Consider the following 115343-nt stretch of genomic DNA (forward strand, 5'->3'; position numbering starts at 1 on the left):
ACTGTAACTCCTGATACGCCTTCTTCTCCTGGATCTTGAATACCATCTTCATCTTCATCTAAGAAAACGGTATCTCCTAGTGATGCTACAGGTGGATTAAATACCCCACAAGAACCATCTTCCGCAGTTGAAATTCCTTCTATAATAAACATTATATCCGGATCATTAGGATTTGGGTTTGTAACAAATTTATCCTTGGTGCTAATACCCATACCAACTTCAGTTGGTTGAGAACATGACGTATGACTATCAAAAGAAACACCATTTACAGTGAATTTTGAATTGGTTCCAAATCTATCAGCCGCTTGTATAAGAATGTAATCACCAAATGAGTGTGTACCACTATACTTTGTATTACTATACCCATCAGTCTCAAACTTAATATTAGCAGGACTTACAGGACCTACATAACGCAAGTAAAATGCACTAACATGATCGTGATCACCATGTGATTGGCATACATCACAATCCTCAGGAGGTGGAGGTGTCGTAGGATTATAAATACCAGCGTCTACCGTTGAGTTGTATACGTTAGGCGCTAAATCTATACATGCGGTTCTACCATTTGGACCTGCATCTGAATCGTTAGTATCATTACCACCTTGATTAGCGGGTGATACTATAAAATTAGTAGGTGTTATAAACTCTACTATATAATTAATGTTAGGGTCTAAATCGGAAAATAAATAATTTCCGCTAGAATTAGTTGTAGTTGTACCCACCTGAGTACCACCACAGTTTAGTAAGTTAACTATAACGCCTGATACACCATTTTCACCGGCATTTTGAATACCATTTTGGTTTGCATCTAGGAAAACAGTATCACCTAATGATGTTGATGCTGGTGTTGGTGGAGTAAATATCCCACAAGAACCATCCTCAGCTGTTGAAATTCCTTCTATGATAAACATTATATCCTTATCATTAGGATTTGGGTTTGTAACAAATTTATCCTTGGTGCTAATACCCATACCAACTTCAGTTGGTTGAGAACATGACGTATGACTATCAAAGGAAACACCATTTACAGTGAATTTTGAATTGGTTCCAAATCTATCAGCCGCTTGTATAAGAATGTAATCACCAAATGAGTGCGTACCACTATACTTTGTATTACTGTAACCACCAGTCTCAAACTTAATACTAGCAGGACTAGGGCCTACATAACGCAAGTAAAAAGCACTAACATGATCATGGTCACCATGTGATTGACAAACGTCACAATCTTCAGGAGGATTAGGACCCCCACCAGATCCAAAGGTATATTCTGGATTCCCACCAGAACAGTCAATTGTCCATTGTTTAATTTTTGTATCATCATCCGTGTTCCAAATTTCCCACGTTTCGCCATCAGCAACATTTTTAGTTACCGATTTTCCAGAAGCAATAGTTGTTTTATTACCCCACTTATCCTTTCCTAAGTACCTCCATAAAACTCTATTCTTATTGCTTTCATTAACAAATGTTGCAGTACAACCATTAATTGGAGGATTAGAACCTGTGTCACCACACCATCCATCTTCTGCAGTTGCAATGTCTTCAATTATAAACATTATAACCTGGTCATTAGGATTTGGATTTGTAACAAATTTATCGTTGGTGCTAATACCCATGCCAACTTCAGTTGGTTTTGAACACGACGTATGACTATCAAACTTAACACCGTTAACAGTGAATTCTGAATTTGTTCCAAATCTATCCTCTGCCTCTATAAATATGATGTCATTAAATGAGTGCGTACCACTATACGTAGTATTACTGTAACCATCTGTTTTAAACTGAATGCTTGCTGGACTTATAGGACCAACATAACGCAGTTTCCATCCGCTAACATGATCATGTTTACCATGTGATTGACAAACATCACAATTTGGAGGGTTAGAATAATCATCTTTAGCACCTACTTGATTAATTTTTGAAATTTTCTTTGGTGTGGAAGATTTGGAATAATAATCTCCATTTTCAAGTAATGGTCCAATCATTTTATTGGCAGAAACATCAGAAGTCTCTATAAAATTACCAAACAATAAGGATGAGAAACTTGAATGATTCAAGCTTTCAAAAAAGTTTTCTGTGTTTTTAGTCTTCTTATCGTTGCCTAAAACTTGTAATGGAAGAGAAATAAATAACATCAGTACAAAAACTAAAAAACTGTAAAAAATGTAATTTTTTTTCATTTTGAGGTTTATTTTGTTAGTTTTTTAAAGTGTGAAATAAATATATTTGTTAAAATATTCTTAACAAATAGAAAAAAATTCGATAACATGTTAAAAATTATCGGTTAGTAACATACTTAAATTGCAAAATGTAGGAATATACGTAGTAATAAAAAAAATATTAGTTTCGTTGTACTGCACGATTTATCGATTAAGTGTAATTCGATGTTGATAAAAAAATCACCTACTACTTAGAATAAGGAACCCTAAAGTACTTTGCTAATTGTATAATTAATCTTAAACTAATTTACTGTTGTTCATTTATGAGGCAGCTAACGTTTTGGATTGCAGGACTTATTTTTGGATTTAAATGTTCAGGGGAGTATCAATATTTTACACGGACATACGCAATAAAATAAGGCCTAATTTGATTTTTGATAGTATGTTAGCGCTAAATATTTCCGTTTATTCGATAGGTTTTTTTAGCGGTACACGGTATAATACGGTTACTAATATCTATTTTTACAACGTATATAAACCCTGTTTTCGATTGCAATATTTTCCCTTATATATCAAGTGTTGCGTAGAAAAATAATTTTACCTGCCGCATTGGAATTGTATATAGGCTAAATTTTTAATAGATACGTTAAAGTCATCTTCAATCATTCCTCGGATATTCAGTTAAATTGTTGTCTACCTTGATATCATATACAACAGGTTACCACGGGTTAGCCTTTTTGTAGTACTTAGGTTTAGGTTTTTAATGGATTTTCGATTATCTATTCAGGTAGTTTTGAGTTTATAGGTGATTAGGTAAATCTCCATTTCAGAGATGCATCCCCAGAAAATGTTTTGCTAGACCTAAAACAAATAGCAGTTGATTTTCAATTTAGCTTTAGCGTAGGTTTTAATTACACTTTTGGTTTTCCTTTAATAGCACCATTAACCTTCAGATTATAAGAATGCATCTTAAATGAATTAGGTGCTGTAGGATTTGATGTGTCTTGAAAAGAATCTAGGAATGTATAAATAATTTCAGATAATAAGATGTGGGGAATAAAAAGGCATTCACTAAGGTTAATTTAGAATTTATAACCTATTAAAAAGAATCAGTTTTTTAGTTATCGTACAAATGAGGGAAAAAAGCCCTTGAATTATTTTCAAACAATCCCTAAGACCTATCTTTGTAAAAAGACCCATACTCATGGAATTAAAACTTACCAGACCCATTTGTTTTTTTGATTTAGAAACAACCGGTACTAATGTAGCCAAAGATCGTATAGTAGAAATTGCCATACTTAAGGTTTTTCCTAATGGCAATAAGGAAAGCAAAACATGGCTCGTTAATCCTGAAATGATTATACCTGATGAAGTAATAGTAATTCATGGTATTTCCAACGAAAAGGTGGCCAACGAACCCACCTTCAATGACCTTTCAAAGGAAATTTACACAATGATAAAGGATGCCGATTTGGGTGGATTTAATTCTGACCGATTCGATATTCCATTGCTAGCTGAGGAGCTTTTACGTGTTGGAATCGATTTTGACATGAAGCATACCGTCTCTGTAGATGTCCAAACCATTTTTCATAAAATGGAAAAACGTACCCTAGGAGCTGCGTATAAATTTTATTGCGATAAGGATTTGACTGATGCTCATAGTGCAGCTGCGGATACCAATGCTACCTACGAGGTCTTGCTTTCACAGTTGGACAGGTACCCCGAACTGGAAAATAATATTAAGAAATTATCGGAATTTTCAAGAAGGAAGCAATCGGTAGATTTTGCGGGGTTTATAGCCTTGGATGAGCATGGCGATGAAATCTTTTCCTTCGGAAAACACAAAGGAAAGAAAGTACACGATGTTCTGGAAAAAGAACCTGGATATTTTGGGTGGATGCTTAATGCTGATTTCCCCTTGTACACTAAAAAAGTATTGACACAGATTAAACTTAGCAAGCTAAACACTAAACTGAGTTAGATGAGGCTTCTTATGCACAAAGCTTATGCTATTCACGAGTTCTTAATTAAATTATTAAAAGTAAAGTAATACAAGACCTTTTTGCACCCACTTTTGCTGCAGAGTGTCAAAAAAATAAAAATTATAGAACCTTGGTTTTCGGCCTCTGAGAATGGTTGGATTTCGTTATTGTATCCGAGGGAAATTAAAAAGGTTTGATACCCTCAATTAGTATCTAAATATCCAAAAAGTAAAAAAGATAGATGAAAATTATTTGTATAGGTAGAAATTATACCGATCATATTGCAGAACTCAAAAATGAAAAACCTACGGAACCCGTTGTGTTTATAAAACCGGACTCTTCACTACTACCTAAAGAACAGGATTTTTATATTCCGGAGTTTTCTAATGATGTCCATTATGAAGTGGAAGTTTTGTTCAAAATCAAAAAAGTAGGGAAGCATATAAAGGCTTCTTTTGCACATACCTATTATGATGAAATTGGTTTGGGAATTGATTTTACAGCACGGGACTTACAAACTACCTTAAAGGAAAAGGGTTTACCATGGGAAAAGGCCAAGGGTTTTGATGGTGCGGCTGTTATTGGGGAATGGTTGCCTAAAACCAATTTTAAAGACTTGAACGACCTGAGTTTCGATCTAAAAAAGAATAACGAGATTGTGCAATCTGGAAATACAGGTCTTATGCTCTGGAAAGTAGATGAGCTCATTGCTTACGTGTCTACCTTTTTTATGTTGAAGAAAGGAGACGTGCTTTTTACGGGTACGCCTGCAGGTGTTGGGAAAGTAGCGGCAAATGACTATCTTTCGGGTAGTTTGGAAAACAAGGAACTTTTTAACGTAAGAATTAAATAATGATTTATAGTCTTGATAAAATTAATGAGATGGCAGAGGGGGATCAGGATTTCATAAATTCTGTAGTTTCTGTTTTTCTTGAAGAAGTTCCAGAAGATTTGTTGGCTTTGAAAAAGGCCTTAGCGGAGGATGATTATCAACAGGTGTATCAGTTGGCACATAAAATAAAGCCTAATGTAGATTTGTTAGGAATGGAGCAAACCCGTGCTGCTGCTTTGGAGATGGAGACACTTGGTAAAAGCGAATCTAATATGGAAGAAATCAAACGAATCTTCCCATTACTTAGCGCAGATATCCATCAGGTGGTTTCTGAGTTGAAGAATGATTTTGACTGCTAATGCTAGCAGAAATAATTACAATCGGTGATGAGATTCTCATTGGACAGATAGTGGATACAAATTCTGCCTTTATCGCTAAAGAACTCAATAAAATAGGTGTTTCTGTTTATCAGATTACTTCGGTTCAAGACGAAAAAGAGCACATCCTTCATGCTTTAGCTAATGCAAAATCGAAGGTTGATATTGTTATCGTTACCGGGGGCCTAGGGCCTACCAAGGATGATATTACCAAACATACTTTTTGTAGGTTCTTTAATGATGTATTGGTTGAAAATAAAAATGTTCTAGCGCATGTAGAAATGCTTTTTGCTAAGTATATATCAACTCCGATATCTGATTTAAATCGAAAGCAAGCGCTTTTGCCTAGTAAAGCAAAAGTACTACATAATGCACATGGCACTGCTCCTGGAATGTGGATTCATGAGGATGGTACAACTTTTATTTCCTTGCCTGGTGTCCCTTTTGAGATGAAAAACTTGATGAAGGTGGAAGTATTGCCCAAATTGGTGGCGTTTTATGAACGACCCCATATTATTCATAGAACTATTGTTACTTATGGATTAGGAGAAAGTGCCATTGCGCAGAAAATTGAAGCCTGGGAGGATGAATTGCCTCCGTTTGTCAAACTAGCCTATTTGCCCAATTTAGGAAAGGTAAGGTTGCGAATGACTGCAAAGGGAGCTGATTATGACGTTTTAAAGGCGGCCATAGAAGCAGAGCATAAAAAATTACTTCCGCTCCTAGGAGCTATTGTATATGGCACGGAAGATGAAGAAACTATAGAGGAGGTAGTAGCCAAACTACTAAAAGCGAAGGGTCTAACCGTAGCAAGTGCAGAGAGCTTTACAGGAGGTAAGATTGCATCACTGCTCACGGCTATTCCAGGAGCATCTGCCTACTTTAAAGGCAGTGTTATAAGCTACGCGACAGAAACTAAAATAAAGGTGCTAAATGTGCCAGAAAAAATAATAGACCAGTACTCCGTAGTAAGTGAGCAGGTGGCTGTGGCTATGGCTTCTGGAGTACAAGAGCTATTGAAAACCGATTTTGCCATTGCTACAACGGGTAATGCAGGTCCTTCCAAGGGAGACTCAGATGCTGCTGTGGGAGTTGTCTGTATCGCTATAGCTTCGCCAAAAGGTGTATTTGTAGAAAAATTTCAAATGGGTACGCATAGAGAACGTATTGTTCAAAAGTCTGTAAATAAGGCCTTTGAACTGCTTCAAAAAGAAATTTCAAAAATGTGAAGTAGAATGTTGGCTGTAAGATAAAAATGATATAAATTTGCATCCTGTTTAAAAGAAAAATTCGACACAATGTCTAAAGTTTGTGAGATTACCGGAAAGAGAGCAATGTTCGGAAATAACGTTTCCTTCTCAATTAATAAGACCAGAAGAAGATTTGATGTAAATCTTTCTAAAAAGAAATTTTACATTCCTGAAGAGGACCGTTGGGTTACTTTGAAAGTTTCCGCAAGAGCTTTAAAGAGCATCAACAAGAAGGGTATTTCAGCTGTGTTGAAAGAAGCAAAAGCTAAAGGGTTAGTAAAATAATCCCGAAAATTATAGATTACGATGGCAAAAAAAGGCAACAGAATACAAGTTATTTTAGAATGTACCGAGCACAAAGAATCGGGACAAGCTGGGACGTCTAGGTATATTACTACCAAGAATAAGAAGAACACTCCAGAAAGGATGGAAATTAAAAAGTTCAATCCTATCCTAAAAAGGATGACAGTTCATAAAGAAATTAAATAAATTAATTTCCGAGCTTACTGAAACGATTTCAGGATAAGTACGAAATTGACAATAAAAGATAATTAGTCATGGCAAAGAAGACCGTAGCAAGTTTACAGACAAGCTCCAAAAGATTAACAAAAGCGATTAAGATGGTAAAGTCACCAAAAAGTGGTGCTTACGTATTTGTTGAGTCGGTTATGGCTCCAGATATGGTAGATGCTTGGATTGCAAAGAAATAATACATCGGTATTAAAACTTAAAAAGCCTCTTTCTTTCGAAAGGGGCTTTTTAAGTTTTATATTTGATTAATTATTCAATACTAAAATGAGTTTATTTAAAAAGATATTTTCTTCCCAGAAGAAGGAAAGTTTGGATAAAGGACTAGAAAAGACTAAAACAAGCTTCTTTTCTAAACTAGGTAAGGCGGTTGCAGGAAAGTCTAAGGTAGATGACGATGTACTGGATAACCTGGAAGAAGTCCTTGTTTCATCAGATGTTGGCGTGGACACGACCTTGAAAATTATAGCGCGAATTGAAGCTCGAGTTACCAAAGATAAATATATGGGTACGGACGAGCTTAATGAAATCTTACGGGAAGAAATAGCAGGTCTACTATCCGAAACCCATACCGGTGATGCTACGGAGATTCACATTCCAAAGGGTAAAAAGCCTTATGTGATTATGGTAGTAGGGGTTAACGGAGCCGGTAAAACAACGACTATAGGTAAGTTAGCTTTTCAATTAAAAAAGCAGGGCTATAAGGTGGTTTTAGGAGCTGCGGACACCTTTAGGGCAGCGGCTATAGATCAGTTACAAGTTTGGGCAGATCGCGTTGGCGTACCTATTGTTAAACAACAAATGGGCAGTGACCCAGCTTCGGTCGCTTTTGACACCCTTAGTTCAGCCGTAACCCAAGATGCGGATGTGGTTATTATAGATACAGCCGGACGCTTACACAACAAAGTAAACCTCATGAATGAGCTTACGAAAGTAAAGAGGGTAATGCAAAAGGTAGTAGAAGGTACACCACACGAGGTATTATTGGTGTTGGATGGTTCTACGGGGCAAAATGCCTTTGAACAGGCAAAGCAATTTACCAAAGCTACCGAAGTGACAGCTTTAGCGGTTACAAAATTAGACGGGACCGCAAAAGGTGGTGTCGTTATAGGAATCTCCGACCAATTTCAGATTCCTGTTAAATACATCGGAGTAGGGGAAGATTTAGAAGATTTACAAGTATTTAATAAGTATGAATTTGTAGATTCTTTTTTTACAATAAAAGGTTGAAAACGTCACATTTATTTTTAATTTTTTGTGTTTACGCAAGTTCTTGGGGGCAACTGGAGCACCCTAAAGCAAGTCCATTTGCCAGAATAGTACAGCATATTGGTCTATCTTCTATTATTATAGAATATTCTAGACCTGCTGTAAAGGGAAGGGTCATCTTTGGAGAAGGTTCTGCCGGCATACCGGGTTTGGTTCCTTATAACCGTATTTGGCGTGTTGGGGCAAATGAGTCTACCAAAATCACTTTTGATACAGATGTTACGGTTATAGGAAATCCTATTTCAAAAGGGACCTACGCGCTGTACGCTTTTCTATCAAAAGAAGAATGGCAAATTGTTTTTCATAAAAACACGACACATTGGGGAGATGGAAGAACAGCATATGACCCTTCTGAAGATGCATTACGGGTGACTGTTATACCTTCTAAAGTCTTAACTTTTCAAGAGAATTTTATGATCTCCTTTGATGAAATCACTCACGATACCGCTGCTATGAATTGGCAGTGGGCCCATACCAAAATTACGGTCCCCATTGCGGTGGATACAAAAGGTGTTATGGATAAGCAGATTCAGGAAAGGCTGGAGAATGCCCCTACGCCACAGACCTATTATGAAATAGCTCGCTATTATCAGGAACAGGGTATCAAAACTTCCCAAGCCTTAGAATACGTAAATAAAGCCTTGGCTATAGGTGGGGAGACCTATTATTTTTACCGTATAAAATCTTTGTTGCAGGCGGAATTGGAGTTGTATACAGCTGCTGTTTTATCTGCAGCAAAGTCTATGGAAATTGCAAAAACCCTTGGAAAAGACGAGTTTGTACGAATGAATCAGAGAAAGATTAGGGTTTGGGAAAAAATAGAAAAGTCTAAAAGGGAATAGCGATGAGAAAGGTGTTGGCAGTGCTGTTTTGTGTTTCAATGGCTTGTTGTAACCAAGGCTCAAAGGAAACGTTTGAGAAGCTTCGTATTTGGGAGCCTTATGATGATGCAGCAGACGTAGCCGCAAATACCAATCATGAAATCAAACGCATGCGGTATCGTTTAATACAATCTAAGGTGTTGGATAAAAATGATGTATTTCTTCCATTGTATGATGAAGTTTCTGTAATGACCGAGGAGACCTATAAAGCCTTAAAACCATTGATTTTAGAGCAAAATATTTTTTCTCTTCAAAAAGGTATAAAGGATGGCTTGTTGACCTATGAGCATTTGGTGCTGTTTTATTTGTATCGCATCTATGAATATGAACTGGATAACAAAAAAACCCTAAACACAATACTAGCGCTAAACCAAAATGTCCTTGATGAAGCGAGAGCTTTGGACGTACTGATTAAAAATGGAGCCACACCCGAGTCTACACACCCTATTTACGGAATGCCTATTTTATTAAAAGATAATATAAACACTATAGGAATGAATACCACTGCAGGTGCCATAGCCCTTATGGACAATGTGGTGGATGACGCTTTTATCGTTGCCCAATTAAAGCAAAAAGGTGCTTTGATACTTGGTAAGGTCAACTTGAGTGAATGGGCCTATTTTTTATGCTCTGGATGTCCGGTAGGTTATAGTGCCGTTGGTGGCCAGACCATGAATCCATATGGAAGAGGTGTGTTTGAAACGGGCGGCTCCAGTTCTGGAAGTGGTACCTCGGTAGCGGCTAATTATGCAGTTGCAGCTGTAGGAACAGAAACTTCAGGTTCTATCTTATCGCCAAGTAGCCAAAATTCAGTGGTGGGCCTAAAACCTACTATTGGTTTGTTGAGTCGCTCTGGAATTGTTCCAATTTCTAGCACTTTGGATACACCCGGACCTATGACCAAAAATATAATAGACAATGCTATTTTGTTGTCTGCAATGATGGGTTATGATATGGAAGATGTTAGGTCAGTCAATGACCAATTCCCTGGCATATTGTCCGCTGGTCTTCATCCTATAGACTTCAAGGAAATACGCCTTGGTGCTTTTTCCACATTAATGGAAAGCGATTCCGTCTATAAGGCTACTGTAGAAAGTATGCGCTCCTTGGGGGCCGAAATCATCGAATTTATACCTCCAGAAGTTACCATGGACGGATTTTCGAGCATTCTGAATATAGACATGCGGAATGATTTGCCTAATTATCTTGAAAAAAACACCGATTCAGGAGAGGTTAAGATTAGGGGTATTGCCGATGCCGTCACTTTTAATTCTACTGACTCGCTACTTCACATTCCATACGGACAAGCTTTGTTCCACGGTATTCTGGTAGATAGCACAAGTGTAAAAGATTTGGAGGAGATAAAGCAGCGGTTGGAAAATAGCGGACGGACGTTCTTTGATACTGTAATGGACACGAAGGATTTGGATGCTGTGCTATCCATTAATAACTACCATGCTGGTTATGCTGCTGTCGCCAAATATCCAGCGTTGACGGTGCCAATGGGATATAAAAATTCTGGAGAACCTATAAGCCTTACCTTTATCGCTAAACAATTTAAAGAAGTCGAATTATTAAGGTTGGGAGCGGCTTATGAAAAGACCTTTAGGAAGAGGGAAATGCCCATGGGGTATCGATAGAATATGAATCTACCCTTAGCAATCTCAATTTGTGGTTTGGTAAGTACATTAGTGTAATTTTAGTATTACCTAATCAATTACTGAATTTATCAATTCCCACAACTCATTATCAAAACTTGAAGGTCCAAGGGTGGCTACTCCAGTAGCTTCTCCCATTCTCACTATGACTAAGTTTTGACTAGGAACGATATATAGTTTCTGGTCGTTTTTTCCTAGTCCCGCATATAAGTCTTCAGGAGCATTGGGCATAAGTGTCGTCTCAAAAATAACCTGGGATTGCGGTATCATAGCACTTTCTTTACCGTTTAACCACCATAGATAACCATAGGATTTATTTAAGGGTTGAGAAGTATTTTTCATACCTTCTAGAAAACGGGTATCTCCAAGTATCGCTGTTTTATCCCAGACCCCATCGTTCAGGTTTAAGAGTCCAAACCGCGCCATACTGCGTGCAGTACTCCAATACACATTATTGGATTCATTGGTTGAGAGCCACTGGCCGGTCATTCCAATCCGGTCCCTTAATTTAGAATTAAAATAGATCGGGAAATCGGTATTGGAAGCATTGGTAATCACATCTTGCAATAAGGTATAGGGCGCGTTATGGTAAGACCAGCGTGTTCCTGCATCTGCTATATAGGTAAGGCAATCAGGTGTTTTGCAATCTCCTTGGGTATCATCCATTCCAGTAGTCATGCTCAATTGGTTCCAAACGGTAATCAAACCCTCTTTTTCTGTGGTGAGTGATGTCCAACCTTCACCCAGGTAATCGGAACTTTTATCCGTCAATGCTAAAAAGCCTTCCTCTTGAGCGATTCCTGTGGTAAATGAGGTCAATGTTTTTCCTGCCGATGCCCAATACCATGGGGAGTCCTGGGTAAAATCCGTTCCATACCATTCTACGACTATTCTCCCGTTTTTTAGCACTATAAAAGCTTTCGTGTTTTTTTCTTCTAAGAACGTATATAATGCTTGCGAAGTAACCTCGTTCCATTTTAGTTCTGTCATGGGTATAGTTTCCCATTTGGCGGAATTTAAGGGTGGAAAATACAGGTTTTCGGCTATTTCTTCCGTAATTATATCATCTTGGATTGTAGGATCAGCATCTGTAGAACAGGCTATAGATAACAGCCCTATAATCAAAAAAAACACACGTGTTTTATTTTTCATAACTATGGTTTTAGTGTTGGACACCGACTTGCCTGAATGGTTTAACGTATATATCAAAGAAATCGTGTGAAAGAGGACTTGTTCGGTAGTCATATTGTATTTTTGCACCTCCTTAAACGGTAATCCGTTCCCATAAAAAAAGCTATGCGTACAAAATCACTTAAGAAGAACAAAATCAACGTAGTAACGCTAGGGTGTAGCAAAAATGTCTACGATTCTGAAGTACTGATGGGCCAGTTGAAAGCCAACAATAAAGATGTGGTGCATGAGGAGAAAGGCAATGTGGTTGTAATCAATACCTGTGGGTTTATTGCTAATGCAAAGGAAGAGAGCATAAATACGATTTTGGAATATGTACAGAAGAAGGAAGCTGGCACTGTAGATAAGGTTTTTGTTACCGGTTGTCTGAGTGAGCGATATAAGCCAGATTTACAGAAGGAGATTCCAAATGTAGATGAATACTTTGGTACCAGTGAACTACCTAGCCTTTTAAAAGCATTAGGAGCAGATTATAAGCATGAGCTTATTGGGGAGCGTTTGACTACAACGCCTAAGAATTATGCTTATCTGAAAATTGCGGAGGGCTGTGATCGGCCATGTTCTTTTTGTGCTATCCCCTTAATGCGGGGTAAACATAAGAGCAAGCCAATAGAAAATTTGGTTACAGAAGCTGAAAAGTTAGCAGCAAAGGGAGTTAAAGAATTGGTTTTAATCGCACAAGACCTTACCTATTACGGATTAGATCTTTACAAAAAACGGAATCTTGCCGAACTGCTTAATGAATTGGTTAAGGTAGATGGTATAGAATGGATACGTTTGCACTACGCCTTCCCTACAGGATTTCCGATGGATGTACTAGATGTGATGAACCGTGAGCCCAAGGTCTGTAATTATCTAGACATTCCTTTACAGCATATAGCGGATAGTATTCTTAAAAGTATGCGACGTGGAACAACACAAGCAAAGACTACAAAGCTGTTGCAAGACTTTAGGGCGGCCGTTCCTAACATGACAATTCGTACCACCTTAATTGTTGGATACCCTGGAGAGACAGAGGAAGATTTCCAGACCTTGAAACAGTGGGTAGAGGAAATGCGGTTTGAGCGTTTGGGCTGTTTTACCTATAGTCATGAGGAAAATACCCATGCTTATAATTTGGAGGACAATGTTCCTGAGGATGTAAAACAGGATCGCGCCAATGAGATTATGGAGATACAATCCCAAATTTCATGGGAGCTAAACCAACAGAAAATAGGACAGACCTTCCGTTGTATTATAGATCGTAAAGAGGGTAACTATTTTGTAGGTAGGACAGAATTTGATTCTCCTGATGTAGACAATGAGGTTTTAATCGATGCCGCAAAGCATTACGTAAAACAAGGTGAGTTCGTGGATATTAAAATCACGGAAGCAGCAGATTTTGATTTGTACGGTGAACCTGTTTAACATTTATCAACCTATTGCCAAGAATAAAATATCTTAAGAATACAACTTAGATAAGACAATTCAGAGCTCCTTTTCTACATGAAACTTTAGTATTACATGTTTGAGTATGTTTTTTTTAGAAGTAAGTATCGATTTATATTTCAAGTTAATTTTTCGTTTAATTTCATACTTTTTTCCTGTAAAAACCAGCTGTTTTAGGATAGTTGTCTAAACCATTTGCTATGATATGCATTAAACTCATGGGATAATTTTAAAAGCTCAAGTCAGTAAATTTTAACCGTTTTGAATTCACTTCTGTCTTCTAAGAATTATCGTTTCCGTAATTAAAATTTAAAGTAATTTAGATTTTTGCTTTTTGAAAACTATTGATTTCTTCTAACGTCTAATTGATTATCCCTTCTCTTTCATCATTTTTAAGGTAGCGCCACCTAATACCAAAATTATAAGTCCCATAATACTCCATAACCACCACTTGTTTTCAAAAAGAGGAGCTTGTATGACAGTAGTAGGCTTGTCAATATTTTCTGCTTTTCCAAGTGTAAGGGAAGTACTATTTTCAGGCAGCTCAAAACCAGTTTGTTGCAAATCATACTTAGGAGCATAAGCCCTAGGATTACCATAGGCCAAATAGTACTTGGCCGGTTCGGCAAAACGTCCTATCAATTCATAGGAATATCCTTTTAGATATACGGATTCAATTTTTAAGGAAGGATTGTCATAATGCTGTATGCTGATGCGAACCTTGCCTAGCATAGTGTTTTTAAATGAAAAACCTTTTTTTTCTAATGAAGTTAAGGTGCCTGTAAATAAATTCTGGTAACTGTATTTCCATCCCTTCTCGGTTTTTGCGCTATCAATTACATAAGAAACAGAAATGGGCCTATAAAAGTCATAATCGTCTTTTATATTCACTTTCAAATAGGTGGTAGGGAAACGGCCTTTTAGGTCTATATCAATTTGGGTGGTTTTTCCTTTTTGGGTTATGTTGCTGTCCTCCGTATTATAATCGACATATGTTGCAGGAACGTTCTTGTTCAAGCGTATACTTGAGGATTTTAGTTGGGGAATATCGTCAGTTTTTATATGGATTCTGTAATAGGTGTAATCAGCATCTGAAAAAGTAAGGTCTGTAAACGTATAGTTAGTCTGCCCGTTTTGGATAGACAGTATCCTGTAGTCTTCCAAAATAGTAAACCATTGTTTTTGATTATGACTTCCTTCTAGCGTAACATTCCAATCAAAATTTTCATTTTCAAAAGAAAGCTTCATCTTATTAATAGGTTTATTAACTGGAACCGCATAGGTGTAAAAATAACCGCTACCATTTGAAGTACTGTTGATTAGCTCAAATTCTAGTACTGACTCGATACCCGTTGGACCAGAGGAACGCAATACATAAGGTACCTCTATCGTATCCTTTTCCGTAGTCCCGTAAATACGGATATCAGAGAAATCGTCCTTTATGTCATCAAAGACCGATGTTGGAAGTTTTACCGTATGCCAAGTATCACTTATCGCACTGAGTGGCATTTGCACCTTGTATTCTGTCAGTTGGGCTAAAAGGGCCAAAGGGCAAAGTAGTAAGAATAGATATATAGATTTACGCTTCATTTTCGTCTGTAATTTTATATTTGTATTTGTTGTATAAGAAAGAGATAATCAAAAGTAATAGCCCTAAGGATACAAATACAATAGTTTTTGAAATCCCATTAAGCGATGCAATATCGTAAAAGAACAGTTTTACCAAGGTAAGACCAAAAAGCATAATCGCGGAAATACGCAGATACTTCTTGTTCTTCCAAATACCAAGTATAATTAAGAGTAAGGCATATACGCCCCAAAGGATACTCATCCCTAGTTTATAAGATTGGTCAGATTCCGCAATAGCCATCCAATTGATAAGTTCACTACTTACTATCCATAAAATACTGGTGTGTATTAGTAGCTCAAATGGTATTTTGAAATTGATGTGCAGAAAATCTTGCTGTATCAATTTATAAATGGAGACAACCAACAAACCAAAAAAGGTAAATGGCACATAGCGTATCCATATATTGTAATTAGTGATATTATAATACGCGTTCAAAGTACCGCTGAGGTAACTGTCCCTAAGCTCACTAAGGGTGTAAAGTCCGCCGGTTAGAAATACCAATCCAACCATAATGGCTAATACCAAAGTGATAATCCCTAGCGCTCTATTTTTTAGTTTCACATTATTTACAAGGCTCAAAAGGCTCATAAAAAATAAACTATAGTTAATAAGCCAAATACTTTGGAAATCCTTTAAATCATAGTTATGGTTAGTTATATCGTAGCCATCCGCATCCTGAATCGCTATTTCCGATGCCCAGAACAACTTATAAAAGTAATATTCCAGTTCCAAATAGAACACACTGTACAGTACAAATAGTAGGATGCTTGGTATAACAAATACCATGATCTTGGAGATAAAATTTTTCTTGCTATTGGCCGGAACTAAAGCATACTTATTTTGAATCCAATTAATGAAGCTAAAAGCAATCAGAAACAGTAGACCTGTTAAAAAGGTACTATTCAAAATAGGTGTCATAGAGGTGTAATCATCATGATAATACCCTGAATTGTAGCTGTTACCCCAGTCTTGGGTTAAGCTTAAGAAAGCCAAAACCAGTAACGGGTAGGACATATATTCGTATGCCTTTACCTGTTTAGACCTGCCAATCCAGAACAATAAAGTAGCCTCTGCCGTCCATAATAGCGTAACCCAATTCCCATCTAATTGCACAGGTATGGCAATAGTGATAAAGGTAAGCACCAAACTAGCAGCCAAATAAAATATGTTTTTGTCTGCAAGTTTATTTTTGTAGATGAATGCAGTTACCCCGAAATGTACAATGGCATTGGCTAGTGTAAATAGCCCTAAGAGGTGTTGTCCTGTTTCATGTTCTTCGAGTAAACTAAATCCTAAAGCATAAAAAATAAAAGAATTTAGTAAGAGCATAAATACATCCGACACCTTTAATTTTTCTGATTTAATTAATTTATAACCTAAGAACGTCGCATAAAATATGATGAAAAATAATACCAGGAAGAGCAGCGCCAGTTGATAATGTTCTTCTGAACGATAGGAGAATACCCGCCAGACTAGATAGCTTAACCATGTAAAAGCGAACGATACATAATACAGTGCCTTCCAATACTTTTTAAGCGAAATGAAAAGAATACCAAGGTTAATGATAGCGATATAACTAAATAGAATTGTTACGTTTCCTGAATCGTTGCTCAATAAAAAGGGTACGGCATAGGCACTCACCAGTCCTATATGGGCAATTATTTGCTTGTTGTAGTTTAGGGATGCAACGACTCCAAAAACGGTAATCAATAACATGAGTCCAAATGCGAAAATTTGAGGAAAGAGCTCGTAAAAACTATAACCCGCAAAGGTTATAAAGTACATGATGGCTAAAGCTCCACTAACCAAGACAGCACTATAACTGGTGTATTTAACTTTTAGCTTTATACCGAAACCTATAAGTCCTAATCCAAGGGCATAACCTAGAATAATTCGGGTCAGCGGACTGATAAGATTGTTTTCTATGGAATATTTAGCACCGATGACCACACCAATAATGGTAATAAGAATACCAATTTTATTAATAAGGTTTTCACCAATAAATTTCTCAATGTCTGATTTTCCTTTTTTAGGGATAGCAGCCTGTTTTTGAGCTGGAATAGGTTCTTCTTTTTCAATTGGACTAGCAGTAAAATCAACTGGCTTTTCTATTTCTACTGTAATCTCTTTTGGTTGATTCTCTTGGCTTATGGCTTCAATGGGTGTATCTACTTCTTCTAACGGGCTATTTCGTAATTTTAAAACATCCTTCTTTAGTTCATTAACTTCTGCATTAAAGCCCTCTAGTCTTTTTAATAATAGCTCTATTTTTTCTAAAAGCTTACCTAAATGTTCTTGATTGTTCGCCATACCAGTCTGGTTTTACATCGTTCATCCATGCGGTTCCCAATGGATACTAAAACGACACAACCTCAAATTTGTTGGCAAGATAAGCGGGTTTTTGATAGGGATAACTCACTGAACCCCTTGTAATAGACAATTAGTAATTACATATGTACTAAAACCCTACCGTTCAAAATACAAGTAGATATATACGGCAGCACCAAAATTGGTAGCATCCGTAGAAGCCAAACGCCATCCATCCTTTGCATATTCATCCAGTGTTTTTTGTATTTCCGCTTTTGATGAATTAGCAATATGCTTTGTGTCTAGCGTAATTTTACTGTAATAAATAAGGGTTTCAACTTTGTATTCTTTCATTTAGATTGCATTTTAATTCACCATGAATAATGCATTGGCAAAAAATAGTTTTCCATTCTCCCAAAAGCCCCTAAATAGTGGGTTGTCTACCATGTAAATAATTTTTCCACGGCCCATATTTTGTGTACCAAATACTAAACTATTATTGATTTGTTTTATGGCTTCGCTACCAGCAAACCCAGATATGGGTGTGTTTTGACCTTCGGTAAAATATACAGCAGAGCCACCATCCAAATAGTCATAGCTTCGGTTTCCGAGTTTTAGGGTAAAATAGCTATTCTCATATCCATAGGCCAAAGGGTTGGTAGGGTCAACAGTAGTCTTAAAAATAGCACCTGTAATGGAAAATTTTATACGTTCTCGTTCGGAAACATCAAAAGATTGCAGATTTATAGTGGTATCTTTTTCTATTTCTTTTTTCTTTATTTTAAAGCTTTTGTCGGTTGCCAGCGCATCAATCGCACCGCCCATGGCAATGAGTTTACCGCCTGCACTTACCCAATCGGTTATTTTTTTGGTCATATCCTCTTTGAGGAAACCGCCGTATCCACGTCCGTCCGGTAGGATAAGCACGTCGTATTTTGAAAGCTCAATGCGGTTAAAGTAGCTTTCGTCCAAAACAGCAATAGGATATTCTAATTGTTGCTCAAAAAAGTGCCATATTTCACCAAAACGTAGTGTAGAAGTTGGGTCTCCGGCCAATACAGCGATTTTAGTATCGGGAATCATATCTACATACCTAGATCCAAAATCCTTTCCACTATCAACAAATCCAGTGGTGGCGATACCTAAATCGATTTCTGGATGATTGTTTAACACTGATTTAAGTGTCCCCACGAAGTCTTTATGATTTTTATTATCAGCCAGGGTAATAATCAAACTTCCTCTTTTGTAAGAAGCGCCATCAACCGAAAAAGGCTTGTGTGCTGTACGTACTCTAATCTCATTATTTAGTAGTGCCGCTAAGAATTTAGCATCGGTAAGGCTGTTCCAATCGCTAACATAAGCATAGTTGGTTGCGTTTATTTTATCTGCAGAAGTTAAGCTTGCGACCATCTTCTTGTTCTGACTCACGTTATTTTCTGATGCAATGGCATCAAGACCATAAGCATAGGGCAAAGACCAAGCCGTAATATCGTAAGTAACGGAATCGCTAAGCTTTGCTTTTGGCTCAAAAAGCACTTTTACTAACGTGCCTTTGGATTGGTTGGTAGAAACTACCATACTGTTTTCTGATACCTTTATGCTGCCTGTTTTACCAGTAGCGTAATCGAAACCCTTAGCGGAGCTACTGGTGCCAAATCCATATTCAATCTCGTGCTGTTCAAGTAATCTGCGCAAGGTGTTTAACTTGTCACTATTGCCATTTAGGACATAGCTTTTGTACTTAAAGTTTTTGTTTTGATAGAACTTCTTGAATTCGTCATTTAATTTCTGTGCATTTTTACTAGCTACTTCTACAGTAGAAAGTCCAGTAGTATAGTGGTGGGCTATACGGTCTTTTAGGGTAAGGGTGTCGCCAATACTAGTTATGATTCCGAGTCCGGCACGGCCGCTACCACCCTGCTCATAAGTCATACCTATACTGCCATTATAGGTAGGGTAGGTGTCCCCATAACTGGGGTATAGTAAATCGAATACTTCCTTAGTAAAATAGAACCATCCGTTTTTATCAAAATATTTGGCGTGGTTCTTTCCGATGGTCTTTTGGAAGTCGCGCTGAAAATCGGTAATCACTTCGTGATAAGGCTCTGCTGCGGGTGCAAAATAATACGGATTATCCACACCTTGTTCATGAAAATCTACATGTACATGAGGCAGCCATTTATTGAATTCTTTTAAGCGTTGCTGACTTTCTACTTGCGTCAACCATGCCCAATCGCGATTTAAATCGAACATGTAATGATTACTTCTTCCGCTCCACCAGCCCTCATGATGTTCCTTAGAATTTGAATCTACATTGTTTGGTGTATTTTTATACTGGTTGTACCAATTTACATAACGATCACGACCATCAGGATTAATACATGGGTCAATTATAACCACAGTATTCTCTAAATAATCACTTTTTTTGGTTAATAGATCGTAAATCGTCTGCATGGAAGCTTCCGTACTCACGCTCTCGTTTCCGTGAACATTATAACTCAACCAAACAATAGCTTTATCCGGTTCTCCAGCCCCTTTAGTGTTTTTTAAATGTTCCTTTCTGATATTTTCTAGCTGCCCCATATTGGAGGTTGATGAAACATAGGCTAATACCAAGCGTCTGCGTTCATTTGTCATTCCATAATCCTTCAAAACCATTCGATTTGGTTCCTGTGCTGCTAAATATTCATAATAATCTAATACTTGATGGTGTCGCGTAAACTGACTACCTAATTCATAACCCAAAAAATCCGAAGGGGATTTTAATTGTGAAATAGCTAGTAATGGTAAGAGGAAAAGCAGTGTGGGTAGAAATTTCTTCATATAATCCTTTTTATATAAGGTAGCTTCAAATCTAATAAATTATTGTTGAATTATAGTTGTGGAGTTTTCCTTTTTGTTCATAGACCTAAAATCTCAATTTTCATCTAATTAACGTACTTTTATGAACTCAAATAACACAGCATTTTATATTTATTTTCATTTTTGTGCACATATGGATATCGATTGTTTGCCTTTTAGAAGCATAGGTTATTTTTCAAAGCTCATTTGCGATTATATTTCGCAGGACGGCCAGCTAGCCCCTTTTTATAATCGGTTTCCGAATTTGGAAAATTTTCGAGATCAAATAGTGGAGAAAAAGGCTAGTTTTCCATTGGAGAACAGACAGGTATTGCAGACTGCATTGATGCATCAATATGCAAATTATACGGTCTCTAAAAGTACGCAACAGCACATAGCCGCAGTAACCGACGAAAATACATTTACTGTAGTTACTGGTCATCAACTGAACCTATTCACCGGTCCGCTCTACTTTCTTTATAAAATTATCTCTACCATTAACCTTTGTGAGACGCTCAAAAAAAAATATCCGGAACAGCATTTTGTACCCGTATATTGGATGGCCACAGAAGACCATGACTTTGAGGAAATAAATTACTTTAATTTCAAAGGAAAAAAAATACAATGGAACAAGGATGCCTCCGGCGCTGTAGGGCATTTGACTACGGACGGATTAGAGGAGGTACTCACAACATATGTGAATCTGTTAGGAACTAATATCAACGCCAAAACCTTAAATGAACTTTTTGAGGCAGCCTATTTGAAGCACAAGAATTTAACGGAAGCTACGAGGTATCTGGCCAATGAATTGTTTGGAGCTTATGGTTTAGTTATTGTGGATGGAGACGATGCCAGTCTAAAAAGTTTGCTGATACCCTTCGCCAAAAAAGATATACTGAACCAAACGGCTCATAAAGCGGTCTCCGAAACCATAGTAAAATTGCAGGGGTTGGAAACCGACTATGGCGTGCAGGTGAATCCTAGGGAAATTAATTACTTTTATTTGACTAATGGCTTGCGTGAACGAATTATAGAGCGCGGTGGTATGTATTTTGTGAATGATACCAATATCAAATTTTCTAAAGAAGCATTATTGGAAGAGCTACAAGCGCATCCAGAACGATTTTCACCTAACGTAATCGCTAGGCCTTTATATCAAGAAGTTATATTACCAAACCTTTGTTATATAGGGGGAGGCGGAGAGTTGGCTTATTGGCTGGAATTAAAATCAGCCTTTGAGACCATGAAAGTACCCTTCCCTATGCTATTGCTTAGAAATTCAGCTTTGGTTATCACTCAAAAACAAAAGAAAAAATTACAAAAACTTAACATTTCTTTGGAGGAGGTTTTCTTAAAACAAAATACGCTGATTAACAAAAAAGTACGTCAAATTTCTAATATAGATATTGATTTTACACCCCAGAGAAAACAGTTGGGAGAACAGTTTAAATCGCTGTACGAAGTAGCCGAACAAACAGATAAATCATTTTTAGGAGCAGTAAAGGCTCAAGAAGTGAAGCAGAAAAAAGGACTGGACCATCTGGAAAAGCGCTTATTGAAAGCGCAGAAGCATAAATTGGAAGATCATGTAAGCCGCTTAGCAGAATTGCAGAACGAGCTCTTTCCTGGAAAATCGCTCCAAGAACGTAACCTTAATTTTTCTGAACTGTATTTGGAATATGGGGAGGCGCTAATACCTATGTTGTTCAAAGCTTTGAATCCGTTAAAGCAAGAATTCGTAGTCCTCACCGCGGAATAGGGATTTCTTATTTTTTTTATTAACCATAATAAAATGCTATTCCCCTCTTGGTAAGTGCTAGGGGTGAGTAGCCTAGTGAGTTTGTTATTTAAATTTTGCTTTCTATTCCTGGTTGTTTTATCATGATAGCCTGATGCGCAATAACATATCTTGTCGAAGTTTCTTGTTAGGCAATCGGTGTATCAAATACTGGGTAGATAAATGAATCTCTATCTGTTTTCTTATGATGAATTTGCTCATCTATTTGTATACAAGCTGTAAAGAAGTGTATTTTTGGACTGAGCCCACTAACAACAAAACAAAATGCACGACATAGATATAGAGATGGTTGAAATGACTTTAGATGTGGTCAAATATGCCATTAATCGAATCACCAAAACTAACCCTGAACTAGGCAAACCGAAAACGGAGGCAGAACTCCGTGCTTTGGTGGGCGAAACCGTCACGAATAGTGGAATAGGAGGGGAGAAGGCCTTTGAGTTGTTTCGTGATGTTTTGGTCAAGGCCACGGTGCCCATAGACCATCCTAGGCATCTGGCCTTTGTCCCTGCCGCCCCCACTAGAGCTGCAATTTTATTCGATTTGGTAACTTCTGCATCCAGTATTCATGGCGCTTATTGGATGGAAGGGGCTGGTGGTATTTTTTGCGAGAATGAGGCTATGCAATGGTTAGTATCGCTCACGGGTATGCCAAAGCCTGCTTTTGGAGTGTTTACAAGTGGAGGTACCGCAGCCAATCTTTCTGCTTTGGTGGCTGCTCGTGAGAAATGGAGAAAAGACCCTAAGAATAAAAATATAAAGGGCTTGATGATTACTTCCATTGGTGCTCATTCCTCAATCAAGGCTATGGCAAAGGTTATAGATGTAGATGTTCTTTTGGTGGAAACCGAGGATGCAATGTCCGGTGCTGGATTACAGTCTGTGATTAATGGACTGGATGCTAGTGAAATAGCTAGGGTATTTGTCGTTGTAGCAACAGGAGGAACTACCAACGCAGGAATCATAGATGACTTATCGGGAGTGGCGGAAGTATGTGAACAAGCACGATTGTGGTTTCATGTAGATGCCGCCTATGGTGGTGGTGCTTTGGCGGCGAAATCCGTTCGACATTTGTTCAACGGTATCGAGCGAGCAGACAGTGTCACTATTGACCCCCACAAGTGGTTGTTTTCTCCTTATGATTGTGGCGCAGTACTCTATAAGAATCCTGAGGAGGCAAAAGAAGCACATTCCCAAGAAGGTTCTTATTTGGAAATATTTAAGGATGAAGGAGCACACGGGTTTAACCCCTCTGATTATCAAATACAATTGACACGCCGTTTACGAGGCTTGCCGCTCTGGTATTCTCTGGCTACCCATGGCACTGAAAAATATGCATGGGCGGTGGAAGAAGGAATAAAGTTGGCCAATACTGCCGGTAAATTGATTGCAGCCCACCCTTTGCTAGAATTAGTTCGGGAGCCCAGTTTGTCCTGTGTACTATATCGGCGTAAAGGTTGGGAGCCAGATGACTATCGCAATTGGACCTATAAAAACCACGAAGCTGGTTTCGCTTTGGTAACTCCAACAAAGTGGAAAACTGCAGATGGCTATGAAACTGTAAGCCGTTTCTGTTTTATTAATCCAGATACTACGGAAACCGATATTAGGGATATTTTGAATAGTATGGAATAGAACTGTGCCTTTGTAAGATTAATGTTTAAGGAACTAGAAATTCCCCATCCCACTTATCATCGTCTTTAGAAAAGCGAACCCTAAGATGATTGGGCCGTTTTAGTTTTAGGTATTCTATCTTAAAGGGCTCTATCTCAACTATGCAGAAATGGTTTCCTTCGTTTAGGTATTCGACTGTGTCTGGACTTTTTAAACTGCTTCCAGGTGCTTGTTGGGTAATATAATCCTTTCTGCTATTGGGCTGTATTCCGTTCCAATATGTTTTTAATACATCTTCATCACTCACTATCCTGGCTTTACCTTCAATTTTTAGTTGGAGCATTAGTTTAGGATGATAGAACAACAAACTGACTTTGGAATTCTCGGTAATGTGTATAATTTTTTTGGAGCGCCTGTCCGTATAGAAAATTAACTTTAAATCTTGAGTTATTTTACGTAGTACTACAGTGCGTAGTCTTGCCATCTTATCTAAGCCTACCGTAGCTAGGGTGAAATAACGGAAAGGATGCCCTTTTTTTACGAGAGATTTTTGCAGTTCGTCCTTGGCTTCGTCCAAAAATTGTTGTGTCATTTGAAAAGTATTTAAATAAAAATATTATTAAAGGTAGGGTAAATTTAGACTTGGTTGTTATATACTAAATACTGTGAAAAAGAATTTTGAATTATTCATGTGATAATTCGTTTTTGGTTGGTTTTTGATTTTGAAGAAAAAGCTTGGGGTGGTTCCCAAGCTTTTTGCTTTAATGATACCTTTTAAATTCTTTATTTAAGAGTACTATACCTACTCCTTCTGATTTACTTCATCTACATAGGATTACCATTGAACATCAGAAATGGTTTATCTACCATATTTAGAAGTGACATTTTAGAGGTGTATTTACTTTTGGAAAGTATTTCACTATCAGCACTATTTTTACCAATAAAATAACTCATATCAGAAAAAAAATTCAAAGGAATGTCAAAAAAACTTACTTTAATATTCATCTTATTAACCAGTTGATGTATAACAGATAACTTAGATAGAATTTTAGAAGATATCCAATCCGTTGACGCTTCAGAGGCGAAAGGTGAGGACAACATGCCATTAGATTTTATAAGTTTAACAATTCCTAAGAATTTTGATTTTTCTACACAACAGTATATAACCGTAGTGATAAATGATAGCAAACCCTATGTTAGGTATGATGTCTATTCGTATAATCATAAGCTGATTGAAGGAGAAATTAGTACCTGCGAAAATTAAAAAGGGGAACTGGTGACAAGACCGGAGTATCGCACAGATATACTAAACCAGTTACTATTTTCTGGCGTAACAGTTGGTGGGAAGTTGGAGCATCAAATCGTATTACCTTCTTATTATACCCAACTTTTCATTCGTAGTAAAACCAATAAACAGTATGGTTCCGATGTAGTGGATATTACGAATGGAAAAGCCGAATATACTTGTGCGAGAACAATAAATAAAACTGGAAAAGTAGCTGTTGCGGATTATTTGTACTGTGTAAACGGAAATGCGGAACTTTTTCAGGTAGATTCTTTAGACGGCACGTATACCGCCATTTCCGAAATACCCATGGGAAGTTATTCTGCATTGGTAGCTCAAGAAAATAAATTATTATATAGTATAGGGAAAAGTAATCCGTATCCTTTGATGAAATATTCTATTGCAGATAATGAATGGAATACGGTTGCGAATTTAGGGATGGGCGGCCCTCGTTTGGATTATTGCGGAATAGATGGACTCCTTTATTTTACAAATGGGGATGTTTTGTACACCATAGATTCTTGGAGTGGTAAATTCTTGTCTAGTTGGAAGATTAAAGGATTGGACAACAAAGGCGGAGGCGATTCGGCTTTTATTAAGGAGGGTGTATTGTTTATGTGTAATTTTTCCGGGCTATACCAACTTACTTTAGGTGTAGATGGAGATTATTTAGCGGATAGAATAAGTGCCGATAACCTTCCTTTTAAACCAACGTCTATGGCTTTTGATTCCAATCAGAAACTTTGGTTGGCAAATAGTGCCTCTAGCTCTGATTTGATTATAATGGACACACAAACCGGCGGTTGGGAATATAGATATGGTGTTAGTGCCAACAATAATTCGGATTTAGGACGTACGATAAACGATTTAGCTACGTTCAGAGTTTTTGATAAAAACCAAGAACCCATAGATACAGATGGTGATGGTATTTTAGATGGTGACGATAATTTCCCAGACGATGCAGAAAAGGCTTTTGAAGTGTTCACGCCAAGTAACTACGGATTTGGCACGGTAGCTTTTGAGGATTTATGGCCTTATTCCGGTGACTATGATTTTAATGATGTAGCTGTAAATTATAAAGTAATTGCGGCACAAAATGCGGCAAATGGAATGGTTCAGGTAGCCTTTAATAGTACGGTTAAATCTAATGGACCTAGTTTTGTGAATGCCTTCGCAATAGGGTTCGAAAAATTGTCACCTTCAAAAATAGCATATGTAAGCGGACAGGTGTTGGGACAAAACGATATAAAATTAGATGCTAACGGTACAGAGGCCAATCAAAAAAATACCGTTGTGGTTTTATGACGATAATAATGCGGTGCTGAAGAAACCCATGATCATCTCTATTAAGCTAACGGAGCCTATTACTGCCGCAGCGCTTGGAATTCCGCCTTTTAATCCTTTTCTTATTATTCATAAAAATAGGGAAAAGGAAATTCATTTACCCTTTGCTCGTGCGACTTCTTTAGCGAGTAAAGAGATTTTAGTAGCTGCTACAAACCAAGATGTAGATGGTAATTATGTAACCGAGCAAGGCCTGCCTTGGGCCATAAATATTGTGCACGATTTTAAAGTACCCAAAGAAAAAATATCAATCAACAAAGCCTATAATTTTATTGTAGCTTGGGCTATATTTGGTGGAAAATCCAACGCAGATTAGTATAAGGATGGTAAAGGAAATAGAAATTTGGAATTATTGAAAGAATAGAGGTGTTACTTATTTTTAGGTTCCAAAGTATAGTATTTGTTTTAAAACAGCTTAGGTAGTACTTGAATTCAAGAACTAAAAAAGACGGAAATTCATCTGTCTTTTTTAGTTTAACTTGTTATTTCACCTTGTAATCCAATCGCATCCCAATAGCGGCTGTTTTATTTTTTGATGAGGTATTAAAAGAATCACTCCAAGAATAATCTTCCCCAGAGTTTTGTCCAGTAATTTGAAATACGCCCATTTTTGCCGAAATCAAATCACCCAGTGCGCTACTCGAATTTTATGCAATACTTTCTGCTCTAAGGCGCGCATCCTCGGTTGCCTTTGAAATCATTTCTATTTTTAAATCTGCTAATTTAGCGCAGTAATATCTTGGTGGATAAGAATTAAACTAAACTGCTTATATTCAGTAATACGGGGATTTCCCTTGCAACTCCTTCTATGGACGTAATATTTTGGGATTTTATTTTTATGGTTTGTGTCGATTGATAGCCCCGGAACGGACTGCCTATGAAATTTCCATTTTCGTAGTGCTTATCCCGTTGCTCGTTAGTCTGTGCGCTATTAAAGATGATATTGCTTTCATCGATACCTTTGCATACTAAGTAGGAACGCACAAAATCCTTATCGCTATTCAACTATTCAAAAGCAGCTTTAAGGTTGCCGTTATTTGCAGAAAAATGCCCTTCTCATACAATAAGGTCAGATGTGAAGTTTTCGTTACCCAAACCTGTAACGGATATGATTTGTGGAGGGTTTGCCCTATTTTTATGGGCATTATCTGAAAAATAGGCTGCAATCACACTTGAGACGCCAAAAATTATTGCTGAGATATGTTTTATACTAGCGTTGTTGATTTTAAAAGATAAATATACCTAAAAGATACTTTAACAAAACGCTCAAATTCCTATTTTTGCCCATGGACAATAATGTACTCATTTTAGATTTTGGTTCCCAGTATACACAACTCATCGCTAGGCGCGTGCGCGAACTCAATATTTTTTGTGAAATTAAACCGTACAACAAAGTACCTAGCGACTTGGATAGCTATAAGGCGGTGATTTTATCAGGCTCCCCATTTTCGGTGCGAGCAGAAGATGCTCCGCACCCGGACCTTTCTAATATTAGAGGTAAAAAACCGCTATTAGGTGTCTGTTATGGAGCACAATATTTAGCGCATTTCAGCGGGGGTAGTGTTGAGAAGTCCAATACGCGTGAATACGGTAGGGCCAATCTCTCTTCCGTTGAATCCGAACATTCTTTTTTAAAGGGGATAACTATCGGCAGCCAAGTGTGGATGAGCCATGCTGATACAATTAAAAAACTTCCAGAGAACGCCAAACTTCTTGCTAGTACTCATGATGTAGAGAATGCAGCTTTTAAATTTGATGGCGAGGAAACCTATGGCATACAATTTCACCCAGAAGTATACCACTCTACCGACGGGAAACAAGTATTAGAAAATTTCCTTGTACATATTGCGGGGGTTGCTCAAACATGGACGCCGGATGCCTTTGTGGACGCTACGGTAAATAATCTAAAAGAAAAAATAGGAAACGATAAAGTAATACTCGGTTTATCCGGTGGTGTAGATTCTACCGTTGCAGCAGTTTTGCTGCACAAAGCCATTGGGAAGAACCTCCACTGTATCTTCGTAAATAACGGTCTTTTGCGTAAGAACGAGTTTGAGGATGTGTTGAAACAGTATGAGGGTATGGGTCTAAACGTAAAAGGCGTAGATGCTTCGGCACGTTTTTTGGATGCCTTAGCAGGAGAGAGCGATCCCGAGGCGAAGCGAAAGATTATTGGACGCGTTTTTATCGAGGTTTTTGATGACGAGTCTCACCTTGTGGAAGATGCTAAATGGCTGGCTCAGGGCACTATTTATCCAGACGTTATAGAGTCGGTTTCTGCAACGGGAGGTCCATCGGCTACTATTAAAAGTCACCATAATGTGGGCGGTTTGCCAGATTTTATGAAATTAAAGGTGGTAGAGCCTTTAAGAATGTTATTCAAGGACGAAGTAAGGCGTGTAGGTAAAAGTATGGAGGTAGGCGATGAGCGATTGGGCCGGCATCCTTTTCCAGGTCCTGGATTAGCGATTCGTATTTTAGGGGATATCACTAGGGAGAAAGTTGCTATTTTACAGGAGGTGGACCATATCTTTATTCAAGGATTACGAGATTGGGGATTATATGATAAAGTTTGGCAAGCCGGAGCCATGCTGTTGCCTGTAAACAGTGTAGGGGTCATGGGTGACGAGCGTACTTATGAAAAATGTGTAGCTTTACGAGCGGTGGAAAGTACAGATGGGATGACTGCAGATTGGGTGAATCTGCCCTATGAGTTTTTACAAAAAACATCAAATGATATTATCAATAAAGTCCCTGGAGTGAATCGTGTCGTATATGATATAAGCTCCAAACCGCCAGCAACCATAGAATGGGAATAAAATGAAATATAGTTTAAAAACACTTCTTGTAACCGTAGCGCTTTGTATAGTAACAAGTGTCAATCTTTTGGCGCAAAAATTCATGACCCATGCAGTTAAGAAAGGGGAAACCTTACTAAGCGTAGCAGCAAAGTACGGAGTTTCTACCCAGAGTATCCTTCAATACAATAAGGAGATAAAGGACGGGTCTACCTTGGCCATAAATACTATTTTGGTAGTTCCTCAAGCTAAGGTTAAAACGCCTGTAACCACATCTCGTGTTAATGATTTGATTTCAAATGTGATGCAGGATTCCGTTATAAAACGAGAACCTATTGGGTATACCAAACACAAAGTAAGAAAAAGAGAAACACTTTATGGTATTGCTAAGCGCTACGAGGTAACGGAAGAGGACATAAAAAAATACAACAAACAATTATATGCCTCCCAACTAAAAAAGAAAATGGAAATCCGTATTCCAAAGTATAAAAAACTAGTTGAAAAGGAAAATACTATTGATCCTGATGCTTATGAAAAATACACCGTAGTACCCAAGGAAACAAGGTGGAGTATTGCCCACAAGTATGGAATTACCATCGACAGTATGCTTGTGTTAAACCCTGCGCTTTCTCAAAGCACGAATTACTTAGCAGAAGGTTACGAGCTCCTAATGCCTAAAATTGCAGGTAGCACAGTAGATGGGCAACAGACGCAGTTATACACATCATATACTGTTCCGCCCAAAATGAACTTTTATAGATTGGAACAGGATTTTGGCGTGAAATCTGACGAAATAGTGCGTTTGAATCCTGAGATTACCGAAAGAGGAGGATTAAAGGAAGGCATGATTATACGTATTCCTGAAACAGAATTAGATGCTGGTGAAATAAACACGGATAATTATATTTTTTACGAGGTAAAACCCAAACAGAACGAGTTTAGACTGACCCGAAAGTTTGGAATGTCTTGGGCAGATTTGATACGCTTGAATCCCGAGCTAAAAAGCGGATTAAAAGCTGGAATGATATTAAAACTACCAAAGGAACAGGGAGGTGACTTTGAGGTGAGAAATGCCCTTATTTTGGATAATGTGAATCTTTTGGATAGTGTAAATACGGCTATCCGTCCAAAAGTAATGTTTATGCTACCATTTAGATTGGATAAGCTTGACCTTAGCGACAAAGAATCTGTGACTTGGACTATAGAAAATAGGAATAGCTTAAAGTATAGCTTGGGACTGTATTCAGGGGCACTTGTAGCACTAGATTCCTTGGCAGCACTAGGTATTTCTGTTGATGTCAAGACCTTTGACAATCAATTGAGCATTACTAAAACTAAAGAGATTTTAGTAAAGGAAAGACTTTCTGAATACAATGCCATATTTGGTCCTTTGGATGAATTGTCATTAAAGGAAGTCGCGGTACAGGCATCTAATTATAATGTTCCTGTAGTGGCTCCCGTGAAAGCAAAAAGTGATATCAGTCTTAACAATGTATTTTTCTCTTATACAGATGATGATTTACTTAGAAAACACATGATTGACTATGTGAAAAGTAATTTTACGGATGAGAATATTATCATTATTGCTGATGATAAAAGTAAGCTGTCTCAGGAACTACTCGTTCATAATTTTCCCGATGCCAAAGTGTTGAAAGTGAAGGAGGAAGAGAAAAATATAGGTATAAATCGAGAAAAACTCGGAGGTTTGTTTAGCGAGACCCAAGAAAACTGGGTATTTGTAGAATCTGATAATTTTAAGTTAATCTCTAGTGTCGTTTCCATTTTAAACGCATTTCATAATTCACTTTTAGATGTTGAGGAAAGCACGGAGAAACTAAGATTAAGGATGTTTACTACAAATCATAATAATGCATTTGAAGATGATGTGATTTCAAGTACACATTTATCAAATCTTAACTTTACCTACCCATCTGTGTATAGAGAGGTTTCCAGTAATTCTTTTGTAGCACGATATCATAAAAAATTTGGTGCGGAGCCTGATAAATATGCAGTGCGTGGTTTCGATGTGACCTATGATGTGCTCCTTAAACTGGCTTATAATAATAACCTAATGGATGTTGCAAAATTTATTGGTACAACGGAGTATAATGGTAATAAGTTCGATTATGCAAAAGATGCCAGCTCAGGCTACTTTAATCAAGCTTCTTATATCATGTCCTATGACGATATGAGAATAAAACAACTACAATAGTATGACAGCTAAAATAACGTACAATGGCGAATTAAGAACTTCATGTGTTCATGTGAAATCGGGCGATTCTTTCGTTACCGATGCCCCAACGGATAATAATGGTTTGGGACAGGCCTTTTCTCCTACGGATACTGTGGCCACAGGATTGGCAAGCTGTATGCTTACCATGATGGGGATAAAAGCTAAAAATTTAGAAATAGACATTAAAAATGCTACCGCTGCGGTTACTAAGCACATGGCATCCGGACCACGAAGAATTTCTAAAATAGAAGTGGTGTTCAACCTTCCTTCAAAAATTTCTGAAAAAAGCAGAAAAATATTAGTGCATACCGCGAATACTTGCCCGGTACATTATAGTCTCCACCCTGATATAGAAAAAGTAATTTCTTTTCAGTGGGAGCTATAAGGTATACTATTATCTTTTTAGTCTTTGGGTTAATGGGTTTTCAATCGAATCAGGACTATGAAACTATTTTATGGAGTTCCGACACTCGTCTTTCCTGGGGTGATTTTCAAGGAAATGTGACTATAAATTCAAGAGCTGCAGCAATTACAACCAGCGAAATTACCTACCGTTTTTCTATTTCTGGCACCAAGGAAAAAATGGAAGTTTATTTTAAATTTGGAACTTTTTTTATCCGACCAAGTCATGGTATCAAACCCAATTATCTGACGAGGTAATTTTGGGTCATGAGCAACTCCATTTTGATATCTCCGAACTCTATGCAAGAGAGATGAAAATACGCTTGGACGATGAGCTATTCACCCATGGGAATATAAAAGCAAAAGTAAAATCCATTTATCGAGAAATAAATAAGGAGTTGGACGATTTTCAGAATCTATACGATGCCGAAACTAACTTTTCGAGAGATTTAGATAAGCAGGAAGAATGGATGTTGAAAATAACGAAGGCCTTACAAGAACCTTGATTGTATTCGCGCCAAGCTACCGTTTTTGTTTCAAATCTATTTGAAAAGACTCAGAAAAACAGCCCTAGCACTTTATTTCCTTGTTTTGATTTCCTTTGTCAACTTTCGGATTTTAAATATGTTCAGTAAAATCATAGGAAAAAAGAAAAGTGGTAAAAATATCATAAAATCTATCCCATTTTTAACTGTTGAATAAACACAGGCAACAATCATCACAATCAATAGACCAACAAGGGTTGAAGTTCCTTTTTTGAGAGTTATCTCTTCAGTGCGTAATGCTGCACTACTTATCATTTCACTACTTGTTTTTTTACGCTAGCACAAACTTTTTAAGTTCAAGCTTATTAGCCAAAGGTGTTAAATACAAATATCAAACTCATATACAAGCTTGCCACAGAAGTAGGGGTTTACCTATAAAAGTACAAGTTCAAGTAGAAACTTGAAATCAAATAGGGTTGCCAATCTAAAACTTCTGAAAACAATAGAAATCTATAACGGCAAGCAAACCTTAAACTACCCTCTAAAAACTACCCACTAATTTACACATCACAAATAGTTACCCCTTGTTGTAGCGCAGCTATTTTATTTTCCCAACTAGGAACAAACTCCTGAGCCACATGACCCGTATACCCAGTTTCCAAAATAGCTTTCATAATAGCCGGATAAAATAACTCTTGGGTATCATCTATTTCGTTTCTTCCTGGGTTGCCTCCAGTATGGTAGTTTCCAAAATACGTATGATACTCCTTTATGTTCCTTGTAATGTCGACTTCCATGATTTGCATGTGGTATATGTCGTACAATAGTTTAAAGTTATCCGAGCCAATGGTTTCACAGAGCAAAACACCCCATTGGGTGTTATCGCATAGGTAATCCTTGTGGGATACGTTGTTGGTTAACAGTTCCATTTGTATTACCACTCCATATTACTCGGCCATGGGCATAAGTTGTTTTAAGCCTTGAGCACAATTTCGTAGGCCCACTAGGTCATCCATCCCATTCCTATTTCCGCTAAAGCAAATGAGATTGGTATACCCCGCGGCTGCTACTTTGGGAATCATTTCGGTGTAATTTTTAACTAGTAGCCGGTGGTACTGCGGGTCACTCCATCCTTCGGTAAGGCTAATCTCAGCGGCCCAACACATGGATGTATATGATATCTTTTTAGTAACGGCCAGTCTTCGGGTCCTACCAGATCGATGGCCTTGAAATCTTGTTCATTTAGGTTTTTAAGAAAGGCTTCTAACGGAATACTATTGTAGCACCAATAGCATGCGCTATGGTTTATATTGTGTTTTAATGTTGTAGTAGCGGTAATTTTCTGTTCTTTGGCATGTAGTGTACTAGAAACTAAGCGTCCAACGGAGGCAACCGTGGAAGTACTTAAAAATTTACGTCTTTGCATAGTTTAGTATTTTAATCAATTCTGATTATAATTTTTTTAGATTTAAAAAATGGAATTAAAACCTGATAGACGCGCATTAATTGAGTTGGCGCATTATAAAATGCCTTTTGGTAAGTACAAGGGGTGGTATCTGATAGATTTGCCCGAACCTTATTTAATATGGTTTAGGCAAAAGGGATTCCCAACTGGGAAATTAGGAGAAATGCTGAAATCTGTATTAGAAATCAAGATAAACGAGTTGGAATCATTGGTTAAAAGAATTCAAAAAGATTTTCCTAAGGAAATCAAGTAAGTTCTAAAGTCAATTTGTAACTTTGTCTCCCGTAACACAGAAAATAAACATGCCACAGACCAAATACATCTTCGTTACGGGAGGAGTTACTTCATCTCTTGGAAAAGGAATCATTGCGGCCTCTTTAGCGAAACTATTGCAGGCCCGAGGATATCGGACTACAATTCAAAAATTGGATCCCTATATTAACGTAGACCCTGGCACTCTTAATCCATACGAACACGGCGAGTGTTATGTTACGGATGATGGTGCTGAGACTGATTTAGATCTTGGCCATTACGAGCGTTTTCTTAACGTAAATACCTCTCAAGCCAATAATGTAACCACGGGTAAAATTTACCAAAGTGTTATAGATAAGGAACGACGGGGCGAGTTCCTTGGTAAAACGGTGCAGGTTGTACCACATATTACCAACGAGATTAAGGAACGCGTTCAGCTTTTAGGCAACAGTGGTGATTACGATATTGTTATTACCGAGATTGGAGGTACTGTTGGTGATATTGAATCCTTACCTTATATAGAAGCGGTACGACAAATGTTATGGGAAATGGGCGATAACAATGCTATTGTTATACATTTAACATTGGTGCCCTATCTTTCAGCCGCTGGTGAACTAAAGACGAAGCCAACCCAACATTCCGTTAAAACCTTAATGGAAAGCGGTATTAAAGCCGATATTTTAGTCTGTAGAACGGAGCACGAAATTTCAGATGAGATTAAGGATAAACTAGCACTTTTTTGTAATGTACGAAGGGAAGCGGTCATACAAAGTATTGATGCGTCTACCATATATGACGTACCTATATTAATGCAAGAAGAGGGCTTGGATACTGTAACGCTCAGTAAATTGAATCTCCCCGATGAAATAGAACCAGATTTAACCCAATGGAAAGAATTTCTAAAGCGACATAAAAATCCCAATGGCGAAATAACTATTGGTTTGGTGGGTAAATATGTTGAATTACAAGATTCCTATAAATCTATTTTAGAATCTTTTATACATGCTGGTGCGCGTAACGAGGTAAAGGTGAAAGTACAATCCATACATTCAGAATACATAAATGACCAAAACTACCAAGCTAAACTTCAAGGTTTGGACGGTATTCTAGTAGCGCCGGGTTTTGGGGAACGTGGGATAGAAGGTAAGATACAAGCCGTACGTTTTGCAAGGGAAACAGGAATTCCCTTTTTAGGTATTTGTTTAGGGATGCAAATGGCGGTCATAGAATACGCCAGAAATGTTCTTGGTTTGGAGGATGCGAGTTCTACAGAAATGGATGAGAACACCGCTAACCCGGTTATTAGTTTAATGGAGGAGCAAAAGACGATAACCAATAAAGGAGGCACCATGCGTTTAGGAGCTTGGGACTGTGAGTTGATGGCAAATAGTTTGGTTCAGAAAGTATATGGTGGAGTAACTGAAATTAAAGAACGCCACAGGCATAGGTACGAGTTTAATAATACGTATAAGGAACAACTGGCAAACGCAGGGCTAATAGCTTCAGGGATTAATAGCGAAACCAACTTGGTGGAAATTGTGGAGCTAAAGGAGCATCCTTGGTTTATAGGCGTGCAGTACCACCCAGAATACAAGAGTACTGTTGCAAAACCACATCCTTTGTTCGTTGCTTTTGTTCAAGCAGCCTTGGTGCACAAAAAGGCATAAACTAATGCCACTATGGCATATACTCCGTATTTGGGCATATATTTGCGCTTACGAAAATAGGTTTAAGAGTATAAACCGGAAGATTACCTTAATTAACGAGATATTTTTTTAGATGGAAGAAAAGAAAATGGATGTCAAATCTATAATTGGTTTTGTGCTAATTTTTGGAATACTCATCTTTATGTTTTATCAAAACCGACCAACACCGGAGGAGATAGCAGAGAAAGAAGCGCAACAGGAACAGCTTGATGCTTCCGAAGTAGCTGCAGCGACAACGACGGTAGCGCCAGTGCAGAATGAAACACCGATGCTGGATGTGACTGACTCAACAGCCGTAGCCAGTTACAAAAGTCAGATTGGAGCGTTTGGATTTACTGCGCCAACCGCGGGAACTACAGTCTTGGAAAATGAAGTACTGTATTTAAAGATAAATCATAAAGGAGGACACATCGTAGAGGCGAAAATGAAGAATTTTGTGACTTACGATTCTATTCCTGTGTATTTAATTAAAGATGGTAATGCTTCTTTTGGACTTTCTTTTTCTACTACGGATAATCGTGTTTTGAATACCAAGGATTTATACTTTGAACCTTCTATGACTAGCTCTGGAAACAATCAAGTACTTTCTTTAAAAGCAAAGACGGCTAACAATCAGTATTTAGAATACCGATATGAAATAAAACCAGATGATTATTTGGTCGATTTTACCATTAGGAGTCAAGGCTTGGATAGGGTGATTTCCGATGGTAAACCAGTTTCCTTAGATTGGAGTTTAAAGGCGATAAGACATTCTAAAAGTATTGTTTATGAGAATAGATATACGAGGTTAACATACAATCACGAGGACGATAAGATAAGTAAGCTTTCCGAAGGAAGTGATGATGAAGAATTGGAGGAAGATATCAAATGGATTTCTTACCGACAGCATTTTTTTAGTACTATTTTAGCTGCCGACGAGCCATTTAAAACTGGAGATTTTACTTCTAAAAACTTGGTTGAAGAAGAAAGCAAAACTTTTGGTTTTACAAAAGAATATGCTTCTATTTTGCCTTTAGAGGTAAAAGGAGGGGAGCTCTCTAAAAATATGCACTGGTATTTTGGTCCTACAGATATAGAAGTGCTTTCAGAATATGAGGATTTGGGTCTTGTGGATTCCATCCCTTTTGGATGGGGAATTTTTGGTTGGATCAATCGATATGTATTTACACCGTTTTATTCCTTTTTAGGTGGCATGTTACCTGCCGGAATCGCTATTATAATCATGACTATTTTGGTGCGTTTGGCTATGTCTCCCGTAACGTATAAATCGTATTTGTCACAGGCAAAGATGAAGGTGTTAAAACCAGAAATCACGGAGCTGGGCGAGAAGCTCAAGGATAACGCCATGAAAAAGCAACAGGAAACCATGAAGTTGTATGGCAAAGCCGGGGTGAGTCCCATGAGTGGTTGTGTGCCGGCATTCCTGCAAATGCCAATATTCTATGCCCTGTTTATGTTTTTCCCAACATCATTCGCATTACGACAAAAACCATTTTTGTGGGCAGATGATTTATCCTCTTTTGATACGGTATTAGAATTACCTTTCACCATTCCTTATTACGGCGATCACGTGAGTCTGTTTCCCATATTAGCCTCTATTGCCATTTTCTTTTATATGATGATGACCACAGGGCAAAATATGCCAACACAGCCTGGTATGCCTAACATGAAATTCATCATGTATTTAATGCCTTTTATGATGTTGTTCTTCTTTAACAACTATGCGAGTGGATTAAGTTTGTATTATTTTGTGTCCAATATGATTACGATTGGTATTATGTTAGTCATCAAGAATTTTATCTTGGATAATGATAAAATACACGCACAGATACAGGAGAATAAAAAGAAACCCAAGAAAGAAAATAAGTTTCAGCGAAAAATGCGCGAAGTGATGGAGCAAGCGGAGACGAAGAAAAAGAAATAAGCTCAGGCTGTTTATTTGGAAATAATCATAATTACGAGGATAACTAAACTTGTTATTTCGTTGCTTTATTGTTCAGAATGCACCACTCATAAAGAAAGCCATTGGTCTTAATTTCTATATTAAGGTAGTAAATTGTCTCGCATTATCCGCAGAGTAGTCTTGAATAAAAGGAGATACTTACATCTTTTAGTTTAATGTAATAACAAACAGAAAAAGCCGCTACAAATTGTAGCGGCTTTTACCATTAATTAAGGTTTGGTTTGATAAGATTTGGGGTCGTAAATATGGCCCTTATTTCCACTTAAAAAAAAATTGAGTTGTAAAGTGCTTGTATTTGTATGCTAACCTATCTACTTCTGTTGTATAAAATTATGTGTAACTAAAAAAAGCCTCTCCACAAATGAAGAGGCTTTTAAAAATGAATCTGAGATGCACTATATTTTACTTAGTGTGATGGGTTTAAGATATCCACTATTTCTTGAGTCTGTAATACCTTGTCAACAATATGAACAATACCGTTGCTAGCAATTACATCTGCTGTAGTTACATTAGCATCTATAGTAGACTTATCGCGTATTTGAACACCGTGTCCAAGTATCGCGAATAAAGATTCGCCTTGTACCGTTACTATCTCTTGGTGATTCGATAAGTCCGTAGACGCGACTGCTGCTCCAGATACAACATGGTAGGTCAATACCCTAGCTAATAAGGCCTTTTCCTGAGCTGTATCAAAATCTGCAAGGCTATGGTAATCAGTGCCTAAGGCATCTAGTAAATCAGTAAAAGCCGCGTTTGATGGAGCAAAAACTGTAAACGGACCATTTCCGCTCAACGCCTCTACCAATCCGGCATCGGCTTGTACTAAAGCAGCTACCAATAAGCTAAGGTCGGCAACACTTTGTGCAGTTTCAACGATATTCGGTACCGGTGGGTTTAAAATGTCCAATACCTCTTGTGGCAATAATACTTTGTTGATTACATGTACTACACCGTTACTTGCTGCAACATCTGCAAGAACAACGGTTGCATTGTTTTCCGTAGCATCTTCTATATGAACTGTACCATTCTTAATATTGACACCTACATTCTCTCCTTGGAAGGTACCAATATTTTGACCATCCATTAAATCTGTAGAGAATGCTGCAGTACCTGCAACCACATGGTAGGTTAACACTTTAACCAATAATTCCTTTTCAGCTTCTGTATCAAAATCTGCAAGGCTATGGAAATCATTACCTAAAGCGTTCAATAGGTCAACAAAAGCTGCATTTGTAGGAGCGAATACTGTGAAAGGACCGTCACCACTTAAGGTTTCAACTAATCCTGCATCAGCTTGTCCTAAGGCATTAACCAATAGGCTAAGGTCATCGGTGGCTACAGCTATCTCAACAATGGTTTTCAAGCTCATTTGAGCAAGAAGATCTAATGCTTCTTGCGGAAGTAATACTTTATTTATAATATGTACTACGCCATTGCTAGCTTTTACATCTGCAGTAGTTACGGTAGCATTTGTTTCTGTTGCGTCTACGATGTGCACGGTACCATCTTTAATGTTGATGCCAACATTTTCACTTTGAAAGGTCTCAATGTTTTGACCATTGCTTAAATCGGTAGAAAAAGCAGCCGTACCAGCAACGACATGATAGGTCAATACTTTAACTAATAAAGCTTTTTCTGCTTCGGTATCAAAATCAGCAAGACTATTGAAGTCATCTCCCAATACTCCTAATAGTGCAACAAAAGCTGCGTTAGTGGGTGCAAAAACGGTAAACGGCCCGTCTGTTCCTAGGGTTTCTACCAAGCTAGCATTAGCTTGTACCAAAGCTTCTACTAAAAGACTTAGGTCATCGGTTTCAACTGCGATTTCAACAATTGTCTTTAAGCTCATTTCGGTAAGAAGGTCCAATACTTCTTGGGGAAGCAATACTTTGTCTATAATGTGCACCACTCCGTTACTAGCCTTAACATCAGCAGCAATTACGTTGGCGTTTGTTTCTGTAGCGTCAACAATTTGTACACTACCATCAACAATACGAATACCAACTTTTTCCGTTTGGAAGGTTTCAATGCTTTGACCATCACTCAAATCTGGAGAGAAGGCAGCTGTACCAGCAACTACGTGATAGGTCAATACTTTAACTAATAATGCTTTTTCAGCTTCGGTATCAAAATCAGAAAGGCTATTAAAATCCTCACCTAAAGTTTCTAAAAGACTTACAAATGCAGCGTTGGTTGGAGCGAATACCGTAAAAGGACCATCGCCGTTCAATGTTTCTACCAATCCTGCATCAGCCTGAATTAAAGCGGCTACTAGCAAACTTAAATTGTCGGTTGCAACAGCCGTGTCTACTATATTCTTAAGCGAAATACTTGCTACGAAGTCAATTGCGGATTGTGGTAATAAAACTTTATCTATCGTGTGTGCTACTCCGTTGGAGGCCATGATATCTGTTCCGGTAATATTTGCATCTGTTTGCGAAGCATCTCCGATAACAAAGGTATCACCAGAAGCAATAACTTCTAAATTATTTTCTGCGAGTGCCGTTGGAACCATACCCGCTGCTAAATCGGCTGCATTTACCTGAGCAGCAATAACATGGTACAATAATATATCTCTTAATAAGGCAATTTCAGCTTCTTCATCAAAATCGTCCAAACTATTGTAGTCATCACCTAAAACTGCTAATAGTGCAATAAAGGCATCATCTGTAGGGGCAAAAACTGTAAATGGGCCTTCAGAGGATAGTGTTTCTGCCAATCCTGCTTTGATGACCGCAGCTTCTAAAACTGAAAGTGCTTCGGTAGCTACTACCAAGTCTACGAGTGTTCCAACCTCATTAATCATTTCACCATTATTCAAAGCATCTATAATCGCTTGTGGTAACAATACTCTATCTATAACATGAACAACGCCATTGTTTGTTACTACATCTGCAATAATTACTTCCGCCGCTTGTACGTCTTCGGCTTGTTTGTCTTTTATGAACACCCCGCCTTGAAGGCTAACGCTTACTTCCTCTCCTTGGAAGGTTGCAATCGTTTGTCCTTCGGTTAAATCTGTAGATTTTGCTTCAACACCAGCAACTACATGATACGTTAGTATGGTCGTAAGTATTGCTCTTTCCTCATCTGTGTCAAAATCTTCTAAGGATTCAAATCCGTCCAAAGATTGTAGTAAGGCTGCAAATGCAGCATTCGTCGGTGCGAAAACGGTAAAAGGGCCCGCACCACTTAACGTGCCTATAAGGTCTGTTCCTTCCGAATTATCGGCAGTAGACAAAGCGGATACTAAGGAGGAGAGTGCTTCCTCGGCGATAGCTGTTTCTACAATGTTCTTTTCTTCTAGGGATTTGGCAGTGTCATTGTTGTCGTTATTGTCACAAGACCACGCAACAAAAACAACCGCCAAGAGCGTTAGTAAACTTTTAATAGATACTACTTTTTTCATAATGTGTGTTTTAGGTAAATTGTTTAACTTATTAATAATAAAATAGAACTAGTAAATGGAATTATAATTAAAGCATTGTTCAACATCTTATAGTTTTTGTGGAGTCATCATCCTTTAAATGTCAATAAATACTCATTAGTTAAAATAATTCAATCTTTTTGTTCATTTATAAATAAGAGATGTATCAAAATGAGATTGGTTGCTTTTGTTTATTAAATATTTATAAAAGTTTAACAAAATTTACACAATAAGGGCAATCATTAAAAATTTTGCATAAAAAAAGCCGCTGTTAAAGCGGCTTTTTCTTTTTGAACTAAAACTTAAATTTTAGTTGTTGTTCGTCGTATTGGGAATCATTACTTTATTTATTGCATGTATAACGCCGTTAGTACCTTGAACGTCGACAGCGATAATGCCAATATCCGTATTTCCTGTACCGTCTTGGATATCTCCAATGTTATCTCCCGTTCCAGGTAATGTTATTGTGATATCGTCATTTTCAAGCGTTGTAGCTACTGTTTCTCCATCTGGAGTTAACGCTTCAGAACGCACATTTGCCCCAGCTACTACATGGTGAAGTAATACTTGGGTAAGTGTCTCTTCTGCTGGGACTGCATCCAATGCGGCAAAAGCAGCGTTGGTTGGAGCAAAGACAGTAAAAGCAGGATTTATACCATCTTCATTTTCCCCTTCTGTACGTGAAAGTATTCCGGCAAAATCAGTAGCAGGTGTTAATGTTGTCAATGCATTTACTAGCGTAGAGAAGTTAGGATTTGCTACTGCATGGTTAACAACGTTTGGAAGTCCAATAACTCCGTCTACTACGTGAACAACGCCGTTGCTAGCTTTAATATCTGCTGTTGCAACTGCTGCTCCAGAATTCATTAAACCACCATTAAGTATTACACCGTCAGCCGTATTTATAAACATACTAAGCGCAGTTGCATCGGGTCCTGCTGTAGCTGAGGTAGAAACGTAACCAGTAGTCAAGTCCGCAGCGAAATTAGCACCGCCAACAACATGATTCAATAAAACTTGAGTCAAGACATCAACAGGAACATCCGCTAGGGTAGCAAATTCGTTTGCTTCTAAGAAGGCAGCGAAAGCATCATCTGTAGGAGCAAATACTGTAAACGGTCCTGCACCTCTTAATACAGTTGGTAAATCTCCATCAGCAGCTACTAAAGCCGCTACTAAATTACTTAACGCAGGAGTTGCAATGGCAATATCTGTAATTGTGCTTAACAATACGCCTTCTAGCGCATCTACAATTGATTGTGGAAGTAATACTTTATCCACTGCATGGATAACGGCATTACTGGCAACGATATCAGCAATGGCAACTGTTGCTGGTTGAGCTATATCCCCATCTAAAAAAGAAACGGTAGTACCGTCAATGTTTACAACCAAATCTTCTCCTTGTAGGGTAGCAATAACTTGTTCGTTACTCAAATCACCAGCGCCTACAGCTGCTCCACTTACTACATGATACTGTAGAATAGTCGCTAAAACCGTTTGTAACTCTGGTGTACTGAAATCATCCAAAGAATCAAAACCATCCAATCTTCCTAACAATTCATCAAAAGCGGCATTTGTAGGTGCGAAAATTGTAAAAGGACCATCTCCGGAAAGTATGGTTGCAAAATCGGTGTCAGGAGTTGCGCTGGTTAAAGCGGTAGCTAACGAACTTAAAGCAGGGTTTAAAGTAACAAAGTTTACAGCATTAGGTAATCCGATTACTGCATCCACAATATGTACAGTTCCATTTGTAGCTATACGGTTAGGGGCTACAACGGTTGAGCCGTTTACTTTTACTCCATCCGAAGTATCTACAAATAGACTTAAATTTCTATCTCCAGTACCAGAGGCTAGCGAAGATAAATCGTATCCTGTAGTTAAGGCGCCAGAAAGAAGATTACCGCTTACGACATGATTTAATAAAACCTGGGTGAGCACATCATTTGGAACAGCATCTAAGTCAGCAAAACCATTAGCGGATAGAAAGGCTTCAAAGGCAGCATCATTTGGTGCGAAGACCGTAAAAGGTCCTGGACCTTGTAATGTTTCAACTAGATTAACTTTAGTGATAGCAGCAACCAAATTACTTAGCTCGTCAGTCCCGGAAGCCAGTCCAATAATATCTAGAGCAGGAACTTGCGGTGGGTTATCATCATCGTTGTCACAAGAGATTGCAAAAACGAGCAAAAATGCGAATAAAGTAGGCTTTAAAATTCTTAATAAGTTCTTCATAAGTAAATGATTTAAATTAAATTGTTTAATAGTTTAGGTAAAAATTTAAACACATTTAGTTAAAGTGTTTAAAGGTTTGTTAAATTTCGTTCCAAGGTTAAAATGCAAATAATACTGAGTTTACGTCGTTTTATATTTAATTGTTGAAACTATTTAACCTTACTTTTACCTAGATGCCTCTTTCTTTATAAGGTTGCTTTTGTTTACTTAATTTTTTGAAAAGTTTAACATAATGAATTGAAAATATCAAGGCCTGTTAATTTAAAGCATCCAAGTTCTATAAAGTTTGGTCTCTTCTATTTCCTCTACATATAGGGTGTCGTTTACATCTATTAATATGCATTATATCCTAGGTGTAATTTTGTATTTTTGTAGCGACAAACAGGGTATATGAAAAAAGTAGTGATAGGATTGTCAGGAGGTGTAGATTCTAGCGTAGCCGCTTACTTATTAAAGGAACAGGGTTATGAAGTTATAGGTCTTTTTATGAAGAACTGGCACGACGACTCTGTAACCATTTCCGAGGAGTGTCCTTGGTTGGAAGATAGTAACGATGCCCTTATCGTGGCGGAGAAATTAGGTATTCCCTTTCAAACAGTAGATTTAAGTGTAGAGTATAAGGAACGAATTGTAGACTATATGTTCCGCGAGTATAAAATGGGTCGCACGCCTAACCCTGATGTCTTGTGCAACCGAGAAATCAAATTTGATGTTTTTATGAAAATTGCATTACAGCTGGGAGCTGATTTTGTGGCTACCGGACATTATTGTAGAAAAGGTGTTTTGGAAGATAAAGATGGAATTAAAAGATATCAACTTTTGGCAGGAAAGGACGGTAACAAGGATCAGTCGTATTTTTTATGTCAGTTGTCCCAAGCACAATTATCTAAAACGGTATTTCCTATTGGTGAATTAACAAAGCCTAAGGTCCGAGAGATAGCTACCAAGATGGGTTTGGTTACAGCAGACAAGAAGGATTCCCAAGGTCTTTGTTTTATTGGAAAAGTGCGCCTACCAGATTTTCTGCAACAACAATTAAAACCCAAGACTGGTAAAATTGTTCAGGTACCAGCTACTGTTGCGGCATACCAACGTGCGGTACCAACCTTTTCCAATAGGGCAGAAGAGTTGGCTTTTTATGCGGAAAAGGTAAATTATCACTTGGAAGATGGAAGGGTAGTGGGAGAACACCAAGGCGCCCATTATTTTACCAAGGGGCAGCGCAAAGGTTTACATGTAGGTGGAACTAAAGAGCCGTTGTTTGTGATTGAAACCGATGTAAAGGAAAATATTATTTATACTGGCGAAGGCAAGGCGCATCCCGGATTATATAGGCGTACTTTGTTCGTCAACGATGCCGAACTGCACTGGGTGCGTCCAGACTTGAGTTTGGTTATAGCTGGAGAACTTCGGGTTCTAGCTCGAATACGATACCGACAAGAATTGCAAAAAGCTATACTATATAAAGTAGCAGGGGGTATGTATGTCGATTTTGAAGTGGCGCAATCCGCTATTCAGGAAGGTCAGTTTGTAGCTTGGTATCTAGATGATGAGTTAATAGGTTCCGGAGTTATTTCCTAAAACAAACAATCTTATTGTTTTTGTGTAACTATAAAATCCAAGAGTGATGTCCAATAGAATAACTGAACTTTTTAGTATTGAATATCCAATCATACAAGCGGGAATGATATGGGCCAGTGGCTGGCATTTGGCATCTGCGGTTTCCAACGCAGGTGGTTTGGGTATCATAGGTGCAGGAAGCATGTATCCTGACGTGCTTAGGGAACACATTCAAAAATGTAAACTAGCTACAGATAAGCCTTTTGCAGTTAATGTTCCTATGCTCTATCCTGATATTGAAAAATTGATAGACATTATCGTTAATCAAGGGGTTAAGATTGTCTTCACATCCGCAGGGAATCCCAAAACATGGACTTCGTATCTAAAAGAAAATGGAATTATAGTCGTGCATGTGGTTAGCAGTGTTGCCTTTGCCTTAAAAGCCGAAGCTGCTGGCGTAGATGCAGTGGTAGCGGAAGGTTTTGAAGCAGGGGGACATAATGGAAGAGATGAGACCACTAGCTTGGTGTTGATCCCCTCCGTAAAAGAACACATTAAAATTCCGTTGATTGCCGCTGGTGGCATTGGAACTGGCGAAGCTATGCTCGCTGCGATGGTTTTAGGCGCTGATGCCGTACAGATTGGAAGCCGGTTTGTAGCGAGCACTGAAGCTTCCTCGCATGCCCTTTTCAAAACAAAAGTAGTGGAAGCTAAGGAGGGAGACACCCAACTTACGCTAAAAGAATTGGCACCTGTGCGTCTGTTGAAAAATAAGTTTTACGAGGATGTGCAAAACGGATATGCCAATAGGTATTCTCCCGAACAGTTGAAACAATTGCTAGGTCGTGCCCGAGCCAAAAAAGGAATGTTCGAGGGTGATATGGAAGAAGGAGAATTAGAAATTGGCCAGGTTTCTGCACTTATTCATGATATTAAACCTGCTGTCAGTATTATTCAAGAACTCATGGCTGACTTTAAAAAAGCTATTGCTGGTATCGAGGATTTAGGGCGGTTTTAAAAAAGTGAGACTAAAAGATTGCTTTTGTGCGTTTAGTTTTACTTACTGTTCCTTGATTCTTTTAATATTTAGCCTGCTTGTGCTTCGCTAGGTAATAAGGGCTATTTCAGTATCGGTTTACAGGAAAGAGGAGCATTTATACTAATTTTGAAATCATAATTGCTATAAATAGTATATTTGAGCAAAATGTATACGATGATGAAAAATATTTCCCTAAGCTGTTTGATGCCCTTTGTAGTTGTCTTAGTAATGAGCCTTAGTACTACTTATGCGCAAGATGCCGATTCTTTAGAAGGCACTTGGAACATGACTGTATCGTATGAAGGAAAAGAACTTCCTTCTTGGTTGGAAATCAGCCATTCTGGTAGAAATACTTTGATCGGTAGGTTTACCTACGCTATGGGAAGTGCCCGGCCCATAGCCGAAGTGCAACAATTTGATGATGTGTTTTACTTTTCGATTCCACCCCAGTGGGAGGAAGGAGCTTCCGATATGGAATTTAGAGGTAAAAAAGAAGGAGAAGGTTTAAAGGGTACCATGATTTATACGGATGGTAAAAGCTATGATTGGACCGCAACCAGAGCGCCTATACTTGTGGTAAATGATAATCCTAAATGGGGTAAAGCACAAAAACTTTTTAACGGGAAGGATTTAGCGGGATGGAACCCTGAGAAGGAAAACCAATGGACGATAACGGGCGGAATCTTAACAAGCGCTAAAGCGGGTGTGAATTTGGTAACGAAAGAAAAATTCACTGATTTTAAATTGCAGGCAGAATTTAGATATCCGGAAGGCAGCAATAGCGGTCTTTATCTTAGAGGACGCTATGAGGTGCAGATAGCCGATAACAAAGGGGCAGAAGCTTCCTCTATTTTGTTTGGAGGCGTTTACGGTCTTCTTACACCCAACCAAATGGTAGCTAAAGGAGCAGGGGAATGGCAAACCTATGCTATCACTTTGATTGGCAGAAAAGTAACAATTGTGGCCAATGGTAAAACAATCATTTCCGAACAGAACATACCGGGAATGACTGGGGGTGCCTTGGATAATGATGAAGCTGCGCCAGGCCCAATTATGATACAAGGAGATCATGGTCCTGTAGAATTTAGAAAATTGGAGATTATGCCAATCGCTAATTAACACCCTATTCTTTAGTAGTTATTCTGGCCACTACGCCTAGCGCTTTTTCTTTTTCGTCTTGGTTTACGTGCAGTTCTACATTGCCTAACATGGAGGAAGCGAAACCAGCGAGTCGCGCAGATTCTCCTTCGTCTTTAATAATCGGTGCGATGCCAAGTTCCTGTAATTCTAACGCGATACGTTTTCCAATTAATGCGTTGCCACTGTATACTTTTATGTAGTTCGATTCCATTTTATTTACCTTATGATAGCGTTTAACTCGGCAAGGAAATTATTGAAGCTTTGCAAGGTATTGCTTAAAACCGTTATTTGTTCCTGCGCCTCTTTCCAATCTTTTTGTTCAATCGCTTCCCGAACGCCCGGAAGTGTCTTTACCCCATATCCGGTATAAAATCCAGGAGCATATATTTGATGTTTGAACCAAGGTCTTCTTGGCAAACCCTTTTCTGCCGTTAGCATACGCTCTGCACCAATCAATTTTTGATTTAATTCCTCTTGTTTCGCTTTTGAAATTTGAATACCGTTGGTTAAGGAAAGCATCTTTATTGTAGTATTTAATGAAGCTAGTTCATTTTGTACGGGAGCAAAGTTGAGGTATGGAACATCCTTCTTAGCTGCGGGTTCATTGAATTCCTTTTGTGGGTCTGATGCCAAAACGAACGCATTGCTTTTTACCAGCTTATTATGTTTTTCAACTGCCTTTCGCATTTGGTCAGCGTCTGTTTTAATTTCTTCCCAATATCCTGACACGGTGGTATACCATTCCTTAAAATCGAAGGGAAGTACGTCCGCGTTAGCCAACCGAAGGGTAATTCTTCCGGCGGTGTTTGCCAAGGCAACACCATAGGCAAAGTTTGGGTCTTTAAAACGCTTGTAGTGCGGATAGGTGTCGTAAATGGTGTGGTATTCACCGCCGCCATTTTCTCCACCAAATCCTAAATTTAAGGACGCGATGCCCGCATGCTGTATAAAAGGAGTATAATCGGAACCAGAACCAAGGGCATACAGACTAAAGGTGTCTTCGCCACCGCTAACCATTTGCTTCGCAATCTTCCGTTCTTTTATGGATACCCCTGTTTGTGGGTCTTTCACCGTGCCGGCAACTTCTTTTACCATCGCCTGAAGGGAGTGTGAACCTCCGGCTCCCAGAAACCCTCGGCCGTTTCCATCGGTATTGATATAGGCCACTACTTTTTGTTGCAACTCTTTTTTATGGTCTTCGACCCATTCTGTAGACCCTATTAGACCTGGTTCTTCAGCGTCCCATGCGCAGTAGACCACCGTGCGTTTCGGTTTTTGACCATTTTTTGCTAGTTCGCCAACTACCCTTGCTTCTTCCATTAGCGCTACCATTCCGCTAACAGGATCATTTGCTCCATGTACCCAAGCATCGTGGTGGTTTCCGCGCATTACCCATTGATCCGGAAAATCTGTTCCTTTCATTGTAGCTATTACATTGTGCGCCGGTACCAATTTCCAATCAAAAGTCAGTTTCAAATGCACTTTTGCTGGGCCTGGGCCAATGTGATAAGTAATGGGCAATCCGCCGCGCCATGAAGTAGGTGCGACAGGACCTTCCAAAGCTGCTAACAAAGGCTGTGCGTCTTCGTAAGAAATAGGGAGTACTGGAATCTTTGTAATCGTAGGAGCGTCTTTTCTGTCTAAACGTTTTGCATCTTTCGTGGCAGCATAGCCGGGAGTCAAAACATCACCTGGATAGGTAGGCATATCCATTACCGAACCACGTTGCACTCCAGTCTTGTTCTTATAGGCACCCTTCGGGTATACATCGCCTTGTCCGTAACCATCATCCTGTGGGTCAGAATAAATGATACAACCGATAGCACCATTTTCGGCCGCTAGTTTCGGTTTTATTCCGCGCCAAGACCCTTGATATTTTGCAATTACTATTTTACCTTTTACACTAATACCTAGTTTTTCTAGTTCTTCATAGTCTTTTGGAATCCCATAATTTACAAATACTAGTTCTGCGGTAACGTCACCATCTATGGAAAATGCATTATAGCTGGGCAGTAGGGCATCGCCTTGTGCGGTAAATGGGTCACCATCTACAGGAACAGCGGTGAGTTTTGCTTTATACGGAGTAGGACCTAAAAGCTCCAGCACACGTTCTATAGGATAAGGAAACAGGATATCATAGGTTTCTATCTTGGCATCATAACCCCAAGATTTGAATTGCTTTTGAATCCATTTGGCGTTATCCTCCCCATACTTGGTACCTACCCAATGCGGTTCAGCCGCCATCCGTTGCATCCAATTGTCCAAGTTCGTTGCATTCAGATTCTTTTCGAAGGCCGATTCTAATTTTAATTGTTCCGAAGCGTTATCAGTACTAAATCCGATAACTGAGTTTTGTGCCGATAAAAAGCTAAAAAAGAATAGAAAGAGAAATAAGCTAATAGTGTTCCGTAGCATGTAAAAATATTTTTATTGAAGGTAGTGATTATTTTGATTTTTTACTCCAATTATAGCGGTTCAAAATCACATAGTGAGATTTTAGGAATTACCTATTCATCGCTACAAAGGGGAGCTGTTTTTACTTCCGTATGCTAACCTGTTGCGATACTGTGTAGCGCATCAACTAACATGTCAACATCCTTCTTAGTTATGAAAATTGCAAAAGACAAGCGCACTGCATTTAGTCCAAATTTGGACATGGGTCTAGAATCGATACCGAAGGTATTAAACAGCGTGTCTTTTACCTCTTGTACATTTTTCCCCTTTATTTCTAGAACTTGTATTCCCGCAGATAGGTAGTCATTAGAAGGTGTTTTTAGGATGATGTCTTTGCTTTCTTTTATTTTTTCCAGGAAATAATGTTTTAGTTCGTAAGTCCTATTATGGATTACATCACCACCAATTGCATTTCTGTAATCCATAGCCGCACCTAAGGCTAAGAGTTCAGGAAGATTTCTGGTGTTATAGTTTTCTAGACGTCTAATACTTTTATCTTCGTAACCACGGGCGACTATTAAAGGTTTAAGTAGGGATTGTTTTTCTTGCTTTGCATAAAAAATACCAATACCCTTTGGGGCAAAAAGCCATTTGTGTGCGCTTACCGTATAAAAATCGCAGTCTATCTCTCTTAAATTAGTTTGTACCATGCCTGCTCCCTGCGCACCATCTACGGCAACTAAAACCCCGTTTTCGTGTGCCATATCACAAATTTCCTTCATAGGAAGCATCATGCCATTCGTGTTGACTATGTGGCAGAGGGAGATGACTTTCGTTTTAGAGGTAATTGCGTTTCTAAAAACAGAAACAATAGCTTCTTTGGTTTTTGGGAGAATGGGCAGTATTGGGCGGATTAGTTTTATGCCTTTTTCGGCTTGCCAAACGGTCCAAGGTGCTACGGCACTGGTATGCTCATGGTCTGCTAGTATCACTTCATCGTCTATATGTAGTTCCAAACTACGGGCAATGAGATTCATGCCTTCTGTAGTATTATGGATAAGTGCTATTTCTTCTTCAGAAACAGAAAAAAGGGCTGCTACTTTTTTTCTAGTTGTTTCTTTTTCAGCATCCCAACCTCCCCACATATATTTAGAAGGGAAATCGTCCAGGGTGTTTCTAAAGGCGTTGGTCGCTTCCCGAATTGGTAGCGGGCAAGCTCCCAAAGAGGCATTGTTAAAATAGTGCACTCCTTTTGCGAATTTAAACTGAGCGGCTACGGTTTCCCAATATGCTTCTGTTTTTTTATCCGGAAATTGTTTAAGGTGGTTTATGGATGTTCTTAACGATTCGGAACTATTTGCCCAACTGTGTAATGGAAGCGTTACGGTTCCTGCAACGCCAGCTCCTAAATTTTTAAGAAATTTTCTTCGGTTTTTTTCCATGTTATTAAAGATAAATATTTACGTCTAAATCCCTTCTGGTGTTTAGCACTTAAATTAGGTAGTACGCAAGCTTAGTTTGGTCTTGATGAGATTAGAATTCCCTTTAGCTATAAGTTTGCTTTTATCACTGTTCCAGACAAGGCATTCTGCATTCATGATTTGCCTTCCCTTTTTTGTGATATTGGTTTCTGCGATAATTTGATCACCTTCTTTTGCCGGACTAAAATAATCTACATTTAAATTTACGGTGGTGAAGGCATGGGTGTTATCTAATGAATACACAGCTGCACCAATGGCATCATCAATAATGGCAGCAGTTATGCCTCCATGTAGAATATGCATAGGATTGGTCATTTCTTTACGTATTGTATGTAAAAATTCTAATTTGCCTTCCGCAGCACTTTGTAAAGAAGGGTTCAACCATTGCATTAATGGAGAAATGGAATCGGAAGAGTCCTTGCCTATTTTGGAGGAAAAAAACGCCAGTATTTTGTTCATATTCTTATCGGTTTTTGAAGGTAGTAAATTTAAAGTATCAAGCATAAAAATACATTATTGGAAAGGGTTTTACAACAGATAGCGATTTGATTTTTTAGCTTATTTTACTCCGTATTGTTTGACTTGTTGCTTTAGACGGTAAATCCGACAACTGTTCAAATTAAATTCAGCAACCAGAACGTACTAACCCTTGTAAATAAATCAATTTTGAGACGTGTTTTATCATCCTATTAGGCTTGCGGTGTGGTTAAAACTTCCTTTAAAATGATATACCATCCCCAGTATCAAGTATCTCACATCTACATATTTCATTTTCGACATTTCAGTCCAAATAATCAACACTTGGGTACCTCGTATTATGTTAGGCTCTTGGTCTGTCCCATTTTTGCTTCATCAATTAATACTACATAACGATGAAAACAGTACAGATAATACTTTTATTTCTTTTGACGACCCTTGTAAATGCACAGCAAAGAATATCTGGTAGCGTGACCGATACAAAGAACAATCCTATTGCCGGCGCCAATGTATATTTGGAAGGAACCTATGATGGCGCATCTACAGACATAAATGGCGCTTTTCAATTTGAGACGATGGAAACCGGTACTCAGAATTTGATTGTTTCTATGATGTCCTATGATGTTGCCATGCAATCTGGCGATGTCTCCTATTTGAAGGATTTGCGGATTGTGCTTAAGGAAGCAATAAACCAATTGAATGGCGTTACGCTAACAGCAGGTAGTTTTACGGCAGGCGATAATTCAAAGGCCTCTGTTTTAAAACCCTTGGATATTGTTACTACTGCTGGAGCTGCGGGTGATTTTGTAGCGGCTTTACAAACCTTACCGGGAACAGCTGCGGTAAATGAGGATGGACGACTTTTCGTGCGTGGTGGTAGTGCGGAAGAAACCCAAGTTTTTATAGACGGTCAACGCGTTTTTCAACCTTTTAATGCCACGGCTAACAATGTCCCTACACGCGGTCGGTTTTCTCCTTTTTTGTTCAAGGGTATTACGTTTAGCACTGGGGGGTATTCCGCAGAATATGGTCAGGGACTGTCTAGTGTGCTATTATTAAATACGACAGATATTCCAGATCAAGAAAAAACGGATATTTCTATTATGAGTGTTGGTGGTGGCGTTGGGCATACAGAAATTTGGGGCAATAGCTCTTTGAGCTTCAATACCTCTTATATCAATTTAGCACCATACGAAAGTTTAATTCCATCCAATCAGGGTATACAATGGAATAGGCCCTTCGAATCTATATCAGGAGAGGCTGTTTTTAGAAATAGAGGAGAGAAAAGCATGTTTAAACTATACAGCGGGTTTAACCATTCCGTTTTGGATATTGACCAGGAAGATATCAACTTTGACGATTTCGTGCGGTTTAGGTTAAAGAATAACAATCTTTATTTCAATAGTACGTACAAACACTTTTTAGAGGATGACTGGACCATTACCAGTGGAGCCAGCCTTTCAATTGACACCAACGATATAGGGATTTTGGAAAATACGATTGCAACGAATGAGACGGCATCGCATTTAAAAGTAAAGGTGAACAAGAATTTTAGCAACCGGTTTCAATTACAATTTGGAACCGAATATTTTATGACCGATTATACCGATACGTTTAGTGCTCCAAATAGTGATGGCCTGGATTCGGGTTTTAATGATAATCTGTTTGGGGCTTATGCAGAGGCAGATGTGTTTTTTAGCAACTCTTTTGCCATGAAGCTTGGTGTACGAGCAGAGCACAGCAGCATATTAAATGCTACATCAGTAGCTCCACGGTTGTCATTGGCCTATAAAAGTGGTGAAAAGGGTCAGTTTTCATTGGCCTATGGCGACTTTTATCAGAATCCAGTAACCGAATACCTAAAGTTTCAACCCAATTTGGAAACCGAAAAAACAGCACACTATATCTTTAACTATCAGTATCTTGATAACGGAAAGACGTTTAGAGCAGAGGCATATTACAAGGATTACGACGGTTTAGTAAAATTCAACACGGTTATGCCACAATTTAATTCTGAATATACGAATGGTGGTGATGGCTATGCGGCCGGACTTGATGTTTTTTGGAGAGACAACAAAAGCATTAAAAATTTAGATTATTGGATATCCTATTCCTATCTGGATACCCAGCGTAACTATCGAAATTTTAGGGAAAGCGCAACCCCTAATTTTGCGCCAAAAAACAGCGCATCCATCGTGGGGAAGTATTTTATTACGGATTTGCGTTCTCAAGTGGGTCTGTCCTACAATTATGGCTCTGGACGGCCCTATGATAATCCAAATACGGATGCGTTTTTAGCGGAACGCACCAAATCCTTCAATAACCTAAGCCTGAACTGGGCCTACTTGATTTCGCCACAAAAGATACTTTACCTTTCGGTTAACAATGCTTTAGGTTTCAATAATGTAAACGGCTACCAATATGCAGATGCACCTAATATGAATGGTACATTTGACCGAAGGGCTATCCTCCCTACTGCTGACACCTTTTTCTTTGTAGGCTTCTTTTGGACCATTAGCCAGGATAAGAAAAGCAATCAATTGAATAATTTGTAGGTCTAAAATTCTCTGTTTTACATATCGGTAATCCTAGACATCTCTACCAGCGCTATACGCTTTAAGAGAAAGCAGGGGTTAGCAAAGAGGTGCTGTAAAGGTGATTTTGAACTTTATTCTAATAATCAGGGTTTTTCTGGCCAGATTGTTTCAAATCGTACACAAACGATTAGCATTTCTTCGGTCGGTTGTGCTCCGCTTTTTCCCAAAAAGCTTTCAAAAAAGGCCCAATGTGCTTTCTTCCATTTTTTAAGTGATTCAATAGTTGTTTCCATATCCAATACGGCATACTCTTTGGAAATTTTATTATACGGAATGGTATGAACACTTATATTTTCTGTTATCGCTTTTGTTTTTCCATCAAAATCCGTTTTACTTTGTTTTATTCCGACTTTTGGTAAAGCAACATTATAATGCTTATACAAACTCAACAGTCCTGAAAAAGTTTTCTTTTTTCTGTTTAATGTACATTTCGTCAGTCGATTGGCATCTTCTCTATTATTATAAAAAAAACTCGGACTCTGGGATTTCTTCGTCTTTATATTCTAGGTTTGATGCTAGATAGTTGTTCCACATTTCATGAACAGATTTGTCAATTCTGTTAACAGTATCGGTTTCCAATTACGTTTCCTTGTGTACACCTATTTCTGTTTTGGTTTTCGATTCTGTGTTATACCTGAATAAAATCAAAACTAAAGCACATGCTGTACACTTCATAGGTTTCTATACTCATGTTGATGGCCAATTCACAAACCAAATGATGTGTTTTGACTAGTAATCGTTGTTATGTGCTTGCTTACGTTATAAATATAGGTTGAATTTTGTGCATATGCAGTCGTTGTGTTTATCGCTGTGGTCTATACTCAGCTGCGGTAGCTTACCACTAAAAATCAAATAGAAGTTCGTGATGCTTGAAGTATTGATACGCTCTTGGTCCTAAATAGTGATGTGAAGGCAATCAAAATAACAATAATAACGTGTGTACTTTATCTAGCGGGGTTTATGAAATATTTACCTGTTTTGTGTAGTAAATTCTGGTGAATTTTTCTGAAGAATTTTATCATTTGGTTTAAGCTTGGGCGTGATATTGGCAACCGATTTGGGTATGAGTATTGCGTGGAACGAGTTATAATTTCATGCACAGCGTAAACTTTTTTGTTACTTTTTAGTTTCTAATCTACTATTAATGGTAGCCTGTAGCCCGATAGCTATAAGGTGATTTGAATCCATTTGCACGACTTTGTCTGCATAGTCCTTAGCCTTTACTAAACTATCTTGAGCAAGATAAATCTCAGCTTTTAGGATGAACGGACTGGTAAATGAAGGGTCGTTAAGCGTTTCATCTAATTCTGTGGAAAGGGAAAGGGCTTTTTTCGTATTTCCAAGTTCCAATGCTAACGTAGCTGAGTAACTTATATAAAATCCCAATTTCATTTGAGCATCTGTGGCCAACGTATTTAAGGAGTCTAGCGCAACTTTTGCACCATAATTATGGTGTAAATACTCTATATATTCAGCTTTAAAATAATTATCTTTTGGAAATTTTCTTGAAATTATTCCAAAGTTCCTTTCAGCTAACCGGTTTCTCTTTTTTGTAAAGATTTCTGAATTTTTAATTCCTTGGTCTCTGTTATTGGCTGCTTCAAGACTAAGTAGATTTACATCCAGTAATAGACGTTCATATTCGCCGGTTTGATTTTTTTTTAATTCTAGTTCGTTCAATAGTTCGGTACGCTCCTCTAGGCTTCTTGTTATTCTACCTACTAAACTCTTACCTAGCATCCAATCCGGATCTAATTCAACCGCTTTTCTAAAAGCTTCTTCAGATTCTGTCCACCGGCCATTATCCAATATTTCTTCAAAGCCCTTAAAAAAATAAGACCTAGCTGTCTCGTTTTGTGTCCCATAGTCAAATGATGTAGCGAATGGCTTTGTATGGCAAGCAGACACCAATACTAAAAGGCAGCACAGAATGAGGTATTTATTGGAAGCTTGCTTTTGGCTGCGAATTGTTCTAGGGAATTTAATCATTGGTTTGATGGCTATTCTTAATAAAGGCTAATTTTCCTTGTATAAAGCGAACGGGGCGTTTAGGCTTATGGTCGCTTACTTTTGGGTGGTTATGCCGTTTATAAATATACTATATATTAGGAGATTAAGACGACGCGCGTAGCGCTTTTATCCTGTCTTTAACGAGGAAGGTACTACTAAGAGTAAGGCGAAATATTTAGTATTGTTTTCCCAAAGTTACCGGATTAAAATCTCTTTCTTGAGGATCGTTCTATGGTATCGCCACCGCTACTTTGGAATTTTTACCCGTCTATTGAATGGTCCTATTTCCTAGCTGAACGATATCTCTGCCTGCAATCGGCTTGAACGTTTGCAATATAAAAAGTAGCAGATTAGTATTCGCTATATACTTCTTTGCTGTATGTTAAACTTTTTATTATAAATCTTTTGCAAAACAAAGGCTGTCAGGAATATCCTTTAGTGTGCCATATTTCTCAATTGGATAGTACCCATTTCTTTGATAAAGGTTACTTGCTTCAGGTTGCTTAGAACCTGTAAAGAGTATACATCTAAAACGGTCTAGTTTTCTAGACCAGTCTTCTAATTCAGAGAGAATTTTTTCTCCAATTCTTTGGCCTCTAACTTCAGGGGAAACATACATTCTTTTGATTTCCATGCAACTAGAATCATACATGGAGACAGCCCCACAACCAATAGATTTTCCGTCTTTTAAAGCTAAAACGACATATTTTAAATCGGTAATAGAATTGAATTGAGAAAGAGAATGCGTATTTCCATCTCTTTTTGCAAGATCAGAATTCAATAATTGGACTAGCTTTTTAAATTCTAGATTTTCTGAGTTGGTTCTTATTAGTTCAATCATGTTTTTTAAATAAAGTACAAACTTTAATAGTAGAATAGTAGCTAATTGTTGGCTTTAAACGTACTAAGTTATAAGAAGGTTGAAGCGGGTTATAGCTCTTCTATTTATTGTTATCTCTAATAATCAGCGTGTTATTTTTGAGAATAAAAGGGCGAGGTTGATTTGTTCCAATTTAAGCAGTAGCAAAAATAAACACTGCCAATTTTATTCTATCCTCATCTATTTTTCAAATGAATACATAGTGCTAAACCGTCTTCCAAACACGTTCAATCAAGGCTTTGGTTGCTTTTATGCCTTCTGTTGCGCTCATGCCTTCGCCTTCATACTCAATACCAATATGGCCGTCAAAATCGGACTCTTTTACTATTTTAAGTAGTTTAGGGAAGTCTACAACGGTATCGTTTCCTTCGGCATCAAAATCATAAGCCTTTGCACTTACCCCCTTGGCGAAAGGCAGCCATTCTTTTAAGCCTTCATCGGGTGGGTATATGTTGGTACAGTTCTGGGATTCACTTGTGCCGCCCCATTCGGCATTTAGGCACCAATTACCAAAATCTGGTAGCGTACCTAAATAAGGGCTATCTACTTGCTTTATTATACCTGCCATGTACATGGCATTTGAAGTGTGTAGGCCGTGGTTTTCTAGAAGTACATTTATATTTTCTTTAGCGGCGTATTCTGTTAGTTGGCCTAGCCCATCTACCAATGCGGTTTCCAGTTCATCTGGGGCACCGTCTCCAAAAGCGTTTACGCGAATAGAGTGGCACCCTAGTATTTTTGCCGCGTTGATCCATTTGTAATGATCTTCTACCGATTTTTTTCTTTTACCGGTATCCGAATCTCCTAATTTTTCTTCTTCATCTACCATAATCAATAAGCTGCGAACGCCATTTTCTTCTGCCTTCATTCTCATGATAGACCAAAAAGTCTCATCTGTAGCCTGCTCTTTATAAAATGAATTCACGTATTCTACAGCGTTGATGTCAAATGTATTTTTTGCTATAGCAGCAAAATTCTCTGCATCCAAATCCCCACCAAAAAACGCCTTGTTTAGTGACCATTGGGCAAGGGAAATTTTTAAGTCTTTTTCAAGTACCGTCTTTGCATTTGCAAAAATAAATTCATTTGAAAATCCAAGAGCAAGGACTCCCAAGCTCGTTTTTCTGATAAAGTTTCTTCTTGTGTTCATAGTGCTAATATCGTTAATTTATGGAAGTATCTTTGCCATACCACTTCGCAATGGTGTTCTCAGCAGGTTTAAAACGAGGTGAAAAGTCCAAATCAGTTTTTGCTCTTTCTGCCGTACTACGATTATTCCATTCCCAAATATAAATACCAGAAAGCCAAGGTTGATGCCAGGTTTTTTTAAAAAGTGCTTCGTAGGCCAATTGCTGCGTTCTATCAGATTTTTTCTTCGTCAACGGACTTAACATTGAGCTCCACTCCCAAGGTTTAATCGTTGCCTGACTTTCGCTTTTATACCCTACCTCTGTAAATAAAATAGGCTTTTGATATTTTTTGTGCAACAACTGCATATCCTTGAGGTGTTTGTCCCATCCTTTTTCAATGTTTTCCAAATTAGGACTTGAATTTTTGGTTAAGGGAAAATAGGCTTGAATACCAATATGGTCCAATTCGTTCCAAAAAGGAACATGTTCATATTCATCGTACCAATTTGCGGCGTAGGTGAGTTCTCCTTTATAAATTTTACGAATATCCAGAATAAGTTGGAACCATTTTTCTGGCTGTACTTTTATAGAAGTCCTGAGCTCTGTACCAATACAGAACAATTCGGTCCTGGTCTCTGCGGCCATTCTTGCATACCGAAGCATATTTATTCGATACGATTCAAACCATTTGTCCCATTCGCTGGCCGTATCTAAGGTAATATTCGAACGCCAACCACTGCTCATCCAAAGATGTGGCTTTAGGTGTACTTTTAGTCCTTTTTGATGAATGGTATTGATAGTGTTGATGAAACTAGAGTCTCTTCTGCCATACCGGTCTGGAAAGTCTGGTATATTTATAACTTTTGTTTTTTCATCTTCTTGGTAGAGAAACGGGATGATGGCGACCCATTCTACATTTGCTTTAATAAGATTATTAATTGCCTCTGTATTATCCTCAGACCACCCAAAGACGCTCATACCGCGTTGTTTCTTATCGATTTTATATAAATTATTTACTATCCCGTTCGTATTCATTACAGAACTATCCCACTGATAATCGTTCAGCTCATATGAATTAGCATATATAAGGGTTTTAAAACCTATTAGGGCTATGAAAATAGGCAATACAAAACGATAGCCAAACTGCTTGAAAAATGTATGTTTTCCTTTGTCTCGGTATACGATAACAAAGTGTTGTATGGCTAAGAGGAGTAAATAACAAAGAATAAAAACAAGATGAAAACCTATAAGGAATTTACGGTTTAAAGCGATATCAAAAAAAAACTGCGCACTTTCCCAAAAGTTGCGATCACCGCTGGTAAATAGGATGGTAATTGTGACACCTGTAATCAACCATAGGAGTACATATAAGCATAAGAAATGCTTGGTTTTACGCATTATTTTGTTCTCTTTATTTTCATAGCCTTAGCCACTGCAATTGCCCGTGGGTCCTGTTTTTCTAACTCCTCAATAATTCTAGGATGATCTTCTTCTCTACCTTGCGATAGTTTTTTTGTTGCTTGTATATCCGTAATTTGTATTTGAAACCCAACAACTCCTTTTACTTGACGCATTGTTTTAGGAGAGAGCTTATCAATTGAAATGGGGCATTCTGAATTTTGTTCGTACTTATCTACCAGTTTATGCATGGAGGCTATAACCGCCTGCTCCTCTATTATTCTAAGTGTTCCGTATACGTGCACTGCTATGTAGTTCCAAGTGGGGACTTCCTCGGCCTGGTACCAGGAGGAGGAAACGTAGCTATGTGGTCCATTAAAAATACACAACACTTCCGACGTATCTGAAAAAGATTGCCATTGCGGATTTGCTTTCGCGATATGACTAATAATAATATCTTCGCCGTTTTCGTCTGTATCCAGCTCTAATGGAATATGTGTAGCCCAAGGTTTTCCATCGACCTGATTCACCAAAATGCCAAAACTGTTCTGACGGATGAATTCCTTAATCTCTTTAATGTCTTCGTTTTTATACTGGTTAGGTGTATACATGTACTTATTGGCGTATTAGAATCGTGGTAACGGGTAAATGGTCCGATATATGTTTTCCATTAGGTAACCGCTCATCAATGTGTTGATACTTGTTGGTAGCAAATCTCTTGGTAAAAATATAATCGATACGTTTTTCCATAGGGGCATTTACATTAAAACCATTAAACGTTCCTTTTGGACCTTCTAGCGGTGTTTGCGAAATCTCTAGCGCATCGTTTAACTTGTTTTGCAGCAAACGGATGGGTTTTTCTATTGGGGTTAAATTAAAATCGCCCAGTAGCACTACTGGGAAGTCAGCGGTATTTAAAGCTGCTATTTTTTCAAGGATAAGTGTTGCGGAATTCTTCCTAGCTTCAATACCAATATGGTCAAAATGGGTGTTGAATACCCAAATTTTTAATTTACTTGCCGTGTCTTCAAAAAGGCCATAGGTGCAAATACGCTCCATAGACGCATCCCATCCAACGGATATTTTATCTGGTGTTTTTGAAAGCCAAAAGGTATTGGATTGCAAGAGTTTAAATGTATTGGGATTGTACAGAATAGGGGAGTACTCGCCTTTTTTCTTCCCGTCATCGCGCCCAACACCAATGTAGGTGTAGTTTTCCAGCGCATTATCAAGATACATGAGTTGCCGGTGGAGCACTTCTTGCATGCCAATAAATTCCGGATTATGTTTCTTGAGCAAGGCCACCATCGCGGTTTTACGATCGTTCCAATTGTTTACCGTATCGCTTACATTATCGTATTTGATGTTATAGGACATTACATTGAACTCCTGCGAGAACGAATGTGGTGCCAAGCATAATAGACAAAAGGAAAGTACAAGGAGCTTTTTCATCACAGGGTGTTTTACAAATTCTAAGGTTGCTAAAGTTAGGGATTATACTGAAGTACAACATGGAGACCAAAGGTTATTTGTACCAGTACCATAAACTACTTCCTTTTGTGAGTATAAATTAAAAAACATATTTGAATGGATTTTGAGAAGTAGACGAGCATAAGTAATGAGGTATCAACGAAGGACCTGTTGCAGCCTACGTTTTCTTTAATCATTCAATTAAAAGTTGCTGGTTTCCTGTGTAGTTTTCAATATTCTAAAATAGGATTTCCATTTTCACATAGTACACTGCTTGGTGGAGTAGTAAAAGCACAATCACTTATAATTCCCCATTTTTTATTAAAATATTGTTGTGCAGCTGTATGCTCTTGTATTTTTTGAAGAAAAAGTTGGGTATCAATAGTTGTTGCATAGGCTATATAACCAATTGGTCCTCCACAGGCTTTACTTCCGTAGCTGGTAAACGTCCATACAGTAGCATCAGTGCATAGTATGCTTGATGCTAAATCTCTAATTTCAGATAGTTGCTGAATTAAGTGCTGAGATTCTTCTTCTTGCGTCATTTCATCATCGCTACAAGAAAAATAGATACCGATTAACAAAAAGATGCTGATACATTTTAAGGTTCTCATAATCATAGTTTACAGAAAGACGTGCAATTAAGGTTTTGATTACGTCAAATTACACACATCAAATATAAGAGGTATTTCAGGTTTAAAGAGACAGTGCTGCCCTTCATATTACAATAATTACTACGTCCAATTTATAGACTAAATTTAAACAAAAAGAGTTTATTGACCACTATCTATTACTTTAGGAGCCCGCTACTGGTAACAGGGAATTTTCTAATTATGGAGTTTTTGAAAAGGGTTTGGCATTTTAAGAGGATTCTTGGCACTATACTTTTTTAGCTAATAGCTCATTTTCTGATAAAAGGTACTTAAACGATTATCTAACCCGGATTAAAATAAAATAAATTTTGGAATATTTTTTTTGTTAAACTACTTAAAATTAAATTATTATATATCTTTTCACAAATAAATTTGGAAAGGTTATTCCTATAGTTTTTTTAGTATTGCTTACTGCTTGCAGTACCGATGAAATCAATAATGAAATTGCAGTTGAAACTGATGCAGAAACACGCGACAATCCAGAAGCACCTGAAATGCCTATCGAAGAACCAGAAGCACCAGAAGCACCGGTTACCGGTGCAATTTCATTTGATGCTAATTTTGTATTGAACGAGGACCGTACCTTTACTAATCTTGTAGTACCAGCTGCGTAGTACAATAAATTTATTTCGGGTGATCAGGAGGTACAGCTTATTTCCTCTAAGGTGTATGAATATTTAGCCGATGCGTTTGATTTTATGATTATCCTATTCTGTAGAGACCAGCCAACCCGACGGTCTTTTTTTCGATAGGGCATCATCCGTAACTAACAAAATTGAAGGTTTGGGAGGGAGTGTTTTCACAACTTGGGATTCTATGGTTCTGAAGGGAGATTAAAAATCATTATTTACATGCCACGAGCTGAATATATAAGAAACGAACCTTTTTTATATGAAATCGCACATACACGGGCTCATAAGAATTTTATTTCTACTACGGTCGTCGGCCATTGGAGTTATGCAGGCGTTCTGGGGCAATTAGGCGGTTTTGACGCATTAGTGAATTTAGTAGGTAATTCGTACCAAGGCAGCTTAAACGGTAGGGATGGGTTCGGTCCTTTTACCAACGGTGGAAATGGTATTCCTTACGGAAACCTTGAACGTTACTTAATGAGATTAATCGATACAGATGCCCTAGAACTACTACAGGTAGTAGTAAACCCTGAGGCTGGAAACTCTTTTGGTTAGTTCACGGCAGATGCCATAGAAACATGTATATCACAGGAGATACTGGCAGAAAATGGCACTAGGATACCACCCTTCTATCAAAATTTCAAAAAAGAATTTAGAGCACTTACTATTGTTATTTCAAAGGAAAAATTGCAGGCGGAACAGCTAGAAGATATCCATATCAATCTTGATAACTTTTCACGAGCGGCAGCACCAGATTCATCATGGGGAAGCCTTAATAATTTTTGGACGGCTACTCAGGGTAAACCTTTGTTTATGTTCCATGTCCTGCCTTAGTATATTAAATAACCTTAGTAATTAATAGAAAGTATTTAGCTACTCTTTTTCGGAATCTTCCTCTTTTCGCATTTCTATATATCTAGATACCAAACGCACGCCCAATCTTGCAAAAAGGATGATGGCAATGACCATTATGATATTAAATCCGTTCAATATATTTTTTATTCAAGTTAGGGTTTTAGCTTTATATGTAATACATATTTCAGCTACTTTAACTTCTAGTGAAATTTTAGAAATAATTTTATCCTAGTTATTTGCTTTTCTTCTCTCGGGACCCTTTGGGGACGGGTATTTTGAGCTGTGTTGGCTTATGATTTGACCGGTATTGGTGTGCAGCCAACTAGGGTTAAAATACCAACAAGAATAATGGTTAACTTTAAAAATAAGTTATCCATCTTACTTTTTTTAAGTGATGTGATAATAAGGATTTACCTATAGCCATACCTTTATTCCTGTTTCAAGAAATCTAGTACCAAACCATTTTCATCAGACTCCATTTCCGCTGTCCAGCTGTCAATGTACCACCTGCCTTTTTCCAAATGAAGCTGTATGCTGTTCAATCCTCTGATATTGGATGCTATTTCTGGATTGGTTCTTATTTCAAAGGCGCTCCATACTTGAGCCATATTGCCATAATGAGTTGTCTTTCGCTCAAGTTCCTTTTCATAAAAATCTTCTTTAGGTGCCAATCCCATGGGGATGTATTCCACCTCTAGGGCATGCGAATTTGCATTACCATTCGCGTCCAAACGTGTTATTAGGGCATTGGGCGAATGAATGTGCTTATCCCTTTCAAACTGCCAAGGGTCATTGCTTGCACCCGAAATCACATCATAATAGGCATTTATAATCGCGTCTATGGATTTTACGTCACCAGCATATTTTTGATGGGTAGTTTGCCCAAAAGTTGAAGCACAAACCACAAAGGCAATAAGCATAAGTGAATTTTTCATAATTCTAATTTTTATTTAATTCGGTTTCTATTAAACCCATCAGGTCCTTGATTTCTTGGTCAACACTTTCTCTACGAGTGATAACATCTTGAGTAAAGGTCAATTTCATTCCCAGCAGATTTCTGATTCTCCTGTCTTCTAAAATCTGATTATAATTATTAAGTAATTCATTATCAATATTTACATCGTGTATGTTATATTTTACCAAGGGAATAAAATTAATCTCGTTTTCTAATATAGCATCAATACGAATTTGATGTACGTTCAAACGGTCTTCAAGTATATCATTAAGTTTGTTCAGACTAAATTCTAAATCTGTAAACTTTTCATTTATTATTTTGTCTTTTATTAAGCTTAGTTTATTGGTGTTTTTTAAATTATTATAAGCATTAAATGTAGGCTGGTTGCTTTGTAAGTCCCAAACTGCAGTATTGAAAAGTGAATCTGTAATTATTACCAAGGTATTATTGTTCTTCTGAGTATTTATACCAAGGATATTTATCAACTTAACTTTAAGCGTTTCTTCTTCTAAAATAAGTAATTCTGATTGTTTGGATGAAATGTATAAGTTCTCTAAAAGACGTTCTAAAATAGCTTTTTCCTCAATTTTGTCCTTTCTGTTTTCATTCCAGTTATTAATCTGAAGTGCAATCAAAATCCCAATAACCACGAGAATGATTTCGCCAATGGCGTATTTAAAGTATTTTGAGGTGTTGCCTGTTTCCATGAGGTTATATCTTATTTTTCTAAAGAGTTGTATCATAGTTCTAATCTTTTCTCCTCTTAGGAGGGTTTAGGAGTGGGTGTTTTTGGTTTTACATTCTCAATCTGTATTTTAAGATTCTCTAAAACAAAAGAAAGATTATCTTTCACATCCGCATCGGAGCACCTGATCACGGTTACCGCTAAAGATGCTAATAGGGTTTGCCTTTTCTTATCCTTGTCTTCTTGGCCTTTTTCAAAATGAATACTTCCATCTACTTCTATGGCTAATTTAAGGTCTTTACAATAAAAATCTACAATGTATCGGTCAATTGGAATTTGTCTGCTGAACCTCACACACAGCTTTTTACCTTTGAATTCTTGCCAAAGGGCAATTTCACCGATGGTCATAGTGTTCCTCAGCTTTTTTGCTAGGTCAATTAGTGCTGGGTTGTAGGGAATAATCTTTCTCCTCATAGCACCCACCCCTTAGTCCCCTCCCAAGAGGGGAAGATTACGTTTTTGTTTATGAACTTTAGGTGAATCAAAATCCCAATCATCACTAGCACAATTTCGCTAATGGCTTAAAGTAGGTACTTTGAAAACTTGTTCTCTGTTGCTAATCGCTGTCTTCTCTTTCTAAAGAATTTTATCATAATCACTAGCTTTTCATCTCTTGGGAGGGGTTAGGAGTGGGTTTTTCTTGGTGAATTTCAAATTTTATTATCATTAGATACTAATGTTGACTTTCGGTAATTTTTTTTATTTTTTATTAATCATAGCACCCACCCCTTAGTGCCCTCCCAAGGGGGGAGGAACACCTTTTTGTTTGTGAACTTTAGGTCAATCAAAATCCCAATCACCACTAGCATAATTTCGCCAATGGCGTATTTGCCTATTTTGTTTTTTATAATTTTCTTTGACAAATATGTCTAAAAAATTTAATCATTCCTTTTTGCTTGTTATAAGACTTCTAATCTCTGTAATTTTTTGCAATGCTTTTTCCATCGCATGTATTTGACCCGCTCTATTATCATTAAATAATTTAAAAAGGACAAGGGTAGAAGGTTTTTCAAAAAAAGCTTTAGAATCTATTGGCACAGCATAATCCATCCAATTAAAATCTGAAAATTCTTGTTTGACAATTGGAATCCAATCTGTGTTAAATGATTTTTCAATATCTGATATGGTTTCATAGGTATTAAAGAGTGTTTGGTCATAATATTCAATTAATGCCAATTGTAATTGATTGTCTCTAATGTTTTCAATGCCTTTAGATTTTAAAACCTCAAAGGCGCTGGACTGAGATTGGAATCGTTGAAAATTTATGATGTCACCCATCATATAGTTTAGGCTATCGTTGTAAACGCCTTTAGAGACCTGATCGAGTAAACGGACTGTTGATGCATTGGCCAGTTTTGATTTATTAAGTTCACTAGCAAGTAAAGTTGAATCTTGAAGCAGGTTGTTATCAATAAGCGCAATGATTTCCGATTCAAATTGTCTATTCTTTATAGTTTCGTTCCAATTACTTATTTGTAAAGCAATAAGAATACCGATAACTACGAGTACAATTTCACCAATAGCATATTTAAGATATTTAGTTGTTTTACCTTCTGAAAGTAGGTTTTTTCGAATGTTACGGAAGAATTTTATCATTAAGCTATGTCTGTTTTTATAAATTCATATGCTAAGTACGGAAAAGTTTATATTTTTTATGGGTACTAGGTTTTTTCAACAAACCACATATCTATCTCTCCTTTTCCTTTTGCGTTTATCTTACCTCTGTAGTCGAACCTGAACGCAGGGTTGTCCTTGACAAGTTCACAGGTATATTGAGAGATGTTAACTTTACCTACTGCGCCACTACTTTCCTAGATAATGTTAGTTCCTGTTACTCTTCGTACTTCTCGAACCAAGCTAGTATGGCTGCAATTTTAGCAATAAGATTACTTGGTCTGTTCGCAATGCCATGCGATGCACCAGGAATGCGGACCATAGCTGTTTCTACTCCTTCTAATTTTAAGGCGGTATAGAACTGTTCCGATTCTGCGATGGGTGTTCGGTAATCTTCTTCGCCAGTTAATAGCATGGTTGGCGTGGTAACGTTGGCTACATAATTTAACGGAGAACGTTTAAAATAGCTTTCCGGATCTTCCCAAGGCTTTTTTCCAAACCAATATTTGGAGAAGAATGCAGCACCATCTGCATAGAGCACAAAACTAGCCCAGTTGATAACGGGTTTGGCTACCACAGCAGCTCTAAATCGGTCTGTTTTACCAACAATCCATGCGGTAAGCACACCGCCACCACTGCCGCCGGTTACAAAAAGATTGTCCGAATCAATATATCCTTTTTCTATAACCGCATCTACACCGCTCATAAGATCGTCATAATCGTGGTTGGGATAATCGTGATGAATTAGATTTCCAAAATCCTGTCCGTAACTTGTGCTTCCCCTTGGGTTGGCGTATAATACTACATAGCCGGCTGCTGCAAAGGCTTGTATTTCTGCAGAATATACAGAACCATAGCTGGAGAACGGTCCACCGTGAATCTCAAGAATAAAAGGATATTTTTTTGAGGAGTCAAAATTAGGTGGGGTGACCACCCAACCTTGTATATCTATTTGGTCATAGGAAGATTTCCACCAGAGTTGTTCTACATTTCCTAAGTTTTTTGCAGAAAAGAGGTCGTCGTTTACAAGAGTTAGTCGTTTACTTCCTTTTTTGGTATGTACACCCAAATCTGCTGGGTGCGCTGTAGTTCCAAGGGTGTACGCTATGGCTCCCGTTTTTGATACAGTAAAGGTTCCGGCATTGTATGGCCTGCCTAAAGATAGTCCGCCTACATTGCCTACTTGGTCATTGATTTTTCCAGAAAGGGACATGTGTGCAATTTTTGTTTCTCCTTTATCGTCATACTGAAAGAAAAGTCCTTTTCCATCATTGGCCCACTGTATATTAGAAATGTTACGGTCAAAATCCGCTGATAAAAGCGTTGCAGTTCCATCGGAAATAGCACGTACATATAATTGGTTCTGCTGGTAACCGAGTAATTTATCATCAAGACCTATGTAGGCCATTTTGCTACCATCAGGTGAAATTTTTGGGGAATCGTCCGGACCGTAGCGGTCTGTAAGTGCGTTTATAGCGTTGTCCCCTAGCGTGAGCTCATAAATCTCACTATCATTGGGTTCAAAGGCTTCATCCGGATTAAAATTAGCCGAAAAATAGAGTTTTCTGCCGTCTTTGGACCATTCCGCTGCACCATGGTCAAAATCGGTAGAAGTCAATTGTTTGGGCGTACCGCCATCTATGGATAAGGTAAAAAGTTGTGTGTTTCCTCCTTTTATATAGCCTTGGCCATCTCCTCTATAATTAAGTTTGTCAATATAGGTCGGTGGTGTATTCCATTTCGCGCCTTCCGGTTTGGTAGGCATCTTTATGATCGATTCGTTTGGTTTAGGAACGAACATGGTAAAAGCCAAATAGCGATCGTCTGGAGACCAACTTACGGCTCCTGGTGCTTTTGGGGAATTGGTCAAGGGTGCAATTTCCTTGGAATCCATCCACATGACAAAAAGTTTCATACGGGCATCTTGTCGGTTGGATTTAAAGATGATTTTATCGCCCTGATGCGACCAGCGTGGGTAAAAGTCGTTTTGGTTACCTGTTGTAATTGGTCTATTTTTGGAACCATCAGAATTAACAAGCCAGATATTAGACAGGTTTCTATCAGTCATGATATCCTTAAAATTACGGACGTATAGGATTTGGTTCCCATCGGGCGAAATTTGAGGGTCGGAGACATACTCCATATTAAAAATGTCTGTTAGTTCCAGATTCGTTTTGGTTTGACCAAATACTAAAGGGGTAACAAGAAGGAATATAAAGAGTACTAGTAGTCGCATACAGATGGTTTTTATGGATTATTTTGATGTGGAATGAAGATAGTGATTAACTTTAAACTAGTTTAGAAATTGACCGAAATACAGGTCTACGAAACAGCAACACAAATGAAAGTTTTATTTATAGGAGGTACGGGAAATATTAGTTCAGCATCTAGTCGTTTGGCAGTTGAAAAGGGTATGGAACTGTATGTGCTCAATCGCGGAAATTCCAAAGTCACGATAAAAGGGGCAAATAGCATTATAGGGGACATCACCAAGCTAGAAACCTTAACAGAACTACAGGGTCATGAGTGGGATGTGGTCGTCAATTGGATAGCGTTTACACCGGAAGATATTGAGCGCGATTTAGAATTGTTCACTGGTAAAACAAAGCAGTATATTTTTATTAGCTCAGCTTCCTGCTATCAAACGCCATTGAGCTATCCCGTAATTACGGAATCCACTCCGGTCTGTAATAATCTTTGGGACTATTCCCATAATAAGATTCTGTGTGAGCAGCGTTTGCAAAAAGCCTATAGCGAAGACCGTTTTCCAATGACCATCGTACGTCCTTCATTGACCTACGATACTGTAATTCCCGTGGCTATTGGTGGGTTTGACAAGTACAATATTGTAGACCGAATTAAGAAAGGAAAAGAAATTATAATACATGGAGATGGCACCTCTTTATGGACCGTTACCCATGCCGATGATTTTGCAAAAGGTTTTGTGGGCTTATTTGGATTGACGCAGGCCGTTGGTCATCCCTTCCACATCACCTCTGATGAGGTCCTTAGCTGGAACATGATTTATAAAATACTAGCAGATGCTATTGGCAGAGAAGCCAATATAGTGCATATAGCCTCCGATTTTATATGTAAGATAGCCCCTTCGTTTACGGGAACGCTCTTGGCAGATAAAGCAGAAAGTGTGTTGTTCGATAATACCAAGATTAAAACATTTGTATCGGGATTCAAGGCTACGATACCCTTTGCAGAAGGGATAAAGAGAACTTTAAGTTGGTTGGAGGAAAACCCGGAAAAACAAAATATTGATGTAGAAACCGAAGCTGAAATGGAATCAGTGTTAAAAGCATATCACGGCTTAGGATAGACTTACACTAAAATAATGTTTGGATATGCTAGTATGGAGACGAGGTTAGCTTTTTAATTGTTCTAAGAGTAGCCCATAATCGTATTGTAAATCGGCATGTAGCAATCCTATTTTCTTCTCTATAAATAACAATTGCCGCTCGTAAAGATTCAGTAAGGTAGCGTTTCGGTAGATAGAGGGTTTAGACTCCTTTAGCTTCTCGCAGAAATACAAAAGTAGTTCTACTTCGGTTTCCTTCTTTCCAGAATAGCGGATGTATTTCTTTAGGTTCCTAAGAATTTTACGAACACTTTTTTTGATGTAAAAATAGCTGTTGGTATTTATTTCGGAAAACCATAGGTCTACTTCCGTTTTTACGGTTTCCAAATAACCTGTCTCATCATCCGATTCGAACAAGAGATAGGTAAGCAATTCCTTGTTCTCTTTTTTGAATTTGGATAGGCGCAGACACAACTGCAATAGTTCTTCGGGGTTTCTGTGTTGCAGTTCTTTTTTGATCTGTACTACGGTGGCGGCTTTCATGGTATAAAAATAGGGTAAAAGAGGGAATACAATCAGTATTTGCTTTTTTGGTTTGGACCTAATCCTTAGGTCTAGCTCGTTTCGTGGCTACTACTTTTACCTTCCGCTCGCTTTTACTTGGTTTATAGAATAGAAGTAAAAAAGCAAGGAACTTGTGGTTTCTGTATACTTAGAAGGGCTAAACTAGTTTACAGTTGCTTCATTAGAATAGGATTTCCCAATACGAATAAACTTGTGGTTTTGTACTTCTTTACTATCTGAATCTTTAAAACTTTCGTAGGCTCTTTTTATCTAAGAACATTCCAAAATTTTAATGGGTTTATTTTTCTTATTGGTTATCCAACCCGGGAACAACGCGCCACCGAATAGCCGTACAAAGGATTAGTACGTCCAAGTCCATCTAAAATTAGCTTGCCATAATACCAACCTAAACAACACGTCTACGGATTTTCTGGACAGGGGCATTTCTTTTTTAAACTGATAAAAAAAATCATAGATCATAGAGGCATAGTATGCCATAGGTTTCTAAGTAAGGTAGTCCAATTTCCCATCTGATGTTCCTAAAAGCAGGTCTAAAAATTCAAATTTTGGGGTACAGCCGTCCCAGGCGTATCCACCTTTGTCCTTGGCTAAAATTCAGATGTTGACATCCGGTTTAATCTTCATCCATTTATCCTTTTGTTCCCAGCTAATACCTGTAATTTCCGTTTTAATATACTCGTTTGTATTGTGAACAAACGTATAGACACTGGGTCTTTCGGTTGACCGTTTTGGCATACTGTTTTTTTAATTGGTACTAGTACATTGTTCCAATGTTTGGTTATATATGATAGGGAATCTATTCGTACAAACATAGGATTTGAAATAAGTAGTAAATTAGTTTCGTGAGCCATTTTCGAAAACAGTTGGATAGCATCATTGATGATATCCCTATTAAATTTCTAAGTTAATTATTCCTTGAACAGCCTTTAATTCTTTATATTTTGGAGAGGCGTATTCATCCAATAATCATCAAAATTATCAGGTTTTAACATGGGTTGGTCTTTAAAAATAGGCCGTCGCTTTTCCATAAATAGATTGCCTACTGGACTTTTTACATTTGGTTTTACTTCTTGAACAAAAAATTCTCGAAATTGATCGTAATCTCTAGAAGTCCATTCGTTAATTACATTACCTTCCTTATCTTGTATATTAGATATTTTTAGGTTGATGTCATAAACCCCTTGTTTTGAGTTTTCCTTTAGCGAAAAGAACATTTCATTTAAATCTTTCGGTTTCATTTTAGGATATAAATATACCTGTTCTGCGTTAGTGGAAAGTATATAAACATCAATTCTAGAAAAATCGATTTTTTTGCCTTTGTACATCAGGACGTAATTATCGCTGTTGTAAACATCAGGTAATCTAGATGGTTTATCTGGTAATAAAGATGGTCTATCTGGCAATAAAGATGGTTTATTAAAATACACTTCAAATCGCTTTTTTTGATAATTTAATAATAAGGTATCTACTACGAACTTAGGAGGGTCCCAGAGCTGAAAAGTATTATGCAAAGAGATATAATTCAGGTGCATCTTGTCATTTTTAGGGCGATATTCCGTGATTATTTCAAAAATCAATGGGTTATCCATTTTATATTTGTTCACCATACCATTTGGCAATTTTTTTGTGAGGTCGTAAATCGCATACTCCATCTTATGGATAGCAAAATTTATTTTTGAAATATATAACACGCCAAATGCACTGTAGTTTGAAAGTAGTTTCTCGAACACAATAGTGTAAAAGGCTTCTTCATCGAAATACGTATCAGACTCTTTTTTTAACTTATGTTCAGAAAGCATATCAGATTGAAGGCGATGTATAAAAGAGTAAGAATCGATATCGTAATTACGAAGCGCATCGTGAACCCTTAAAATAGTAAATTCATTACCGCCATAAGGAGCTAAAAAAGCTTTGTCGATAACCTTACGACCTTTTTTAGATTGATAATCGTACGCCCCCAATGCCAGAGTATCTCGCTTAAAATCAGTATTCTCACGATAATCAAATATTTTAACCTTTGTTGAAACAGAGTCAGTAGTATCAAAACCTTCATCAAATACCTCTAATATTGCCTCATTAAGGTTTACATACTGTAAACTGTCTAATTGGTAATCTCGATAATAACCTACCGTAGAAAAAGGTTCAACAGGATAATTTTCAGGAATTGACCTCAGGGCTCTTCGTACTATTTGTCTTGCCGTGAGTCTCTTTGTTCTTTTCGATTTGGCTGTTACTATAGCCTCCTCTAATTTTAATATTGCCGGTTGTAGTTTAACATCATTCAACTCGTAGACCAAAAAATCTTGAATTAAAATTTCTTTTGTCTGATATCCCATAGAGGATATTTCTATGATATCGCCATACTCTTTATACTTCAAAGGAATTTTAAAACTTCCATCTGTATTTGAAATAATTCCTAAAGCTCGATCCTTTATTCGAATACTGGCAAAGGCGATAGGTTCTTGTGTTTTGGCATCTATTAGCTTACCAATAATATACTCAGGCTGCTGGGATAAAATTGACGTTGAAACCAGAAGTAGCAAAAGAAATAACAAATGAGTTGGAAATCTTTTTCGCATATTCAGAAAGTTTTTAGATTGATGTACTTTTTGTTGTTTAAAGTAAAATTTAAAGGATTTTTCGACCTCATAAAAATACGCAAACCTTAAAATTTTAGACATCTCGGAGTAAGGTCCATTTGCTCAAACTACCTGGGATTCATGAAAACCCAAAAATTTAGGGGCGTAAGCCCCTAAACTATTTAAATAAGTAAAAAAATTTCGTTTCCCATTTTATTAGCTCAGAACATATATGTTTTGAGTTATGTTTGCCAGCATCTAAATAAGGCTAATCCCAGTAATACTTGAGTGTACGCCTACAATCTTGGTGCCCCAGTTTAATCTTGCGGTTGAACTAAGAGCGGTGTTTTTCCATCGGTAATAATTACCTTGCTATTTGCAGATTTGGAAAGCTCCCTAAATGCCTCAATACTTCTAATTTGAATAATTTCAGGAGTTAATCCCTCAGCTAAAATTAACTGTGCATCACGCTCTCCTTCAGATTCTATAATCTTTCGTTCTGCTTCTAGTTTTGCCTGCTCTATCACAAACACCAGTCGCATGGCATCTTGTTCGGCTTGCAATTTTTGTTCTATAGAATTAGCCAAACCACTTGGTAGTCGAATACTTTTCATCAAAACGGCAATAAGCTCAATACCATCAGCTTGCTTCTTGAGGTTTTCTTCCATTTTAATTTTGATTTCTTCCTCTATCACTGCGCGCATACCAGAATGCATATCCTTGGCAAAAAATTTGGCACAAACGTCAGAAGATGCTGATCGAAATACACTTGTAATTACATCTTCATATTCCTGCCCTAAATTTTCCAATACGGAAGGAATCTTATTTTGTTCTAAACGATACAAAATGGATATTTCAGAATCAACACTTAGCCCTTCCTTACTAGGTAATCTAAGTACAAGTTTTATGTTATTGGTTTTTGTTGATTCCTTTATGACTTTACTTGTGAACGGATTGTAAACCATCGTGCCTTGGGTCACTATCTTGTCCGAAAATTTACCTAATCTTTGAACCACACCTGCTTCTCCAGGTCGGATTACGGCACAGCTACAAAATAGAAATACTACGGCACTTATTGTTATGATATTTTTCATCTTTTTCAATTTTTTTATAATTATGTCTATGCTTCCTTTTTTTAATTTGTTTGAGTTCAAGGCGCCCCTGTTCACCGTACCCATCTAATTAAGGAGATTAAAAGTGGTTTACTATTCAAAATGACTAAAAGAATTGGCCTATTTATGTGTGAGTGAAGTTATGCAGTCATAAAACTCAAAATGGCGAAGTTGATCATGAAGCTCTGCAAGCGTATCTATTGTTAAACGAAATTTTATAGCAACGGCATCAATATAATCAAAGCTCAGTATTTGAGCCTCAATTTTTGTCGGGGGTACTTGGAGCATATGTATCTTTTTCATAGGATCGCCATTGTTCATGAATATTCAATTTCTTTTTTATAAATTTAGGAAGTAAAACCTATATATTATTATTTATATTGTTTATATTTTACATAAACATTTATTATATATTTAAACTGTATTGGGAAGTTCTGTTGTTTCTTATCACTAAGTAGAACTAGCTTTTAGCTAGGCATAAAATAAACTGGCACTTTAGTACTTGTTGTTTTTAGTTCTGTATAGGTTACTACATGTGCGTATCAAGTTTCAGCCTTAGGTGGTAAGAAAGAATGCATCGCTTGTTGGGTTTTGGCCATAGGTTTAACCTACTTTTCTTTTTGCTTTTTTAGCTCTGTTAACTATTTTTTTTGTGGATTTTAGATGCTGTTTCCAAAGCTGTTGGAATGGGAGTAACCTATCGGTAAATCAGGGCAATGGAAGATAATTATGCTAGCTATACGTTGAGCGGGAACCGCTTTAATTATATTCCCTTCTTGCGTACCGAGCAAATCGGTTACCCTTAAGGAACTTGTAACCCTTTTTTGTTGGGGTAACACGTTCTAGTTTGTAGGATATAATTATTATTTAGAATACTAACCCAGAACCTACGAGGACATCATAAGTAGTAAGCTTCTTAAGAGGGCAGGTTTTGATGGGTATGCACTGTTGTTGCTTCTACTAGTAAATAATACTATCCAATATCCGATCTAGGTTGCGCTCCATCATGCCATATTTTCCGTCCACAAAGTATATGGCTTCCATTTCCTTACGTAGGGCAATAAGCTCCATGTGGCTATAATTGAAGCGCTGTACGGTTCTGTTTATTTTCTCCAAGCGTTCCTCTTCTGCATCCAAAGAAAACTCTGTATAGATTTTTTTAAAGGTACTGCCGTCTGCGTTACGTTTGATCATATCCAGTTCATCCTTAGCTTCATTGTCATCTGCATTAGCACAGAGTAATAAGATGTAGGTCTCCAATTCTTTTTTAGTCCAAGCGCTGTTCGTTGTTTTCATAATTAGATTTTTTTTAAGGTTTAAGTTACTGCTCATATCGTTACTGAAATAGCATAGTAAATAATCACTACTAACAGCATAACCAGCCCTAAGGCTAAATATCGCAACGATCGGTTTACGTATTTAAATTTTAGTGCTGCTATTTTAGAGATGATAAATATTTGCTGTCCTAACTGGTCGAACAGTTCTTCTTGACTTAAGCTTATTCTGTAGAAAGTTCTTGAAAATTCTTTGATGGTTCCAAATTTGGTAATCACATCGCCAAAAAAAAAGACGTTTTTATCGTAGTTTCCTTCGATACGGGGCATAAAACAACGAATACTGAAATAGATGGAGGTTGTTATACATAAAAACCAAGCGCCCAGTAGCACAAACATTACTACTTGGGTGGATTCGGCAAGCAAGACAGATTGAACCTGCGGAAAGATAAAGTTCAACAGGATACCATAAAATGAAAGAATTAGACCAGCTTTTACTTCAGACGCCCTTATGAGGTCCAAAACGTAGTTGATGCTGCCCCAATAATGATCCACCAACTCTTCGGCATGCCCTGGGGATTCTTCCACCTTCTGTATAGGTGCGGAGTATTCTTGGCCTGCTTGCGGCTGTGGTGCTTTTGGTTGGGGTTCTTTTTCTTGTTCTTGCATGATGGTGGTTTCCTTACTATGGGTTAAGGTCTATTTTTAGTATTCCGTTGCGAGTCTCTTATACTATTCTTGCACGTTATAGATCATAAGGGGTTGCAACTTGTTTTTCATGGAAACGCTTCCCAGTGGTTCACATTTAAAAGCTTCTTTCACCTGTTCATGACAGCTTTCACAAATAATAATCTGATTTTCTTTGGCTGCATCTTGTAATCGTGCGGCGGTATTCACAGTATCCCCAATTACGGTATAATCCAAGCGTTTGAGTTTGGCTGACCCTATATTTCCTGATATCATTTCACCACTTTTAATACCTATAGAAACTTTCGGTTTAAAATTTTCCATTCCTGTAACCGCGGGGAAACTATTTACCTCATTACGAATGGCTAGGGCGGCATCTATAGCACGGTCTAAATGATAATCTCCTTTAAACACAGCCATTACTGCATCACCAATGAATTTGTCAATAATCCCATCGTGGTCCATTATTTCTTTGACCATGGCATCAAAATACGTATTTAGTAGGGTTACAATTACATCTGGTGATGTAGTTTCGCTAATTTTTGTAAAACCACAAACATCCACAAAAACCACCGTAGCCTCAATATTTTCATTGGCTGTAATTTTGGATTCATTCGCCTGACCGCTCATAAAGTTGAGCACATTCTCATCCACATACATTTTAAGGATATTATTTTCTTTAATGGCCTGTATGGTATTCTTTATTTCCCTGGCATGTTTTAAGGTTTTCTCCATGGTTAGGGTAAGGTCTTCAAAATTAATAGGCTTGGTAATGAAATCAAATGCACCTCGGTTCATGGCTACCCGTATGTTTTCCATATCACCATAAGCAGAAACGATAACAGCCTTAATTAGCGGACTACTTTCATGTAGTTTTGAAAGCAAGGTAAGGCCATCCATTTCTGGCATGTTTATATCACTCAAAACAATATCAACCTCAGGGTCCAAAGCAATTTTTTCTAAGGCGTCTCTTCCATTTATGGCAAAAAGAAATTCATATTCCTTTTTTCGAATTTGTTTTCTAAATTTTTGTTTGATGAGTACTTCCAAATCGGTCTCATCGTCCACCACCATAATTTTTGCCATTATACGATATCTTTAAGTTTGGATTTTAACTCATTAAAGTCCAACGGTTTTGTTAAGAAGTCATCTGCGCCAAGCTCTTTAGCAGTACTTCTATTTTCCTCATCTCCATACGCAGTAACCATCATAACCACTGGTGGGGGAGCCACATAGTTCTCTTTTATCTTCTTTAAAAGCTCCAATCCGCTCATGCCAGGCATATTTATATCAGAAAGAATTAGAACGGCTTCTTGCTCCATACTAGCCATTTTTTTCAAAGCTTCTTCTCCTGAAAAAGCAAATACGAAATCAAGTTCTTCTTTTTTTATCTCTTTTCTAAAGCGTTGCTGAAACAATACTTTTACATCCTGCTCATCGTCTACTACTAATATTTTCATATGCCTTCTTGATTTTTCGGTTTTTAATTTCGATTTTTTAGACCATTTTTTATACCTCTGGTAGGGTTATGGTAAACGTTGTTCCTTGGCCTTGCTTCGTCTCTAGCAGCAATTCGCCACCGTGGGTCTTAATAATATCATAACTGAGCGACAATCCCAAACCAGTACCTTGGCCAGAAGGTTTTGTGGTAAAGAAGGGTTGAAATATTTTGTCCTTAACCTTATCTGGTACGCCATTCCCATTATCACGAATGTATACATGAACTGTATTCTTGATTCTTTTGGTAGTTACCCAAATAGTTGGCTTAAAGGGGCTATTTTCCTTGATTTTTTCTATATTGTTTTTCTCGATTACGGCATGAAATGCGTTGGTTATGAGGTTTAGGATGACCCTGCCCACGTCTTGCGGAACAATAGTTATGTCGCCAATAGTTTTGTCGAAATCTGTGTTTAACGTCGCATTAAAAGACTTGTCCTTTGCTCGCAATCCGTGGTAGGCCAAGCGCAAATACTCATCTGCAATGGCATTGATATTGCTAGGTTCCTTTTCACTGGTACTGTTGCGACTGTGCTGTAACATCCCTTTTACAATGGCATCTGCCCGCCTACCATGGTGGTTTATTTTTTGCTGATTATCCCTAATATCTTTTGATAAGGCTAGAACCTCCTCGTAATCTTCTTTTTCCAACTCTTCTTGCATTTCATCAATAAGCTCTGTATTTACCTCAGAAAAATTATTGACGAAGTTCAAGGGGTTTTGTATTTCGTGAGCAATACCCGCCGTAAGTTCACCAAGGGATGCCATCTTTTCTGATTGTATCAATTGAGATTGAGTCGCCTTTAACTGATCTATTTTGTTCTTAAGTTGCGAGGTGCGATGCGTTACGCTTTCTTCTAAAATCCGATTTTCTTTTTTTAACCAACGCGAACGGTAGGCAACAAAGGACGAAATGGCACTGCCAAAAAGGATAGCAAATAGAAGGTAGGCCCACCAGGTTTGCCACCATGGAGGATTAATGCTAAATACAAAACGAGCTGGTACAGACCACTGCTTATTAAACCCTCTGGCCGCAGTTTTAAATGTATATTGTCCTGGTTTTAAATTGTAATAGTTTTTGGTTTTGCTTGAAGTAGCTGCATAGGTCCAATCTTCATCTTCTCCATCAAGTATAAACCGATAGGTTAATTGGTCTCGGTTAAACAGATCTCCGCTACCATAACTAAAACTTAAACTGTTTTGGTTGTAGGGAAGCTCAAGACCAGATGGTATAGCATAGGGGAGTGTAATAGAATCCCACTCCATTTGGTTGGTAACGGCATAAGACAAAACGCTATTGATTAAAGAATCTACTTGTTTGTTATTATCAAAACCAGGGTCTTCATCCATTACGAACATGCTGGTAATTCGAACACTACTCACTGTCGTATCCGCTATTGGAGCTGCATTCATGACCATTAGCCTAAATTCATTGGAGGTGTTTCCAACACCGGTCCAAAACTGGCCATTTTTAAGAAATTTGGCGGAACCTTCCAGATAGTCGGTTGACTTAAAACCTAGACCCTCGTTAAAAGTATAGAACCCTTTGTTTGTCGTTTTTGCAGATGCTTTGTCTATCGGGATAAGGCCATCTACACTGGCGGCATATATGGTATCTCCTCGTTCAATAAAATCATACATTTCTGCAGGCAGCAGCCCGTTTCCTTCTTTTAAATTAGTGAGTGTATTATCCTCGAGATTGAGAATAGCAATACCATTTAGGGTAGCGACCCATAGCTCCCCTTCTTTTGAAAAGTATGCTACGTGTGCACTGTTATCACAAAGGCCTTGTTCTTCTCTAAGATAACTAAGGGTATTCGTCTTTAAATTTACCTTGGCCAAACCATTTTGTAAAGGGACCCATAGTATTTCCTTGTCGTAAACAAGGAGTGATTGAGAAGCAGCTTTTAAAATATTAGGATTGGTCTTGGATATCAATTTTTTTAAGGTATTACTTTCAATATTATAGGTAAACAAACCATCTCGGGTGTATAATAAAAAAGTATGATTGTCTTTAACAGCAAAACCCCGTATTACAAAAGGTGATTTTATATTACTAGCGTATTGGGTAATCCTATTTTTTTGCCGATCAACAATAGAAAAGCCAGACGTTGCGTCTATAAAGTAGATGTCCTTTGAAATCTCTTTAACATAAAGAATAGTGTTTTGAATCGTACTATGCAGTAGTTCATGACTTAGGGCTTTTATGGTGCTTTTCTTAGGGTCAATTATATTAATACCTTTTGTAGTACCTAGCCATAATTCTCCTCTAGAGTCTTCTTCGATGTCCCAAACTTGATCATCCACTAAGCCTCTGGCTTCATCAAAATATTCTGTTTTTAGGGTAAAATCATTCGCTATGACTACCCCTTTATCTGTTGTGGCAATCCAAAGGGAGCCATCTTTTCTCTTTAAGGGTCTTGTTAACCTACGGTTACCTGACAGTTTACTATTAAGGCCAATCGTTTTATACGTATTCCTATTTTTACTTAAAACAAACACCTCTTCATTACCAAATGCCCAAAAATTGCCTTGGTTATCTTCTTCTAGCGCTCGGCCTTTAATGTTATAGCCATTTTCTGCATCAAGTACCTTTATCTTCTTGTCTTTAAGGGATAGTTGTAAAAGGCTGGAAGAAACCGAGTTGTTAGTCAAAGAAGAATCGGGTAGGCACAACCAAATGGTACCAGATTGATCCTCTTTAATATCAGAAATATAGGTGTTTAAATCATAATTGGTATTACCTGATAGTGTTTTAAGTTCCTTTCTTTCTTTGTCTAACACCGCAATACCATCTATAAAACCTAACCACAAGTTGTCTTTACTGTCTTCAAAAAGCCTCCATGATTTATTAGTGCCTTCATTGACTAATTTTTGTAAACTTTTAATTTCAGAATCCATCCTGTAAAATCCGTTTTCGAAGGCAGACATATAAATCGTACCCGTATGGTCACAAAGAATGTCAAGTGGTGCAAAGCTATCTGCAACGGTAATGGTAAACTCCATATCATCCTTAAAATCTAACACCCAAATCAGTCCCTGTGTTGGGTTCACCATCCAGAGTCTACCTTGTTTGTCAAACGTCATTTTATAGACTCCAGTATAGTCATAGGTAAAAGCGTTTTCGCCATCATAGTGGGTTAAAGCGGCGGTTGAAGCACCTATCCAAATAGCACCATCCTGTGTTTCCAAAAAAGAGGTGATATCATTACTATTTAAACCCTCATTGGTTGAAAGTTGCATCAGGTTAGCATTGGTGCCGTCCATAATACCGGGGGGTTTCATTTTGGTAATCGTGGGCTTTTTTAGGGTAGATTTTACAATCGTAAAAGGAACCGAATCGAATTTTAATGCTACCGTAGGAAAATTATCCCAATCCAGATCGTACTCCTTCATAGGGTTCTTCAGGGGTTTGAAGGTATTTAAGGTAAAAGGTTTTGTGGGCAGGGCATCCACATCTAAATCATAACTTACCGGCGTTGTTAGGGTATCTGAAGTGATGGTTTCCCACTCAAAAGGTTCTGGTACTGTAAATACAAGTGGTATGGTCTCAGGTATCTTATAATCCCCAACCGTAGTTTCTGCTTCAGACTTGCTTACTTTATGACAAGAAAGTAGCAATAGGCCACAAAAAAGGCCTGTAAGAAGAATGTGGTATCGCATTAAGGGTAGTTTATTCATGTTCACTTAGTGGTTTGGAATAGCATCTGGCAATTGAATTATAAACGTAGTTCCTGTACTTTCTTCGGATGTTACCTCAATTTCACCCCCATGTGCCTTTATAATATCATAGCTCATGCTTAAGCCTAAACCTGTGCCTTCGCCAGTAGGTTTTGTGCTAAAAAAAGGTTGAAATATTTTCTCCTTAACGGCCTTTGGCATACCATTACCATTATCGGTCACTGTAATAAGAACAGTATTTTTATTCTTTTTGGTACTAATGCCAACAGTTGGTTCAAAACCTTCAATTTGTTCGGTTGTCTTTTTTTGTACTGCATAAAATGCGTTGGTCAATAGATTTAGAATAACCCGGCCCATATCTTGTGGCACTAGCGTCACGGTTTTTAGTGCTGCATCAAAATCGGTAATTAACGTTGCGTTAAAAGACTTGTCTTTTGCTCGCAACCCATGGTAGGCCAATCGTAAATATTCATCGGCAAGGGCATTAATATCCGTAAGTTCTTTTTTACCTGTGCTGCTACGGCTGTGCTGTAACATCCCTTTTACAATATTATCCGCGCGTTTGCCATGCAACATAATCTTATCCTCATTACCGATAATATCCTTGGCAAGGGCTTTCACTTCCTCCAAATTTCCATTTTCGATTTCTTCTTCCATTTCGGACAGGAGTTCCTTATTTACTTCTGAAAAATTATTGACGAAGTTCAACGGATTTTGAATTTCATGGGCAATACCCGCCGTTAGTTCTCCTAGGGACGCCATTTTCTCAGATTGAATCAGTCGGGATTGGGTATTTTTTAATTCAGTGAACGCATGCATTAATTCATCTTTTTGTTTTGTTATTTCTGCCGTTCTTTCCGCAACAATTACTTCCAATTTTTCTTTTTGTGCCGATATGAATTTGTTACGCTCTTCTTCTGCCAGTGTTTTTTTTCTTTCTGTTTTAAGGGCTTTATTCTGTTTGTTTGATCTTATCAGCATGGCAATCATCCAGGTCAGGGCAAAGACAAAAGCAAAGTCTAGGTAATTCTCTATTGTTTCATAAAGGGGTAAATAAATGATTTCAACCAGATCTTCTATAATATTTATAATTATTAATGGAAGAACGGCTATGAGTGTAGTTCGCATGCGCTCAAGTACCGGAAGCCTAAAAATAAGATATCCAACTCCCAGTATCAATACATGCCATATCCAATTTGTAACCATCGTTATGGGAAGTGTTTTTTCTACTATAAAAAGAATGGTTATACCAATCATGGCCCATAAAAGGTATTTATCCCAAAGGGTATTGGGAGAAAGCAAACGTAGGTTTTTACGGATGTGCCAAACTATAAACAGTAGTACCAAGGGTTCTAAAATCATAACTATTTGAAATGCTGATTAAATATCGCCAATTAAATTTAATTCTTTAAAATAAAAGATAATCCCTTTTATTGAACATTATATATGCTTAAGAATTTTTAATAAAATTATAGCATTGTTAATTGAATACTAAACGTTGTTCCTTCTCCCTCTTCGGTTGCTACTTTTAATGTGCCTCCATGACTTTTTGTAATAATATCATAACTCATACTTAGGCCAAGACCCGTACCTTGCCCTGTTGGTTTGGTGGTAAAAAAGGGCTGAAATATTTTTTTCTTTACCGATTCTGGTATGCCATTGCCATTGTCTGTTACTTTTATTTCTATAGTATTCTTGTTCTTTTTGGTTGCTATTGACACTAGAGGCTTATAGTCCGTATCTCCTGAATCTTTAGCAGCTTTAGCTTTCTCATTTACGGCATAAAAAGCATTGGTGACGAGGTTTAAAACCACGCGCCCGATATCCTGTGGGATGATAGTGATTGTTTTAATACTGTCATCAAAATCAGTTTCCATATCTGAGTTAAATGATTTATCCTTGGCACGTAACCCATGATAAGCCAATCTTAAATACTCGTCTGCTAGCAAATTGATGTTGGTAGGTTCTTTTTTGCCATTGCTGGTCTGGCTGTGTTGGAGCATCCCTTTTACAATAGAATCGGCACGCTTGCCATGAAACATTATTTTTTTCTCGTTTTCATCAATATCGTCAGCGAGACTTTTTACTTCCTTTAAATTACCATTGTTTAGTTCTTCTTTCATTTCTTCAATAAGCTCGGAGTTTACTTCAGCAAAATTATTGACGAAATTCAACGGGTTTTGAATTTCGTGGGCTATCCCTGCGGTGAGCTCACCCAAACTCGCCATTTTCTCAGATTGGATGAGTTGGGATTGGGTCGCTTTTAATTGGTTTATATTATTTTTTAACTCAATCGTTCTTTGTGTAACACGTTCTTCTAAGACCTTATTTTCATTCTTCAACTTTTTAGCCCTAAAAACGATATAGGCTCTCAATATACTTGCCGTAACTACACCAAATAGCAGATAGGCCCACCACGTTTGCCACCAAGGAGCTGAAATGGTGATGGATAAGGTTTTTCCATCTTCGTTCCATATACCATAGGCATTAGAGGCTCTTATGGTAAATTCGTAGGTGCCTGGATCTAGGTTGGTATACGAGGCAAAGTTGCGGTTGTCATAGATCCAGTCTTTATCGTAGCCAATGAGTTTGTGGGCATATTGATTTTTTTCTGCATTTGCAAAGTGTAAGGCCGAGAATTCAAAACTTAAATTGTTCTCTTCGTGTGAGAACTCAAGAATAGTGGTGTTCAATAAACTTTTAGTTAGCGGACTTTTTGCTCCCATATCCAGTATCGATTTATTTGAAATCAACACATTCGAAATGAGCAATGCGGGGGGGGTATTGTTTGCGGTAATGCTATTAAAGATGGTTAGACCGTGATTGCCGCCAAAGTAAAAGGTGCCATCAGCACTGCGTGCTGCCCCCAAGGGAATAAAAATATCTCCGCCTATACCATCAGATGCATTATAGTTTATAAAGGTTACTTTACCTAAGGTCTCGTTGGTTACCATTTGTGAAATTCCGTTTTGTGAGGCAATCCACATTTCGCCGTTATCGCCTTCTAAAATTGCCTCTGTAAGGTTGGTCGCAAGGCCATCTGCTTCCGTAAACACAGTAATTTTACCAGAATCGGGGTCTAGTCTATTAATGCCCTCTGTTGTAGCTAACCAAAGTACCCCTTTGCTATCTTCTAAGATGTCTGTAATGACATTGCTGCTTATCGAATTCTCATTTTCTGCGTCATAATTATAGTAGGTTACTTTATTAGTTAAGGGATTTATTTTATTTAGTCCTTGACCACTTGCACCCACCCAAATATATTTTTCACCAATTTCAATATCAGATATATTGTTTCCACCTATGATAATACCACTCTGGTTATCGGTAATTTGTTTTTCAAAAGAGCTGGTCTGGTTCTCATCTTTGGGTTTAATTAGCGCTATGCCATATAGGGAAATTTGGTCTGGTGCAGCTTCATTCCATTTTTCATAGGCATGGCTATCATCGGCCTTGTAACGTAAAACATAGGCCCCAGGTTCTAGGGTTATGGGTGTTATTGCAATTCTATTCTTGGCACTGCCGCCTGCATAAAAGGACCTCTCATAATTACCAAAATTCCAGATGGTATCTTTTTGGGTATTCTCGATCCATCCATAATCTACCATATTTCCCGTAGCACCTTCCCCAACGGATAGTATCCAATACGTACCCTTTGTTTTTATTTTTATAGGCAGAGATCGGTCTTCAAAATCCCTGACTTTATCAATAAGCCCCATACTTTGGTCAGAGGTAGAAAGTTTTTCTAATTTTTCAACTAAATTCTTGGGATAGGTCATTGTACTTTTACTCATCAACCGCTGGAAGTTGCCCGTTGATGGGTCAAAAATGTTCAATCCATTATTGGTGCCGACCCAAAATTTATCTTGGTGGTCTTTTTTGATTATGCGAACTTGATTGTTAGAAATGGAATTACTATTTTTTGCTTTATAATTGTACCGGTTAATCTCTTGGTAATTTTTATCCAGTTCAATAAGCCCATCGCCCCAAGTACCTAACCAAAGGGTGCCATCAGTATCTTCTGCAATACTTCGTACAGATCCGCCAAAAAAATCATCGACTACATCAAAAGTAACTTTTTCAAAACTCTGTTGCTTGGGGTCAAAAATATTCAATCCTCCACCTCTTGATCCTGCATACATTGTTCCAGGTCTTACTTTTGAAGCAAGAAGTCCAAAGACCCCGTTGGGGCTTATACTCAGTGCATCCCCTTCACGATGTGAAAAATAGGAAAAGGGCTTGTTCACGGGGTCGTATTTTAATAAGCCACCTTCAATAGACCCAAACCAAAAAATACCACTGCGATCTATAATGAAACGTGTCATGGTAATATCCCACATAAATTCTTGCATTTTCATTTTTCCATCAATGGTGACTTTCGTATATGTATCTGTGGTTCCATTAAATTTTAATATTCCCCTAAAATTATTGGCAACCCATATATTTCCGTCTTGATCAGGTGAAATACCGTTCATACTCTTCCAAATGGAATTACTACTTTCTTTATATTCAATAAGGTTTTTTAAAAAACCAGTTTTGGGATTAAATTTGTGTACCCCTTTGTGGGTTGTCAACCAAAGTATATTATTGGTGTCTGAGTATAATGAGGTAATAAAATTATTAGGATTTGAGAAGTCAAATTCTCCCCAGGTATCTGAATGTACCGGCTTAAACGTTTTTTCATCTTTGCCCATGTGCATTAAGCCATGTACTGATGACCCAAACCAAATTCCACCTTGGGCATCTTCGGTTATTGCAATACCAAAACCCGTGTGAATTGGGTTGGTTTCATTAACTATTTCGTAATCTGCAAGGCTCCACTGGTCCGTATCAGGATTATAAAGAAGCAACTCCATTGTTGTAGTTGCAGCCCAAATACGTTGTTGAGAATCTATGAAGAGTTTCAACACCTCAACACTGCCTGATGGTACATTGAATAGTTCGGCGAACGGATAATTGATAAATTCATTGTTACCACGGTCAAACCTAGATACACCAAAGGCTGTCCCTATCCAAATATCATGGCTGTCATCTTCCGCAAGGCTCCATACTTTATTGTTAAGCAAACTAGTGGGTTTCGTGGGAATATGCTTATAGGTCTCAAACCGATATCCGTCATATTTTTGCAGGCCATTGCTAGTTGCAAGCCACAGTAGCCCATAACTATCTTGCATAACATCTGCCACAGTTGGGGAAGCAAGACCATCGCCAATCGTTAAATAGGTGGGATTAATCTGTTGCTCCTGTACTTGAGCAAAACAAAATGAAGAAATGAAACAAATAAAAGCACTAATGAATGTGGTATGTATTCTCATCTTATTTTAATTATATTATTGCTTACTGCTGCCTGTCTAAAGGGGGCAGCGTAATACTAAATTCGGTTCCTTCACCATTTTTGGTGCTTACGTTCAATTCTCCTCCATGCCCTTTGGTTACAATATCGTAGCTCATACTTAGACCAAGCCCTGTGCCTTGTCCGGTAGGTTTGGTCGTAAAAAAGGGCTGGAATATTTTATCTATGACTTTATTTGGAATTCCGTTTCCATTATCGGAGACTATAATTTCTACGCTGTTCTTGTTCTTTTTGGTTGCTATTGACACTAGAGGCTTATAGGTTGTATCTCCAGAAACTTTGGCAGCGATAGCTTTTTCATTTACGGTATAAAACGCATTAGTGACCAAGTTTAAAACTACGCGCCCGATATCCTGAGGGATGATAGTGATGGTTTTAATACTATCATCAAAATCAGCTTTCATATCTGCATTAAACGATTTGTCTTTAGCTCTTAAACCATGATAGGCCAATCGCAGGTATTCATCTGCCAAGGCATTTATATCTGTTGGTTCCTTTTTTCCTGTACTGCTTCTAGAATGTTGCAGCATACCTTTTACAATACTATCGGCACGGTTACCATGGTGGTTTATTATTTCAAGATTCTGTACCACATCAGTCATAATAGCTTTCACTTCCTCCATATCGCCATTTTCTAGTTCCTCTAGCATTTCTTCCAAGAGTTCTTTGCTTACCTCAGAGAAATTATTAACGAAGTTTAAGGGGTTCTGTATTTCATGCGCAATACCAGCAGTAAGTTCTCCAAGCGATGCCATTTTTTCGGATTGGATTAATTGGGTTTGTGTAAGCAGTAATTCGGATAAGGCTTCTTCCGCACTTTTTTTGGCAGCTTGTAATTTCAGTAAATCAAATTCGGCCTTTTCGGCATTAGCTTCTGCCAGTTTTAAATCGTTAAAACGGGTGTACGTTTGTTCAAAAACAGTGGTAAAGCGTTTAAAAATATCATAAGCTTCAGGGATTTTTTCAAACGTAATAAAGAGAAGATAGCCTTTATTAAACTTACACAAATGGTTGATTTGATAGCTAGGCAGCTGCATGCCTCCTTGTTTAATTTCTTCAAAAGATGGACCTAAACTCGGAATCGTTCGCATATAAGCATAGTGGCTTTCTAAATTTTTGTCACCCAACTCTTGAACGAGAAAGGAATCGTCACTTTCAAAAAAGGTATACATTTCTAGAAAGGAAGCCTCTTTTTTAAACTCAAGTGTAAAAACTTCTTGCATATTACCTTGCGTGCTCATCCAACTTTGCGCTGTTGTATTATCATCACTTAAAAGATTATAACCACAACTCCATGAAGGAATTCCTAAGGCTTGTATTTCAGAAAATAGGACTTTAGCGGCTTGGTGTAACTCATCACTATGTTGCATCGCCATGGTTCTAGAACGCACTTTTTCTAAAGCCATTTCAATTTGAGCTTCTCTGGCCTGTGCTTCTGCTTTTTCGAGGTCGAGAAAGCGGGTATATGCTTGGTCAAAAACCCTCGCGAAACGTTTAAATATATCAATTTCACGATCTGATAAAACCTTTCCTTCAAAATCATTGACACTGAAAACTGCATTATGAACTACTACTGTAGAAACGGTATATGATGGACTGTCAAAGATCATTTGCTTTATATCTTCTGGTAACGATATAAATTCTGGCACATTATCAATCACATAGCTGTAAAAAAAGTCTTTTTCTTCTTTTGTATAGTGACCAACAAAAAAATCTAATTGTTTTTCACGCATATTACTAATATCTCTAGATATCTGATTATTGAAATATGGGAGATGATAATTGGTGATGACCAAACCTTCTTTATTTTCTCCGCACACAAAAGCATTTAAGTCTTTAGAGCCGTCTATGTATATACCGATGCCAACAGCGGTGGCAGGAATTTGAAGTTCTTTTAATTTTTCGAAAATAATGGCAACCACTTCTTTAAGTTCATGGCTCTTATGCATTGCCAAAGAACGTGAACGAACTTTTTCTAAAGTAGCTTCTATTTGAGCCTCCCTAGTTTGTGCTTCTGCTTTTTGAAGATCAAGGAAGCGTGTATAGGTTTGCTCGAAAACTTTGGCGAAACGTTTGAAAATATCATGTGCATCTGGAACAAAATCTAAAGTAATAAACAATAGATATCCATATTTGAAAAAGGTGGCGTGGTCTATCTGTCTCTCAGGAAATGAACCGCCATTGGCTTTCAATTCCCTGAGTGCTTTTCCCATCACGGGAAGGGTGCACAAATAGTCATAATGAGAGGCACAAGCATCACCTTCAAATTCTTTGATATACAATGATTCCCCTCTCTTCCCAGCTTCATAATATTCTAAGAATACATTTTCTCTTGGGGTACAGTAAACAGGCATGGTGCCCTGTGCCGAGCTAAACCATTCCGTTGCGTCATTTTCCCCATAGATATTAAAGGCACATCCTCTAGTTCTAATTCCTAAGGCTCTTACTTGTTGGTCTAACAGAAAGGAAGCTTCTTGTAACTCATCACTATGTTGCATGGCCATGGTTCTAGAGCGCACTTTTTCTAATGCCAATTCTATTTGTACTTCTCGCGCCTGTTTCTCTGCTTTTTGTAAATCTAAAAACCGACGATGCGCTAAATCAAAAGCGTCTGCAAAGCGCTCTAAAATTGCAAGGTCTTCTTTTGGTGGTTTTTTGACGACTCCGGGCAGACTATACCCAATTTCACCGTGTGTGGTGCGTGCCATAATAAAAGTTAATCCACCAATACGTCTGATATCGTCATTACTCGGTGCTTGAGGATCGATATGTTGAAAATCACCAAGCGTAATCATTTTTTCTACATAGTCTATAGCTGCATCGACAGCCATTGGGTAAATAACAACAGGGTCATCACTTTTTTCCCAATTTGCTAACAATGGGATGTCACCGTGGATATGCCTTGGTAACTCCATCACAAAACCAATTTTGGTACCGTCACCAGAAGTCATGGCTTTCTGATATGTTTTAGGTAACCACATCATGTGCCAGAAATAGTGTGCTTCGTGACCCAATTTGATAAACTCATTGCGCATGGTTACTACAATGTCTAATAAGTCTGAGGTTTGTTGCATCGCAACAGCCTGTGCGCGAATACGTTCTAAAGCGCCTTCAACTTCGAGTTCACGGTTTTTTTGTTCCAGTTCATAGGTACGGCGCTTTATGGCATCTTTTAAGGCCAAGTTTTCTTGGCTTATCTTTTTAAAGGCAAAGGTTTCGCCCTGCACGGTCTTATTGTCCGGATAGGATCCGTGCTGATGTAGTATTTGCCATTGGCCACTTTGCTGTTGCAATAACGAGGAAAGCCTTATTTTGCCATAAAAGGCCCACGTATCTCCTGTCTGTACATAAATGTCGCCGTATTCATGAACCATCACATAGGGTGCATAAACCATATAGTCTAGTACCCTGTCCCTAAATTCTGCTCCACCGGTAAGTTGGTGTACTACCTTTTTTGAATAGGCCCAAACCTGCTCCTTGCTGGTCCAGATTTCCTCTTCTGTGGTGCCTATGTTGTGATAATTGTCCGCCAAATAGCCCGCCCATGTACTCAAATCGCCTATGAGGTAGCTTTTCCAATAGGTACTCAGCGCTTGTTTTATGTCTTCTTTGATTTTGGTGGTCAGTTTCATTGATTTACTTAATTAACGAGAGCGCTATTGTTACCAGGTAATTTACCTGTTTCATCTAAAATGCCGCTCATTTTTAAATGCGTGATTATAGGTTTCTTGGCCATTCTTACTAAAGAGACATGGTCAAAAGCCATAATGTCTGTTGGGTTTTGGCTTCCTCCGGTGGTTCCTAAAATCATATAATCGCGCTTATTTCTAGTGCGATGGGAATACGAATGTTCATGGCCATTAATGACGGTGTACGCTCTATTCGCTAAAAGGTTTTCCAGTTTACCAAGGCCTTTATCATCTTCACGTTTCCACAGGGGTTTGTGCATGAGAACAAATGTCCATTTTACGTTTGGATACCGTTCTAGCGCATCCCTAAAATAGTCTAATTGGTCATTGCTCATGCCACCAACTTTCCGTTCTTTCATCGTATAGTATTCAGTTTCTTCATAAACTCCTTCCACTTCTCCAGAAATAATTTTAAGTGCCTTAGCCCGGGCCTCATATATTTGCTTCATACGCTGTTCCTCATAATCTTCTGAATCCATCATCAAAAAGAGTACGTCTTCATATACAAAATGATAGTACCGGCGTCCAAAACGTTGTTCCCAAAACGCACGCATTACTGGATTGCTGAGGTCATGATTACCGCCCAAATAAAAGAAGGGCATAGTTAGTTTTGCGGTTCGTGCATCAAAGGAATCCCATTCGGTTGCTAGTTGCACGGTATCTTCAGTACCCCCATCTATTAGGTCGCCCACGCTTATTACAAAGGTGGGATCTAACCGATTTAATTGAGAAATGGCTGTGCTATGCACTCCTTCTCGTTCGCCTCCGGTGAGGTCTGAAATAATGGCAAAAGTGAAATCCGTTTCTTCCAATTCAAAAACAGCACTAGTCCATGGCGTGGGTCCAGAAGCAATATCATGCTCAAATACAGGCAGGTTCTTAAGAGGCTTATTTTGCTTGCAATTGGTAAAAAGGACGATACTAACGATAGCTATTATAAACCGTAATTTCATAAACAATAAGTAGTTACAATTAATTTGATAGTTCTAAGTTTTGTGAGACTCGTGAGGTTAACCGGTATGCGCACTAGCATCAGTTTTTAATTGGCCCAGAAGGTACTTTACCATATAAAACATTACCCGCAGCTTCATACTTATCTCCTTTTACCCAAAACGGTGTTTCAGGGTCGTTGGCGATCAACCGACCAGATAGCACATAGCCTTGATAGAATTTTAATAAATAATCATAATCTAGACTATCTGCCTCGTCCCCTGCTTGGTGGTAGTATTTGTTGATTTCATCATCAAAGGCATCAAAACCAGTAGAATAGGTAGGCGCGGGAACTCCCCTGCTAGCAAAACTGACATTATCGCTACGGTCAAAGAGGCCTTGTTCTGGAGCTGGGTCATCAATCGCCTTGAGTCCAAACGTAGCGGCTCCTTCAACAATATGTTTTTTGGCCGTTGTTCTGCTTAATCCAATGACGGTTGCCAAGCTTGTATTATTGTAGCCGGCACCATCGGTATTGAATCCATATACGATTTGCTTTAATGGAAATATAGGGTGCTTCACATAGTATTGGCTACCCAACAATCCTTTTTCTTCTCCTGTAAAAAGGATGAATACCGCAGACCGTTTTGTACGGTACTTTCCAATATTTTCTGCCATGCTTAAAACGGCAGTGGTTCCTATAGCATTATCACGAGCTCCATTGTAGATGGTATCTCCTGTTGCATCTGGCTCGCCTATACCAACGTGATCATAGTGGGCGGAATACATGATGTATTCTTTTTTAAGTTCTGGGTCTGTCCCTTCTAAAACGCCTACTACGTTCTGTGTTACCAAGGTTTCCTCTTTTTTTCCATCGGTTTCGATGGTATAAGATAGGCTAGCTTTATCCAATGCCTCTAATTTCTCTAAAGTTGTATTTACCCAAAGATGAATAAATTCGTTTTCTGAGTTTTCAGCCTCGTTCGCATCCGGAATCTGAACACTTTCTCCCATGAAGTGTGACATGCGCGACCACAATGCCTCTTCTAGCAATGTCAGCTCTACAAGACCGATAGCTCCATTTTTTATAGCTAATGCCTGCTTGTCTTTATGAGCTCCGTAAACAGCTCTGGCTTCAGAAGACGCTAGCGTACCGCCTCGAACTACAATTAATTTACCTTTAACATCTTTTCCTTTGTAATCGGCTTCGCCTCCATAACCAAGATACATGGCGTCCCCAGAAAGTGCAGTTGCTTTTGCCTTCACCGCCACAATGTGTGGATAGTTATCGCCATTCATAGCTACCTGAAGCAAGCTCGGCGGGGCTGTTTGTAACAGGTTGAATGTTTGATAGTATGAATTGGTTTCAGGATTTGGCTTTACGCCATAGCTGCGTAAGGCATTGGCTAAATAACTAGCCGCTATTTTATTTTCCGCAGTACCCGTACCGCGCCCTTTTAATAGGTCATCTGCTATAAAATAGATATGGCCTTCAATTTTATTTTTGTTTACAGTCTCGGCTGCTTTTTCGGCATCTGTCTGTGCGAAACTAGTGCTTATAATTGCTAATAAGATTAGGGTTAAATAGTGTTTCATCGTAGTCATTCTTATCATTTTTAAATAGTTATAGTCAATTGTATGGTAATGCTATGTAAAAAACAGCTTTGTATGATTAGCTCTTAGCATATGGTTTTATGTTAGTTTTAAATTCTTAAACAAACGCTTTACGATATCACTCCGTTTTTGAAAATACCTCACCCATAAGTTCAAACTGGTTGATTTTGCCATCAGCATTGAGTTCAAAATGCACGCTTAATTTTTCAAGGAAACGCGAATCTTTATTGGTCATAAACGTGTTAAAATGCCAATGTTCTAAATCATAGCTAATGAAATCGTTTAAATTGACCCGTAGTTTAGTATCCACAAGCGATATTTTTCCCGTCCCTAACATTTTGTTGGTATAACTACCGGCATACCCTTCTAAAGGTAGGCTAGGTTTGCTGCCGTTTACGCGTTCCGATATTTTCTTTTTTGATGCTTCGATATTTTTTTTCTTGAAACCGTCGTACAGATTAAAAACCTCGGTATGCCAATCGCGACTATCATCGTTAAAACCATATAAGTCTAAGGCCTTGTAAAGAATAGCATGGCGTAACTCAGCATGATCTAGGTTTGCAAAAACATAAACTGCCACATTTTTATCATGCATGATACCGGCAATGGCAACCAAGCCGAAGAGACTTCCTGTATGAAAATCGAGCTTATGGCCTTTGTAATCTTGTTGAAACCAGCCCATACTATAGGTGTTCCAATTCGGTTTGGTCAGTGCATTTGTTGGATACGTGCCACTAGAACCTAGAAAGGACTGAGGCTCAAAAAGGTACTTAAAGGTCTTTGGGCTTACCAAGGTATCCGACTTATGAACACCATCATTTACTAAAAAGGTCAAATATTTTGAAATGTCATTGGCGGAGGAACAAATCATTCCTGCGGGGCCTATTTGGTCTGAGAAACCATAATCAACTTTAACAAGGCCATCTTCGGGGTCATTCGCATATGGCGTAACATAATTCCCTACCTTAAAAATAGCACTAGCCAAAGCTTGTGTTCTGGTCATTTCTAAAGGGTCAAAAATCCGTTCGGTAACAAATTCATTCCAAGGTTTTCCGCTTGCTGCCGCAATAACTTCACCAGCAACTGTATACATAATGTTTTGATAGGTGAAACCGCCCCGCAGCGGATAGGTTTTTTTTGCAAACTGAAATCGTTTAATAGTTTCTTTGGTAGACAGACTGTCCAAGGTCCACAAAGCATCGGCATTACCGATACCTAAATTATGGGTCAACAAATCTTTAACACGGGCATCGGCAGTGATATACGGGTCAGACAGTTTAAAGTAGGGGAGATGGTCCACCACTTTATCATCCCACTTTAGTTTACCATCATCGACTAGCATACCCATGGCAATGGCCACGACAGCTTTGGTGGTCGAAGCCATATTGAATAGGGTGTTCCCGTCTACGGGTTCTTTGGTCTCTAAATTTTTAACTCCGTAGGTTTTTTGAAAAACCACTTCACCGTCTTTGACCACGATAGCAGCGAGTCCAGGGACTTTCCAATCGCTCATGCCCTGAACAATCATGGCATCGAGTTTGTTGTTGTTTGCTTTTTGTTGAGCGCTCAAAAAGTGGTTAAACCCAAATGTAAGGAGGAGTAAAAAGAGAAATTTATATTTTTTCATAATAGGATTAATTAGATTTCAAAAAGGAATTTACCAGCGAATACGTAGCTTCTATAAGCGTTGACCTAGTTTCTGCCTCTCCGGAATTCATAAAAATAGCGATGGTTAAAGGTCTTTCTTTATCTCGAACGACTATGGTTCTGGTCCCATTCCAACTTCCGGTATGGAGGGCGATATCCTCCGTTACAAACCAGCCTATGGCATACTGTTCTTCTTTGCCTTTTAAAAATTCAAACGGATATTTTGCTTCTTCAGGTAAGGCCATTGAACTGGGTTCGAACAGCAGCTGATGTAGGGTATCTGATACAATACTTTTGTTTCGTAAGGCTTGATCATAAGCAAAATAATCTGTTACACTGGTGTAAACCGCTCCATCACCCAAAACGCCGTTCATGAAAAAACCATCGACGTTCTTCCAATTCCCTAAACTGTCTTTTTTATAGCAGAAGGCACGTTCTTTAATATCAATAGGATGCGCGAAAGAGTAAAAGTTGGTGTTTTTCATACCCGTTTTTTCGAAAACAGCTTTCTTGGCATAGGTGGCAAAATCTTCACCGCTTAATTTTTCGGTCAAAAGGGCTAAAACTAAGTAAGCGGTATTGGAGTATTCCCATTTTTCTCCAGGATTAAAATGCGGCGCAGGATTCGTAGACAACCAATCCAAAATATCCTTGTTTTCAACAATTTTACTACGATCCCATTCCTTCATAAATACCCCTTCATAATCGGCTATTCCAGACGTATGGTTAATGAGCTGGGTAACCGTAATATTTTTAAAAACGGCATAGGGCCAGAACTTGTAAACGGTATCGTTGAGAGCTAATAAATTCTTATCTACTAATGTCAAAAGACTTAAATCAGTAAATTGCTTACTTACTGAAGCCATACGCATATTGGTACTTTTGGTAATAGGTGCTTTGGTTTCCAAATCGCGAAGGCCGTAGCCTTTGCCTATCAGTATTTCACCATCGTAGGACACTAGGAGTGCTGCACCGGGTGCATCCAACTTAATATGTGCATTAAATAGGGAATCAACTTGCGCTTTGAGTTGTGCTCGTGTCTGGTTTTGATTTGTTTCTTTTTTGTCATTTTGCTCTTTGCAGGAAACAATTAAAAGGGAAAACAAGATGATGTAATACTTTTTCATTTCTTTATTATAAACTGTTACTTTCATTTTTTTCTAAAACTCGAATCAAGTTACCTCCTAAAATTTTATTGATATCTTCTGTACTGTACCCCTTTTCAACTAAGGCGTTTGTTATTATAGGGTAGGTAGTCACATCGTCCAAACCAATTGGTGCTGAGGGAATACCATCAAAATCAGAGCCCAGTCCAACATAATCTACACCTACTAAATCTATGACATGGACTATATGTTGCATAAGCTGTTCAAGGGTAGGCCTAAAGGATTGAACCTTATCTGTATATTTAGCAAACAGTAGTTCTTCTGCAACATATATATTGATGCCTGAGGCAAGGAGTGAATCGTTTTCTGATCTGTGATTCAATAAAAATACGTCTCGTTTCTCTTCATATTCTGGGCTTATAAAACCGGAATAGAAATTAATCTGTACTACCCCTCCATTTTTGGCTATGGCCTTGATTTGGTCATCTTTTAGATTCCTGGGAACGGGACAAATAGCATGTACCGAACTATGGGAAGCGATTACGGGCTTGGTCGTTGTTGCTATGACATCCCAAAACGTTTGTTCACCCACATGACTTATGTCTACCATCATCCCCAATGTGTTCATGCGATTAACGATTTGTTTTCCAAATCCTGATAAACCCTTCCTTCCCTCTGAGTTTAAAGCCCCTCCTTCAAGAGCGGTTTCATCAGCCGCGCTTGTGGCCCATGAGGTGGAGTTGTTCCAAGTTAGGGTCATATAGCGCGTGCCGCGTGCGAATAATGAATCAAGCTTAGCTAAATCATTCTCTATCATATGCCCACCTTCAACTCCAAAAAATGCTGCAATTTTATGCTCATTAACAGCTTCCATCATTTCCTTAGAATTTGCCACTTCTATTATTTTATCAGGATTTCTATTCGCAATGGCATTCAGAGAATCCATTTCTACTAAGGCGTATTTGAACGGGTTAGTTTGGTTTCCATCACACCAAACCGAAAAAAATTGCACATCTACGCCCCCTTGTTTTAGTCGGTCGAGGTCAGCATGGGTAATACCCGTTAAATCTTGATCTAAGATGACTCCTTTTTCCATGGTCTGCAGAAGCACATCATTATGGGAGTCCACCAAAATAGCTTGATTATGGATGTCTTGAAAAGAAAGCGTTTCTTCTTTTTTTTCGGGGGGAGACTTGCAAGAGAAAAGCGTGATAAATAGTATAATTGATAATATTCTCATAGTTTGATTGCTATTGTTTCTTTAATATAAAATGTCCATAAATCTGGTCGGTACTTAATTTTCCATCTTTTATTGAAACGGTGGTGTTGCCATCCATCCAGGTATGATTTCCAACATAAGTGCTCAGGGTATCAACTTTCCCACTTTCATTAAACTCAATCGTAATGGCATTGGCAATGGCTTTTACTTTTACATTTTGGGATTTTCCTCTCGTCTGGCCTGAATAGATTCCTTCAATTTCTTTTGGGTCAAAGTCCAGAGTGATGGCTAGGTACTTTTGCTTTTCCAATAGTTTCCACATGATATTATCTATAAAAAAACTACCGCCATGGGGTCCTGTGGTATTAACCAAAGAGATCAGGTGCAAATCTTCCGCTGGAAAATATTTTGTTTCCGACAGGAATCCCGGAATACCACCTCCGTGGCTGATTTCTTGATTTCCGTAATTGAAGTAATTTGTGAGCCCCATAGCATACCGCACCGGAGTACCATCATTTAAGGTTTTTGGTGTAATCAGCTGCTGGTATTGCACTTTGGAAAGTAGTTTGCCGCTGTGTATGGCCGTCATCCACAGCAATAAATCTTCGGTGGTGCTGCACAAAGAACCTGCCGCATAGGGCCAAGTATGGTTCAAGTATTGCTTTTTTTGTAGGCCTTTGGGGGAATAATCATAGCCATAGGCTTTGTTTTTGACAACCTTACTTGTAGAGCAATAATAGGTGTTTTGCATTCCCAAGGGTTCAAAAACGGTTTCTTTTAAATACGCTTCATACGTCTTTCCCGTTACTTTTTCGATGATAAGCCCCAAGAAAAAATAGGCCGAATTATTGTAAATAAGTGCTTCGCCCGGTTCAAATAAAAAGTCTTTGGTTTCCAATATCCGTACTAGCGAGTCTCGAGGTAATTCTTGTGGTATAAGCCCTCCGAATTCTTCGATTTCGGTATAGCTAGCAATACCCGAGGTATGGTTGAGCAATTGATTTATGGTAATCGTTCTTCCTTTTGTATCAAACTTTAGGTATTGCGTGAAATCATCTTCTAAAGTCAGTTTCCCTGCTCCCACAAGTTTAAGGATTGCAACAGCGGTAAATTGCTTGGTTACCGAGCCAATTTCAAAATGGGCATTCTCAGGCATAGGCACCTCCAACTCTAAACTGGCTAGCCCGTAGGATTTTTTTAACAACGTCTTGCCTTTCTGATGTATCAGAATTGTCCCGCCTGCTATTTTAGCGCTGTCAAGGCTCGCTTTAAAAAGGGAGTCAGAATACATTTCTAGGTTAGATAGATTTGTATTTGTTATGGGATTCTCATTTTTACAGCTTGCCACTAGGGTAAGTACTAGTAGGATTAATAGGGCCGATTTTTTCATTGTTCTACTAGATTATTATGTACTAGTTATTTTGCTTCCAGCCTGGCCCTCGGACCACTTTACCAGGTAATGCGCCAGTATGCTCCCCATCTTTCAGTACTTGTTCTCCATTTACAAGAACATGTACCATGCCTTCTGCAAATTGATGCGGTTTATCAAAAGTGGCTTTGTCTATAATGGTTTCGGAATTAAAAATGGCAACATCCGCAAAGTTGCCTATAGCAAGTGTGCCTCTATTTTTGATTTTAAGATTGCTGGCTGGAAGTCCACTTAGTTTGTAGACGGCTTCTTCAAGCGAAATCACTTTTTCTTCCCGTACATATTTACCCAATAGGCGTGCTACATTGCCATAAGATCTCGGGTGAGGACTAGCATTGGTGAAAGGTTTAACAGGTGCAATCGATGCGCCATCAGAACCAAAACTCATATAAGGAAGTGCAATCTGCTTTTTTACATTCTCTTCAGACATTAGAAAATATACGGTGCCCACTCTACTGCTATCTTGCACCACGAGGTCAATTGCTGTTTCTTCAGGACTAGTGCCGCGCATAGTGGCCACCTCAGCCAAGGTCTTACCGGTCAGGTATCGTAAACTATCGCTCCTAAAATCATTCAGGATTAATTTGTCGGCACTTCCGGCGGCAAAATAAAGGTTTTCCCAACCATCACCTTTAGCTTTCATTTCTTCAATGACTTTTTCGCGAATGGCTGGGTCTTGCAAACGCTCAGCCCACTTTCCATACCCGCCTTCTTGTACCCATGGTGGCATGGAAGCGTCTAAGCCAGTTGCCCCTGCGGTATAATTGTACATATCTGTGGTGATTTTTAATCCGGCAGTGCGAGCAGAATCAATCTTGGCAATGGCAGCTTCCCATTTGCTCCAATTGTCTTTTCCACCAGCTTTTAAATGATAGATTTCTGCAGGAATATTCGCTTCATTTGCAATTTGAAGTAATTCATCAATTGCCTCTAACCAGTAATCGCCTTCACTGCGCATATGTGAAATGTACATACCATTATGAGCAGAGGCCACTTTACAGAGTTCAATGAGTTCTTGGGTATCTGCATAAAACGCAGGTGCATAAATCAATGACGAACCAATACCCATAGCACCTTCTTCCATGGCGGTTTTGGCAAGGGCTTTCATATTTTTTAGTTCTTCTGGAGTAGGAGCTCGGTTTGCTTCTCCTAGTTCATGGACTCTCAATGTGGTTGCCCCAACGAAAGAGGCTACATTGGTAGAAACACCTTTTCGTTCCAGAAATTCGAGATATTCCCCTAAGGTGGTCCATTCAATGTCGTATTTGATATCTTTTTGAGTGCGTTGTTGTTCTTCACGCATTTTTTCATTTAGGGGCCCCATAGACCAGCCTTCTCCCATAACCTCTAAAGTGACCCCTTGTCGAATATCACTTTGAGATTTTCCGTCAACAATCAACGATTCGGTAGCCCAACTCAACATGTTTATGAATCCAGGCGCAACTACCAAACCGGAGGCGTCTATTTCTTGTACGCCTTTTGCATGCTCTAATTTTCCGATAGCGGCAATGGTATCTGCATTAATGCCAAGGTCGCCTAGATACATCGGTTGGCCAGAACCATCTGTTATCTGGCCGTTTTTAATTAAGATGTCATATGTTTCTGGAGAAGAACACCCTATTAGAATATTTAATAATAGTACAGATAGCATTTGATGAATCGGTTTCATTTTATTTGGTTTTAGCATCTTAAAATTAACTAAATTAAATGATATTCAATAGGTTGTATTTTCTAATTAAACATTTAGATTCATACGTGCTAGAGACATTCGATTATGTTCATCAACAACAAAACCCGAAAGTATCTTTCGGGTTTTGCAATCTTTAGTCAGATTGGTTCATAGCTAAATCAAATAATAACTGACCGGTTGCCTCTTTAATTAGGAGGCTAGAGCCGTTAAGATTTTTATGAAACACCTATATCTATATGCTATCATTATTTGTAGGAGAGTCCTTTTTTTAAAAATGAATTTCTCAAAGCTCCTAGACGTTTACTTATTTCACGAGACAAGTAGGATTTATAAAAAAGCCTTTCCCAAAACGTATTGTATTCCTTATTCTATGATTAAAAAGGCAGGCCAACCACAACAATTTTGATTGGGTTTTTACTTAAAAACACTAAAAATATAAACCTGTTTTTTATTGCCATGCATTCCCCCGAATTATGCCGACCTACCTATTTTATTTTATAACTTTTTTTTGGAAGGTGGCGTTAATGTATAGCCCTGTGAGGTCATGGCACTAAGCACATCGTAATAGTATCTTAAGACTACAATTTTTCCATTTTGGACCATACTTGCGGTATGATAATTAATCGGAAATGAGTTGCCTGTTTCCTTATCGGTTACTGTATTCACCCCCCATGCGAGTACCCATTCACCTTCATTCCAATTATTTACAACTTTTACGGGAAGGTATAGTTCATTAGAAATTACATGTTTGAACGTCGCAGTACTATTAGTGTAATATTCTTTGTGTTGTGTAACATTTAAAGAATCTATTCCATCACCTAGTCCATAAATTATTGCCGTATCGGCTAATTGGGAATTCATGGTAGTAACATCTCCCATTTGCAGTGCATTAATATATTTTTGAACTATTTGCTGCGCGGTTGCTGCATTGTCAAATTCTAAGGTAACCTCGGATTCTTGTGCTCCGATACCTATCGGAATTAGAAAAAGAGTGCAAAGGCCAACTACTATTTTTTTTAATGTTCTCATACATTTTGGTTTTGTTGGTTCTTACTTAAATTTAATAGCGTGATTAGCTACCTCTTACAAAAAAATCGATTTTAAATGAGATATTTAGCTAGGTAGGGACGAATGGGTCTTTTTTTTGTCCGAAGGCATAGTTATATTGATTCAAGGTGTGTCAGGTAGGTTTAGAATCGTCCTTTGAAATTAATTAGTGGCGTATAGGTGGGAATTTGCTTAAGCATCAAAAAAACTAAATGACTGTGTTTAATTTGGTTGATGCGTTTGTTTATTTATATCAAAAACCACTTCTGTTTTAGGTAATGGCATACTAGTTTTACTAGCGCTTGTCATCAACTAGATTTGATGTTCCACTACATTTACAGCTTAAGGCTATTTTACTGAATAACCTTTGAGGAAAGTTTATCTTCTATTAGTATACCATCTTTTTTATAAACATGATAGGAATGATTTTCTTTATCTAATGAGATGGACGTATGCACATCTCCGTTTATAAAGTGTATCGCAGATTTGTCATCACAGGCATACCCTTCCGATAGTTTTTCCAATAAGATGTTTTCATGATAGAGCGGACGTCTGGTAGGTTCTGAATTGTAATGTGGACAATGACTTTTAGCAATAAACCCCATTCCCGATACAATACTTAAATATGCTGGTCTTGAATCTGTTGTGCCACCATTGAACCAGCATAAAGATCCCGCGCTACCGCCGCCCAGTATTGTTCCTTTATCATAGGCATTTTTAAGCGCAACATCTATTCCTTGCGCTTTCCAAATGGCCAGCATATTTAGCGTATTACCGCCCCCTACGACGATTGCATCCATACGCGATATAATCTCAGAAAATGTTTCTTTATGTTCATAGGAATTTACCCAGACCTTCAATACATGTGGCATTACGTTTATATGCTTACAAACTTCGTAAAACCGTATACAATACTCTTTGTCATCTCCGCTTGCAGTAGGTATAAAACAAATGTTGGGTCTGGATTTTCCAGTGGCTTCCGCCATATATTTTAGAAAAGGCACCGTGTGTCTTCCACTACCGTAAATGAATAATTGTTTCTTCATTCTTACAAATTAATTATTCTTTTCAACATATTTGGATTATGTGAATAAATAACACATTTATAGGGGATAGGATTGTGTAAACTATTTAAAAGCAAGAGTCTACTGAGCGCAAAAAACATACAAATGGTTGTTGCAAATCATTAGGTTTTTTGATAGGAAATAACGTATATTTAATAAAATTCATTTACTGGTTGGACCTTAATTTTAAAAATGGTTGATTTCCATCTAAAACTTATATTCTTAGGACTTTTCTCCTGTTTTATTTATACGTACAGCTATGGCCAACTTATAGATAATAACAGGGTTAACCCCTACCAAAAGGTGTTTATTGAGACAGACAATTTTGGGGATTCTTATTTAGAATACTTAGCGCAAGGTTTGGATACCGTTGAAAACGATTCTGTACACTTTTCGATACTCAATGACCTTGCCTATTACTGGCATACTAGAAATCTTAACACGGCTTTGGACTTTACTAGAAAAGGACTCCAATTAACAAAGGTAAAAGAGAATGTCTTATGGGAAGGTAGATTTCAGATGACCCAAGGCGCTATTCTTTTGCGTATGGAAAAACTAGATAGTGCCCAAACCGTACTTCAACTGGCAAAGACTAAGGTTTTAGAATCTGATTTACCCTTTTTAAATACACAATTAGGATATGTTTACGAGCGTAGGGGACAACTGGATAAGGCGGCAGATTATGCCATGACATCGCTTACCTTGGGTGAAAAACTTAACGATAATAAGGCCAAAGCCATGGCCTATAGCGATTTAAGTAATCTTTTCTGGAAACAATCTAAGTTTACACCGGGCTTAGAGTACGCACTTAAGTCCTTAGAATTTTTTAATAGTTGGGGTATTACCGATTTAGATTATGGCTTTACGCTATATATCGCCGGTAATAATTACTTGGCGTTAAAAGATTACGAAAAGGCACTCGATTACTACATGCAATCCATTGTAGTAGGAGAACGGTATGGTTTTTACAATAATTTAAGTGATGTGTATATTTCACTGGTGGACCTTTATTCTTTTTTAGGTGAATTTGATAACGCGAAGGAAGCAGGTCAGAATGCTGTTAAATATGCAGCTCTACTGGAAAATAATTTTATGGTGATGCGATCTTGGTTGTCCGTAGGCAAAATGCATAATGCAAAAAACAACTATAAGGACGCTGTTAATGCACTTGAGCGATGTTTAGAAGTGGCGACCAATAAATTTGGAGATGCCTATTATTTGAGTCTGGCGTACAAGGAATTGGGAATGGCTTATGCAGGTATTAACCAATATAAAAAGGCGTACGAAGCGTTTTCGGAGTATGATACACTAAACGATGAAGTGTTTACGGCCGAGGCCGATCATCGTATTTCCGAATTGCGTACAGAGTTTGACGTAGCACAGAAGGAGAGTATCATAATGGTACAAGAAAGCCTAATTAAAAAACAGGAAATACGTCAAAAATTAGGTATTGTTATCTCCATTCTTCTAGCATTATTATTGTTGCTTGCCTACAAGGCCATTTCTAATAACAATAAAAAGAATAAGCTACTCCAGAAGCAAAATACCGAAAAGGAATTCCTGCTTAAGGAAATTCACCATCGCGTAAAGAACAATCTAGAAATAGTTTCTAGTTTACTTTCATTACAATCGGCTCAAATTGAAGATCCTAATGTGCTAAACGCCATGGAGCAAAGTCAGCAGCGGGTTCACAGTATGGGAATGATACATCAAAAACTGTATTTGGGCGAAAATATGGCTACTATTGAAATGAAGGATTATTTTTCTAATCTATCTGATTATATTATTAATACCTATGGAAAAGATAGCCATGTAGCCATGGCTTTGGAAATGGAAAAATTTGAGCTGGATGTTGATATGGCCATACCTATTGGCTTAATAGTTAACGAATTGATTACAAATTCGTTAAAATATGCATTTCCCGATGATAGAAAAGGAAACATACAATTGTCTTTAAAGGAGAAGAATGATTTAATTACCTTGGAAGTAATAGATAATGGGGTTGGGATGCAGTTGTCCAAAGAAGCTGTAGGGACAGGATTTGGAACCAAATTGGTTGCATTATTGGTCAAACAATTGGACGGGAAGATGGAATTGCACACCACACAAGGAACGTCCGTGTTTATCACTTTTAAAGCTTCAAAAGCGGCATAATGGAAAAGAATAAAATACGCATATTGATTGTTGAGGATGATATGATTATTGGTGCTAATGTATCTCTTTTGCTTACGAATCTTGGTTATGACGTAACCGGATTGGTGCCAAGGGGAGAAGAAGCCGTGGTGCATGTGCGTGAAAACCCACCTCACATTCTGCTATTGGATATAAATTTAAAAGGGAATTTAAATGGTATAGATACCGCTAAGGCGATACAAAAACATGCCGATATTCCTATCATATACCTAACGGCAAATAGTGACAACGCTACATTTGAGTTGGCTAAAGAAACGCGTCCCAAGGCATTCATCACAAAACCTTTTAATAAATTAAATTTAGAACGTACGCTGGAACTCGTAGTTCAAAATCTTGGAGAAGTTAGTAAAAGTGATGAGCCGACCGAATTTGAGGTACTCCACGATCGTATTTTTGTCAGACATAAAGGAAGGATGGTAAAACTACTTTTTGAGGATATTTTGTATGTGGAAGCGGACCGTAACTATTGTAAAATAGTGGAAATTAACAAGGAGTATACCTTGTCCAGTAGCCTTAAAACGGTATCCGAAAGTTTACCTGATACTCAATTCATTAAAGTACACCGCAGTTATATGGTAAACATTTTTAAGTTAGATGTGCTGGCGGAAGATCACTTGGAAATCAATCGAAAGTGGATTCCTTTGAGCAAGTCTCATAAAAAACTGCTAATGAAACGGTTGCGCACCATCTAATTTTCACTTGCCCCTTTTTTACCACTCAAAAGTGTTTACGTGTAATTGCAATTAGTGTTCCATATACAATTGTGTGACACCTCTTATGGTTTTAACGATTTGTATTAGTTGAACCTGTTCCGTTGTTTTTTCCCCTATTTTGATTGCGATTGTTTTTCCCCCTAAAATTTGAATTCCCTGATCTATTACTATTTCCAGCGTTTCTTTGGTTTCGAGGTTTTTGTGCAGGCCTGTCGTCCTTTTCTTCATCGATGCCTTCATCCACAAATTGATGCTGCGGCATACGAGGGACTTCCTGTCGTATTAATTTTTCAATATCCCTTAGGTAAGGGCGTTCCTCTTTATCACAAAAAGAAAGTGCAATACCACTAGCGCTGGCGCGTCCTGTTCTTCCGATTCGGTGTACGTAGGTTTCAGAAACATTTGGAAGGTCATAATTAACCACCAGTGAAAGTTCTTCTACATCAATACCACGAGCGGCGATATCTGTAGCTACCAAAACCTTTAATTTGCCTTCTTTAAAAGCACCTAAGGCCTTTTGGCGTGCCACTTGTGATTTATTACCATGAATAGCGGCGGATTGTATGCCAGCTTGGTCCAATTTTTTAACGATTTTATTTGCTCCATGCTTGGTGCGTGAAAAAACCAAAACAGAATCACTAGGCCGTTGCTCCAATAAATGCACCAGAAGTTTTGGCTTATTTCCCTTGCTTACAAAGTAAACGCCCTGTTCAACTTTTTCTGCAGTAGCCTGCTCTGGTTTAATGGTAACTCGCTCAAAATCTCCTAACATTTTTCTAGATAACTCAACAATACTTTTTGGCATCGTTGCCGAAAAAAAGAGCGATTGGCGTTTGGGTGGTAGTTTGGCAATTATTTTTTTTATATCATGAATAAAGCCCATGTCCAACATTTGGTCCGCTTCATCTAAAACTACAAATTCTAAATCCCTGAATGTTATAAATCCTTGGTTCATAAGGTCTAAGAGTCGGCCAGGAGTGGCTATTATAATATCAACTCCAGCGCGCAGGGCATTCACTTGTTTTCCTTGTTTTACACCCCCGAATATAACCGTGTTTTTCAAGCCTGTATGTCTACCGTACGCTGTAAAACTCTCTCCTATTTGGATGGCAAGTTCCCGTGTTGGGGTGACTACTAAAGCTTTTACTTTACGCTTATTTTGACTTAGCGAAATAGCCTCGTACAAGTGGTGTAAAATAGGAATGCCAAATGCGGCCGTTTTCCCAGTACCTGTTTGAGCCACACCCAAGAGGTCTTTCCCTGTCAATAAGATTGGAATTGCTTGTTCTTGAATAGGAGTAGGATGTGTATAGCCCTCTGTTTCTAGGGCTTTAAGAATAGGTTCGGCAAGGCCGAGTTCTTTAAATGTCATAATTTCAAATAAGCTGTAAAGCTACGGCTAATATAACGACTGGCAATAAAACAATTTTGACCTAAAGTTTTATCCTGAAGGCAATGGACTACCAATTAATTAGACTTTACATCGCATATGGTACCCTACACAACATTAATAGAGTAAAACAGGTAGTGATATGTACTTTCGACAATACAAACTAATATTAAATAGATATGTTTCAAAAGCTGTTGCTTTATATCGGAACTTTTGTTTCTGTAACCACTATGGTTTATGGACAGGATACCTTTGCTGATGATTTTGAATCGGTAACATATAGTGCGAATACGGGTTTAATGAATTTTTCTAGCGATTGGACGGAAATAGGGGAGCCAACAACAGATCCAGATGGCGGTAGAATTCGTATTAGGTCCAATCAACTTCGATTTAAGAATTTGGATAACAGAGCTATCGAGAGAACTTTAGATTTATCAACTGCCATCAGTGCAACGCTTACCTTGGATTATAATAGAACCTCAGGTTCGAAAAGTGTAGATGTGCAAATGTTCAACGGGATTACGTATACAACGGTTGGAACACTCTCTGACGGAAGCGATATATCATATGCATTGAAATCTTATGAGATGTCATCAAATACCGCTATACGTTTTGTGTCTACAGGCGGAGCAGATTGGATAGGTAGTGATAAAATTTTTGTTGATAATATCGTTTTTTCCATTCAATTTCCTGATGTACCCCCAGTGGTCACTGCGACTGGAAATCAAATCTATTGTCCAGGCTCAGCGGTATCCATCGCTCAGACCATTAGTATTACAGATTCAGATGATTTGAGCACCTCAGCAGTGTACGCACAGGTTTCTAGCGGCTATGTGAATGGTGAGGATATTCTTAACCTTACGGGAAGCCATCCTAATATAACTGCAAATTGGGATGCTACAGAAGGGAAACTTAGTTTAAATGGCCCAGCACTTTACACAGAATTTGAGGCAGCAATTTTAGCAATTGAATTTTCTAGTAGCTCACCAAATCCTTCTGGAACCAGACAGTTTTCTATTACCATAGGCGAACCTAATTTTTTGCCTGCCACACAGCATTATTATGAATTTGTCTCTGATCCAGGTATTAGCTGGACTGATGCGGAAGCTGCAGCTGCAGCAAGAATGTATTTTGGATTACAAGGGTACTTAGTGACGCTTACTTCTCAGGAAGAAGCCGATTTTTCGGGAGCCCAGGCCAGTGGTTTTGGCTGGATAGGTGCTACGGATGCGTCGGTTGAAAACGAGTGGAGATGGGTAACAGGACCCGAAGCGGGTACTCAGTTTTGGCAAGGTTTGTCTAATGGCACCGAATTGACATTTGCCAATTGGAATGGCGGTGAACCTAATAATGCAGGTGGCGAAGATTATGCCCATATCGCTGCCGCTTCGGTAATTCGTGGTGGTGCCCCAGTAGGTGCGTGGAATGATTTGCCTAATAATGGTGGCGGAGGTGCCTATGCCTCTCAAGGCTATGTGGTAGAATATGGGGGTATGGTAGGGGATCCCATATTAAATATTACGGCGACTACGGCAATTACCATGGACAATGAGGCTCCTACTTGGGTAACCACTTTAGGTACCTTGGATGAAAATTATGAATGTGCCACAGATGTCCCCGGACTCCCGGTTTGTGTAGGCTTAAACACTACTTATTTTAATGAAAACCAATATTCATGGGGTTTTGGGCTTCAAAATTCTACGGCAACACAAATAGACAATTGGGAAGTGCGTATTCTAAATGCGGATTACCAGTTGAATGTTTCTCAGTTAAGCAATCAGGCTGCCTTTAGCTATTCGGAAGTAGATAATGGCGATGGCACTTACAATCTTATTGTTACAGGCACAAATCCCATAGCTGCCTGGAGCGGTATTCCTGGCGGAAACATACAATGGTCGGGAGTGAATTTTAGCTTTAATCCTGATTCGGATGGAATTATAATTTTTTGTGGGACTCCATCTTTTACACCTCCCGTGGCAACTGACAATTGTAGTGGTTTTACCGTAACCGAGTTGAGTGATGTTATTACTGTAAACAACAGTCCAAATGATTTTGTGCGGGTAATTACCTATGAAGCTGAAGATGCTAGAGGTAATACTAGTGTACCCTTTATTAAAACAATTACGGTAAACGACGTTACCGCACCTACAGCATCTAATCCCACGGGTATCAATGTGAATTGTACTTCGGATATTCCCGTTCCTGATATTTTGATGGTTACCGATGAAGCAGACAACTGTGCAGGTAATCTTACCGTGAGCCATGTTGGAGATATAACGGATGGTGGTACGAACCCAGAAACCATTATTAGAACATATCGTATAACGGATGATGTGAATAATAGTACCGATGTTACCCAGACAATAACCGTCACCAATTTAGGTATATCTACACAGCCGGCCCCAACGGTAAGCGTTATAACTGGTGCTACTGCGAATTTGTCCGTTGTTGCATCCAATGCCAATACGTTTCAATGGCAGTTAAGTAGCAACGGTGGTAGTACCTTTGCCAATCTTTCCAACGGTAGTGACTATTCGGGAGCACAAAGTAATATGCTTGTTTTGAACGGTTCCGGTATAACTACCGCTAAAAATGGATATCAATACCGAGTTCTGGTTTCCAACTCAGCATCTTCATGTCCGCCAATAGCTTCTAACAATAGCGTCTTAATCATTACATCAGGTATAATCATTACCAATAAAAGAATTACCTACCAGGTAAAGCAGAACTAAATTTAAGTTGCGCTTTAAATAAGATTTCAGATGTTAGACGTGAGATTTAAGGCATCATAAGAAAAAACCTCGACTATATTCTACCTTAAGCTACACAGCTGAATCTTGATATCGTTTAAAAAGAGAATTATAGTATTGATGCTATGCCATTTTTTAAATAGATGCTAGCGTGTATTATCTAAAAATTTTATAAACCAGCCACAGCTGCTTCGGCACAACGTTCGCCATCCATGGCAGCGGATACGATGCCTCCCGCATAGCCACCGCCTTCCCCACAAGGGAAAAGTCCTTTTATCTGTGGATGCTCTAATTGCTCGTTCCTAGGAATGGTTACAGGTGATGAAGTACGGGATTCTACACCTACAATATTTGCCTCCGAAGTATAATAGCCGTGCATTTTTTTACCGAATTCCGCAAAGCCTTGTCGCAACCTACTGCCAATTAATTTAGGTAGTAAAGAGTGCATTGGTGCGGAATTGAGACCAGGCTGGTAGCTGGTTGGGTTGAGGTCACTAGAAAGGGTGCCTGCTACAAAATCGGTCATTCGTTGTGCTGGTGCAGTTTGCGTTCTTCCGCCTGAAGTAAAAGCTAATCGTTCTAAACTCTTCTGGTATTCCAGACCTTTTAAAGAACCAAATTTATCGAACTTAGGAATATCCTCGTCCACGTTTATTTCTACCACAATACCCGAATTGGCATATAGGTTATTTCTTTTGGAGGGCGACATGCCGTTTACCACCACTTCCCCTTGAGCCGTAGCTGCAGGAACTATGAATCCGCCCGGACACATACAAAAGGAATATACGCCTCTATTTTTTACCTGATGCACCAAGCTATATGCTGCTGCCGGTAATAAGGCATCGCGATCTCCGGAACAATGGTACTGAATAGAATCAATGATGTGTTGTGGGTGTTCCACCCGAACACCCATGGCAAACGATTTTGCTTTTAAGGCAATATCCTTCTTGTGGAGCAATTCAAAAATATCACGGGCGGAGTGTCCCGTTGCCAAAATCACCCGTTGCGTTTCCATTTCTTTAGTATTATCCAATACAATGGATTTCAACCGGTTGTTAGCAATAATAAAATCGGTTACTTTGGTATTAAAATGAATTTCGCCACCGTGTGCTATAATAGCTTCGCGAATATTCTGAACGATTTTTGGAAGTTTGTTGGTGCCAATGTGTGGGTGTGCATCCACAAGTATTTGTTCGGTTGCGCCATGGTGTACCAAACTCTCAAAAACACGACGTACGTCGCCCCGTTTTAAGCTTCTGGTATATAATTTTCCGTCTGAATAGGTTCCTGCGCCACCTTCCCCAAAACAGTAGTTACTTTCTCCGTTTACAATATGGTCTTGATTAATAGCCTTGAGGTCACGTCTGCGTTCCTTTACATCTTTACCTCGTTCCAAAACAATAGGCTTATACCCTAATTCCAAACAGCGAAGCGCTGCCCACATCCCTGCAGGACCAAATCCGATAATATGAACCGGTTTGGCATTGGAAACGTTCTTGTAATCAAAGACATAACTTTCTTTTGGAGCATCTTCCCCAATAAAAACGGCCAATTTGTAGTTGAAAATGATTTCCGGTTTTCTGGCATCAATCGATTTGCGAAGTATTTTTAAGGTAAATGGCCGGGCTCCCAATCCTAAAAATTGGGCAGTTCTTTTTTTGAGGCTCCCTTCTTGGGCTTCCTCTATTAATGATAGGCGTAACTGAAGGTTTTTAATCACGGTACAAAATTACCGCAATTCGGTCTTTAAAATCAACAACTCGGTGCTTCTTTTTTCTGTTTCCTGCATGGTAGCCTCAAATTTGACTTTAATAATACTAAAAATCAACAACAATGAAAAAACTTATTCTGATTTTATCCTTAGTAATAACGACTACAGCAATCGCACAAGACGCTTATAGCAAGGGAATGCAAGCGGCCTTTTCGCATTGGAAGGGAGGCAATAGTACAGAAGCCTCTAATATATTTGAACGGATTAGCGCTGCCGAACTGGATAATTGGTTGCCTTATTACTATGTGGCTCAAATAAATACGATAGCCTCTTTTGGCGAGCAGGACGCTGAAAAACTAAAGCTGCAGCTAAACAAGGCACAAGACTTTATAGCTTTAGCGGGGGCCAGTTCGCCTAATAACCCAGAAATTATAGTCCTCCAGGCTATGGTACATACTGCATGGATAGCTTTTGACGGCGCGGCTTATGGGATGACGCTTTCTGGAAAGGTAGCGGTGCTATATGCAAAAGCACTTCAATTGGCTCCTGAAAACCCTAGGGTAGTATTTTCAAAAGCGGAATGGGATATGGGGTCGGCCAAGTATTTTGGTAAGGATACGTCACCCTATTGTTCAGATGTGGTACGCTCGTTGGAACTTTTTGCTACCTTTAAACCAGAAAGTAAGTTCCATCCTACTTGGGGCAAAGAAAGGGCAGAGCAAGTATTAGCAGCGTGTAACTAAACGTATTTCATTATAAAAACAAGCTTAGGTATAGCCCATTACGATGGTATCTAAAGTAGGGTGGTTACAACTTTTTTAAATCAAAATCAGTGAACGAACGGAGAAAAATAGGGAATATAAAAAATGTCATAAAAATAAGTCTGTACATCACAGCTGGGGTATCCCTTTTGAACATTATTTTGGCGCTTAACCGCGGTATTGACTGGGTGGAGGAACTCCAAGGTGTTGGTGTAACCTTCATCTACGCTTTTGTGATTACAGCAGCAATTGAATACTATAACGAATTTCTTTCCAGCAGATTTAGTTGGTCTGAGCAGATGCAAAAACGATTATGGTATGGCGTTATTGGGTCTATAGTATTAACAGTGCTATCATTTGGATTTGCAAGAATGTTGGTGGAGGTTGCGATTTACGGGAGTACATTCAAAGAATTTATTGAAAATGAAAACCTAGCCAGTTATATTTTCACTCTAGTTATTTCCATTTTGGTATCTGCAATTTCGCATGCCTTTTATTTTTATAAAGCCTTACAGGATACGAATGTCAAAAAGCAGAAAATTATTGCGGGTACGGCATCCGCAAAGTTCGATGCACTAAAAAACCAGTTAGACCCACACTTTCTTTTCAATAGTCTAAATGTACTTACCAGCTTAATAGATGAAGACCCCTATCAAGCACAAAAGTTTACGACCTCACTTTCTAAGGTATACAGGTATGTGCTGGAGCAAAAGAACAAAGACTTGGTATCCGTTGATGAGGAACTGCAATTCGCAAAAACCTATGTTCGGTTGTTAAAAATGCGTTTTGAGGATAGTATTATTTTTGATGTGCCGGATGTGGTAAAAAATCCCGAAGGCAAAATTGTTCCTTTGTCCTTGCAGTTGTTGTTGGAGAATGCTGTAAAACACAATATTGTAACGTCTAAAAAGCCCTTGCATATTAAGGTGGAGGAAATCGATGATATGCTGGTAGTCAGTAATAACCTCCAAGAAAAACAAGTGGTAAATAAGAGCACCGGTGTTGGGTTGCAAAATATAACACAACGGTACGATATTCTGACGGAAAGAGAAGTAGTCATAGAAAAAACAAGCGACCATTTTAAGGTGTATTTACCTATGCTTTCCAAAAAAGTATCGGTTGTAGAGACGCAAAAGTCACATATAGAGGATAAGCGCTATGAGAAGGCCAAAGAGCGCGTACAAGCCATTAAGAGTTTCTATGGGAATTTGGCTTCCTATGTTATTGTCATACCTATATTGGTTTTTATCAATTGGCGTACCACTAGTTTTCCTTGGTCTATTTTCCCGGCGCTAGGTTGGGGTTTTGGTTTGTTAGGCCACGGGTTGCAAGCTTTTGGTTACAACCCTCTTTTTGGAAGGTCTTGGGAAGAACGGAAGCTTAAAGAATATATGGAGGACGATGGCTTTTAGCATTAATTCTTGCTTTATGGTTTTGGAGATAGGTCCAAAGCAACAACTCAGTCTTAAAAAATTACAATTGGGTATTTCATTTTTTAACTCACAGGCTTTAATTCGCAAATTTGAGGTAACAAAAAGGATTAAAATAAAAACCTAAAAGAAGCAAAAATGGAAAATCAAGATGTAAGTACAAACAGCAAGTATCTAAGAGCAAAAGAAAAAGTAGAAGCTATAAAGGGGTTTTACGGGAATCTTTTGGCATATAGTATCGTAATCCCCATACTGGCCTTTATAAACTATAATACCACAAGTTTTGCATGGTTTTTATTCCCAGCATTAGGGTGGGGTTTTGGACTTACAATGCACGGTTTTGGTGCATACGGGTATAATCCTTTTTTTGGTAAAGATTGGGAAGAGCGCAAAATTCAGGAGTTTATGGAAAATTCATAATTATTAAAAATAATAGGATGCAAAACACTGAACAAAAAAATAAATATTCAAGAGCAAGAGATAGGGTAGACACACTTAAAAAATTCTATGCTAAAATCATGTCAGGGTTACTTGCAATTGGAATTACCGGAGGTATTAATTATTACCTTAACGAGTGGGAATATCCATGGTTTTTATGGGTAGTCTTTGGAGTAAGTATCGGTATATTCTTTAGGGCGATTAAAATTTTCAACCTGAACCCTTTTATGGGAAAGGACTGGGAAAAACGCAAGATTCAGGAATTTATTAAAAAAGATGAAAATCAGGAAACATGGAAGTAAAAGAGATGAACAAAACAGATAAGATGATCCGTGCTAAAAAGCTGGTACAAGAGCTAAAAGGCTTTTATATACACCTTTTAGTATTTATAGTGGTAAACATCTTTATTAGTTCAGCAACCGTTATCTCTAAGGTAAATGAGGGCGAAAGTCTTGGGGAGGCACTCTTTAGTTTTGGGTCGTTCACAACAGCTACCTTTTGGGGTATTGGTCTTGCGTTCCACGCAGCCAAAGTATATAATTTTAGCCCGTTTTTTAGTAAGAATTGGGAAGAGAACCAAATTCAAAAATATATTGAAAAGGATAAACAAGAAGAGGAGAAATATAGATAGCTATAATGTTGAACCAACTCAAAATATAACGGTATGAAATCTAAGAAAATGTCCAAATACGAGCGCGCGCAACTAAAAGTAAACTCCATCCGTGGTTTTTATAACCATGCAACGGTTTTCGTGATTGTAAATAGCTTACTATACCTGTTGCGAGATAGATTCAGCATTATACTATTGAACCAAGATGTACTCGGTAACCATGATTTCTCACATTGGATAGACTGGAATGTATTTGGGACCACAATTATATGGGGCATCGTACTTACTGTGCATGGTATAAAGGTGCTTGGTAATTTTTCTATATTCAAACAGGACTGGGAGAAACGCCAAATCCGAAAATATATGGACCAAGAATAATGGAGCAAACATTAACAGTACTAATATATGTACATGCCAGTTTTGGAGCAATGGCTTTGTTCTTTGGGTCTATGGCCCTAATGGTAAAGAAAGGGTCGCGGTGGCACAAACGCTGCGGCAGTATATTTTATTACAGTATGCTGGCATCTGCGCTTATATCGCTGGTCGTGGCCGTTCTCCCCGGGCATTACAATCCATTTCTATTTTCCATTGGTATCTTTACCGTGTATTTATTATTGTCTGGATATAGGGCGCTAAGTTTTAGGGAAAAAGTACTTTCATTGAAGCTAGATAAAGCGATATCTTTAACTGTTATTGGGGTAGGTGCCGCAATGGTTCTGGGGCCAATCGTGTTCGGAGGTATAGTGAATATCGTCCTCTTTGTCTTTGGGGCTGCCGCAGCCGTATTTGGTATTAGAGATTTAAAGATGTTTAAAAAACCGCAAACTTTGAAAGGACAATGGTTAAAGATACATCTAGGTAAGATGACAGGAGCTTATATTGCTTCGGTTTCTGCTTTTTTAGTAGTAAACGATTTTTTGCCTAGTTTGTTAAACTGGTTTTTGCCAACTATCTTGGGAAGCTTATATATTACCTATTGGATGTTCAAAATTAAAAAGAAAAACGCTTCGACCAAAATCATATAATATGAAAGTAATTATAATAGAAGACGAAAAGCCAGCGGCTAGACGATTGAATAGAATGTTGAACGAATTTAATGTTGAGGTGTCCACCATGCTACATTCTGTAGAGGAAGCTATTGATTGGTTTCAAAATAATGAACATCCAGACCTTATTTTTTTGGATATTCAACTTTCTGACGGACTCTCTTTTGAAATTTTTGATGTTGTAGAAGTGCATAGTGCCATTATTTTTACCACTGCTTTTGACGAATATGCTTTACAAGCTTTTAAGTTGAATAGTATTGATTATTTATTAAAGCCCATAGACGATGAAGAATTGGAAAGTGCGGTCCAAAAATTTAAGTCGCGCTTTAACCTAGCTCCAACCTCGCAAAAATTAGCGCTTGATTTTGAGGACATCAAAAAGTTATTGACCAATCCTTTAGAACGGGAATACAAAAAAAGATTTACT

97 protein-coding genes and 1 pseudogene (1 of these 98 running past the window's edge) are annotated in these 115343 nt (G+C 38.2%); 41 read left to right on the top strand and 57 right to left on the bottom strand.

The features are described 5' to 3' along the window. A partial coding sequence (locus Q360_RS21790; RefSeq protein WP_211251554.1) for an SdrD B-like domain-containing protein occupies positions 1 to 2054 on the bottom strand: 2054 nt, incomplete at its 3' end. 1306 nt (positions 2055 to 3360) lie between these two features. Between Q360_RS21790 and Q360_RS0100010 the strand changes: the two genes are divergently transcribed. The 10 genes from Q360_RS0100010 to Q360_RS0100055 all read left to right on the top strand — a co-directional run bounded on the left by Q360_RS0100010 (position 3361) and on the right by Q360_RS0100055 (position 10915). Then, a complete protein-coding gene (locus tag Q360_RS0100010) occupies positions 3361 to 4137 on the top strand; it encodes a 3'-5' exonuclease (protein WP_027075260.1) in 777 nt (258 codons plus the stop codon). Positions 4138 to 4379: 242 nt separating this feature from the next. Further along, complete coding sequence (locus tag Q360_RS0100015) at positions 4380 to 4991, top strand: fumarylacetoacetate hydrolase family protein (RefSeq protein WP_027075261.1); 612 nt, start codon at positions 4380 to 4382, stop codon at positions 4989 to 4991. Next, positions 4991 to 5329, top strand: coding sequence for an Hpt domain-containing protein (locus tag Q360_RS0100020; RefSeq protein WP_027075262.1), 339 nt, complete (start codon positions 4991 to 4993; stop codon positions 5327 to 5329). The genes Q360_RS0100015 and Q360_RS0100020 overlap by 1 nt, the downstream gene beginning before the upstream one ends. After that, on the top strand, positions 5329 to 6576 hold the full coding sequence (locus Q360_RS0100025) for a competence/damage-inducible protein A (RefSeq protein WP_027075263.1): 1248 nt from the start codon (positions 5329 to 5331) through the stop codon (positions 6574 to 6576). The genes Q360_RS0100020 and Q360_RS0100025 overlap by 1 nt, the downstream gene beginning before the upstream one ends. Before the next feature lie 69 nt (positions 6577 to 6645). Further along, positions 6646 to 6882, top strand: a complete 237-nt coding sequence (gene rpmB / locus Q360_RS0100030; RefSeq protein ID WP_027075264.1) for a 50S ribosomal protein L28 — start codon at positions 6646 to 6648, stop codon at positions 6880 to 6882. Positions 6883 to 6903: 21 nt separating this feature from the next. After that, positions 6904 to 7086: a 50S ribosomal protein L33 gene (rpmG, locus tag Q360_RS0100035; RefSeq protein ID WP_027075265.1), complete on the top strand. Its 183-nt coding sequence runs from the start codon at positions 6904 to 6906 to the stop codon at positions 7084 to 7086. 68 nt (positions 7087 to 7154) lie between these two features. Beyond that, complete coding sequence (locus tag Q360_RS25030; protein ID WP_084273318.1) at positions 7155 to 7307, top strand: DUF4295 domain-containing protein; 153 nt, start codon at positions 7155 to 7157, stop codon at positions 7305 to 7307. A gap of 85 nt (positions 7308 to 7392) precedes the next feature. After that, on the top strand, positions 7393 to 8355 hold the full coding sequence (gene ftsY / locus Q360_RS0100045; RefSeq protein ID WP_027075266.1) for a signal recognition particle-docking protein FtsY: 963 nt from the start codon (positions 7393 to 7395) through the stop codon (positions 8353 to 8355). Then, positions 8352 to 9236, top strand: a complete 885-nt coding sequence (locus Q360_RS0100050) for a DUF2911 domain-containing protein (protein WP_027075267.1) — start codon at positions 8352 to 8354, stop codon at positions 9234 to 9236. Before ftsY ends, Q360_RS0100050 begins: the two co-directional genes overlap by 4 nt. Before the next feature lie 2 nt (positions 9237 to 9238). Further along, entirely contained in the window at positions 9239 to 10915 is a 1677-nt protein-coding gene (locus Q360_RS0100055; protein ID WP_027075268.1) for an amidase family protein, read from the top strand. Positions 10916 to 10984: 69 nt separating this feature from the next. On the opposite strand, the gene Q360_RS0100060 is transcribed toward Q360_RS0100055, so the two are convergent. After that, complete coding sequence (locus Q360_RS0100060) at positions 10985 to 12085, bottom strand: serine hydrolase domain-containing protein (RefSeq protein WP_027075269.1); 1101 nt, start codon at positions 12083 to 12085, stop codon at positions 10985 to 10987. Between the two features lie 144 nt (positions 12086 to 12229). On the opposite strand from Q360_RS0100060, the gene rimO reads away from it, so the two are divergent. After that, positions 12230 to 13531, top strand: a complete 1302-nt coding sequence (rimO, locus tag Q360_RS0100065) for a 30S ribosomal protein S12 methylthiotransferase RimO (protein WP_027075270.1) — start codon at positions 12230 to 12232, stop codon at positions 13529 to 13531. 390 nt (positions 13532 to 13921) lie between these two features. Here rimO and Q360_RS0100070 read toward each other — a convergent pair whose 3' ends face one another. The 4 genes from Q360_RS0100070 to Q360_RS0100085 form a co-directional block, all read right to left on the bottom strand. After that, positions 13922 to 15142 (bottom strand): DUF3999 family protein, encoded by a 1221-nt coding sequence (locus Q360_RS0100070; protein ID WP_027075271.1) that lies wholly within the window; start codon positions 15140 to 15142, stop codon positions 13922 to 13924. After that, entirely contained in the window at positions 15132 to 17492 is a 2361-nt protein-coding gene (locus Q360_RS0100075) for a DUF2339 domain-containing protein (protein ID WP_027075272.1), read from the bottom strand. The genes Q360_RS0100070 and Q360_RS0100075 overlap by 11 nt, the downstream gene beginning before the upstream one ends. A gap of 156 nt (positions 17493 to 17648) precedes the next feature. Further along, positions 17649 to 17843, bottom strand: coding sequence for a DUF4177 domain-containing protein (locus tag Q360_RS0100080; RefSeq protein ID WP_027075273.1), 195 nt, complete (start codon positions 17841 to 17843; stop codon positions 17649 to 17651). A gap of 12 nt (positions 17844 to 17855) precedes the next feature. Further along, positions 17856 to 20312, bottom strand: a complete 2457-nt coding sequence (locus Q360_RS0100085) for a M14 family metallopeptidase (protein ID WP_027075274.1) — start codon at positions 20310 to 20312, stop codon at positions 17856 to 17858. Between the two features lie 172 nt (positions 20313 to 20484). Here Q360_RS0100085 and bshC point away from each other — a divergent pair, with 172 nt between their 5' ends. Together bshC and Q360_RS0100095 are read left to right on the top strand one after the other, a co-directional pair. Continuing rightward, complete coding sequence (gene bshC / locus Q360_RS0100090; RefSeq protein WP_027075275.1) at positions 20485 to 22089, top strand: bacillithiol biosynthesis cysteine-adding enzyme BshC; 1605 nt, start codon at positions 20485 to 20487, stop codon at positions 22087 to 22089. 303 nt (positions 22090 to 22392) lie between these two features. Beyond that, positions 22393 to 23763 carry a pyridoxal phosphate-dependent decarboxylase family protein gene (locus Q360_RS0100095; protein WP_027075276.1) on the top strand — a complete coding sequence of 457 codons (1371 nt, stop codon included), beginning with the start codon at positions 22393 to 22395 and terminating at the stop codon, positions 23761 to 23763. Positions 23764 to 23788: 25 nt separating this feature from the next. Here Q360_RS0100095 and Q360_RS0100100 read toward each other — a convergent pair whose 3' ends face one another. Together Q360_RS0100100 and Q360_RS0100105 are read right to left on the bottom strand one after the other, a co-directional pair. Next, a complete protein-coding gene (locus Q360_RS0100100) occupies positions 23789 to 24334 on the bottom strand; it encodes a pyridoxamine 5'-phosphate oxidase family protein (protein ID WP_027075277.1) in 546 nt (181 codons plus the stop codon). Between the two features lie 233 nt (positions 24335 to 24567). Then, complete coding sequence (locus Q360_RS0100105) at positions 24568 to 24843, bottom strand: hypothetical protein (protein WP_027075278.1); 276 nt, start codon at positions 24841 to 24843, stop codon at positions 24568 to 24570. Between the two features lie 175 nt (positions 24844 to 25018). Between Q360_RS0100105 and Q360_RS26900 the strand changes: the two genes are divergently transcribed. Next, positions 25019 to 26332 carry an LruC domain-containing protein gene (locus Q360_RS26900; protein WP_027075279.1) on the top strand — a complete coding sequence of 438 codons (1314 nt, stop codon included), beginning with the start codon at positions 25019 to 25021 and terminating at the stop codon, positions 26330 to 26332. Further along, positions 26319 to 26687 (top strand): DUF4842 domain-containing protein, encoded by a 369-nt coding sequence (locus Q360_RS26905; protein WP_169734611.1) that lies wholly within the window; start codon positions 26319 to 26321, stop codon positions 26685 to 26687. The genes Q360_RS26900 and Q360_RS26905 overlap by 14 nt, the downstream gene beginning before the upstream one ends. A gap of 166 nt (positions 26688 to 26853) precedes the next feature. Here Q360_RS26905 and Q360_RS27055 read toward each other — a convergent pair whose 3' ends face one another. Both Q360_RS27055 and Q360_RS27060 read right to left on the bottom strand, forming a co-directional pair. Then, positions 26854 to 26994 carry a hypothetical protein gene (locus Q360_RS27055; protein WP_316931483.1) on the bottom strand — a complete coding sequence of 47 codons (141 nt, stop codon included), beginning with the start codon at positions 26992 to 26994 and terminating at the stop codon, positions 26854 to 26856. A 130-nt stretch (positions 26995 to 27124) separates the two neighbouring features. Next, a complete protein-coding gene (locus tag Q360_RS27060; RefSeq protein ID WP_027075281.1) occupies positions 27125 to 27376 on the bottom strand; it encodes a hypothetical protein in 252 nt (83 codons plus the stop codon). A 281-nt stretch (positions 27377 to 27657) separates the two neighbouring features. Between Q360_RS27060 and guaA the strand changes: the two genes are divergently transcribed. Genes guaA through Q360_RS26385 form a run of 5 tightly spaced genes read left to right on the top strand, consistent with a single transcriptional unit; the run spans position 27658 to position 32310 of the window. Then, positions 27658 to 29190: a glutamine-hydrolyzing GMP synthase gene (guaA, locus tag Q360_RS0100135; RefSeq protein ID WP_027075282.1), complete on the top strand. Its 1533-nt coding sequence runs from the start codon at positions 27658 to 27660 to the stop codon at positions 29188 to 29190. Position 29191: 1 nt separating this feature from the next. Next, positions 29192 to 31381 carry a LysM peptidoglycan-binding domain-containing protein gene (locus tag Q360_RS0100140; protein ID WP_027075283.1) on the top strand — a complete coding sequence of 730 codons (2190 nt, stop codon included), beginning with the start codon at positions 29192 to 29194 and terminating at the stop codon, positions 31379 to 31381. A gap of 1 nt (position 31382) precedes the next feature. Further along, the gene (locus tag Q360_RS0100145) at positions 31383 to 31787 is read left to right on the top strand and encodes an OsmC family protein (protein WP_027075284.1); all 405 of its coding nucleotides are present in this window, start codon (positions 31383 to 31385) and stop codon (positions 31785 to 31787) included. 32 nt (positions 31788 to 31819) lie between these two features. After that, positions 31820 to 32062, top strand: a complete 243-nt coding sequence (locus Q360_RS26380) for a hypothetical protein (RefSeq protein ID WP_027075285.1) — start codon at positions 31820 to 31822, stop codon at positions 32060 to 32062. A gap of 2 nt (positions 32063 to 32064) precedes the next feature. Further along, on the top strand, positions 32065 to 32310 hold the full coding sequence (locus Q360_RS26385; RefSeq protein ID WP_245603093.1) for a DUF922 domain-containing protein: 246 nt from the start codon (positions 32065 to 32067) through the stop codon (positions 32308 to 32310). Between the two features lie 72 nt (positions 32311 to 32382). Here Q360_RS26385 and Q360_RS21805 read toward each other — a convergent pair whose 3' ends face one another. The 4 genes from Q360_RS21805 to Q360_RS26395 all read right to left on the bottom strand — a co-directional run bounded on the left by Q360_RS21805 (position 32383) and on the right by Q360_RS26395 (position 33715). Further along, positions 32383 to 32604 (bottom strand): hypothetical protein, encoded by a 222-nt coding sequence (locus Q360_RS21805; protein WP_036194666.1) that lies wholly within the window; start codon positions 32602 to 32604, stop codon positions 32383 to 32385. A gap of 245 nt (positions 32605 to 32849) precedes the next feature. Further along, positions 32850 to 33218: a TIM barrel protein gene (locus Q360_RS26390; protein ID WP_245603094.1), complete on the bottom strand. Its 369-nt coding sequence runs from the start codon at positions 33216 to 33218 to the stop codon at positions 32850 to 32852. 18 nt (positions 33219 to 33236) lie between these two features. After that, positions 33237 to 33371, bottom strand: a complete 135-nt coding sequence (locus Q360_RS26910) for a hypothetical protein (RefSeq protein WP_262493191.1) — start codon at positions 33369 to 33371, stop codon at positions 33237 to 33239. A 17-nt stretch (positions 33372 to 33388) separates the two neighbouring features. Beyond that, positions 33389 to 33715: a hypothetical protein gene (locus Q360_RS26395; protein ID WP_245603095.1), complete on the bottom strand. Its 327-nt coding sequence runs from the start codon at positions 33713 to 33715 to the stop codon at positions 33389 to 33391. 49 nt (positions 33716 to 33764) lie between these two features. Here Q360_RS26395 and Q360_RS0100170 point away from each other — a divergent pair, with 49 nt between their 5' ends. The 3 genes from Q360_RS0100170 to yidC all read left to right on the top strand — a co-directional run bounded on the left by Q360_RS0100170 (position 33765) and on the right by yidC (position 37636). Beyond that, positions 33765 to 34007 (top strand): DUF3820 family protein, encoded by a 243-nt coding sequence (locus Q360_RS0100170; protein ID WP_027075287.1) that lies wholly within the window; start codon positions 33765 to 33767, stop codon positions 34005 to 34007. 49 nt (positions 34008 to 34056) lie between these two features. Continuing rightward, the gene (locus tag Q360_RS0100175; protein ID WP_027075288.1) at positions 34057 to 35673 is read left to right on the top strand and encodes a CTP synthase; all 1617 of its coding nucleotides are present in this window, start codon (positions 34057 to 34059) and stop codon (positions 35671 to 35673) included. 112 nt (positions 35674 to 35785) lie between these two features. Continuing rightward, positions 35786 to 37636 (top strand): membrane protein insertase YidC, encoded by a 1851-nt coding sequence (yidC, locus tag Q360_RS0100180; protein WP_027075289.1) that lies wholly within the window; start codon positions 35786 to 35788, stop codon positions 37634 to 37636. A gap of 445 nt (positions 37637 to 38081) precedes the next feature. On the opposite strand, the gene Q360_RS21815 is transcribed toward yidC, so the two are convergent. Together Q360_RS21815 and Q360_RS0100190 are read right to left on the bottom strand one after the other, a co-directional pair. Continuing rightward, complete coding sequence (locus tag Q360_RS21815; RefSeq protein ID WP_084273320.1) at positions 38082 to 41084, bottom strand: fasciclin domain-containing protein; 3003 nt, start codon at positions 41082 to 41084, stop codon at positions 38082 to 38084. 327 nt (positions 41085 to 41411) lie between these two features. After that, the gene (locus Q360_RS0100190) at positions 41412 to 43334 is read right to left on the bottom strand and encodes a fasciclin domain-containing protein (protein ID WP_027075290.1); all 1923 of its coding nucleotides are present in this window, start codon (positions 43332 to 43334) and stop codon (positions 41412 to 41414) included. 390 nt (positions 43335 to 43724) lie between these two features. Between Q360_RS0100190 and mnmA the strand changes: the two genes are divergently transcribed. The 3 genes from mnmA (at position 43725) to Q360_RS0100205 (ending at position 47052) form a co-directional block, all read left to right on the top strand. Continuing rightward, positions 43725 to 44915, top strand: a complete 1191-nt coding sequence (gene mnmA / locus Q360_RS0100195) for a tRNA 2-thiouridine(34) synthase MnmA (protein WP_027075291.1) — start codon at positions 43725 to 43727, stop codon at positions 44913 to 44915. Positions 44916 to 44961: 46 nt separating this feature from the next. Further along, positions 44962 to 45912 carry an NAD(P)H-dependent flavin oxidoreductase gene (locus tag Q360_RS0100200; RefSeq protein ID WP_027075292.1) on the top strand — a complete coding sequence of 317 codons (951 nt, stop codon included), beginning with the start codon at positions 44962 to 44964 and terminating at the stop codon, positions 45910 to 45912. 195 nt (positions 45913 to 46107) lie between these two features. Next, positions 46108 to 47052: a 3-keto-disaccharide hydrolase gene (locus Q360_RS0100205; RefSeq protein ID WP_027075293.1), complete on the top strand. Its 945-nt coding sequence runs from the start codon at positions 46108 to 46110 to the stop codon at positions 47050 to 47052. A 4-nt stretch (positions 47053 to 47056) separates the two neighbouring features. Here the strand turns inward: Q360_RS0100205 and Q360_RS0100210 are convergent, their stop codons facing one another. The 4 genes from Q360_RS0100210 to Q360_RS0100225 form a co-directional block, all read right to left on the bottom strand. After that, positions 47057 to 47284, bottom strand: a complete 228-nt coding sequence (locus Q360_RS0100210) for a putative signal transducing protein (protein WP_027075294.1) — start codon at positions 47282 to 47284, stop codon at positions 47057 to 47059. Positions 47285 to 47289: 5 nt separating this feature from the next. Continuing rightward, the gene (locus tag Q360_RS0100215) at positions 47290 to 49488 is read right to left on the bottom strand and encodes a transferrin receptor-like dimerization domain-containing protein (protein WP_027075295.1); all 2199 of its coding nucleotides are present in this window, start codon (positions 49486 to 49488) and stop codon (positions 47290 to 47292) included. A gap of 134 nt (positions 49489 to 49622) precedes the next feature. Further along, positions 49623 to 50909, bottom strand: a complete 1287-nt coding sequence (locus Q360_RS0100220) for an aminotransferase class V-fold PLP-dependent enzyme (RefSeq protein WP_036194671.1) — start codon at positions 50907 to 50909, stop codon at positions 49623 to 49625. A gap of 54 nt (positions 50910 to 50963) precedes the next feature. Beyond that, positions 50964 to 51407, bottom strand: coding sequence for a PaaI family thioesterase (locus Q360_RS0100225; RefSeq protein ID WP_027075297.1), 444 nt, complete (start codon positions 51405 to 51407; stop codon positions 50964 to 50966). Positions 51408 to 51820: 413 nt separating this feature from the next. Between Q360_RS0100225 and Q360_RS0100230 the strand changes: the two genes are divergently transcribed. Then, positions 51821 to 53980: a TonB-dependent receptor gene (locus Q360_RS0100230; protein ID WP_027075298.1), complete on the top strand. Its 2160-nt coding sequence runs from the start codon at positions 51821 to 51823 to the stop codon at positions 53978 to 53980. A gap of 125 nt (positions 53981 to 54105) precedes the next feature. Here Q360_RS0100230 and Q360_RS26400 read toward each other — a convergent pair whose 3' ends face one another. The 8 genes from Q360_RS26400 to Q360_RS21835 form a co-directional block, all read right to left on the bottom strand. After that, positions 54106 to 54411, bottom strand: coding sequence for an ASCH domain-containing protein (locus Q360_RS26400; RefSeq protein WP_245603097.1), 306 nt, complete (start codon positions 54409 to 54411; stop codon positions 54106 to 54108). A 727-nt stretch (positions 54412 to 55138) separates the two neighbouring features. Continuing rightward, entirely contained in the window at positions 55139 to 56011 is an 873-nt protein-coding gene (locus tag Q360_RS0100240; RefSeq protein ID WP_027075299.1) for a hypothetical protein, read from the bottom strand. 415 nt (positions 56012 to 56426) lie between these two features. Next, positions 56427 to 56873, bottom strand: coding sequence for a GNAT family N-acetyltransferase (locus Q360_RS0100245; protein WP_027075300.1), 447 nt, complete (start codon positions 56871 to 56873; stop codon positions 56427 to 56429). Between the two features lie 244 nt (positions 56874 to 57117). After that, positions 57118 to 58062, bottom strand: a complete 945-nt coding sequence (locus Q360_RS0100250; protein ID WP_027075301.1) for a sugar phosphate isomerase/epimerase family protein — start codon at positions 58060 to 58062, stop codon at positions 57118 to 57120. Positions 58063 to 58075: 13 nt separating this feature from the next. Beyond that, positions 58076 to 59440 carry a glycoside hydrolase family 113 gene (locus tag Q360_RS24255; RefSeq protein ID WP_156949959.1) on the bottom strand — a complete coding sequence of 455 codons (1365 nt, stop codon included), beginning with the start codon at positions 59438 to 59440 and terminating at the stop codon, positions 58076 to 58078. Continuing rightward, positions 59440 to 60051: an FMN-binding negative transcriptional regulator gene (locus Q360_RS0100260; protein ID WP_027075302.1), complete on the bottom strand. Its 612-nt coding sequence runs from the start codon at positions 60049 to 60051 to the stop codon at positions 59440 to 59442. The genes Q360_RS24255 and Q360_RS0100260 overlap by 1 nt, the downstream gene beginning before the upstream one ends. 4 nt (positions 60052 to 60055) lie before the next feature. Further along, the gene (locus tag Q360_RS21830; RefSeq protein WP_036194672.1) at positions 60056 to 60892 is read right to left on the bottom strand and encodes an endonuclease/exonuclease/phosphatase family protein; all 837 of its coding nucleotides are present in this window, start codon (positions 60890 to 60892) and stop codon (positions 60056 to 60058) included. Between the two features lie 248 nt (positions 60893 to 61140). Beyond that, positions 61141 to 61524: a hypothetical protein gene (locus Q360_RS21835; RefSeq protein ID WP_156949960.1), complete on the bottom strand. Its 384-nt coding sequence runs from the start codon at positions 61522 to 61524 to the stop codon at positions 61141 to 61143. 443 nt (positions 61525 to 61967) lie between these two features. On the opposite strand from Q360_RS21835, the gene Q360_RS0100275 reads away from it, so the two are divergent. Together Q360_RS0100275 and Q360_RS0100280 are read left to right on the top strand one after the other, a co-directional pair. Further along, positions 61968 to 62177 (top strand): hypothetical protein, encoded by a 210-nt coding sequence (locus Q360_RS0100275; protein ID WP_027075303.1) that lies wholly within the window; start codon positions 61968 to 61970, stop codon positions 62175 to 62177. A gap of 237 nt (positions 62178 to 62414) precedes the next feature. Next, positions 62415 to 62750, top strand: a complete 336-nt coding sequence (locus Q360_RS0100280; RefSeq protein WP_027075304.1) for a hypothetical protein — start codon at positions 62415 to 62417, stop codon at positions 62748 to 62750. Between the two features lie 728 nt (positions 62751 to 63478). Here Q360_RS0100280 and Q360_RS0100290 read toward each other — a convergent pair. The 6 genes and pseudogenes from Q360_RS0100290 to Q360_RS0100315 form a co-directional block, all read right to left on the bottom strand. Next, positions 63479 to 63985 carry a hypothetical protein gene (locus tag Q360_RS0100290; RefSeq protein ID WP_027075305.1) on the bottom strand — a complete coding sequence of 169 codons (507 nt, stop codon included), beginning with the start codon at positions 63983 to 63985 and terminating at the stop codon, positions 63479 to 63481. A gap of 4 nt (positions 63986 to 63989) precedes the next feature. After that, positions 63990 to 64748, bottom strand: a complete 759-nt coding sequence (locus tag Q360_RS24260; protein WP_156949961.1) for a DUF6090 family protein — start codon at positions 64746 to 64748, stop codon at positions 63990 to 63992. Positions 64749 to 64768: 20 nt separating this feature from the next. Further along, a complete protein-coding gene (locus tag Q360_RS0100300; protein WP_027075306.1) occupies positions 64769 to 65164 on the bottom strand; it encodes an endonuclease domain-containing protein in 396 nt (131 codons plus the stop codon). A gap of 468 nt (positions 65165 to 65632) precedes the next feature. Further along, the gene (locus Q360_RS0100310; protein ID WP_027075307.1) at positions 65633 to 66346 is read right to left on the bottom strand and encodes a DUF6090 family protein; all 714 of its coding nucleotides are present in this window, start codon (positions 66344 to 66346) and stop codon (positions 65633 to 65635) included. A 65-nt stretch (positions 66347 to 66411) separates the two neighbouring features. Further along, a pseudogene (locus Q360_RS27310) lies at positions 66412 to 66549 on the bottom strand (adenylate/guanylate cyclase domain-containing protein); the annotation flags it as partial. A 32-nt stretch (positions 66550 to 66581) separates the two neighbouring features. Beyond that, positions 66582 to 68600, bottom strand: coding sequence for a S9 family peptidase (locus Q360_RS0100315; RefSeq protein ID WP_027075308.1), 2019 nt, complete (start codon positions 68598 to 68600; stop codon positions 66582 to 66584). 69 nt (positions 68601 to 68669) lie between these two features. Here Q360_RS0100315 and Q360_RS0100320 point away from each other — a divergent pair, with 69 nt between their 5' ends. Then, positions 68670 to 69692 (top strand): SDR family oxidoreductase, encoded by a 1023-nt coding sequence (locus Q360_RS0100320; protein ID WP_245603099.1) that lies wholly within the window; start codon positions 68670 to 68672, stop codon positions 69690 to 69692. 45 nt (positions 69693 to 69737) lie between these two features. Here Q360_RS0100320 and Q360_RS0100325 read toward each other — a convergent pair whose 3' ends face one another. From Q360_RS0100325 to Q360_RS0100425, 21 genes are all read right to left on the bottom strand, one after another. Then, the gene (locus Q360_RS0100325; protein WP_027075310.1) at positions 69738 to 70214 is read right to left on the bottom strand and encodes a hypothetical protein; all 477 of its coding nucleotides are present in this window, start codon (positions 70212 to 70214) and stop codon (positions 69738 to 69740) included. A gap of 636 nt (positions 70215 to 70850) precedes the next feature. Next, positions 70851 to 70991, bottom strand: coding sequence for a hypothetical protein (locus Q360_RS25565; RefSeq protein ID WP_156949962.1), 141 nt, complete (start codon positions 70989 to 70991; stop codon positions 70851 to 70853). A gap of 191 nt (positions 70992 to 71182) precedes the next feature. After that, complete coding sequence (locus tag Q360_RS0100330) at positions 71183 to 72835, bottom strand: carboxypeptidase-like regulatory domain-containing protein (protein WP_169734612.1); 1653 nt, start codon at positions 72833 to 72835, stop codon at positions 71183 to 71185. 317 nt (positions 72836 to 73152) lie between these two features. Continuing rightward, positions 73153 to 73929: a prohibitin family protein gene (locus tag Q360_RS0100335; RefSeq protein ID WP_084273344.1), complete on the bottom strand. Its 777-nt coding sequence runs from the start codon at positions 73927 to 73929 to the stop codon at positions 73153 to 73155. Positions 73930 to 74907: 978 nt separating this feature from the next. Then, positions 74908 to 75243 carry a hypothetical protein gene (locus tag Q360_RS0100345; RefSeq protein WP_027075314.1) on the bottom strand — a complete coding sequence of 112 codons (336 nt, stop codon included), beginning with the start codon at positions 75241 to 75243 and terminating at the stop codon, positions 74908 to 74910. A gap of 32 nt (positions 75244 to 75275) precedes the next feature. Further along, entirely contained in the window at positions 75276 to 75890 is a 615-nt protein-coding gene (locus tag Q360_RS0100350; RefSeq protein WP_027075315.1) for a Pycsar system effector family protein, read from the bottom strand. A gap of 63 nt (positions 75891 to 75953) precedes the next feature. Next, complete coding sequence (locus Q360_RS0100355; RefSeq protein WP_084273321.1) at positions 75954 to 76994, bottom strand: adenylate/guanylate cyclase domain-containing protein; 1041 nt, start codon at positions 76992 to 76994, stop codon at positions 75954 to 75956. Beyond that, positions 76994 to 77368 carry a response regulator gene (locus tag Q360_RS0100360; protein WP_027075317.1) on the bottom strand — a complete coding sequence of 125 codons (375 nt, stop codon included), beginning with the start codon at positions 77366 to 77368 and terminating at the stop codon, positions 76994 to 76996. Before Q360_RS0100360 ends, Q360_RS0100355 begins: the two co-directional genes overlap by 1 nt. A 49-nt stretch (positions 77369 to 77417) precedes the next feature. Continuing rightward, positions 77418 to 81086 carry an ATP-binding protein gene (locus Q360_RS24265; protein ID WP_084273322.1) on the bottom strand — a complete coding sequence of 1223 codons (3669 nt, stop codon included), beginning with the start codon at positions 81084 to 81086 and terminating at the stop codon, positions 77418 to 77420. 6 nt (positions 81087 to 81092) lie between these two features. After that, positions 81093 to 82448: a sensor histidine kinase gene (locus tag Q360_RS0100370; protein ID WP_027075318.1), complete on the bottom strand. Its 1356-nt coding sequence runs from the start codon at positions 82446 to 82448 to the stop codon at positions 81093 to 81095. Between the two features lie 107 nt (positions 82449 to 82555). Then, on the bottom strand, positions 82556 to 86401 hold the full coding sequence (locus tag Q360_RS24270) for a two-component regulator propeller domain-containing protein (RefSeq protein ID WP_051554497.1): 3846 nt from the start codon (positions 86399 to 86401) through the stop codon (positions 82556 to 82558). A gap of 22 nt (positions 86402 to 86423) precedes the next feature. Further along, positions 86424 to 90071 (bottom strand): ATP-binding protein, encoded by a 3648-nt coding sequence (locus tag Q360_RS25035; RefSeq protein ID WP_084273323.1) that lies wholly within the window; start codon positions 90069 to 90071, stop codon positions 86424 to 86426. Between the two features lie 8 nt (positions 90072 to 90079). Continuing rightward, positions 90080 to 91081 (bottom strand): metallophosphoesterase family protein, encoded by a 1002-nt coding sequence (locus tag Q360_RS24275; protein WP_027075319.1) that lies wholly within the window; start codon positions 91079 to 91081, stop codon positions 90080 to 90082. Positions 91082 to 91160: 79 nt separating this feature from the next. Beyond that, complete coding sequence (locus Q360_RS0100390; RefSeq protein WP_036194684.1) at positions 91161 to 92654, bottom strand: M28 family peptidase; 1494 nt, start codon at positions 92652 to 92654, stop codon at positions 91161 to 91163. A gap of 136 nt (positions 92655 to 92790) precedes the next feature. Then, positions 92791 to 94299, bottom strand: coding sequence for a serine hydrolase (locus Q360_RS0100395; protein ID WP_027075321.1), 1509 nt, complete (start codon positions 94297 to 94299; stop codon positions 92791 to 92793). Between the two features lie 7 nt (positions 94300 to 94306). Beyond that, a complete protein-coding gene (locus tag Q360_RS0100400; protein ID WP_027075322.1) occupies positions 94307 to 95473 on the bottom strand; it encodes a serine hydrolase domain-containing protein in 1167 nt (388 codons plus the stop codon). Continuing rightward, positions 95454 to 96665: a dipeptidase gene (locus Q360_RS21870; protein ID WP_036194686.1), complete on the bottom strand. Its 1212-nt coding sequence runs from the start codon at positions 96663 to 96665 to the stop codon at positions 95454 to 95456. The genes Q360_RS0100400 and Q360_RS21870 overlap by 20 nt, the downstream gene beginning before the upstream one ends. Positions 96666 to 96675: 10 nt before the next feature. Beyond that, complete coding sequence (locus Q360_RS0100410; RefSeq protein ID WP_036194687.1) at positions 96676 to 98034, bottom strand: serine hydrolase domain-containing protein; 1359 nt, start codon at positions 98032 to 98034, stop codon at positions 96676 to 96678. A 22-nt stretch (positions 98035 to 98056) separates the two neighbouring features. Further along, positions 98057 to 99742: an N-acyl-D-amino-acid deacylase family protein gene (locus Q360_RS0100415; RefSeq protein WP_027075324.1), complete on the bottom strand. Its 1686-nt coding sequence runs from the start codon at positions 99740 to 99742 to the stop codon at positions 98057 to 98059. Between the two features lie 516 nt (positions 99743 to 100258). After that, positions 100259 to 100792, bottom strand: a complete 534-nt coding sequence (locus Q360_RS0100420; RefSeq protein WP_036194688.1) for a nuclear transport factor 2-like protein — start codon at positions 100790 to 100792, stop codon at positions 100259 to 100261. Between the two features lie 371 nt (positions 100793 to 101163). Then, positions 101164 to 101856, bottom strand: a complete 693-nt coding sequence (locus tag Q360_RS0100425) for a Type 1 glutamine amidotransferase-like domain-containing protein (RefSeq protein ID WP_027075326.1) — start codon at positions 101854 to 101856, stop codon at positions 101164 to 101166. A gap of 210 nt (positions 101857 to 102066) precedes the next feature. Between Q360_RS0100425 and Q360_RS0100430 the strand changes: the two genes are divergently transcribed. Both Q360_RS0100430 and Q360_RS0100435 read left to right on the top strand, forming a co-directional pair. Beyond that, positions 102067 to 104028 (top strand): tetratricopeptide repeat-containing sensor histidine kinase, encoded by a 1962-nt coding sequence (locus Q360_RS0100430; RefSeq protein WP_084273324.1) that lies wholly within the window; start codon positions 102067 to 102069, stop codon positions 104026 to 104028. Further along, on the top strand, positions 104028 to 104759 hold the full coding sequence (locus Q360_RS0100435) for a LytR/AlgR family response regulator transcription factor (RefSeq protein ID WP_027075328.1): 732 nt from the start codon (positions 104028 to 104030) through the stop codon (positions 104757 to 104759). The genes Q360_RS0100430 and Q360_RS0100435 overlap by 1 nt, the downstream gene beginning before the upstream one ends. Positions 104760 to 104850: 91 nt before the next feature. On the opposite strand, the gene Q360_RS0100440 is transcribed toward Q360_RS0100435, so the two are convergent. Continuing rightward, complete coding sequence (locus Q360_RS0100440; protein ID WP_027075329.1) at positions 104851 to 106152, bottom strand: DEAD/DEAH box helicase; 1302 nt, start codon at positions 106150 to 106152, stop codon at positions 104851 to 104853. 197 nt (positions 106153 to 106349) lie between these two features. Here Q360_RS0100440 and Q360_RS24280 point away from each other — a divergent pair, with 197 nt between their 5' ends. Then, positions 106350 to 108902, top strand: coding sequence for a C-type lectin domain-containing protein (locus Q360_RS24280; protein ID WP_051554498.1), 2553 nt, complete (start codon positions 106350 to 106352; stop codon positions 108900 to 108902). A gap of 187 nt (positions 108903 to 109089) precedes the next feature. On the opposite strand, the gene Q360_RS0100450 is transcribed toward Q360_RS24280, so the two are convergent. Further along, positions 109090 to 110640 (bottom strand): NAD(P)/FAD-dependent oxidoreductase, encoded by a 1551-nt coding sequence (locus Q360_RS0100450; protein WP_027075330.1) that lies wholly within the window; start codon positions 110638 to 110640, stop codon positions 109090 to 109092. 113 nt (positions 110641 to 110753) lie between these two features. Here Q360_RS0100450 and Q360_RS0100455 point away from each other — a divergent pair, with 113 nt between their 5' ends. The 8 genes from Q360_RS0100455 to Q360_RS0100495 form a co-directional block, all read left to right on the top strand. Beyond that, complete coding sequence (locus tag Q360_RS0100455; protein ID WP_027075331.1) at positions 110754 to 111374, top strand: hypothetical protein; 621 nt, start codon at positions 110754 to 110756, stop codon at positions 111372 to 111374. Positions 111375 to 111463: 89 nt separating this feature from the next. Beyond that, positions 111464 to 112804: a 2TM domain-containing protein gene (locus tag Q360_RS0100460; RefSeq protein ID WP_245603102.1), complete on the top strand. Its 1341-nt coding sequence runs from the start codon at positions 111464 to 111466 to the stop codon at positions 112802 to 112804. A 156-nt stretch (positions 112805 to 112960) separates the two neighbouring features. Next, on the top strand, positions 112961 to 113242 hold the full coding sequence (locus Q360_RS0100470) for a 2TM domain-containing protein (RefSeq protein ID WP_027075333.1): 282 nt from the start codon (positions 112961 to 112963) through the stop codon (positions 113240 to 113242). Between the two features lie 17 nt (positions 113243 to 113259). Further along, positions 113260 to 113562 carry a 2TM domain-containing protein gene (locus tag Q360_RS0100475; RefSeq protein WP_027075334.1) on the top strand — a complete coding sequence of 101 codons (303 nt, stop codon included), beginning with the start codon at positions 113260 to 113262 and terminating at the stop codon, positions 113560 to 113562. Beyond that, positions 113553 to 113891, top strand: a complete 339-nt coding sequence (locus tag Q360_RS0100480) for a 2TM domain-containing protein (protein WP_027075335.1) — start codon at positions 113553 to 113555, stop codon at positions 113889 to 113891. Before Q360_RS0100475 ends, Q360_RS0100480 begins: the two co-directional genes overlap by 10 nt. A 33-nt stretch (positions 113892 to 113924) precedes the next feature. Beyond that, positions 113925 to 114248, top strand: a complete 324-nt coding sequence (locus Q360_RS24285) for a 2TM domain-containing protein (RefSeq protein ID WP_027075336.1) — start codon at positions 113925 to 113927, stop codon at positions 114246 to 114248. After that, on the top strand, positions 114248 to 114895 hold the full coding sequence (locus tag Q360_RS0100490) for a DUF2306 domain-containing protein (protein ID WP_036194690.1): 648 nt from the start codon (positions 114248 to 114250) through the stop codon (positions 114893 to 114895). Before Q360_RS24285 ends, Q360_RS0100490 begins: the two co-directional genes overlap by 1 nt. A gap of 1 nt (position 114896) precedes the next feature. Then, positions 114897 to 115343, top strand: the 5' portion of a protein-coding gene (locus tag Q360_RS0100495) for a LytR/AlgR family response regulator transcription factor (RefSeq protein ID WP_027075338.1). It continues 318 nt past the right edge of the window; 447 of the gene's 765 nt are visible here — the first part of the coding sequence; it begins with the start codon at positions 114897 to 114899; the stop codon falls past the right edge of the window.

The organism is Maribacter antarcticus DSM 21422 (assembly GCF_000621125.1).
Lineage (GTDB): Bacteria > Bacteroidota > Bacteroidia > Flavobacteriales > Flavobacteriaceae > Maribacter > Maribacter antarcticus.

Coding starts and splice junctions, on each gene's coding strand:
- Q360_RS0100435 (WP_027075328.1), top strand. CDS start 104,028: ATGGAAAAGAATAAAATACGCATATTGATTGTTGAGGATGATATGATT.
- Q360_RS0100170 (WP_027075287.1), top strand. CDS start 33,765: ATGGAATTAAAACCTGATAGACGCGCATTAATTGAGTTGGCGCATTAT.
- Q360_RS25565 (WP_156949962.1), bottom strand. CDS start 70,991: ATGCCAAAACGGTCAACCGAAAGACCCAGTGTCTATACGTTTGTTCAC.
- Q360_RS24260 (WP_156949961.1), bottom strand. CDS start 64,748: ATGATACAACTCTTTAGAAAAATAAGATATAACCTCATGGAAACAGGC.
- Q360_RS24280 (WP_051554498.1), top strand. CDS start 106,350: ATGTTTCAAAAGCTGTTGCTTTATATCGGAACTTTTGTTTCTGTAACC.
- rpmB (WP_027075264.1), top strand. CDS start 6,646: ATGTCTAAAGTTTGTGAGATTACCGGAAAGAGAGCAATGTTCGGAAAT.
- Q360_RS0100205 (WP_027075293.1), top strand. CDS start 46,108: ATGATGAAAAATATTTCCCTAAGCTGTTTGATGCCCTTTGTAGTTGTC.
- Q360_RS26390 (WP_245603094.1), bottom strand. CDS start 33,218: ATGGAACTGTTAACCAACAACGTATCCCACAAGGATTACCTATGCGAT.
- Q360_RS0100025 (WP_027075263.1), top strand. CDS start 5,329: ATGCTAGCAGAAATAATTACAATCGGTGATGAGATTCTCATTGGACAG.
- Q360_RS0100430 (WP_084273324.1), top strand. CDS start 102,067: ATGGTTGATTTCCATCTAAAACTTATATTCTTAGGACTTTTCTCCTGT.
- Q360_RS0100100 (WP_027075277.1), bottom strand. CDS start 24,334: ATGACACAACAATTTTTGGACGAAGCCAAGGACGAACTGCAAAAATCT.
- guaA (WP_027075282.1), top strand. CDS start 27,658: ATGGACAATAATGTACTCATTTTAGATTTTGGTTCCCAGTATACACAA.
- Q360_RS25030 (WP_084273318.1), top strand. CDS start 7,155: ATGGCAAAGAAGACCGTAGCAAGTTTACAGACAAGCTCCAAAAGATTA.
- rimO (WP_027075270.1), top strand. CDS start 12,230: ATGCGTACAAAATCACTTAAGAAGAACAAAATCAACGTAGTAACGCTA.
- Q360_RS0100310 (WP_027075307.1), bottom strand. CDS start 66,346: ATGATAAAATTCTTCCGTAACATTCGAAAAAACCTACTTTCAGAAGGT.
- Q360_RS21835 (WP_156949960.1), bottom strand. CDS start 61,524: ATGAGAACCTTAAAATGTATCAGCATCTTTTTGTTAATCGGTATCTAT.
- Q360_RS0100390 (WP_036194684.1), bottom strand. CDS start 92,654: ATGAAACACTATTTAACCCTAATCTTATTAGCAATTATAAGCACTAGT.
- Q360_RS0100240 (WP_027075299.1), bottom strand. CDS start 56,011: ATGATTAAATTCCCTAGAACAATTCGCAGCCAAAAGCAAGCTTCCAAT.
- Q360_RS26910 (WP_262493191.1), bottom strand. CDS start 33,371: ATGATTCCCAAAGTAGCAGCCGCGGGGTATACCAATCTCATTTGCTTT.
- Q360_RS0100420 (WP_036194688.1), bottom strand. CDS start 100,792: ATGAGAACATTAAAAAAAATAGTAGTTGGCCTTTGCACTCTTTTTCTA.
- Q360_RS0100085 (WP_027075274.1), bottom strand. CDS start 20,312: ATGAAGAAATTTCTACCCACACTGCTTTTCCTCTTACCATTACTAGCT.
- Q360_RS24275 (WP_027075319.1), bottom strand. CDS start 91,081: ATGAAATTACGGTTTATAATAGCTATCGTTAGTATCGTCCTTTTTACC.
- bshC (WP_027075275.1), top strand. CDS start 20,485: ATGGATATCGATTGTTTGCCTTTTAGAAGCATAGGTTATTTTTCAAAG.
- Q360_RS0100020 (WP_027075262.1), top strand. CDS start 4,991: ATGATTTATAGTCTTGATAAAATTAATGAGATGGCAGAGGGGGATCAG.
- Q360_RS0100370 (WP_027075318.1), bottom strand. CDS start 82,448: ATGATTTTAGAACCCTTGGTACTACTGTTTATAGTTTGGCACATCCGT.
- Q360_RS0100055 (WP_027075268.1), top strand. CDS start 9,239: ATGAGAAAGGTGTTGGCAGTGCTGTTTTGTGTTTCAATGGCTTGTTGT.
- Q360_RS0100015 (WP_027075261.1), top strand. CDS start 4,380: ATGAAAATTATTTGTATAGGTAGAAATTATACCGATCATATTGCAGAA.
- Q360_RS0100315 (WP_027075308.1), bottom strand. CDS start 68,600: ATGCGACTACTAGTACTCTTTATATTCCTTCTTGTTACCCCTTTAGTA.
- Q360_RS0100250 (WP_027075301.1), bottom strand. CDS start 58,062: ATGAACACAAGAAGAAACTTTATCAGAAAAACGAGCTTGGGAGTCCTT.
- Q360_RS0100480 (WP_027075335.1), top strand. CDS start 113,553: ATGGAAGTAAAAGAGATGAACAAAACAGATAAGATGATCCGTGCTAAA.
- Q360_RS0100350 (WP_027075315.1), bottom strand. CDS start 75,890: ATGCAAGAACAAGAAAAAGAACCCCAACCAAAAGCACCACAGCCGCAA.
- Q360_RS0100490 (WP_036194690.1), top strand. CDS start 114,248: ATGGAGCAAACATTAACAGTACTAATATATGTACATGCCAGTTTTGGA.
- Q360_RS0100190 (WP_027075290.1), bottom strand. CDS start 43,334: ATGAAGAACTTATTAAGAATTTTAAAGCCTACTTTATTCGCATTTTTG.
- Q360_RS21815 (WP_084273320.1), bottom strand. CDS start 41,084: ATGAAAAAAGTAGTATCTATTAAAAGTTTACTAACGCTCTTGGCGGTT.
- Q360_RS21870 (WP_036194686.1), bottom strand. CDS start 96,665: ATGAGAATATTATCAATTATACTATTTATCACGCTTTTCTCTTGCAAG.
- Q360_RS24265 (WP_084273322.1), bottom strand. CDS start 81,086: ATGAATAAACTACCCTTAATGCGATACCACATTCTTCTTACAGGCCTT.
- Q360_RS0100175 (WP_027075288.1), top strand. CDS start 34,057: ATGCCACAGACCAAATACATCTTCGTTACGGGAGGAGTTACTTCATCT.
- Q360_RS0100225 (WP_027075297.1), bottom strand. CDS start 51,407: ATGAACAAAATACTGGCGTTTTTTTCCTCCAAAATAGGCAAGGACTCT.
- Q360_RS0100220 (WP_036194671.1), bottom strand. CDS start 50,909: ATGGAAAAAAACCGAAGAAAATTTCTTAAAAATTTAGGAGCTGGCGTT.
- Q360_RS0100325 (WP_027075310.1), bottom strand. CDS start 70,214: ATGAAAGCCGCCACCGTAGTACAGATCAAAAAAGAACTGCAACACAGA.
- Q360_RS0100245 (WP_027075300.1), bottom strand. CDS start 56,873: ATGATTGAACTAATAAGAACCAACTCAGAAAATCTAGAATTTAAAAAG.
- Q360_RS0100260 (WP_027075302.1), bottom strand. CDS start 60,051: ATGTATACACCTAACCAGTATAAAAACGAAGACATTAAAGAGATTAAG.
- Q360_RS0100010 (WP_027075260.1), top strand. CDS start 3,361: ATGGAATTAAAACTTACCAGACCCATTTGTTTTTTTGATTTAGAAACA.
- Q360_RS0100360 (WP_027075317.1), bottom strand. CDS start 77,368: ATGAAAATATTAGTAGTAGACGATGAGCAGGATGTAAAAGTATTGTTT.
- Q360_RS21805 (WP_036194666.1), bottom strand. CDS start 32,604: ATGATAAGTAGTGCAGCATTACGCACTGAAGAGATAACTCTCAAAAAA.
- Q360_RS0100300 (WP_027075306.1), bottom strand. CDS start 65,164: ATGAGGAGAAAGATTATTCCCTACAACCCAGCACTAATTGACCTAGCA.
- Q360_RS0100095 (WP_027075276.1), top strand. CDS start 22,393: ATGCACGACATAGATATAGAGATGGTTGAAATGACTTTAGATGTGGTC.
- Q360_RS0100060 (WP_027075269.1), bottom strand. CDS start 12,085: ATGAAAAATAAAACACGTGTGTTTTTTTTGATTATAGGGCTGTTATCT.
- Q360_RS0100210 (WP_027075294.1), bottom strand. CDS start 47,284: ATGGAATCGAACTACATAAAAGTATACAGTGGCAACGCATTAATTGGA.
- Q360_RS0100070 (WP_027075271.1), bottom strand. CDS start 15,142: ATGAAGCGTAAATCTATATATCTATTCTTACTACTTTGCCCTTTGGCC.
- Q360_RS0100280 (WP_027075304.1), top strand. CDS start 62,415: ATGCCACGAGCTGAATATATAAGAAACGAACCTTTTTTATATGAAATC.
- Q360_RS0100415 (WP_027075324.1), bottom strand. CDS start 99,742: ATGAAACCGATTCATCAAATGCTATCTGTACTATTATTAAATATTCTA.
- Q360_RS0100215 (WP_027075295.1), bottom strand. CDS start 49,488: ATGCTACGGAACACTATTAGCTTATTTCTCTTTCTATTCTTTTTTAGC.
- Q360_RS0100475 (WP_027075334.1), top strand. CDS start 113,260: ATGCAAAACACTGAACAAAAAAATAAATATTCAAGAGCAAGAGATAGG.
- rpmG (WP_027075265.1), top strand. CDS start 6,904: ATGGCAAAAAAAGGCAACAGAATACAAGTTATTTTAGAATGTACCGAG.
- Q360_RS0100470 (WP_027075333.1), top strand. CDS start 112,961: ATGGAAAATCAAGATGTAAGTACAAACAGCAAGTATCTAAGAGCAAAA.
- yidC (WP_027075289.1), top strand. CDS start 35,786: ATGGAAGAAAAGAAAATGGATGTCAAATCTATAATTGGTTTTGTGCTA.
- Q360_RS0100345 (WP_027075314.1), bottom strand. CDS start 75,243: ATGAAAACAACGAACAGCGCTTGGACTAAAAAAGAATTGGAGACCTAC.
- Q360_RS0100075 (WP_027075272.1), bottom strand. CDS start 17,492: ATGGCGAACAATCAAGAACATTTAGGTAAGCTTTTAGAAAAAATAGAG.
- Q360_RS0100335 (WP_084273344.1), bottom strand. CDS start 73,929: ATGAAAAATATCATAACAATAAGTGCCGTAGTATTTCTATTTTGTAGC.
- Q360_RS0100410 (WP_036194687.1), bottom strand. CDS start 98,034: ATGAAAAAATCGGCCCTATTAATCCTACTAGTACTTACCCTAGTGGCA.
- Q360_RS0100140 (WP_027075283.1), top strand. CDS start 29,192: ATGAAATATAGTTTAAAAACACTTCTTGTAACCGTAGCGCTTTGTATA.
- Q360_RS26395 (WP_245603095.1), bottom strand. CDS start 33,715: ATGCAAAGACGTAAATTTTTAAGTACTTCCACGGTTGCCTCCGTTGGA.
- Q360_RS0100400 (WP_027075322.1), bottom strand. CDS start 95,473: ATGAAAGTAACAGTTTATAATAAAGAAATGAAAAAGTATTACATCATC.
- Q360_RS0100425 (WP_027075326.1), bottom strand. CDS start 101,856: ATGAAGAAACAATTATTCATTTACGGTAGTGGAAGACACACGGTGCCT.
- Q360_RS0100290 (WP_027075305.1), bottom strand. CDS start 63,985: ATGAAAAATTCACTTATGCTTATTGCCTTTGTGGTTTGTGCTTCAACT.
- Q360_RS0100455 (WP_027075331.1), top strand. CDS start 110,754: ATGAAAAAACTTATTCTGATTTTATCCTTAGTAATAACGACTACAGCA.
- Q360_RS0100330 (WP_169734612.1), bottom strand. CDS start 72,835: ATGCGAAAAAGATTTCCAACTCATTTGTTATTTCTTTTGCTACTTCTG.
- Q360_RS0100395 (WP_027075321.1), bottom strand. CDS start 94,299: ATGAAAAAATATAAATTTCTCTTTTTACTCCTCCTTACATTTGGGTTT.
- Q360_RS24255 (WP_156949959.1), bottom strand. CDS start 59,440: ATGCGTAAAACCAAGCATTTCTTATGCTTATATGTACTCCTATGGTTG.
- Q360_RS0100145 (WP_027075284.1), top strand. CDS start 31,383: ATGACAGCTAAAATAACGTACAATGGCGAATTAAGAACTTCATGTGTT.
- Q360_RS25035 (WP_084273323.1), bottom strand. CDS start 90,071: ATGAAACTGACCACCAAAATCAAAGAAGACATAAAACAAGCGCTGAGT.
- ftsY (WP_027075266.1), top strand. CDS start 7,393: ATGAGTTTATTTAAAAAGATATTTTCTTCCCAGAAGAAGGAAAGTTTG.
- Q360_RS0100230 (WP_027075298.1), top strand. CDS start 51,821: ATGAAAACAGTACAGATAATACTTTTATTTCTTTTGACGACCCTTGTA.
- Q360_RS0100440 (WP_027075329.1), bottom strand. CDS start 106,152: ATGACATTTAAAGAACTCGGCCTTGCCGAACCTATTCTTAAAGCCCTA.
- Q360_RS0100105 (WP_027075278.1), bottom strand. CDS start 24,843: ATGTTGTCCTCACCTTTCGCCTCTGAAGCGTCAACGGATTGGATATCT.
- Q360_RS26380 (WP_027075285.1), top strand. CDS start 31,820: ATGGGTTTTCAATCGAATCAGGACTATGAAACTATTTTATGGAGTTCC.
- Q360_RS0100080 (WP_027075273.1), bottom strand. CDS start 17,843: ATGAAAGAATACAAAGTTGAAACCCTTATTTATTACAGTAAAATTACG.
- Q360_RS21830 (WP_036194672.1), bottom strand. CDS start 60,892: ATGAAAAAGCTCCTTGTACTTTCCTTTTGTCTATTATGCTTGGCACCA.
- mnmA (WP_027075291.1), top strand. CDS start 43,725: ATGAAAAAAGTAGTGATAGGATTGTCAGGAGGTGTAGATTCTAGCGTA.
- Q360_RS0100355 (WP_084273321.1), bottom strand. CDS start 76,994: ATGGCAAAAATTATGGTGGTGGACGATGAGACCGATTTGGAAGTACTC.
- Q360_RS24285 (WP_027075336.1), top strand. CDS start 113,925: ATGAAATCTAAGAAAATGTCCAAATACGAGCGCGCGCAACTAAAAGTA.
- Q360_RS0100200 (WP_027075292.1), top strand. CDS start 44,962: ATGTCCAATAGAATAACTGAACTTTTTAGTATTGAATATCCAATCATA.
- Q360_RS24270 (WP_051554497.1), bottom strand. CDS start 86,401: ATGAGAATACATACCACATTCATTAGTGCTTTTATTTGTTTCATTTCT.